The organism is Dyadobacter sp. CY347 (genome assembly GCF_021502655.1).
Taxonomy (GTDB): domain Bacteria; phylum Bacteroidota; class Bacteroidia; order Cytophagales; family Spirosomataceae; genus Dyadobacter.
This window is the reverse complement of record NZ_JAKFFT010000008.1, coordinates 115,344-230,686: the sequence shown is the minus strand read 5'-3', so window position 1 is coordinate 230,686 and position 115,343 is coordinate 115,344. Positions and strand designations below refer to the sequence as shown.

The following is a 115,343-nucleotide window of genomic DNA, read 5'->3' as shown; positions in this document are numbered from 1 at the left end:
AACCTTTGCAGATATTTCCCGGACGGGCTCACATAACTCTGAAAGGAATTGGCTATAATCGCGATTGCGCCCCGGTTCGGAGCCAGCAGCCAGTCAAGCGACAGGGTAATCCGATCGTTCGATTTAGGTGTTTTGGGGTTTTGATTTGACCTGCCGGTGAATATATTTCCTACCCCGCACCCGTTGAAATACATCATCGGATACTTATGCAGATTGTTATAGTTGCGGGGAGCATCGGTAATGTAGCCGAAATCTAAGTCCGTAATATACGACGACCCGTGACCGAAAAAAGTAATCAACCCGGCGCCTGCATTCACATCTGCCGTAATGTTCACAGGCTCAGGCTCAGACATTGCCTTTTGTTTGACATAATGTTTCACTTTGCCGCCCAGCTGGCCGTTCTGAATATCAGGTTCCAATATGCTCAGAAGTCCTTTTAATTGTGTGATCTCACCTACGGTTTTGCCGCCATTGAGATGCAGGACATTCTTTCGCCAGGCTAAATCCGTGCTGTTACTTTCATACTGCTTTACTTTTTCGAGATAGTCGGTAACGTGCTGTGGGATAAATGCTGACAACCGGCCGACAGGCATTGCCGGAACTTCCCTGGGCGCTCCCGCCAGCCCTTCTACCAGTAGCACATCGGAACCAGGATAGCCAATTGTCGGCACTTCACCGGGAAGTTCACGTTTCATTTTCTCATTGTGTGTGATCGATTGTCCAATCAGGAATAAATACTTTTCCTTACCGCCCTCAGTAAGCATATACGACATGAACTTTCTGATAGCGACAGGGCTGGGCTCGCCGGAATTGAATTGATTATACACCTCCTGAGTGGTCATTACCAAAGGTTTGAAACCACCTCCCGCCTGGGATGCGCGGTAATCTGCATACTGGCTTGCACTTGCCAGTAAAGTGTCGGTTGTAATGATGATATAATTCGCTTCTTTCGGGGATAATGGCTTGAAATGGACAGGCTTTATTTTCGCTGGCTCAACAGGAATAACCTCCTTTGAAGCAAGTAAGAGCTGGTTTTTGCCAACTTGTCGCGGCACCATGAAGTGCTCATTTTTCCCTTTTATAATGATGGGTTTGTCCGGGTCAGAAATATCCAGGAACATATAGTCGGCCGAAGCCCCTTTAACATTAACCCTGCTCCAAGGATCTGATGTAGGAATAAGCCTGAATTCCTTGCTCGCCTGCTTATCGATTTGCAGCAGTTGCGGGAAGTCTACGGAGAAATAAGTGAGAGAAAACCGGTCTAATAGATCTGCTTTGGGTGTTTTTAGCGAAATCATTCCTTTTTGATCGGCATCCGTATCTTCGGGTTTTAGTTCAAAAGAGCATGTTGCCGGATTAAAGCGCGAAATAGCCAGGACTTTTACCAAACGCAGCGATTTTGAATTTTTACCTACATAAATCTCAACCTGATGCTCCTTGTTGCTTCTTCCGTGAATGAGCAGCTCAACAGTTGGTTTTTGCGCGTTATTGGCCAGGTTTTTCAGTTCAAAATTCCCTATTATTGACCCGGCCCCATCCTTATCTTGAATTCGGCTGGTCCGGCTGGCGCCATTTACAAAAAAACTGTTCAGGAACGGCGGAGCACTCACATACTCCATCGTGCTCAAAGTATAATCATCCTGATAAACCTTCGTTATTTTTTCCCTATGAAAAGGCAATGCAGGAATATTTTCATCCGCCGGTTTGTCTACCGATTTTGCCCTGTCCCCCGGCATATCCCCGACCGTCAAAAAATATGCGCCCTCATCCGAGTACATACTGAAATAGGGGTTGATCCGTGAATTCATAGGCCTATACAACAGCGAATCGCTTGCACCATCATTCGGCAATGCGTAAACCAAAATTTCTTTATTGGTAATGCTTATAACGGACACTTGCTTTCCGCGCCTCGAGAGCTGCAATTTATCAGGAGAACCGGTTGGGAAATCTTTGGGCAGCGAGGCAAATGCTATCTTATGAATGCCTTTTTTCGATATTCCAATCTTTACATAAGGCTTTTGGTAACTGATCCAAGTATGCGCATACGGCGCACCCCATTGCGCACTGGCGGTGTGCTGCACCAGAAAAGCGACAATGAGTAACATTGTTTTGACCAAAGTCCGAGTATTGCAATGCATATATGGTTCGTAAATGCGCGGGACCGTTTACCCATGCATTACGCAAGAAAAAGCACGCAATCCACAAATCACCTTTACATTGAGCCACCGTCCGGCATCAGTTATCCTGAGGTAAATATGCTTGCTAAAATAACATTCACTCGGTTCTCAAAGCAAAACTGGGTTTAACCAGGCGGATTTAATGGCCTGGGAGCTCCCCTTAGCACCCCATGCCAATGCATACAAAACCGAAAAAGCCCGGTCCTAAGACCAGGCTTTATGTCGGGATGACAAGATTCGAACCGCGCCTCGCCGGCCGCGCCGCGTAGGCTTGCGATCCCTAGCACCCCAGGCTAGTGCGCTAAAACCGAAAAAGCCCGGTCAAATGACCAGGCTTTTGTCGGGATGACAAGATTCGAACTTGCGACCCCTAGCACCCCATGCTAGTGCGCTACCGGGCTGCGCTACATCCCGAAATTATTGCTGAATGATTCAGCTCCCGAACTCTTTGGGGTTGCAAATCTAGGAATTTTTGGAATACTGCCTATTCCAATTTGAAAAAAATTGAGACAGGCAGTATTTTCTAATGCTAGATCGTTTCGTTTTGCCAATTCGGGTTCACAACTTCCTGCTTGCCCTTTCTGAACCACTTATCCCGCACACGCTCGTTAACATAATACATGCACGGAACCATGATCAATGTAAGTATCGTCGAGAATGTTAATCCGAAAATGATGGTCCAGGCGAGAATGTTCCAGAAAATGGAGCTCGGTCCACCCACGATCAAATGTGGTTCCAGGTTTCTGAAAAGACCTACAAAGTCAACCGTTATACCCAACGCCAACGGCACAAGACCTAACACAGCGGCCGAGGCTGTCAGTAATACGGGTGTTAACCTGATCGCACCGCCTTCGATAATGGCTTCCCGCATGGGGTAACCGCGACCACGGAGCTCTTCGATAAATTCAATAAGCAGGATCCCGTTTTTCACCACAATCCCGGCCAGTGCAATAATCCCTACACCGGACATAATGATGGAGAAATCCTTATTGAAAATAATAAAGCCCAGCAATACACCGATCAGCGACAACAGGATTGTAAAGAAGATAATGAATGGCTTCACAACCGAGTTGAACTGCGTCGCCAGGATTAGATAAATCAGCAGGATCGCCGCGCCGAATGCGGTTCCAAGGAAGGCCATTGATTCGTTTTGCTCTTCCTGCTCGCCGCCCATTTTGATAATATAACCATTCGGAACTTCCATATCCTGGATCAATGCCTGTATCTGTGCCACGATTTCATTGGCATTATAGCCCGGTAAAACGTCCGAGCCTAATGTTACGATCCGGCTTTGATCCTGACGGTTGATCTGGCTGAATGTTGTTGAATAATGAATGTTAGCAACCGAAGTGATCGGAACCTGGCGTAAAGCCCCGCCCATATTCATATCGCGGTAAACCACATTCAGGCTCAAAAGCTTCTCAATTTGCTCACGGTCATCTTTTTCCAACCGAACCATGATCGGATACTCGTCCTTATCATCCCTGAATTTGGAAACTTCCAGACCAAAAAGAGCGGTGCGGACGGCAAGTGCGATTTGTTGAGAGCTAATCCCCTCACGCTGTGCTTTTTCACGGTCAATGTCGATGACGATCTCCGGTTTGTTTGTTACCAGATCCGAACGAAGCTGGTCAATTCCTTCAATGCCCGATTGCTGCACTTTTTGCAAAACACTCTTTTCAAGTTTTTGCAGCACTTCAAAATCATCCCCGGAAATTTCAATCGAAATGGGTTTACCAGTCGGCGGTCCGACAGCTTCGCGTTCTACCGAAATTTCTGCTCCCGGAATGCCTTTTACAGCTTCGCGGATTTTGCGCAAAATGGCTTCTGACGAGCGTCCGCCGCGTTCTGTTCCGTAAACAAATGCAACAGTAACCTTGGATTTGTGCGGCGTTGCAGCACGGTCTGGGTTAAAAGGGTCACCGGCGTTTTTACCAACGTTGGCAATCACGGAGTTCACCATATCCATCGCTTTTTCTTTTTCCAAAACATCAAAAACCTTTTTCTCGATGATCTTGGTCACAGAATCGGTCACGCGCGCATCCGTTCCGATCGGCATTTTGTTATACACATACACATAATCAGGATCACCGCTCGGGAAGAAAAGCACTTTGGGTTGCACAATGCCGGTTAAGACAAATGTGAAGATCAACAGCCCGAATACAATCGCGATGGCAACAACCGGTCTCCAACCGCGTAACAGCCAATCGATCAGCTTGCGGTAATTGTTTTTCAAAGCGGGTAACAAACGGTCCTGGAATGGAACAAGGATTCTTGGTGTCAGAATATAATGGTTAAAAATCCAGAGAATCAGGATGAATACGAAGAAGTTACCAACGCCCCTGTCAATGAAATAACCGATCAGAGCTGCTACAACCAGGATGATCAAAGGCCGGCGGATGGCTTTAAAACTCGTGTCGTGTGCTTCTTTCTCATCATCGTGACGGCCCATGAACGACACGGCAAAAACCGGGTTCATGACATAAGCCACAAAAAGCGATGCCCCCAGTGTGATAATGAGCGTCAGCGGCATAAACTTCATAAATTCCCCGACTATACCCGTCCAGAAAAGCAGCGGAAAGAATGGTGCAATGGTCGTTAATGTTCCGGAAAGCACGGGGATAAATACTTCACCCGCCGCAGCCTTTACCGCCTGTTGGATCGTCCAGTCTTTATGGTTGTTGAAAAGCCTGTGCGTGTTTTCAATTACCACAATCGCGTCATCCACCACAAGACCTATACCTAGAAGGAAGGCGAAAAGAACGATGGTGTTCAATGTGAATTCTGTTCCTACCAATGGCCCGATAATGGGCATCATTACAAATGCGACCAATGCAGAAAGCGGCACGGAAAGTCCTACGAAAATCGCGTCACGAACGCCCATGAAGAACATAAGCACCATTACCACGAAGATAAAACCAAGAACAACGGTGTTGATAAGGTCATGCAAATCGGCCCTTGTCTGGATAGACTGGTCGGCGGTGATCTTCACATCCAGACCCGGAGGAAAACGGTCTTCCTTAAACTCGGCTATTACATTCTCAATCTTATCGGCAGCGTCCACAAGGTTTTCACCTGAACGTTTGATAACATTCAGTGTGATTACCGTTTTGTTGGCCAAACGCGCAAAATCCTGTTGTTCTTCAAAGTTATCAGACACTTCGGCCACATCGCCCAGCCGCACCGTGGCGCCTGTTGCAGTACGGATCCGAATGTTTGCCATATCAGCAACATTGGTATACTCACCTTTTACACGAAGCGTCCTGCGCACACCCTGCACATTCAGTTCACCACCCGAAACGTTGATGTTTTCACTCTGGATAGCCGTTTGAACATCGAAGAATGTCAGACCGGATGATTTCATGCGGTCCAGGTTCACATTGATCTGGATTTCGCGGTTTAATGCACCCAAAATATCCACACGTGTAATTTCCGGCAATGCTTCAATTCCATCCTGCAAGTCTTCCGCGTATTGCTTCAACTGTTTCAGGGAGAAGTTACCCGCAATGTTCACGTTCATGATCGGGAACTCCGAGAAGTTCACATCCTGGGCAGTGGGCCCTGAATCCAGGTTTTGCGGCAAGTCCGTTTTAGCCTTGTCAATCGCATCCCGGACTCGCTGGAGTGCAACTTCCACAGCCACATCCGGCGTAAATTCTACCAGGATTACGGAAACGTCCTGTAATGCATTGGATTTGATCTTCTTAACACCATTTAGCGATTTGAGCTGCTTTTCAATGGGTTTATTAATCGTGTTTTCAATATCCGCAGGCGCTGTCCCGAAGTAAATCGTGTTTATATAGATCTGCGGGATCTTAATATCAGGAAACTGCTCTTTGGGCAGGTTATTATAGACCATAAACCCGGCAAGCGTAATGATGAACGTAAAGATGTAAATCGTCGTCCGATTCTCTACGCACCAGTTGGTGAAGCCTAAGGTTTTATATTCTTCGAATTTCATAAATAGCTAATGTTGAATGAGATGAATAGCCTTAATAGCTTATCGGCTGGCCGTCGGAAACTTCCTGGTAACCCAATGTGATCAGCTGGTCGCCTGCTGTAAGACCGGAAAGGATTTCAACTTTTCCGTTGTAGCTCAAACCGGTTTTCACTTCCTTGGCCTTAGCAATTTTCTTGTTGCCTTCCGTTACAGCCACATATACAACATTCCCTTTTTCTGTGCTCTGAACATAATTCTGATCGATCGCCAGTGCATTTTTGCTGATCGCGTCATTGATCTGCACCTGTGCCATCATATTAGGCTTAATGTCTTTGCTAGTAGGAAGGTTTGCTTCAATTGTAAATGTCCGCGACAAAGGGTCCACCGCAGTGCTTACGAATGTGATCTTCGCTTTATATTCTTTTTTGAGATCAGGAAATTTGATAATCACTTCATCGCCTCTCTTCACGCTGGCAGCATAAGTATCAGACACTTTTGCAGTCACTTTCAGATTGCTCAGGTTAACAATGCGAACGACGCCTACTCCCGGAGAAGCCATTTCTCCCACCTTCACATTCACCATATCCACCACTCCGGACATCGGCGAAACAATGTTTGTCTGGGATAATTGCGCATTCAGGGTGCTCAGCTTTCTTTCCAAAGCCTCTTTGTTGTTCTTCGCCTGCAGAAACTGCACTTCGGTCCCGATCTTCTGGTCCCAAAGGTTTTTTTGCTTTTCGTAAATGGTGTTGGCCAGCGACATTTGCGTTTTCAATTCCTCAATGGACTCGGTAAGAATGCTGTTATCGATCTTTCCGATCACAGATCCAGCCTTTACATTATCGCCTTCACGCACATTCATCGCCACGATCACGCCGGCTGATTTTGGCGTTACCATCACATTGTTTTTCGCATCCACTGTGCCTTGCAATTCTACATAATGACGGAATGTTTCGGCATTTAATGTATCAATGCTTACCGGCTTTACTTTTGCCTCGGCAGCTTTGTTAGGATCCATTTTCGTGATCTCGATTTCAAGAGCCTTGATCTTTTTCTCTGTCTCAGAACGCTCCGATTTCAGCTTGGCCAGTTCTTCTTTTTTACCTGCAAGGCCTTCTTTTTTTTCTCCCCCGCCGCATGCTGAAAGCAGGACGGTCATGGCTGTAATAATTAAAATATGTCTTTTCATGATATAGGTAAATAGCAGTTTCAAATTTTGTTTTTGTGTTAATGTGATGCTTATTTTTCGGTATAAAGTTCTCCTTTGGCCCTGCTCAGGTCCACTTTGGCGATCATCAGGTCGTAAAGCGCTGTAAAATAGTTTGTCTGCGCTTCTTTAAGAGAAGATTCCGCATTGATTACCTCGATGTTTGAGCCAACGCCTTCTTTGTATTTGATCTTCGAAACACGAACGATCTCTTCCGCGAGCGTCAGGTTACGCTTCTGCGTTTCCAGCGTGGCAAATGCATTCTTAATGTTAATGCTCGCCTGGTTATTTTCAAGATCGATCGACTGTTTCAGCAATGTCTGGTTATTTTTAACCTTCTCGATCGCGATCTTTTTCTGGTTAATCTGGTATCTTTTGGTAAAACCGTCGAAAATCGGAATGTTCAGGTTAACGGTTAAGACCATGTTGTTATACCAATTGTCGGTAAACAACTGTGAAAATTTATCATAACCAGCATTGTATCCATATCCCAACGAAGCCGACAAGCTGGGCAGATAGCCACTCCGCACATTGCGCAGATCCAGGCCAGCCAATTTTTCCTGGGTGTTCAACAAAGAATACTCAATTCGGTTTTCGTAGTTAAGGTCGTTACTAACCAAAGATGCCCTGAGCGAATCGACATTCACTGCGTTGATGTCGTCCGTAAGCTTAATCGGCTCATTAGCAGGCATTGCCATCTGAAATTTCAGCAAAGCATAACTAAGTTCAATGAGATTCTGCACTTTTTGACGTTCCGTTTGCAGGTTATTGATCTGAACTTCGATCCTGTTTACATCCAGAAGTTCTACAAAGCCACTTTCATTCATGATTTTCGTTTCGCGCATGAGCGAATCCACACGGGAAATGTTGAGGTCAAGCAACTTTGCGCGTTCTTCGGCTACTTGTGCTGAGTAATAGGCTTTTGTAACAGCCTCAGCAACAGATATTTTTGATGATGTAGTCGATTTTTGCGACAATTCGCGATAGGTTGCCGCCGCCTTTAAACCGATAAAATAAGAACCGCTGAAAATGAGCTGGTTCAAATTCGCGGACGCCGAACCTTGCCAGGGAATCCCGAATTCCACCGCAGCAGGCGGCGCATCCGCAGGAGCTGTTTGGTCAAAAGCATTGGCGGGAAGGAAAAACCTTGGGATAATGATGTTATTGGTTACCGAAACGGCTGCGCTTAGCTGTGGTAAACCAGCCGCCCTGACTTCTCCAATGCGTGCCTCGGCTGAAAGTGCATCCAGTTGCGCATTTTTAATATTCAAATTGTGTTTGACCGCATAATCCACGGCCTGTTCTAGGGAAAAATTCCCATCCTGCGCGTGAAGCGGGCCGAAGCTGAGTAAAATTGCCAGCAGCATCAGGCTGCGGCGTATGATTTGTTCATTTTTCATGGGTATTGATTTCAATTGCTGATCTGTCTTTTATGGTGTTGTAATATTCAAATCCTTTCTCCGATAAGACGCCCCGCAAAAAGTGGAGCAGGAATTGCATTTGGGTATGCATCATGTTAAATTTTTTCTGCGGAAAAATAGTCGGGTCAAAAGCCATCACGATCTGTTCTATCCGCAGCAGCGAGAGCACATCTACATCTATATCAGGCCGGTAAAGTCCTTGCTCAATGCCTATGATCAGATTTTCACGGATGCTTTTGAGCAAAAATTCATGTTTATAAGTTTCAAATTGCTCCCAGGCGGTTGGATAGTATTTTTTCAGGTCGTATAGCAAAGCCGGGTTCATTTCAGAAAGCGTGTTCTGCATTTGCGTCGACGAGTACATCATTTGCTCAATCGGATTGGTTGCTTTCTCTTCCAGCTTCTCCATTTCACACTTCTGGTCCATAATCTCTTTCTGGATTACCAATGCTAAAATGGCTTCCTTATCCGAATAATGCTGGTAAATGGTCCGCTTCGAAATCCCCAGATCTTTGGCAATATCATCCATGGTAACGCTCTTGATCCCGTAGCGCCAGAACAGATTTAGGGCTGATTTTATAATTCGCTCTTTCACGGGAGCAAATTTGAAATATTCGGCTGAAATAAACTAAGAAAACTTTCAAAATGTTTAAAGTTTTCTGTTGCCAGGTAAGCGCTGATGCTCAGAGCGTAGCGACACAGATTTCAAATGGTGCCTGACAGCATAATTCAGAAATTACGCGCCTGTCTTTGCGGTTCGGGAAGTATAGATTTTTCGAAAATTGCATGGCTGATGGTTTGATTTGATGAAAGTCAAGAAAACTAACGCGCCAAAAGTAGGCTGGTAGGGGCAATGCGAACAATCGAAAATTTATTAAACGGATTATTTAAGGTATGAACTTGGCAAATCGGGAGATAAATTGCGTTGGTAAGGGAATGATTTAGATGTAATCGATGTTTGGAAATGACACATATTCTGACCAATTTTCGGGTCTTTTGTCTTAGTTATTAACTTCCAATTCACTAATTGCTATCGCGACAAACAAATCAATGAAAAGCTACATTGACCTGATTCAGCAGACGTTCGAGTTTCCTACTATGGAGTTCAACGTCGATAATAACGAATTGCTGTTCAACAATGTACCACTGATGGATATCATCAAAGAACATGGTACGCCGTTAAAAATCAACTATCTGCCGAAGATCGGGGAGCACATCGAAAACGCCAATATGTTTTTTCGCAATGCTTTCAAAAGACATAATTACAAAGGAAGCTACACTTATTGTTACTGCACGAAGTCTTCACATTTCAGCTTTGTGCTGGAAGAGGCTTTGAAGCATAATATACATCTTGAAACTTCTTCGTCTTTTGATATACCCATTATCCGCGAACTGTACCGCAGGGGCAAGGTAACCAAAAACACCTTTATTCTGGCAAACGGTTACAAGCTGCCGCGTTACACGCAGTATCTCAGCGAGTTGATCAATGAAGGATTTAATGTTATTCCTATCCTGGATAACCTTAAAGAGATCGAATCTTACGAACAGCAGGTGACAGCGGATACGGTCAATTTCGGGATGCGTATTGCAACGGATGAAGAGCCGAACTTTGCCTTTTATACGTCTCGTCTGGGAATCCGGTATAATGATGTGCAGCAGCTTTATAAGGAAAAGATTGAGTCTAATCCGAAGTTTAAGCTGAAAATGCTGCATTTCTTCATTAATACGGGGATTAAGGACAGTGCTTATTATTGGAGCGAGCTTACGAGGTTTATGTTCAAATACTGCGAAATGCAGAAAATTTGTCCTGAACTGGATTCCATCGATATCGGTGGCGGGTTACCAATCCAGACTTCTTTGCAGGCCGGATACGATTACCAGCAAATGATCGATGAGATCATTGAGAACATTCAGTGGATCTGTAACAAGAACAATGTTCCTGTTCCGCATATTTTCACGGAATTCGGAAGTTATACGGTTGGAGAGAGCGGCGCTGTTATTTACGAGATCATTGACAAAAAGCTTCAAAACGACAAAGAGCTTTGGTATATGATCAATGGCTCGTTCATTACGCAGCTGCCGGATTCATGGGGCATGAACCAGAAATACATCATGCTGCCGATCAATAACTGGGATAGTCCTTATCAAAAGGTCAATTTGGGAGGATTAACGTGCGATTCACAGGATTTTTATAACAGCGAAATGCACAGCGCCGATTTGTATATGCCGATTTTTGAAGAAGATTCGGAGAAACAATACATTGGATTCTTCCACACGGGCGCTTACCAGGAATCTTTGGGTGGTTACGGCGGCATTCAGCATTGCCTTATTCCTGCGCCGAAACACGTTTTGGTCGATAAAGATGAAGATGGCAAGATCGTAACGCGTGTTTTTGCAGAAGAGCAGAACAGCGATTCCATGCTTAAAATCTTAGGCTTCAAAGAAGAGTCGTTCGTTGTTCCTGAAAAGAATGTTGGAACAGAAATGGAACCGATCGAAGAAGAGGATGAATTGGTCGAAACATTAGCAGAAACAAAAATCTGACCATTGATATAAAGTTCTTTGAATGAGTTCGTTATTAGTCAAACTAAAACACTCATTCAAAGAATTATTTTTTATATTTTTGCGGTGACAAATTTTACACAAACAGGAAAATGAAAAAGACATTACTTCTCCTTGCGATTTGCGGCTCACTGGCATTTGCATCTTGCACCAAACATGCTTGCCCTGCTTACGGTTCTACGCAAAAAGCAACGCAACCAGCGCAGGCTGAAAGAGTCTAAATTTTACCTTCCAGGATTATTTTAGCTGCCTCGAACAAACTGACCGCAGCAAAATCACCTGTTGACGCTTCATTTTCTGGAACAATCTGAATTGTTTTCGCCCCCGCATTTCGTCCTGCCTCCATATCCCTGTCCCGGTCGCCGATCATCCAGGACTGCTCAACATCTATATTATATTTCGCAATCGCCTTTTCAAGCATGAGCGAACCAGGTTTCCTGGAAAGCGAAACGCCTGAAACATTCGGATGATAAGGTGAGAAATAAAGATCGTCCAATGCATTGCCGGATGCCTGCTGCATAGCTTCGTGAATGGCATAAACATTGTCAGCATTATAAAGTCCCTTCGCAATGCCAGCCTGATTTGTAATTACAACCAGCAGATAACCAGCCTTTTTCAAAGCTTGAAGTGCTTCCACAACGCCTTCGGGAATCACCAGTTTTTCCAACTCATACAAATAATCCGGGCAATCCTCATTCAGCACTCCGTCACGGTCGAGGAAGATGCATTTTGTTTTGGGTAGAGACATAAAAAGGAATTGCTAGGAAGAAAATTCTTTAACGGATTCGATGAAACAGCGCACTTTATCAGGATCAGTGTCCGGATAAACGCCGTGACCCAGATTGGCGATATAACGCTGTGTGCCAAATTGTTGCACCATATTCTTCACCTCTTTCCGGATCTGATCATAGGAAGCATACAGCACGCAGGGATCAAGATTCCCTTGAAGCGTTTTATTAGGGATCAGTTCTCGTGATTCCGCAATGTCCATATTCCAATCTAAGCCCACAACCGAGCAACTAAGCTCGCTAATGGCTTTCCGCGCGAAGAATGCGCCTTTGGCAAACACGGTCACCGGAACTTCATCAATAGCGTCGCAGATCTGCTTAATGTAAGGTAAAGAAAATGTGTTGTATTGTTCCGGCGACAAGATTCCGGCCCAGGAATCAAAGATTTGAACCAGATTAGCACCCGCCACAACTTGCGCTTTCAGGTAAGCAATCGTGCTATCCGTTATTTTTTGAAGCAATAAATGCGAGAATTCAGGATCGGCATAAAGATGTTTTTTGGCGACTGAAAATGTCTTAGAACCCTTGCCTTCCGTCATGTAACAGAAAATCGTAAAAGGCGCCCCGGCAAAACCGATTAGCGGAACACGTCCGTATAAGCCGTCTTTTGTCAGCTTAATAGCATCCAGCACATATTTCAAATCCGTTTCCGGCTCCGCAATGTGCAGTTTGTCAAGATCTTGAATTGTATGAACTGTTGCAGGAAAAATCGGCCCGCTTTTCTCCACCATTTCATAAGGCAATCCCATTGCTTCGGGAATCACCAGAATGTCAGAAAATATAATCGCCGCATCAACACCCAACAAATCAACTGGTTGCAATGTAACCTCGGCAGCCATTTCCGGCGTTGTAGCCAACTTGATAAAACTTCCGGCCTTCTCACGAACGGCCCTATATTCAGCCAAAATCCGGCCAGCCTGCCGCATCATCCAAACAGGCGTGCGTTCCGTTTTCTCCCCACGCGCCGCCCGAAGCAAAAGATCATTTTTCAATTCCATGCGGCAAAGTTAGGGAGAAAGAAGTAAGGTCACACCTTCGTTGGACAAGAAAAGTGCATTGGTTACAAACGCTCAAAAGCGCTACTTCTCGAAGTGCAGCGAAATGCAAACGGTCGCTGCTCCTTGCAGAGCTTTTTTATCTCCTGCCAGCGCCTGATGATTTGTTCAACCATTTCCCAATATTGATATCCGTTCTTTGATGGCGGACTTAGGAAACAAACGCCCACTTTATGTTCTTCAAAAAGGCGTCGTTGACTTTTAGTTCTATGGATGTTTAGATCTTGGGTAATTACCACGGCTCTTTCAGTACCAATTTTTGGCAACCAATCTTCATCCAGAGCGCCTTTTCCAAAAACGCTTATTATCGACACAACTTCAAAGTTATATCCTAGTGGTTTCTCTAAAATGTCTAATCCTGCGGCGATATGTGGGGAAATGTTTTCGTCAATGTAAATTCTCGTCATGCCGCGTGCTGGTGATAGAAAATGGCATCATTCACCTGTGCTTTCGTTAAGTCATAAAGTCTTTGAATTACTTCAACGGACTCGCCGCCGCGGAATAGATTAAATACACTCTCGGAAAGAATATTTGTATTGCCTATTACTGGCTGGCCAAACTGCCTTTTAGGATCAATGACAATACTGTGATCTTTTCCCAATGGGAAGAACCGTTCAGCAAGGTCGTTTTTGTTAAAATCTATTTTCCTGCAAAATGGCTCGAATATTTCTTTGATAGTTATTTGTAAAGTCTCGTCAGCCCGAATTATTTCTCCCACTTTGCCTGAAAACAAAACATGGCGGCCATCCGTGAGAATGTTGGATTTTGCAAATGGATATTTTGTTTCGAATGTTTCACCAAGCACTTTATGAGCCTTAATGATTTTTTGAGTAGTTACCCCTTCTTGCCTGAGCTGGTAAAAAGCGAAGAATTCAATTAATGTATAGAAGTTGGTTACAAGCTCGTTCCCGAAACCGTCTGAAAATCCCGGTTGATCGTCTGTTGAAAACTGGTTGTTCCAATAGTCTTTAAGCCATCTCCTGACTTTTGACTTGGGGAGGTGTAATATAGCTGCAATGTCAGGAACTGTATAAAGTCCTGTTCCTAGCCCAAAGGTTGTTTGCGTTTCGTCGTTCATTTTATTATATAGTGTGAAAATTGGTTTAAGCAAGTTCAAACTTAAACCAATTTTAAGAAAAACCATGACCTACAAACCCAGATTTTCTAAATGAGAATCAAAACCTAAAATTCACCCCAACCAGAAAATTCCTGCCTGCCTGCGGGAAGTAGAAATTCTCCTGTGTTAATGCACCGCCCGCGAAATATCCGTAGGTATAACCGTTGGATTCGTATTTTTCTTCGAGCACATTATTTACCAATAAATTAAAGGAAATCTCACGTGCCCAGATTGGTCTGATCGTCCAGGAGAGGCGGACGTCGTTGGTAAAATAGGCGTCCAGTTTGCGGGTTTCGGAAGAAGTGTTGTCCAGATATTGCTTACTTACATATTTGCTCAGCAATGCCAATTCGAGGTCCTTTCTGATTATGTAGGTCAGCTGGCTTCCGGCGATGGCATTGGGAGAGAAGGAAATGTCTGATTTCCCATGATTGATCGTGTTATAGTCGCCGGTGTCATAATTGATGACATATTCGGTGAAATCATTGATCTTGTTCTGGCTGAATGTGGCGTTTACATTCCATTTTAAAGATTTGCTCAGCGCAATTGCGCCTTCAAGCTCAATTCCTGTGCGGTAACTTTTTGGAACATTGACGCGAACTGAGTTGCCGACATCATTGATCTGGCCTGTTAAAACAAGTTGGTTTTTGTAAGCCATCAAGTAATAATTGGCCGAGAAACCAAATATGCCGCGTTGCGTTTTGAAGCCAGCTTCCACATTTTGTAATTGCTCGCTTTTTGGAAACAAACCAGCCGTTGAGGAAGTGAAATCATCGCGGTTTGGCTCGCGATTTCCTACGCTATAAGATGCATAAACCGAGCTTTGATCCGCCAGTTGATAGGTCAACCCTGCTTTTGGATTAAAGAATGAATAAGATTCGTCCGTTGCCAATGCAATCTGATCGTTGTCCGTTCCTTGAATGTTGTGACTTACATTTCGGAATTGCAAATCTGCGAATGCATTTAGCTTGGGCGTGAGTTGGTAATAAACTTTTCCGTAAATGTTAAAATCCTTCTTAATGCCTTTACTGTAATAATATTGATGGTCGTTTTCAATGTTCCCAGCGTTGCGTGCCCAGATGATGCGGCCATAATGATCGCCGTCATAGTAATTATAGCCGCCGCCGAAGCTCGCAGTCAGCTTTTTGAAACTGTTGTATTCCAATGAAAATGTGGAGCCGTAAAAATAATTATCCAGCCAGCGGCGACGGATCAGATCCGTGCTCGTAAGCGTATCCTGGCCCACTACGACATTGGGCAAATTGTAATTGCTATAATCATCACCCACCCGCGATTGCTCATAATATCCTAATCCTCGAACAAGAAATGCATTGAGGTTAAAAATCCATTTATCGCTTAAATTGTGCGACGAAACGATCTGGTAATGATCTTGGCGGTAATTATCAATTTCGTTTTTGTAAGTGTAAGAATTGTAAGTCCGGTCATCAGAGTCCAGCAAGTTCTGCGCATCTTTTTCTCCCAAACCATTGCGGTCAATGTAACTCAAAATCCCTTCGCGATCGCCACGCAATTTCGCTTCCGGCACGCCATTCCACGATTGGTAAGTCCGCTCATTTCCGGAAAACACATTTACCCGCACAAAACTCTTTTTACCAAAATAGCCTCCCGACAAATAATAAGAATGCAATTCCGAAGAAGCCCGATCCACATAACCATCCGACGAAACGCGCGACAGCCGTGCATCAAATGTAAACTTTTCCTTAATCAGCCCGGAACCGACTTTCAATGTGTTTTTGAATGTGTTGAACGACCCGTAAGAGTTGTTCAATTCCGCATAAGCTTCCTCGCGGAATGCATTGGTATTAATGTTAACCGACGCTCCGAAAGCCCCTGCGCCATTCGTCGAAGTCCCGACGCCGCGTTGAATCTGAATGCTGCTGACGGAGGAAGCAAAATCCGGCATATTCACCCAAAACACGCCCTGGCTTTCCGCATCGTTATAGGGAATCCCATTGACAGTCACATTAATCCGCGTTGCATCCGAGCCCCGTATGCGTATGCCCGAGTAACCTATGCCCGCACCAGCATCACTCGTACTCACGAGTGATGGTGTGAAGTTGAGGAGAACGGGCAAATCTTGTCCAAGGTTTTGTTTATCAATGGCTTCCGCTGTGACCGTGCTATATGCCATGGCGGATTTGTCATTGGCGCGTGTTGCGTTGATAATCACTTCATCGGCTTGGAATGTGCTTTTGCTAAGCTTAATTTCCAGCTGGTTATCATTGGTTAAGGGCAGCTTTTGGGTTTGATAACCAATGTATGAGACTTCTAATGCTCCAATGTTTTCGGAAATGTTGCGCAGACTGAAATTCCCTGCACCGTCGGTTTGTGTGCCGCGGATGTCGCTGGCTTTAATGGTTGCGCCGGGCAGTGGTTTTCCGTCTTCCGCATCGGTAACACGGCCGGAAATGGATCGTTGTGCGAATGCAGAACGGAAGGATAATGTGCTGATTATGAATATAAACAGATAGGTAGTAACGTTTCGCATTGCGATTTTTTGGTTACAACAGGCAGGGGCCACCTATCAAATGGTTGCTTTTCTCTCCCTACGCCGGCATTACCCGGATCAGGTCATATGGGTTTGATCTCAGCCCGTTCGGTAGGGCACCCCTTGAGATTATACTGCAAAGCTACGCCGGAACAGCGGATGATTCAAGCTTTGTTAATTTATTGTTGTCTTTCAAACCACTTTTCCGGGTTCAGACTTGTATGAAGCACAGCCGTTATCAAAATTGTCCTATCAACCTCATTTACCACAAAGTGAATCATGAATGGAAATACATCAACAATCGCCGTGTGAACGGAGTGATAACGAACCGGATAAAGCTGCGGATTCTCGGAAATTTGTTTAACCTTACTTCTGATAAATTTAATAAATCGCTTTCCTAAATCTGGCTGCTGCTCGTTATACCAAATTGCAGCTTCCTGAATGTCATGCTTAGCCAATGGTAGGATTGAAACTTTATACATTAAAGATCTTTTTCAATTTCATCTAGTGCTGTGTCAAAATCTTGTGCTTGCTCAGGATTTTTTTTGAAGCTTGCTAATCGATCCAAAACTACATCCTTGTGCCATTGTGGAATGTTGTCCGTTTCTTCCTGTTCAATTTCTGCATATTTGGATTTCAGTGCATTCCATTCTGTGATGGGAATGTAAACACCGGTTGTAATTCCCTGGCTGTCTGAAATATATTGGAGCTTCATAATCTTCGTATTTAAATTCAGAAACATTTGACTTGAAAGTCGATCCCGCCTTTTACAAAGATAAACATTCGTCTTCTTTTCCTTATTTTTACATAACATATAAAATCAACCTGACTTACACATAAATCAATAATGGCAAGCTATACAGACACGATTGAAATGAATGCTTCCCAGCAGGCTATGGAGCTGGAATATCGCTACGGAGCGCATAATTATAAGCCGATGCCGGTTGTTTTGGAACGCGGGCTGGGGGTGCATGTCTGGGATGTGGAGGGGAAACAGTATCTGGATTTTTTGTCTGCTTATAGTGCTGTTAGTCAGGGGCATTGTCATCCGAAGATTGTGGATGCTTTGGTTGCGCAGGCGCAGAAGTTAACATTGACTTCGCGGGCATTTTATAATGATAAGCTGGGGGAATGTGAGCAGTTTCTTTGCGAGTATTTTGGTTTTGATAAAGTGCTGATGATGAATTCCGGCGTGGAAGGCGGGGAAACTGCTTTGAAACTGACACGGAAGTGGGCATATAAAGTGAAGGGGATTGAGCCGAATAAAGCGAAAACGGTTTATGCTTCGGGTAACTTTTGGGGACGAACATTAGCAGCGATTTCCGCTTCGACTGATCCTTCGAGCACGAATGACTACGGACCGTTTTTACCCGGGTTTGAAATAATCCCTTTTGACGATCTGGAAGCATTGGAAAATGCATTTAAATCCGATCCGAACATTGCGGGCTTTATGGTCGAGCCGATCCAGGGAGAGGCTGGCGTCGTAGTTCCTAAGGAAGGTTATCTCAAAGGTGTTCGGGAGCTTTGTACGAAATACAATGTGCTGTTCATCGCCGACGAAGTCCAAACGGGCATCGGGCGCACAGGGAAGCGTCTTGCTTGCGACTGGGATAATGTCAAACCGGATATTCTTGTGCTTGGAAAAGCGCTTTCTGGTGGCGTAATGCCTGTTTCGGCTGCGTTGGCGGATGATGAAGTGATGCTGACGATTGCGCCCGGGGAGCACGGTTCTACGTATGGTGGAAATCCTTTGGCTTGCGCGGTTACGGTTGCTGCATTACAAGTAGTTATAGATGAAAATCTGGCCGAAAATGCTGAGAAAATGGGTCAGCTTTTTAGAAGCAGAATAGTTGATTTACAAAAACAATGTTCTCTGATTGAAGTCGTTAGAGGAAAGGGTTTGTTGAATGCAATCGTGATCAATGATACGGAAGACAGCCACACTGCCATGGACCTTTGTTATAAAATGATGGAAAAAGGGCTGCTCTGCAAGCCTACGCATGGTAATAAAATACGTTTTGCGCCTCCGCTTGTGATCAATGAAAAACAGATGAAACAGGCATGTGACATTATCGAGCAGGTTTTTTTAGCAAATGCGTAGCCATTTATGAAATTCAAACTATTACTGGCCATTCTTTCCATCAGCGCAGCAGTGCTTTCATGCAAAGAAAAAAATGTAGATCCCGCGACCGAAACGGAGACAAATCAGTGGATTTACGAAAACATGAAATACTGGTATTATTGGAACGATAACATGACCACCAAGCCAGATTATTCCAAAGATCCTGCCTCATTCTTCGAATCACTTTTATATCGCTATGATGCGGCGGCGCGGCCGGATGGCGATCGTTTTTCGTGGATCCAGGAAAGCGCTGAGGAACTGGAAGCGTCACTGGGCGGCCAGTCAAAGGCTTCCGGAATGGAATACAAGCTTACTTATTTCCCAACAGGCAGCCAGAATGTGATCGGCGTTGTGCTTTATGTGTTGCCGGATTCGCCGGCGGATAAGGCTGGTTTTAACAGAGGCGATATTTTCAGCAGCGTAAATGGTCAGAAATTGACGGGCGATAATTACAGCAAGCTCCTCAATTCCCAGGAAAAACTCACTTATACACTGGCGACAATCAATGCGGAAAATGCATTAGTGGAAGGAACAACCAAACGTGACGTCACGCCGGTGGTTTTGCAGGAAGATCCTGTTTTCTTTGATACAACTTACAACATTGGAGCAAACAAAATTGGCTATGTGGTTTACCATCAATTCATTCCGGAACCGTTTCAGGCTAATAACAAGCAATATGACAAAAAGCTTGATGATATTTTCAGCAAGTTTAAAAATGCAAATGTGAATGCGTTGATCGTCGATTTACGCTATAATCCGGGCGGTTACGTGAGTTCAGCGACGAACCTGGCGAGCTTAATTGCTAAGGCGGCTGCCAATGATATTTTTTACTACAAAGAATACAACACGGAAGTGACGGAAACGAACATGAAGAAATATGGCGAAACTTATTTTTATGACAAGTTCGCCAGTAAGAGCCAGAACATTGGTTCGCAGCTGAACGATGTTGTTTTCCTTGTTTCTTCGCGTTCGGCGTCGGCTAGTGAATTGCTCATTAATGGTTTGAAACCTTATATGAATGTGACGCTGGTAGGAGGAAAAACGGTGGGTAAAAATGTAGGCTCCGTAACATTAACGGATTCCAAAAAGAAAGTGAAATGGGGATTGCAGCCTATTGTTTCAAAATCTTTGAACAAGGACAAAAAATCGGATTACAATGTGGGTTTCACGCCGGATATCGCGGCCAGCGAGGGCAACATTCTTTATCCTTATGGTAACCCAAAAGATCCGTTGCTGAGCGAAGCACTTTTCAAAATCACAGGAACGCGCATTACGCGGCAGCTGAAAAATGCCCGCACATTGCAAGAGGAAGATAGTCAGGAAATTACATCTACGATCCAGCGGAAAGCGGGCGGCAGCAACATGTTCTATGACAAATAGGCTTCTCAGGGCATAGTTTTTTTAAATGTTGAGGTCAATCAAACATTAATCTAAACTAAGCATTATGGGAATCATCACATGGATCATCGTCGGCCTGATTGCAGGCGCAATCGCCAAAGCCCTTCATCCTGGAAAAGATCCGGGCGGCTTTATTGTAACAATTCTGATCGGTATCGCGGGTGCCGTCGTTGGTGGCTGGATTTCTTCAATGCTTGGTTACGGAACAGTTGATGGTTTTAACTTCGGCAGTCTTTTCATAGCCATTTTAGGAGCGGTGATCCTGCTCTTTATTTATAGAAAGTTTAGTACGAGGTCTTAACGGATCAAACTTAAAATGTCTGGTGAGGGAACGCGTGTAAACTGTTCTCTCACCATTTTTTATTGCTATTTTTACAAATTGCAATGCTAAGTTCCTAACTGATTTACTCATGAAGCTGGTTAATGATATGACTGTCTGGTTTTTGAAGCGGCGCTTCGAAAGGATCGAGCAGTTTATGAAATACCCCATTGAGACCCAGCAGCGCGTTTTTTCAGAATTAATTGAGACTGCGCGATATACGGAGTGGGGAAGCAGATACAATTACGGCCAGATCCGGACGATTAAAGAGTTCCAGGACCAAGTGCCCGTTTCCGCCTACGAAGAAATTTACCCTTACATCGAACGCGTGCTGCGCGGCGAGCCAAATGTCATGTGGCCGTCCCAGATCGATTGGTTTTCCAAATCATCGGGAACGACCAATGCGCGGAGCAAATTTCTGCCCGTATCACCCGAAGCACTGGAAGAATGCCATTACGAAGGTGGTAAGGATATGATGACGCTGCTCATCAACAACAGGCCCGATACGCGTGTTTTTGACGGCAAAGGTTTGTCGATAGGCGGCACATTGCACGCAAATCCGTTTGACGATTACACGCAGATAGGCGACGTTTCAGCGGTTATTATGCAGAATTTGCCTTCCTGGGCAGAGTTTATGCGCACGCCGCCTTTGGACGTGGCATTAATGGACCATTGGGAAAGCAAGCTTGAAAAAATGGCTTCAATATGTTCTCAGGAGGATGTGACGAGCATTTTGGGTGTGCCAACCTGGACCATTGTTTTGTTGGATCAAATCCTGGAACTGACAGGCAAGAAGCATATGCTCGAAGTCTGGCCCAATTTTGAAGTTTTCGTACATGGCGCGGTTTCGTTTGAGCCATACAGGGATTTATTTATGACCAAATATTTTCCGTCAGACCAGGTGTTGTATCTGGAAACTTACAGCGCTTCCGAAGGCTTTTTCGCCATTCAGGACGATGTAAACAGGATAGGGGAAATGCTGTTGATGCTGGATTATGGCATTTTTTATGAATTTGTGCCTGTTGAGGAAGTGGGTAAGCCGCATCCGAAAGCATTGCTTTTGGATGAAGTGGAAATCGGAAAAAATTATGCGCTGGTCATTTCTACCAATGCCGGATTATGGCGTTATCTGATCGGGGACACGGTTAAGTTTACTTCTACATATCCGTTCAGGCTTAAAGTAAGCGGCCGGACGAAACATTTTATCAATGCATTTGGCGAGGAAGTGATTGTGGAGAATGCGGATTATGCAGTGAAAATAGCAACCCAAAAAACCGATTCCCTGGTTGCGAATTATACAGCCGGGCCCGTTTACATGGGCGACGGTTCGCGCGGGCGGCACGAGTGGATCATTGAATTTACGAAAGAACCCGACGACCGCGAACATTTCATAGCATTGCTGGATGAAGCATTGCGGGAAGTCAACTCAGATTACGACGCCAAACGTTACAAGGACATGGCGCTTTTGATGCCCATAGTCCATTTTGTTCCCTCGGGCACATTTTACGCCTGGATGGGAAAACTTCACAAGCTGGGCGGACAAAACAAGGTTCCAAGGCTGAGCAACAGCCGGGAATATCTGGATGATCTGCTGGCAAGTTTATAGCATATGATCCCTATTTATCTCAAAATCAAAGGCCTGTATTCTTACCAGACCGAGCAGGAAATCCATTTTAATGCATTAACGGATGCGTCCCTGTTTGGTATTTTTGGTGCGGTAGGAAGTGGGAAATCTTCTATTCTTGAAGCCATTACATTCGCATTGTACGGTGACACAGAGCGGCTCAACAGCAAGGGTGACGACCGCACGTACAACATGATGAACCTGCGTTCGGATGAGTTACTCGTTGATTTTGAATGCATTGCAGGGAAAAATGGAGACCGTTACCGTTTCACTGTCCGGGGAAAGCGCAACAGCAAAAATTTTAAGGATGTAAAAACCTTTGACCGCCGCGGATATATCTGGCAGGACGAAAATTGGGTTCCGCTTGCTGAATTCGAAAATGCTGAAAGCATTATTGGGCTGAGTTACGACAATTTCCGACGGACGATTATCATTCCGCAAGGGCGTTTCCAGGAATTCATTGAGCTGCGTGATGCCGAACGAACGCGGATGATGAAAGAGCTTTTCCAGCTCGAAAAGTACGATCTGAGCCGGAATGTAGGGTCATTAACCAAGAAAAATGACCTCGCCATGTCCAATGTGGCCGGCCAGCTGACCGGCTTGGGGGAAGTAACCGCCGAAATGGTGGAGGCGGAAGAAAAGCGGCGCGAGGAAGTAAAGCTGGAAATCAAGAGAGTAAGTGAAGAATTGCGCGTTCAGACTGAGCTGGAAGCGTCGTTTCAGAAACTTAAATTAACGGCGGAGAAAGTCAGTGTGCTGCAAAATCAATTGCAAACATTGGAAACCCAGCGCCCGCAAATGCAGGAACGGGAAGCGACGTTAAAGATTTTCGAAACGTGTTCGCTGCATTTTAAATCAATCCTGGATCAAAAAAATACATTGATTGCCGGCATTGCGCGCGATCAGAAGATTTTTGAAAACAATAAAACGAGACTGGATGAGCTGACTAAGCTGTCTGAAAAGCAGCTCGAGTTGCTGGCCCGGCTAAGACCGCAATACGAAAAGCGGGAAGCGTTGCTGGATACGGCAGATGAATTGGAAAAGATCATTCAAATCATTGATAATCGGGTTTCTGCGGCAAAAAGGAAGGAAGCATTAACACGGGGAAATGAGCAGCTTAAAGAAAAAGAAGCATCCATCTTGCGCTTAACCAAGCAAAAGCAAGACATAGAAGCAGAAAATGAACTTAGAAAAAACGCTCTTGCTGACATTCAGGAGATAAGCCAGATCAAGGCCTGGTTTACGACTTATGATGCATTGGTTGAGAAACGGCAGTCTGTAAAAATGGAAGCGGAAACATTGCAAGCAGACATTGCTGCGCAGCAACAAATGCTCGCCGCCAAAATTAATGATGTGAATGGCGCTTTCACACTTAACCTTGGCGAGAATGCTTCATTAGAGATTTTTCAACACGCTATTCAATCTTTTTTAACCAAATCAGAAGCCGAATCAAAAGAGAAAAACAGTGAATTGCTGTCGCTGCATACGAAGCTGGCATTGCATCAATATGCGGGCGCGATTGTGGATGGGGAACCTTGTCCATTGTGTGGGTCAGCGCATCATCCTGCGGTTTTGCATGCGGACAATGTTGTTAATGAGCACATTAAAGTTGTGGAAAGTGCCCTTTCAATATTAGCCGGAAAAGAAAAAGCCATCCGTGCTTCACAAGCGCCGGTTGAAAGAATTTTTAATCAAATCGATAACCTAGAAAAGCTGAAAGCGACCATTAAGCAGCGCTGGGCAGATGCAAAAGTGCAGATTGACGCGCATGAGAAGCTTTTTGTTTGGAATAAATTTGATAAAAATGACCGCACTGGTTTCGAAAAACATTTTGCGGAAATCACTAAAAATCAGGCGGAAATAAAAGAAGCAGAAGCCGCTATTAAAGGGCTTTCGGCAAAAATTGAAACCGAAAATCTGGAAAAAACAGAGAAGATCGAAAGGCCTCTGCAGAGCTTGAAAGATGAGATTTTGCGTTTCGAAAATACGGTTCTGACATTAGCAGGTCAACTTCAGAAAGTCAATTTGCGCGAATTTGAAGACCAGCCTAAAACAGCGATTTTAGAAAAAATCACCGCATTCAAAAATAGTTACAAAGAAATAACAAGCCTTTTCGAGCAATCAGAAAAGGATCTGGACGGTGTTCAGAAGGAAAAAGATATGCTTTCCGGTTCGCAGGGAACATTAAAGGCCACTTTGGATTCCAGCCAGAGCGACCTTACCAGCTTGCAAATCAACGTCGAAATGCAACTGAGAGCATTTGATTTTGAATCGGAAGATCAGGTGAAGGCAATCCTACAAAAACCCATTCAGATTGATGCGGAACGAAAGGCCATTGAAACATTCAAATACTCTTTGGATACGGCGTCGAGAGATCTGGAAAACCTTTTGAAAGAAAACGCGGAGCATCAATACGATCCTGACCAGCATCAAACGATCATCAAGGCCAAAGAAACTTTAACAGAAAGCTTAAATGCATTTCGGAAAGAGGAGGGCGGATTGGACAGGTTATTAAAGAAAATGGCCGAAGATCTGGCAAAAAAAGCTGCATTACTAACGGAAAAAGCGCGTTTACAATTGCGGAAAGAGCATTTGGACGATCTCACCAAGTTGTTCCGTTCCAGTGGTTTTGTGGATTATGCGTCGAGCATTTATCTGCAAAATCTGATTCAGGCTGCTAATCATCGTTTCCACCAGATGACACACCAGCAACTGCATTTGGAACTGGGTGAAGGCAACAGTTTTTGGGTCAGGGATTTATTGAATGGCGGGCATTTGCGCTTGCTGAAAACCTTGTCGGGCGGACAGAAATTCCAGGCTGCATTGTCGTTAGCATTGGCTTTGGCGGACCACATTCACGTCAGAAGTGGCTCAAAGCACAATTTCTTCTTCCTGGATGAAGGGTTTGGCTCGCTGGATAAAAATGCGTTGCAGACGGTGTTTGAAACATTAAAATCGTTGCGAAAAGAAAACCGCATCGTCGGAATTATCAGCCACGTCGAGGATTTGCAGCAGGAAATCCAGACGTATCTGAGTATTGAAGAAACCGAGGAAGGCAGCCGGATCATTCCAAGTTGGAAGTGATCCGATGTCTGTCACGCTGAGCGGAGCCGAAGCGCAGGTAGGACGTTATCCTTCGTCCGTAGCGACATTTCGACCGGGGCGGCCCCGTCCGCCCAACGTGACAAGCTCGAATTAAAACCAGCGACTTACACTAAATGAAATCAAATAATCCGCAAACGCTGCGTCACCGTGTGCTTTGCCAGTAACATCCTGCTTGTCAGCATAGCTTTTCGTACGATTGCGATATAACGCGACGGGAACGGAAAGGGATGCTGAGAATTTGTTCTTGATATACGCCACACCAGGCTCGCCCGAAATGACGTAACCCGGACGGCGATAACCTTTGCTGCTGCCGATCAGATCACTTGAAGGAACTCCTTCTGCACGACCGCCCAGCAATACAGAAAATCCGCCACCCAGCGCCTGGCTTACACCAAGTCGGGCCGCAAACTGGTCAACAGCAGCGAAATAGCCAACGATCGGATCAATTGTCGCCGATTGTGGGTTGCGGTTTACACCATTGTGTTCTTTGGGGTTAGACAAATAGAAACCGTTGAAATAAAGTGCCGTTTTCGGCGTGAAAGAAACATATCCTTGCGTTTCCAGGAAGAAACCCACTGCGCCATCGCCCAATTGAATGGACTGGTCCACTGGCTTTACGATCGTATAATCGTTGCCTTCTTTGTCCAGTTTATGAAATTCCCCTTCAACCGCCTTGTCGCCGGTAGGAAGCTTAACCCCGCCGCCAATTGCAACATTAAATTTTGGCATCTTCATCGGATCTCTCAACCAGTAACTGGTCGAAACTCTCAAATCGCCGATTCCTTTTGAGCTCGTATGAAAGCGTTTTTGCTCAGGATTGGAAGCAACCGGGTTGCCATAATGCTCGTATAGGGACGAGCGGTCATTGTGCTGAACAGGCAACGTAACCGTGACTGACCAGCGCATATTTGGCTGATAAGTAAGCCCCAGATCCAGTGCATGCGCCACATTGATCACTTCTGTTCCTTGTTCAACGCGTTCTTTTTCTTCATGATCCCCACGGAAATGTTTATATGACCTGAAAAAGCGATAACCTGCATTGACCTGGAATTTACCGTTTTGCTGTTTGAAAAAGTCAGCAGAAGTTGCGCCCGCGTGGCTCATGCCGCGAATAGCCACACAGCCCTGAGCGAAAGCATTGTTTGTAAGTTGTGTAATGCAAAGGCACGCCACAAGCAGGAGCGTAAATGTATTTTTCATTGATCTTAGATTTTTCAGATTGTAAAATGGAACATAGCAGCAGCATTTCCAGGGCAGGAAGCTGAGCCAGAGTGATTAATAAAGTCTGTAAAAGCTAAGAAAATTCGGGCGGAGGCGATTCGAAGGAAGGAGCAGATGATCCTGGTGAGGCAGAATAATCCCTGAAAGAGACTGAATTGGTAAGCATTACGCATTCGAAAGCCAGTCGGGAACGGGTTTCAATGGGCAAATAACTTTTGACCAGGTCGTTAAGGAGCTTCAGTGCGCGCTTGGAAGGTGATTTTTTATCTTTATCGCTATCCGAAAAATCATTCATACTGCCCGCTAGCTCAAAGAACCGTTCACGCGCAGAGGCATTGGACTGGAGGGTGACGAACAGCGTGTCATTCTCGATTTTTTGATGAACAACATTGTAAAATTCGCCATCTTTCTTGATCAGTCCGGCTGTTCCATCTTCATTTTCCCAGGAGGTTGTGTAAGGAAGTGAAGGCGCGGGAATGGCTAAAATTTCTTGTTTTGAGGGATTTTCAGACTTTTTAGCTATTTCAAATTCTTTATCAAAACATAACACAGCGACAGCTAGTCCAAACGTGTTGTACAAGAGTAAGCCTAGAAGTGTTATGGATAAAAGTCTTTTCAAAAAGTCTAATTTTTTCCAAAAATAGTATAGTATTTCTGATTTATCGGTATGCGCTGACATTAAAAATATCATTGCAGGTGTAAACGTAGCCTGTTATTGAATGTAACATTAAAATGTATATTTGGGTACAATTTGCCCTACACAAGTTTTATGCTTTTAGAGAATTTCTACGAGTCTCTTACTTCCTGGTTCGAAGCGAAATTATCAGACAAAAACTGGTTATTGAAACTGACTCTTTTTGCAGTCTTCATTTCCCTCTTTCTTGCATTTCCACCGTATTCATTGTTGGTATCGCATTTGAAAACCAATGGAGTAAAACTTGACGCATGGGTTTTTATTCAAAACCAGGCACAGGATCTTCTTCACCCGAAGGACATGGATTTCGATGTCAGGCGCGAAAATATGATCCTGAGGTGGACGCTGCCGTTCCTGTCATTCATAACCAACCATAATGTGGTGCTGATCCTGATCGCTCAGGCCATGTGCGGCGTATTTTTTCTTCATAATATCGGCAGATACGTTTTCAGGATGTCCGGCGACAAAGCCATCACCGGCTTCTTTGTTTTAGCCATTGCTCACATCTTCGTCAGCGTATGGACATTTGCCGATATTCATGGCTACGGCGATGGTTTTGCGTACTTTTTCCTACTGACAGCATTGCTCAGCCGTAATGTCTTCGTCATATTTATATCATTACAAATCGCCTTCTTCACAGATGAGCGAGCGGTTGTAGCAGGCGGTTATCTGTTGCTTTGGTGGATTGTCGTGAAGGCTTACGAAAGGAACGATTTCAGCCTTTTAGGGATGGTTAAGGCGGGCTTGTTTGGGGAGAGCGCGGTTGTTTGGGCCGCCTGGGTTTGTTATTTTGGGGTCCGGAACTATGTTTTGGCAACGTATTTCCCAAATCACAGTTATTCGACCATCGGCACGCCTGTCTTGTTTGCTAATGCACACCGCAACGGGCTGGGAAGCAGCATTTGGTCGGCTTTTGAAGGGACATGGTTATTGATGGGCAGTGCATTATTGGCGTTGTTCCTCACCAGGCGTTACTGGCTGATTGCGGCATTGTCTATCGGCTTTGCAATTCTCGTTGCAACGGGCATTTATGTGCATGACATCGACAGGGCGCTTTCTTACGGGTTTCCTTTTATTTTAGCTGCAGTTTTTATTTTGCATAAAACGGCATCCCTAACGTCATTCAGGCTAATCCTTTTTTTTACAATGCTCATCTGCGTAGGACATCCGCAGGTTTTTTATATGGGTTATAATAAGATTTTGTGGCTCGAACCACTTCCGATGAAGGCATTCATGCTGCTGGATAAAGTAATGTCCTGGAACCTATTTTAACACTCTTACACATATACTCTTTATGCCGTTATTAGTTGACTTGAACACTTTCAACACCGGTGCAGGCAATCTGACAGTCTTTGAAAAGATTATCCCAGGCACAATCAAGCGTGTTTTCTACATTTATGGGGCGGGCGAAGCCCAGCGCGGCGGACACAGGCATCACAAGGCATGGAATGCGTTGATCTGCATTCACGGAACCTGTCGGGTGTATTCCAATGACGGCGAAAAAGAGGAATATTTTATCCTGGATAATCCCGTTTCCTGCCTTATCCTGGAACCCAAAGACTGGCACATTATGGACTCATTTTCAGAGGACGCCATTTTGCTGGTGCTTTCGAATGAGTACTACGACATTGCGGATTACATTGACGAACCTTATTTGCTGAAACAGACCGTATCGCAATGATCCCTTTCCTGGATTTGAACGAGGTTAATGCGCCTTATCTGCATGCCATTGAGGAAGCCTCGCTGCGGGTGATCCGTTCGGGATGGTATATTTTGGGAAATGAGCTGAAAGCATTTGAGGAATCTTTTGCAACTTATTGTCATGTGGCGCATTGCGTGGGCGTTGCCAATGGTCTCGATGCCATCACATTGATTCTCATGGCTTACGGATTTCCTGAGGAAAGCGAGATCATTGTCCCTGCAAACACCTATATCGCGTCGGTTTTGCCGGTTGCTTATTTGGGGTTTAAGCCCATATTTGTAGAGCCGGATCCAGCAACAATGCTTTTAGACCCGGATAAAATTGCTGAAAAAATCACTTCAAAAACCAGGGCGATCATTACTGTGGATCTTTACGGGCGCAGTTGTGAAATGGAACCGGTTATGGCGCTGGCCAGAACGTATGGTTTGAAAGTCATTACCGATGCCGCGCAGGCGCATGGGGCGATTTATAAAAATAAAAAAGCAGGCAGCATTGCGGATGCAACAGCATTCAGTTTTTATCCAACCAAAAATCTGGGCGCGCTTGGTGACGCAGGCGCCGTTACAACCGCAGATGAAGCGCTGGCCGAAAAGATCAGATTTCTGCGCAACTACGGATCGAAGGTTCGGTATAAAAATGATTATCAGGGTGTTAATAGTAGGATGGATGAGATTCAGGCAGCTATTTTGAATGTTAAACTTCCCTTTCTCGATCCCGAAAATGACCGGAGAAGAAGAATCGCAGCGCGATATCTGAGCGAAATCAATGTAAAAGATCTGGTTTTCCCGCCCGCCGACCGGATTGAGGATGATGCCTGGCATTTATTTGTAGTCCGGCATCCGGATCGCTCCAAACTAATCGCGCATTTAGATGCTCACGGCATCCAGACCAATGTGCATTATCCATTGCCTATCCACAAGCAACAGGCTTTTTTGGAATATCGTGATTTAAAGTTGCCTGTCACGGAAAAAATTCACGACGAAGCAATTAGCTTGCCGTTAAACGCGGTGCTGACGGACGAGGAGGTCACTTATATCATTCAAACCGTTAATCATTTCGATTGTCAGCAATGAAATTATCCGTTGTCATTCCGGTATATAACAGCGAAAAAACGATCAGGCCGCTGGTGGAAACCTTGCAGACTGCATTATCGGAAGTCAGTTTTGAAATTGTGATGGTGAATGACGGGAGCAGGGATGGTTCAGAAAGAGTCTGTAAACAACTGGCTGAGCAATATGCCAATGTTCGCTTTATCTCCCTGCGCCGGAATTATGGCGAGTTCAATGCCGTCATGTGCGGCCTGAACTGGGCATACGGCGATTATTGCGTGATGATCGACGATGATTTTCAAAATCCGCCGGAAGAGATTTTAAAACTGGTAAGAGTCGCGGAAAATGGTGATAATGATGTGGTTTACACTTATTATTCCAAAAAAGAACATTCAGTAGGACGCAATCTGGGAAGCAAGATCGTCAACTGGCTTACGAGTTATTTGCTAAACAAACCCAAAGACCTTTATCTGTCTAGTTTCAAGTTGATCCGGCAGGAGGTTGTGCAGGAAATTACAAAATATAAAGGGCCATATCCATACATTGACGGACTCATTTTCAGGATCACGCGGAACATTGGGACTGTTCAGGTCACCCACTTGAAGCGGGAAGAGGGAATTTCAAATTATACGTGGCAGAAGCTTATTTCTCTCTTTCTGAATATCTTATTTTGTTATTCTTCGCTTCCTATCCGCATTTTTCTTCCTATTGGCCTGGGTTTGTCCCTATTTGGATTTTTGCTGCTTTTCTATCTGACCATACAATGGGTTATGGGCCCCGATCCAAAAGGCTGGCAGGTCGTAACCGCAACATTGATCTCCATAGGCGGCATCCAATGCACGTTACTAAGTGTTTTGGGTGAATATATCGGCAAAAGCTTTATGGCGCAAAGCGGTCAGCCACAATATGTTATCAAGTATAATAGTGCGGAAGTAGTATGATTGACAACAGATTGGAATATCAGCGCATGTACGAGGTGGAGCGGTCGCTCTGGTGGTATCAGGTGTTGCATGGAAAAGTTTTGGACAGGATCAAAAAGCATTTCGGCGCAGAGAACTATAACCTTAAAATATTGGATGCAGCCTGCGGAACGGGCGGTTTATTGTCATTTTTGCGGGACGCGGGATATGCCGATCTTACTGGATTTGACTACTCGCAGCATGCTATCGATTTTTCCCAGGAACGCAATCTGAATGTTGGTTTCGGAGATTTAAAAAAAGTCGAAGCTTTTCAGCCAAGCGAAAAGTTTGACATTATTTCCTGCAACGACGCGCTATATTTTCTTTCTGACGAAGAAATTATTCAGGCATTAACCGCTTTCAAAAACAAGCTGAATAAGAATGGTCTGATTATCATCAACATTCATGCATTTGAAGCTTTTTCGGGCACGCACGATTTGGCCGTCGGAAGTTTCAGGAGGTTTAAGTTGGACCAATTTATGCATTACGCAAAAGCCGCAGGATTAAACATTCAGCACAACACATACTGGCCTTTCGCATTATCACTGCCCATTTTGGCCGTCCGTCAATGGCAAAATTACCAGATCCGCAGGCATAAGATTGACACCGAACACCTGGATTCAGACGTGAAGTTTCCTGGTGAAATTGTGAATTCAATTTTGAAAGGCATCACAAAAACCGAGCAATTCCTGATTCCAAAAGCACCATTCGGCAGTTCATTATTTATGGTGTTGACTTCCAAAGATTAGGATACAAAGGCAACCTATTTTTTGGAAAAACCCACATTATTGATTTTTTCGAACAAATCCTTTACCTCACCAATCCGCCCGGAGCCGTTGATCTCAAAATAAAGGAACGTTTCCAGATCCCCGCGATGCATGGCCTGGTTCATATCGCCGCTCTGCGATTTGTGTGCTGCTTTAACCCAGTCTGCCACGATCATATAGCTGTGTTTTTTATCTTCCCCAAAACCATAAGTCCGGTCAAATTCAAAAATCGGGGCCGTTAAGCTGATTGCTGTTTCCGGATAACCATCGAGCCTTGTGAATGTTGAGATCGAGCCTTTATTTTGCGTTTGTCCACCCAAGACAATTGGTTTTTTATTCCCTTTGAAGCGCTGAACTGCCCTTATGGCGCTGATTGAGGCGGTTTTATGATGCGCATGCTGGCCTTCGTTCGGAACCAGACAGAAAACATAGTCGTAATTTCCTTTTGCCAGAATTTCATCCAGCCGGCTTTCCACATATTTAATGTTCCAGTTTTTTCCTTCCAGATACGGCTTTTCGTTGCGGTTATAATAATCGTCAAGTTGGTCCAGAAAGAAGAAATTACCAATGCCCAGCACTTCACCCGCAGCCAGGATCTCCTTTTTCCGGATCAAAGGCAAATGTTTCCTGCCCACAACAGAATCCACTAGGTTCATTCCATAATAGGACGACGCCACAAGCCCGTTATAACCACCCGAAGCATCCGTAAGCAAAGCAAGATCAGCCGATCCTTTCAGCTCGTGGGTAATTTTGAAAATGGTCACCGGAAAAGTTGTTTCATCGTCTGGATGTGCCGTAACGATCAATACGCGAGGACTTTGTGCCTGGGCGGCAATGGTAATGATGAAGAAAAAGAAAAGATAAATGTTTTTCATGCGGACGATTTCTTTAAGTGAAGTGTTATGAGGATAATTTACAAAATTTAGAATATATGGATTTACAACTTAAAGGGAAAACGGCATTTATCAGCGGTTCTACCCAGGGAATAGGGTTTGCGATTGCCCAAAATTTATTGAAAGAAGGTGCTAATGTGGTGATCAACGGCAGAACGCAGTCGAAAGTCGCGGAGGCTGTGCAAAGGCTTCAAAATGATCATCCGTCCGGCACTGTTTCCGGTTTGGCAGCCGATTTTTCAAAAGTGGAAGAAGTGAATGCGTTGCTGGAAAGCCTTCCTGAAATTGATATACTGATCAATAATGCAGGCATATTTGAGCCTCAGGCTTTTACAGACATTACGGATGCAGACTGGTTTAAGTTTTTTGAGGTGAATGTGCTGAGCGGCGTGCGGTTATCACGCCATTATTTCCCAAAAATGATTGCAAAGGATTGGGGCCGTATCATCTTCATTTCAAGCGAGTCCGCAGTGAACATCCCGGAGGAAATGATCCATTATGGGATGACAAAAACCGCTCAATTGGCTGTAAGCAGAGGATTAGCAGAATTGACAAAAGGGACGAATGTTACCGTTAATTCAGTTTTGCCTGGGCCAACAAAGTCGGAAGGGGTGGCGGAATTTGTAAAACAAATGGGCGCGGCAAATAACATTTCTACTGAACAGGCCGAGACCAATTTCTTTAAAGATGCGCGGCCCACTTCGTTGCTGCAACGTTTTACGTCCGTTGAAGAAATTGCGAATCTGGTGACTTATGTGGCAAGTCCGCTGTCTTCCGGCACAAATGGTTCGGCATTGAAAGTCGATGGCGGCGTTGCCAAGTTTATCATTTAGAATTTGCCTGACTTTAAACTGCATGCGTTGCGTTAAAAATACATTATTTTGGAACAATCGTTCTGTAATAGTTGTCTGTTAATTATGGCACGAAACAAAGCATTTGAACCCGGAGAAAGACTGGAAAAGGCAAGGGATATTTTTTGGCAAAAAGGATATCAGGCAACATCCATGCAGGACCTTGTAGACACAATGGGCCTGAACCGGGGCAGCATTTATGACACATATGGAGACAAGCATAGTTTGTTTTTAATGTGTTTAAAAAGCTATTCGGACGGAATGCTGAATGATTATTTGCAGGCAACCGACGCTGCAAAGTCACCAGTAAAGGCGATTGAAAAAATCATTAAAAGAGCTGCCGCCCGGACCATTGAAGAAGGAAGGACTTGTATGGGCGTGAAATCAGCTTTTGAGCTTGCCTCAGATGATGAAGAAGTGCATGCAATATTAAAAGAAAATACGGGCAGCGTTGTGAACGTGCTCAAAGACCTGATCAGAAAAGCTCAAAAGGCGGATGAGATCAATGCAAAAAGAGATCCTGCTATGTTGGCCAATTTTATCGTTTCCAACTTTACGGGATTTTGGCAACTGTTTCTCGTATATGGAGATCCGGAAATGTTGAAACAGCAGGCCGAATTTCTGATCAGGTCAATAAAAAAGTAGAGAGTTGCTGATTATAGAACGAGCGTTCTGTAATTATTTGAATAAATAGCCATGTTAGATATCATTAAAGAGACAACTTATAAATCGAGCTCTATAAGCATTAGCCAGCAGGGAAATCCTTCCGTGCTTACATACAACAAGGAAATTTTGGGCCAACCAGGGCCGGGCGAAGTGCTGCTCCGGCAGGCAGCCATTGGATTAAACTTTGTTGACACATATTTCAGAAGTGGTATGTTTCCGGTGAAATCGTTTCCATATGTGCCTGGAATTGAAGCTGCCGGCATTATTGAAGCCATCGGGCCGTGGGTTACTGATTTTAAAGTAGGTGATCGTGTGGCTTATCATTTTATCCCGGGGGCTTATGCGGAAATGCGCATTGTGGGAACGCACCAGCTCGTGCATGTTCCCGATGGTGTGAGCCTGGAAGAAGCAGCTGCTATCATGGTTAAAGCTTTCACTGCCAGAATGTTGGTTAAGGAATCATATAAGGTCAAACAGGGCGATGTGGTGCTTGTGCATGCGGGCGCAGGCGGCGTTGGTTCGCTTGTTTCGGGTTGGGCCAAAGCGATGGGCGCAACCGTGATTGCGACGGTCGGTTCGGAAGGAAAGAAGCAGATCGCACTTGAAAGTGGCGCTGATTATGTATTTCTGGCTGGTTGCGAGGGTTTTGCTAAATCGGTTTTGGCGATTACAGAGGGAAATGGTGTGGATGCTGTATATGATGGCGTTGGTAAGGACACATTTTCCGAATCGGTCGGGATTGTAAAAAAAGGCGGGAAAATCGTGTTGTACGGGTCATCGTCCGGCCAGCCTGAGCACATTGACCATGCAGCATTGCGGGCGAAGTCCATTGTGATGCTTACACCGGTGCTGAATGCACACATTTCGGATTATGACAGTTTGCATTTGTTTGCCAGCGACACATTTGCCGCCTTACAATCGGGCATATTTGGCAAAATAAATATTACAAAATATCCGCTTTCGAAAGCAGCTCAGGCACACAGCGACATGGAGTCGCGCAAAACCACGGGTTCGGTGATCATGGTCCCTTAGGCAGTGTCAAGCGACTTTGGCGCTGCGAATTTCGCCCAAACAATGCCCAAGATCATTCCAAAAATGCTTGCCAGAAGGCCATAGATCAGCGGCGGATATTCCGTTTCAATGTAAGCGGAAACAAGCCAGGCAACCAGGCCCACGATCATGGAAATAATGCATCCCAGCTGATTTGTAGCCTTCCAGTAAAGTCCGGCTGCGAGCGGAACAAACAGCGAAACAAGGCTGAATGCGGAAGATTCTGCAACCAGATCGAAAATGCTGTCGCTTCGGGCAGCCATAAAAATGCATATTCCGGTGATCACCACAATGCCCCCGCGAATGATGCGAAGCAACTGCTGGTCGGTTAATGCTGGGTTGAAAAATTTAAAAATATTCTCTCCCAAAACCGCTGCCGGCGCCATAATGGCGCTGCTCGTCGTGCTCAGGATCGCGGAAACCAGCGCCCCGAAAAACAGGATCTGCAACGGAAGGCTCATATGCTTTAAAATCATGTTCGGGATGATCAGTTGCCCGTCATTATCCGATTCCGGGTAAAGATGATGGCCGCATAAACCGATAAATAGCGGAAGCAACGCGACTGTGAGATACATGAGTGAAGATAATAATGTTGCTTTTACCGAAACACTGGCCGATTTGGCAGACATAACCCTTTGAAAAACATCCTGTTGCGGAATTGACCCAAGCCCGATTGTGATCCAGGCAGCGAAATATTCAATGGATGCTTTAAATGTAAAATCAGGATAAAACTTGAAAAATCCTGGCGGTGCGGCTTCAATTAGCGGCGTGAAACCACCCACTTTGTCGTAAAGAACAGCCGCAACAATGGCAAGGCCCACGATGATCATAATGGTTTGCACAAAATCTGTAATGGAGATAGACCACATTCCTCCCCAGATCGTATAAAGGATCACGATTACGGAACTGCCTAAAATACAAGTCATTAACGACCAGCCGAGCACGACTTTCAATACAATGCCCATGGCCAGCAACTGAGCAGCAATCCAGCTGAAATAGGAGGGGATGATCAAAATCGCAGAAAGCAGCTCGGCATTGTGACCATATCGGATCCTGAAAAAGTCACAGAACGTGATAATGTTCATTTTGTAAAATCGCCGCGCAAAAAATAATCCCACCAGCAAGAGGCACAGCGAAGCGCCAAATGGGTCCTCAATGACGCCTAATATGCCATGTTCGACGAACTCAGTTGGTGCGCCCATAATCGTTTCCGAGCCAAACCACGTAGCGAAAGTGGCGGAAGCGGCCAATATGAGCGGGAGGCGTCGGCCTGCCAAAACGAAGTCCTGAGTTGTCGAGATTCTGCGGGAAGCCCAGAGGCCAATGCCCAGATTAGCCAGCAGATAGGCAAGAATGGAAAAAGCAAGCATTGAAAATCAGTTAGAGATTGCCTGGTTTTGTGGTGAACTGCTCGTACAGATAGCGTGTATAAATGGCTGATCCTTTCGCATTAAGATGGTGTGAATCAAACAAATTCCCGGGCTTGAAGATAGCGTCCAAACTCGAATCTTTTGGTAAGGAAATGAAATTTGCCCGGGGCATGAAAGGAGTAACTTGTGACAGCAACGCAAATTCGCCTTTCGTTATGTTATTGGGCATGTAAAAAATGACCCGTTTGCCATTGGTTTCGGCCAATGTTATTACTTCCCTTATTTTACTGAAAAAATACGTATTCGGAGCAGGTTGATTGGCTAGTAGAGTCAGCTTTTTTGTATAAAACCGGTTATTAATGACCATTGTATTTAAATCCGAAAGCATTAAATCTACAAGCTGAAAGCCGTTTTTTTGCAAATTTGGCGGGCCTTCAATCGGGTCATTTACTGGGTTAACCCACTTTTTAATGGTTGCAATTTGCGGGGCAATGGAGAATGTCTGGAAAATGGTTGTGTTGAAGTCGCTTAGGAAATCGCTCCATTTTCCGTGATCATTGGGATGCACGGTGGCTTCTTTCACTCGCGTCCGGAAATAGACATCTTTGAAAATCTGATCCGGTGTCATATGCATTGTGCTGTAATCCAGGGCGCTTAATTCAATGAAAATATGCTTCGTTTCTGGGTCACTTTCAATGATATGGCGTGCAATGTTAAGCGAATTGGCAATGGAAAGCGTGAATATTCCCATGTTATAAGTGCGCGTTTTTCCTGCATTCAGCGAATCGAAAATGGTGGGATTGATTCCGTAAAGCGTGCGGCTGGTTCCGATAAAGACTGCGTCCGGAGCAAACGCCTGGCGATGCTTTTCCCGGATGGCTATGTCCCGGCGCGGATCCACCGGAAGCTGACCAACAATTAAGACGAGCGTGATTTTAAAGGCAAGAAAAAGAGCGGTCCAAAGCAGTATTTTTTTAACCATTGTGTGTTCGGATGTACATAAATGGCTGGTTTTTTAAAATTGAATATAATAGAAATTGGCAACGGTGATCTGTCCGAAAATGAGGACTAGCTGGACTAAAACCAGGAAGGAAAGATTTCGCTGCACGGCATTTCTTTTCAGCAAAAAAGAAGCAATGTCCTCGTTTTCACCCATTTGATAATTTATAAAATCCAAAATCAAAAACAGCACAAGCGTTAAACCGAAGCCGGAAGTGAAAATGGAAAGTGCGCCCGATTGAAACCCAAACATTGCACTGTACAGCCGCAAACCACTTTCCAACTCCGCCGCGCGGAACCAGCCCATTATGAGCGTTCCGGTGAGCAAACGAACAATAATGCGTAGAACGGTGTGCGCATTTGATCCAATCCTAAGGCCGAAACCGCTGTAAAACCGCTCCCAAAACCGTTTTGTCCTGATCTCAAAATTAATGTATGCCCATTGTAAAAAACCCCAGATCACAAATGACCAGCTCGGTCCGTGCCAGAGCCCGGTAACGACAAATGTCAGCAGACGGTTAAATTCAAGCCTGGTTTTGTTGGTGACGCCTTTACTAATGTTGAAAAACACATAATCGCGGAACCAGGACGTAACTGTAATGTTCCAAGAATTCCAGGATTCGGTTCGGGAAGGCGTGAAATAATAGCGGTTTGCGAAGTTTTTGCTTAGTCGGATGCCGAGTAACCGGGCTGATCCGGTTGCAATGTCGCAGTAACCTGAGAAGTCGCAATAAAGCTGGATTGAAAAAAGCAGGACGGCTAATGTTACCGAAACCGCCGTGTATTTTTCTGGTTGATCGAATACCGGATTGACATGATCTGCGAACCTGGCGGCCAGAACCATTTTTTTGAATAAACCCCAGACAATGAAAAAAATGCCAGCTTTAATGTTCTCAGGATCGTAATTGACGGGGTTTTTCAGTTGCGGGATCAACTGCCTGGCACGTTCCAGCGGGCCGGCGAGCATAGTCGGGAAGAATCCCAGATATAAGGCGAGATAACCGAAATGCGGTTCCGGTTTAATGTATTTTCGCTGTACATCCGTAAGATAGCCGATAATCAGAAATGTGTAATAAGATATCCCAATGGGTGCTAGCCAGTTCAAAACCACCGGGGAAAAGGAATTATTAATGGGGATCAGATATTTGAAAAACAACAGAGGCAAGAGGCAAATGACGATCAGAAAAGTCAGCAGCGTTTTGCGCTTCTTTTTTGAGTGCGCCGGGTTTCCCAAATATTTGCCACCAAAAAAACAGATAGCTGTCAGTCCAAACCAAACCAGCACATAATAGCCGCTCCAACTCATATTGAAAAGGACGCTCAGGATCAGCAAAAAGATCCACTTTCTTGGGTGGGAAGTGTTGTAGTAAGCCGCAACAATGAGAAAAAGGAGCAGGAGATACGTAAAATCAGTGAATTTGACCATTATGCTCTTATTTTAAAAGCACAGGCAAACGCTTATGACCTCTGAAAAACACTTTCGAATCCCATTCGCCCGGCTTATCGGGATGCAGGCGAATGTTCGGAAAGGCGGCCATGAAACGGGGTAGGAATTTCTGCATTTCGAACCGGGAGAGCCGGGCGCCCATGCAATGATGTATTCCAAATCCAAATCCAATGTGCGGATTGGGTTTACGTGTGGGTATAAACGTTTCCGGATTTTGAAAAATGTCAGGATCACGGTTGGCGGAAGCGATGCCTAGCAGCACGGTTTTGCCTTTTTTGAGCTGCAAACCTGCAAATTCCATATCTTCTTTAACCTGCCTCGGAATCCAGTTTACGGGGCTAACGTATCGGATCAGCTCTTCAACCGCTATTGCACAACCGTCGTGTGCATTCCAGTTAATGGCTTTGTTCCTATGCTCAATCAATGTTGCTATGCTTCTCGTAAGCAGCAATGTGGTGGTTTCCGTAGCAGCATTGACCAGAAATTCCCAGGTTCCTATCAGGTCATTCACCCTGTGACTGCCCATAACTTCCTGCATTTCAAGTAACAGGCTGTTTGTCAGTGCTTTTTCCTGCCTGGAAAGCGTTTCGCCAAGGTAACTGCGAAACTGTCTTGACATATGGGCACACTCGAGTAAGTCCTTTACATTCAGGGTTTTTTCAAAAATCAATGTGATGACGTAAGAGAATTTTTGGATAAAATCGTAATCCTCACTTTTCAGGCCAATGATCTTGCTGATGATCAGGAAGCTGAATTTTCTTGTGATTTCAACCAGATCAGCCTCTTCGCGATCTTGATATTCGCTAATCACTTCCTGAATTGCATCCATCGTAATGGCTTCATAATTAGCCTCATAGAACTTCCTGTTAACCATTTTCCGATGTTCCGCATGCGCTTCTCCGTTCATGAACAAGAGCCAGTGCCGAAGACTTTCACCAAATTCAAGGAGCGCCGGATCATTGTTTGCAATGGCAGACACAACCTTGAAGCGCTCTTTGAAATCGAAATTTTGAAAGTTTTCGGAGTCTGCGAAGATCTTCTTAACGTTCTTGTAGTCCATCACAACGAGGTCCCCAAACACATTCAAATGCACAGGATTGGTTTTTCGGACATCATCAATCAGGTCAGTATAATTTTGACTGATTTTGTTTTGGGATGACCAGATAGCCGCTACGGACATAAGCCAGGTGTTAAGTGAAGGTTGAGTAGGAGTAATAGGATGATAAATCAGGCTTCCTGATTTTCCAGGATCCATTCGGTTGTGGCGGCAATGGTGCCCATTTCCCAGAATATAGAAGGGCTAAGTTCCATTCCAAGCCATTCTTCGAGCTCCGAAGTGATATTGACCATTAAAAGCGAATCGAGACGGAAGTTGACTATGTCGGTGTCCAGGGTAACTTTTTCAGGTTCCAGCTCTGCATGATGTGCTATGCGTTCAATGATCCAGCCGGAAATTTCGGTATAAGTCTTATCCATTTGAGGTTTAAGGGAGCGTTAGTAAGGTTTTATTGCGGTGAAAATAGGGATTTTATCTGCTTTTTTGCCGAAAACAGAGGCTTAAATGATTAAGTGGTAATAAAATAAAGCCTAATTTATATTAAAAACTTCCCGCGCTTTCAGTCTCTGAATTTTCCCGCTCGATGTCTTGGGTAGTTTTCCAACCGTTGCCAGCACAATTTTATATGGCACCAAGCCAAAGGCCAATCCTACACTATTGGCAATTTGTGTCTTAATCGCATTTGTATCATCCTCATGCTGAGCATTATTTCTGACTTCGCTCACGATCATCAGTTCCTCTCCCTGTTCCGTTTCGATCGAAAATGCAGCGGTTCCATGCGGTTGAATGTGTTCATGGCATAAACTGACCACTTCTTCAATGTCTTGCGGATAATAATTCGTCCCGCGAATAATGATCAGTTCTTTCTTCCTGCCCGTGATAAAAAGCTGTCCGTCAGCTAAAAATCCTAAGTCACCAGTCCTGAGAAACGGGCCTTTTTCGCACGCGGTGAATGCTTTGAAAGTAGCATTTGTAGCTGTTGTATTTTCCCAATAACCGAGCGCAACGCCTTCATTACTAACCCAAATCTCACCAATTTCTCCTTCCTTTTCAATTGAATGAAGCTCCGGCTCAACAATGGCAACATGGGTAAATTCAACAGGCGGGCCGCAAGCGACCACTTGTTTGGAGTTCGTTCCGGGGATTGGCTTGAAAATCAACGGCGTTCCATGCAAATGCAGACTTACAGCCAGCGTCGCCTCTGCTAATCCGTAGGCCGGAACCAAACTTTCGCGTTTAAAACCAGTTACCTGCATCGTTTCCGCAAACTTTTCCAGGCTTGCAATCCGCACAGGTTCTGCACCCACGTATAACACGCGTAAAGAACTTAGATCTAATGTTTCCAGCTGCTCTGATTTTATGCGGGCAACACAATGATCCAACCCAAATCCAGGGCCGCCGCAAACTGCAGCCTGATAACGCGAAATCGTTTCGAGTAGCAATAAAGGTTTGGTAATGAATAAAATAGGTGAAATGATCAGCCCCGTTCCGCCAGTGAAAATAGGGGAAAGCAGCCCGTCCACCAGTCCCATGTCGTGATAATGCGGCAGCCAGGTTACGGAAGTGTCCGCAGCCGTCCGTCCGAAACAATTATTGATTGCATTTAAATTGGCAGTAAGATTGGAGTGACTAACCATTACGCCTTTGGGATGTCCCGTTGAACCCGACGTATATTGCAGATAGGCAGGTTCATCCGGTGGGGCAATTTGCGCAGCGATTGGTTCAAGGGCATCATTACTAAGCTGATCTGTGAAAAACCACTGAATGTCTAACGCTCGTAAAGTCTTGGAGGCTTCCGTTTGCCTTTGCGAAAGCATTTTAAAGGATTTCTGATTGGTAATGATGAGCGAAGCGTCGCAGTTTTTTATAATGTTTAATATTCGTTGAATTGCAGGCTCAGAATAACCGATAGGGCAAGGCACGGCAATAAGACCAGCATGCAGGGAACCGAGAAAAACTTTGATAAAAGCAGCTTCGGTAGGCAGCAGAATGATAACCCTGGAATGCGCGCTGCAAATGTCGGCTAGTTGGCTGGAAGCCGCCTGGACCGCTTCTAGCAATGTTTTATAGCTAAGTTCTTCCGATAGGTTTCCCTCTTTCTCCACAAACCCATAAGCAAGCTTGTCCGGGAACTGCCTGGCATAGACTTCTAATCTGTTAAATAGATCCATGAAACCAAAGGTATAAAAAAAGCAGTACGACTAAGAAATGATCTCAATCGTACTGCTTGTCAATCCTTTAATTCAAAATTATCTCGGCCCGCGCGTTCTGTTTCGCTGACCGTAGTGATTGCCATTATTATACTGGCGTCTGTAAGCTTTGTTGCTGTAACGGCTGGAATTATGACGGTCGGCCCGAATTACCCTCCGATGCTGAGGATGCGGTTTCACAACCACAACTCTTGGTGGCGGAGGCGGAACCCGATGATAACGATAACCATAACCTGGTCCGTATCCGTAGTCATAGCCATAGCCGGGGCCGTGTGACCTGTATGTACAGGAAGATATGCTTATTGCTGCAATGATCGTCACGATAACTGACAGCACCATTCTATTTGATCTCATGGCTTTAAGTCGTTTTGTACTATTTATAAAACGATTTACACCATTTAATAGTGCCTTTAAGTGTGTTAGGGGCGAAGGCGGTGTTTGAATAGAAACAGTTATCCACATCATATGGATAACGTAAAGAGTGCATAACAGGCTCTATATGCAGAAATTACAAGTTTGTTAACAAGTTATCCACAGCCTGTGTGTGGATAACTTGTTAACAAACATTAGCAATTATGCTTCAACATCATAGATCAAAACACGCTCCCAAAGGTGGGCGCATTCGTCTACAAATTTTTTGTGTAAAGGGTGGACCTGGTACACATCATGTGCTGCTTCATCCGCAAAAACAAGGATTTCTGCGAAGTCGTAAGTAGCATCGATCACCGGGCGGCGTGTGGCGGCGGGAGGGCCGATAAATACAGATTCGATGGATTCTATGGCTTCCAGGGACTTAATGCCGGCAAGAAGTGCCTGCCTTGCTTCCTCATTATCTTTTTCTTTCAGCCAAAAAAATACGTTGTGAACAAACATGGATAATCGTTTATGAGTTAAAAATATATTAAGGATTCGCTTGTGTAACAGCCACTTCCGGGGTATGTTCAGAGACAGGGCTAATGTATGCCTTTTCGAGCTTAAATGAAAAAGTGGTGCCCTTTTCAGGTTTTGACATGACTGCAATTTTGGTGTCATGCGCATTCAGAATGTGCTTTACGATCGCCAGGCCAAGCCCCGTTCCACCGATTTCTTTGCTCCGACTCTTATCGATCCGGTAAAAGCGCTCAAAAATACGGTTCAAATGCTCGTGCGGAATTCCCGGCCCATTATCCCGGACTGCAATCTCCACAAACTTTTTCCCTTCACTAAAATGCACAATTACTTTTCCGCCTTCATTGCCATATTTGACCGCATTTTCAATCAAGTTCAGCATAACCTGCTCCATTCGATCCGCATCAGCCAGCACCCAAACTTCGGCCAGCTCATCCGGTTTCACTTTGAATGTCACGTCTTTATCCTTCGCAATGTTTTCAAGCCTACTGAAAATATTCATCGCCAGTAACCGAATATCAATGGGCGCAATGTTCATCTTAATGTCGCCCGTTTCCATTTGAGAAAGTACCAAAAGGTCTTTCACAAGCACATCCAGACTATCCAGGTTTTTCGCGGCCTTGATCAAAAAACGCTCCCTTACATTTTCATCTTCCATCGCGCCGTCCAGCAGGGTGTGGATAAAGCCTTGTGCAGCAAAAATCGGTGTTTTGAACTCATGGGAAACATCTGCAAGGAATTCCCGGCGAAACAATTCCAGCTTTTTGAGCTCATCAATTTCCTTTTGTTTTTTGGTTACATAAACAAAAATCTCATCATTGATGGTTTTGAGAGGGTTCGATTCTGTAATCAACTTCTTCCTTGGAGCCAGGTTGAAATCCTTCATTTTAAGCTTGTGGATCGTCCTGTACATTTTGTTCACTTCGCGGAAAACCAGAATGTCAACTGTATACAAAACCAGGAAAAACGATGAAATAAAGGCGGAAATGGCTGATACAAACATCATCCCCCTTGAAACTCCTTCCACAAAAGCCAGAAAAGAAGTGGTTATGAGGGAAATCAGGACTGCCAGTATAAAAGCAATAAAGCGAGGACTCAGGGACATGATCTTGGTGTAAAAGGCTTTGGCTTTGGGGCGTTAGCCGTCTTAGTTTCAGCCTTAAAGTTAACATTCTGTTCGCAACAAAACTCTATTGCACGGGTGGGCTTGTGGTTTAATAATATTTCCTTAATGTTAACAAGAGAAATTTTATACAAAAAAGGCAGCTCCCTGTGAAGAAAGCTGCCTTTTGTCTAAATAACTAAAATTAAAATCCGCCGCGGAATTTGTACGTGCTACTCACCTTGTCTATTGCGACAATGTAGGCGGCGATCCGCAATGATACTTTGTATTTCAATGAAGTTTCGTACACCTTATCGAACGAATCCTGCATAATGCGGTCTGTTCTCCGGTTAATGCGTTCCAGCGTCCATTTATAACCAATCCGGTTTTGTACCCATTCAAAATAGGACACGGTAACGCCGCCTGCATTGGCCAGAATATCCGGCACGACCATGATTCCCTTTTCATTGATAATGTCGTCTGCCTTAAATGAAGTCGGGCCATTTGCACCCTCCACGATCATTTTAGCCTGGATTCCCGCTACATTTTTTCTGGTAATCACATCTTCCTTCGCCGCAGGAACGAGCACGTCCACGGGCAATGTCAGCAAGTCATCGCCAGGAATGGATTCTGCACCTGTAAAACCTTCCAGCGAGCCTTTATTTGCATCCCGATACGCAACTGCTGCCGCGATGTCAATTCCTTTATCATTATAATAAGCACCTGAAATATCGCTAATCGCATGGATTGCTACGCCTCTTTCTCTTAAAAGCAAAGCAGCGTGTGAACCCACATTACCAAAACCTTGCACCACAGCCGTTGCGCGATAAGGGTTAATGCGTAATTTTTCCATTCCGGCCAATGCCGAAACCATTACGCCACGGCCTGTTGCCTCGGTCCGGCCCAGCGAGCCGCCCAGCACCAACGGTTTACCCGTAACCACAGCCGGGATCGTCATGCCTTTTGATTTGGAATATTCATCCATAAGCCACGCCATTTCCCGCGGGCCCGTTCCCATATCCGGCGCAGGAATATCCTGATCCGGCCCGAAAACGTCTAAAAGTGCAGTGGTATACGCACGCATCAGGCGTTCGATTTCCCCGGCAGACATTTCCCGGGGATTGCAAGCAACGCCTCCCTTGGCGCCGCCATAAGGAATATCCACGACGGCACATTTCCAGGTCATCCATGCAGCCAGCGCACGTACTTCATCCAGGTTTACGTCCGGATCAAAACGGATGCCGCCTTTGCTGGGACCCAAGATTGTAGAATGTATAACCCGGTAACCTTCAAACGTTTTGATCTGCCCGGAATCCATCATAACAGGCAGTCCCACAATGACTTGCTTACGCGGGACTTTCAAAATATGATACATTTCCTCCGAAATCCCTAAAAGGTCAACAGCCTTATCAAACCTCTGCATCATTGATTCCAATGGATTTTCTTTATCCTTAATTGGAGCCGGTTCTATATATGACATTATTAATTATTTAAAGTATTGATATTAAGTATGTTAATGAAAAATTTGTCTTGCTTAATACAAACATAATTGATTATAATTTATAAAAATAAAAAACCAATTAATCTTGAAATAGTATAAAAAATGCAAATAAGTAGAATGTTTTATGCGCAACGTGATCTTTGAAATTATGGCCTTTGTTTCCGTGGTTATTCCAAATTTCCTGCATGGGTTTTGTGAAAATCTGAATTCGTAAAAAATAAAAAAGGAGGCATAAATTTTATGCCTCCTTTCAATATAATGCTAAATGGTTGTTAAGCCATTTCCATCTTTCCGGAATTACGTTTACGATCGTTTTCTTCCAGATATATTTTACGCATACGCATGCTCTGAGGCGTAACTTCCAGATATTCGTCTTTCTGGATATATTCCATCGATTCTTCAAGAGAGAAGTTGATTTTCGGAGCGATCCTTAAACCATCATCTGTTCCTGATGCGCGCATGTTTGTCAATTTTTTAGCTTCCTGCAAGTTAACAACAATGTCGTTTGGACGATTGTGCTCACCAATTACCTGGCCACCGTAGATTTCGTCACCCGGCTCCACGAAGAAACGTCCGCGATCCTGCAATTTATCAATGGTGTATCCTGTTGCAGGACCTGTGTTTTTCGAAATAATCGAACCGCTGATACGTCCTGGAATCGGTCCACGGAATGTTCCGAATTCTTTGAAACGGTGTGTCATAACTGCTTCACCCTGTGTTGCAGTCAAAACGTTAGAACGCAATCCGATCAAACCTCTTGAAGGAATCTCAAATTCAAGGTGTTGCAAATCTCCTTTCGGTTCCATGATCAACAGCTCACCTTTACGCTGTGTTGCCAATTCGATCACTTTTCCAGCTGTTGCTTCCGGCACGTCCACAACCAATGTTTCGATTGGTTCAAGGCGCTCGCCTTTTTCATCTTCTTTGAAAAGCACCTGAGGCTGACCAAGTTGCAACTCGTAACCTTCACGACGCATTGTTTCGATCAATACAGACAAGTGAAGGATACCACGTCCGAAAACAAGGAATTTATCTTCCGTATCTGTTGCTTCAACGCGCAATGCAAGGTTTTTCTCAGTTTCTTTCATCAGACGGTCACGAAGGTGGCGTGATGTTACAAACTTGCCTTCTTTACCGAAGAACGGAGAGTTGTTGATTGTGAAGAGCATGTTCATCGTAGGCTCATCCACAGCAATACGTGGAAGCGGCTCAGGATTTTCAGCATCAGCAAGTGTATCGCCAATCTCGAAATCTTCGATTCCAGTCACTGCGCAGATATCACCAGCCGTAACTTCTGAAACCTTCACACGACCAAGTCCTTCAAATATTTGCAATTCTTTGATTTTCACTTTCTTGAAAACGCCGTCTGCTTTGCAAAGCATCATGTTGGCACCTTCTTTCAGCACACCACGTTTCACACGACCGATCGCGATACGGCCTACGAATGCGTTATAATCCAGAGAAGTGATCTGCATTTGTGCATTTCCTTCATCAATAACTGGTGCAGGAATTGAACTGATAATGGTATCCAGCAGGAATGTAATGTTATCCGTTGGTGTTTTCCAATCCGGCCCCATCCATCCTTGTTTCGACGAACCGTAAACAGTTACGAAATCAAGCTGGTCTTCAGTAGCGCCAAGGTTGAACATCAGGTCAAATACATTTTCCTGAACTTCTTCCGGGCGGCAGTTTTCTTTATCTACTTTATTTACAACCACGATTGGTTTCAAGCCAAGGCCAATTGCCTTGCCCAGTACAAAACGTGTTTGTGGCATAGGGCCTTCGAATGCATCAACAAGCAACAAAACGCCATCCGACATTTTAAGTACGCGTTCCACTTCACCACCAAAGTCTGCGTGACCTGGTGTATCAATTACATTGATTTTTACGTCTTTGTAACGCACCGATACGTTCTTAGAAGTGATGGTGATACCACGCTCCCTTTCAAGATCATTATTATCAAGGATTAGGTCATCAAACTCCTGGTTATCGCGAAATAACTTTGAAGCGTGAATGATTTTGTCAACCAATGTAGTTTTACCGTGGTCAACGTGCGCAATGATTGCGATGTTACGAATGGCTTGCATTGTTTTATAGATCAATTGTTTACGGTTTTTCTGTCGGCGGCTTAAAACCGGAAGTAGACCGTTTTGCTTTTAGTTTGACTGATTTTTTGTCAAATAGGGTGCAAATGTACGGACTTTTTTCGCTGAATAACAGTATTTTACAATTAATTTATTGTTACCTGTCGAAAAATGCGGTTTGCAATAAGAGAAGTGCAAAAAGTTATTTTAATTATTGGATGGTTACAATTGACGTTTGAATTTGTTCTTGCCTGTAAACAAGAAAAGAGACGCTAACAAGAGCGCCTCTTTTTACTTCAACACACCTAATGAAAAACCTGCATTAGTCTTTTTTTCTTTTCAGAAAAATTTTGTCAATCCCTTGAAGATCCAGCACAATGGAGTCACAGGTGTTCGTTAATGATGAAAAAACATAGACGGCGGAAGTGTTATTGTTAAATTTTCCAGAGATTTTAAGTGAGTCTTTTTCAGCTTTCCAAACCATTACAGGTTCGTTTCGCTTGCCAAACAAGATTCCTTCTGTTTCGCTGAATGTTCCGTTTTCCACAAACGAAATTTCGTCCTTTTGTGTAGGCATTGATTCAAGGTAACCCGTCCAGGTACCAATAATGTTCTTTTTCAATGTAGCAGGTATGCAAGGTTTCTCTTTGCCTTTCTCATTGCAAGAAATGATAGTTAAGAGTATCCAGCTGCAAAGTATGAGTTGTTTCAGCATAGTTTGTTGCTTAATTGTTGATAATTGCAGGCCAGATTCTGGATTCTGAGGAACAATCTGACCTGCTTTTTATCTTATTCCATTATTTACTTACAACAACCTTATAAGTACTTTCTGACCCATTGAGCATCGTAAGTTGGATTAGGTAAATTCCGTTTAGCATGTTTTTAACGTTCACTTTTGGTGTAGGCTTATCGGCAGATTTGTAAACTTCTTTTCCATTAGTATTCAAGATTCGCACCTTCGAAACTTTGGTCCAGTCTGAGGCTTGAATAGTCAACTCATCTGAAACCGGATTTGGAAACATATACGTGGCAACACCCTCAAATTTAATAGTACGGATTCGGCTGTAAGCACTAGTCCCATCTTTATCAATCATATGCAGACGATAGAAATTGTTCCCTTCGAAAGGATTATTATCAGTCGCATTGTAGTCAGCTTGCATCTTACTTTCACCTTTTGCAGCAACGGTTTGGATTGTACTCCACTCTTTGCCATTTTCACTATGCTGCACATCAAAACGTTCGCTATTAGTTTCTTCTGTTGTCGTCCAAGTCAAACTAATTGCATTTGCTTCTTTGGCAGCATCGAAGGATAGCAGCTTTACTGGTAATGGAAACTGTGCTGCCATTGTGAATGGTCTTCTCAATCCAAGTGAGTTCAAAGGCGGGTCGTTTGCAAGATTAGTCCATGAACTACCTGATGCAATTGCATTTGGCCTTGGAGTTGCTGGATCGCCTTGATCCACTGGGCCAGAAAAATTAATGGTATACGTCGCTAACTTTACAAACGATGATGTGTTAAGGTCTGTCTGATTACTTCGCTCGAGTGTTAGTCCGAACCCCGTTTGCCCATCGGGCGGAGATCCAGGAACTATTGGTTGGACAGCGGCTGTTCCAGTTGTAAAAGCTGGATCTCCCATTCCTGTACCATCAATGACAGACACGCCCGGTGGAAGAAGGACATCAAGTCTAATATTAAACCCTACCCAACCATTATTATTTGGGCCAACATAGCCAGCGCCGCCCTTTGCTTCAAGGTCGAATGTCCAACTTAATCCATCCGCACTCACTTTCCTATTAGTAAAGTCAAGAATGATTGGAACATTCTGAGCTATCGCTGATTTGGAAAGGGTAAGCAATAGCAGAAGGGCAAAAAGATTTCTAAAAATTCGTTTCATATTTTAATAGTTAATAAGAGTTGAAAAATATCCTTTGTTAAAACTTGTCTTGAAAAATGAGATATCGACATTGTCGACTATTCCGTCTAGGTTTAAATCCTCTTGCTTGTAGGTATCGAAATCGCCCTTATTAAAAGAGAATCTTTCACTGGACAGGTCAGCGTTATCGACAGTCAAATCTTGTTGGATATCACCGCTAATCATGCACCACACGCCGTTCGTCTGAACCATTTGAGCAGGTGCTCCTATATTGTAAGCCTTAGACAAATCCGCAGAAAAATCATAGTTAACAGTTCCAGCATTGAAGAATACTATCCCAAGCCCGAGAACACCTAGGTGATTCCTATGCTTCACAGCAATTCGAACGCCTCCAAACTGCGGATTAAACTTCGGAGCAAAACCATCTTTATCCACTACACTTCCGTCCGATCTGAGCAGAAGACTTTTAGATTCAAGAATTGCTGCTGGATTTTGCATGCTACGAATCTCTACTTTCACCCAATCGACAATTTTGTTTTCAGAAAGAGTGCTATTAATATCTGCAAAAACTTCCCCTCCGCCATAAGGATCTTGGGTAGGTAGTAATCCGAAAGTAGAAGGGCCCGTTTGATAAACTTGCAAATCATTCCGCATTATAGCGACGCCATTTTCCTGCGTGGTTGCACCTTGGAGGAAGACTTTTAGGTTGAGATTGACTTTGGTCTCGCACGGATTGATCGTTACAGTTAATGCTGAGGTTGAAATGTGCGTGTTAAAATCACCTGTTGCATTATCTTTGAAAAAAGCGTAGTAAGTGCCTGCTCCGGCTTTCGATGGATCGGCAACTGCATTTTGGTGCGCTGGATCTGTAAACCACACCAGTGCTGTTTGTGGAGGTTGGTTAGTGACGGCAACGTTATTTAAATTAACAGTAGTGGCTGGGCAAGTGTTTATTGCAGTTGAACTTGACAAGGCAACCTGAGCGGTGCCTGCTGGGCAGCTTTTAAGAGAGACCGTAACTTTTGCATTCGAAATATCAACAGAGTAGCACTTCTCTATAAAGTTGTAATAGAATGCATAATAATCTCCAGGAGCTGTTGCCCGGGAAAGATCAACCGGCAAACCTTGATGGCTGTTATTTTTAAACCATCTAATATGTTCTTTAAGACTGTTATAAGGAGAATTTTCCAAGTTAACAGCTTCTATCAGTTCAGCATATTCATCGGGACATTTATTTGTTATGGACGATTGCTTTATAGAAACCTGAGCATCAATTTTGGATACCAAAAGTGACGCGGTAGAATTCGCAGTGTTATAGCATTTCATATCTTCCGCATAGTAAAATGCGAAGTAAGGGTTGGCACTGGCTTTCCCAATAGTTAAGTTAGCGCCACCAGCACTGGGAGTTGCGGATTTCTGCCAAACTGACGCAGCCTTAGGCGGCGTTATGCTAGCAATAATTGTATTTAACGGAACGGATTCGCAGGCGTACCGAGTTGTTACAATATTTCTTTTTAGCACAACTTGATCGGTGGGCAGAATACAATTGAATGCATATTTATCAATATCGAAGCCGACATATCCGCTATTTCCATTTGCTGTTGCACTGCTGAATGTAAAAATAAGTGTCGTTGAGACCGCAGTAAATGAAACTGTTTGAAAAACCCACTCTTTATTATTTAAACCATCTAAGCTTGAAGTTTTAGATTTAACTATTGCTTCACCAATTAAACCATCGGTAGCTGAGACAGTTACGGTCGCAGATGATCCATATCCTGATGTTAGCGTTCGCAAAGGAAGTAATGCATAATTTAGCGTGTACTGTTGCCCCTGCACAAATCCATTTACGATTACTCGAACTTTGTCATTACTACCATTCCCATTCTTAAGGCTCATGAAACTTTTCTGCTGTGCGGGAGGCAATCCCATGTCGGTTTGAGAGGTAGGCGGATTAGTTACCACCCCATGCCATGGATTTTGAGCATTTCCTGCGATCCCGGTTGGATTAGAAATTGTTGGTGCTCCTGATACAATCTCATATGATGCAGGGACACAGTTTGTACACGGAGTGCCATAGGTGGGGAAAAAGGTTTGCGCATGCACACCCGCCATGCACGCAGTCAAAAATACTAGTGTGTAAAAAATTAATCGTTTCATAATCTTACTGTTTAGTGTGTCAGGTTTGTAGCCTGGAAAAATTTTTTGTTATCATGTTGTCAATTGATAGGGAAGTAAATGTTAGGCGTTGTCGTCTGTTTGACGCGGTGGCGTTCTTCTGAGCCGGGCGTTGCGATGAGTTGGTTTCTTCTCATACGTGTGTCTTCATAATGGCGTGATGATTAAGTGATAAAATTTAAAAGCTGATCTCGGGGATCGAATCGAGGCTTAAAATTGGGGGGTGGGATTGGAGATTTCAGAATGCGTTGATTAATGGGCGGGGATGGTTGAATAAACGGTATTCTTTACCCTTTTTGCTTCCAAATCGAATGTTATCGCTTGATTTTGTTTGACTTAACTTGTAGGATTATATCGAAGGCAATAGTAGCAATTACAAAGACTTGCAATTAGAATTAATCATTGCAGGAAATTTTGATTATGCCTTAAATTTCGCTGAAATAGGCATTTTTCAGTTGGATTAACTCCTTTTAAGAACTAATCCTAACCGTTTAATAAATGGAAAATTGTTTTCCCGAGAAAAAAATGAAATTAGGTTTTATTCTGACTCGGGGATCGAAATGCTGTATAAAATCTGTCTGTTTTTGTGTCTCTTGCCGGGACTGGTCAGTGGCCAGTTTATCTTTCAGAATTTGCGCACAAATGATGGCCTGAGTAGCAAAGTAATCAGAAGCCTCTATAAGGATAAAGACGGGTATCTTTGGATCGGAACAATAAAAGGATTGAATCGATTTGACGGCGCTATCGTCAGGCAATTTGGAATTGAGACAGGTTTAAGGGACTTGTATATCAACGCAATTCAGCCATTGGGCAAGGATGATTTAATTTTAGGGACCAGGCAGGGGGTGAAAGTTTTCAATCGAAAGGAAGGGGCATATGTAAATGACCAGCGTTTTGAGCAGTTAAACACAATAGATATATACAATATTTATCTGGATGGGTTTTCCCGTCTGTGGTTTTTGACACAATCAGGTATCTACATATTTTTAAATGGTAAACTTGTAAACCTGGAAACGATGGTACCGGATGCAGAGATTTTGCGAAATGCAAAATATGGTCTTTCAATACTGGTTTGGGATCAGGCCCGAGGCGGCTTCTGGATGGGAGGTCCTGAAATTTACTTTATCGATTGCAGGAACAAAACTATTTATCACAAATCAAATAACCCGAACAGAGTACCAATCTTTGATGTTTCCAATGTTTTTGCGATTGCAGTTGATGCAGAAGGTAACCTTTGGTATGAGAGCAGAAATACCAAGTCTTTGAATTTCTGGAACCAGAAAACAAACAAGATGATTTCGTATTCCGAGTTAGATGGAGAGCGGATCTACGAAGGATGTAATAAGATTTTTATAGATCAAAAGGGTCGGGTCTGGATATCAACCTGGGCGTTTGCGGCTTATTTGAAAGAGCCCGGCGAGCCGATAAGGAAGATTCCGTATAGCCAAAACCGTAAGTATTCAATTGGCTATGGATTCTTCTGGGCGGCAATTGAAGATGTCGAGGGTAATGTGTGGCTCGGCACATTAAATGGGATCAGTAAAGTACAGGCGAATGCTCCGGTCCAGGCGATTTATCAATTACCAAGTTTTAAATATTTTCTACATACCGGCTTTGCGCATGCAAACTCAATCGTGGTCGAGAACAGTACGATAATGGCGGCTAAGGAGGATGGGGTTGTCAGGTTTAACATGAAAACAAGAATGCATCAGCGTTATATCCCTGACAATGGTCCTGATTTGGTCAAAAACAAGTTTTTCATGTCAGTTAAATCCGAAGGCATTTGGTGGTTTGCAGGTTTGGATGGGATACATTTCCTGCGGCCTGGGGGTGAGAAACTGGAACCTTTGCTCACTGGCGCATTTCGGTTTAAAGCCAAGCCGGCAAATCTTATTTTTGTTGATTCGGTTGGGAACATTTGGTTTTAAATCCTGTACGATGGTTTGTATCGTTACAATCCGACAACGACAAAGATTACGCGTTTTGATGGGAAGGATGAGCGTTTTGGGAGATTTCCATTTGCCAATGCAAATAGTTATCTGGTAAAGCGCAACGGAGACATTTTGTTTGCAAATAAATATGGTATTCTAAAATTTGACATTATTAAGCAGCAGTTTTTTGAAGTTTATTTCGAACACTCCAAAGACTTCACAGTCAACCAAATTGCAGAAGACAAGAAGGGGAACATTTGGATGGTAGTGTGGGGAAAAGGGGTCATTAAATTGAGTGGAAATTACGACGTTACCGACAGCCTGAACACCGGCAATGGCCTACCCTATGACAATCTGAATAACATTGCTATTGACCATTTGAACAATATTTGGGTCTCGGGCATCGAAGGACTTCTGTTTTTTAATCCTGAATCAAAGGCACTGACAAAGGTTGACGTGGATCTGGGACAGAATCTTCAGGATTATTATAATGACCTGTTTGTCGCTAATAAACGCATTTATGCTGCAATGCTAGACCACGTTGTCGTGCTGGATCCATCCAGGTTTGCGGCTTTGAAAGTGAGGGCCCCGCCACATATTACGTCTGTAAAGATCTTTGGCAAAGAAAAAGAGGATTTCATGAAATACCCACAACTGACTCTGACACATGATGAAGATTACCTTACGTTTCAATTTGCATCGCTGGCGCACCGCGACGTACCCACATTGCGATATAGCTATATGCTCGAAGGTTTCGATCAGGACTGGATTAGTTCGGGTCGTTCTCTGATTGCCTCTTATAAAAACCTTCCCTGGGGAAAATATAGTTTCAAGGTAAGAAGCACTGATGAGCGTGGCAATTGGATGAATATTGCCAACACATTGGCCATTAACATTCAGCCTCCGTGGTGGCAGGAATCATGGTTTCTTGGTGCTATGGCTGTCTTATTTTGTGCTGCAGTCGTCTATCTATATTATGTGTATTTAAAAAGGCAGCGGAAACTCATCATGGATGCGAGCATTGATTACTTCGCCAATGCAGTTTATCCTGAGAATTCAGCGAAAGAAATTTGTTGGGACATTGCCTACAACTGCGTTTTACATCTGCGTCTTCAGGACTGCGTGGTGTATCTGATGGATCACAAAAGGAATGTGCTTGTGCAGAAGGCCGCTTACGGTTACAATAGTTCGAAAGCGCAGGAACAGGAAAATCCTATTGAGATTCCGGTTGGCAAAGGCATCGTTGGAACGGTTGCGGAAACAGGCAAGCACTTAGTCATTGCCAATACTTCCAAAGATCCAAGATATGTTGTTGTCGAAGAAAGACGGTTTTCAGAGCTGTCGGTCCCGATTTTACACGATGGGAAAGTGATAGGTGTGGTGGATTCGGAGCATTATAAAAAGAATTATTTCAAAAGTGAACATTTGAAAGCAATGTCAATTATCACTTCTATTTGTTCGGGTAAAATTGCCGAGGCAATCGCGCAGGCAGCTGCCAAAGAAAAGGAAATCGAATTACTTGAAATCAGTAAGGCGCTGGCCGAAAGTCAGCTAATGGCGTTGCGTGCGCAGATGAACCCGCATTTTGTGTTCAATTGCCTCAATAGTATACAGGAATGCATAGTATCAGAAAAGTTTAAAGAGGCTAGCAAATATCTGAATCTCTTTGCCAAACTGTTCCGGAATTTGTTAAATAACTCAGGCAAAACCCTGGTAACAATTGATGATGAACGTGATATCCTGGAATACTATCTTCAACTCGAAGAAATGCGATTTTCAAATAGCTTCACCTATGAAATCCGCTTCGACGAAGACCTTGAAGATGAGGGAATAATGATTCCTTCGCTGCTGGTTCAGCCGTATGTTGAAAATGCATTATGGCATGGGCTGATGCATTCCAAGTTGAAGCGGAAGCTGCTGGTGGAATTTAAAAAAATCAATGAGGACATTTTTGAATGCAGAATCGAGGACAACGGGATTGGCAGAAAGAAATCCTTTGAGTTAAAGGCACTGAATAACAGACCAAAGTTCTACGAGTCGAAGGGGCTTGGGATTTCCAGCGACCGTCTGGCTGTGCTCAACAGGCAAGGGCATCACGCTGAAGTTGAATTTATTGATAAAGTGCATGAAAATGGCGAAGCGGCGGGGACATTGGTGATCGTGAGGCTGTCGACTTATTTAAGATAGAGACGAGCTTCAGATTCATATTTTATTCATTTAATACACGCACAGTGATGGGGTTTGGGATATACTTTTTTACTTTTTCAGCACTTCTGTATGTTTATTCAAAGTTTTATGCACAACGTAGACGCAATAGAGGAAGACATATCAGGCGCTTTGGAATTGAGACGGAAGGAACGATTCTATTTATTGATATATCAGAAAAGCCTCAATCAAGACAATCAGCTAAAATTCAAATTCAGATAGAGCCCGTTCAGGGAAGGAATTTCGTCGCAGAACTGATTGGCATTCCCCGGACATTGATGAATTCTGTAAAAGTGGGGGATAAAGTCCGGGTTAAATACCTGGCCAAAAACCAAAGAGAAGTTGCTTTCATAACATTGATGAACCAAAGTTAAGTCAACTGCAATAACCGATAAATAAATGCGGCGACGCCGATAAATCACCGTTTGTTTTGGAAGTTAGGAGAAGAATAAAACCCTGACTTATCATTGCAGTTCTAAACACAAACTACATTAAACAACCTGCTAGTGAAACGTCGTTCTCAACGGCTCGGTGGTGTACGGTGATGTCCTGGATTACGATTAATATTTACCTAAATTATAACACTATGCAAGAACAAGAAATCCAAATTGGTGATGTCGTTTATCTTAAGTCGGGGAGCCCGGCGATGGTAGTGGATGGGTTTCACCAGACTTCGAAAAATTTTTACAGATGCTTTTGGTTTAATGAGGAGGCGAATGCTGTTTCCGAGTATTTTAATCAGCTGAGTTTGACAACGACCAAGACTGAGCTGCAATTAATCGTCAAGGATAAGACCAAAGAGGAATAATTAAGTTACTTCCGTGAGAAGAAGTCCCGGACTGCCTGACTTTGCTGAAAAGTAAGTCGGAGATAGTTCGGGGCTTTTTTGTATATCGTTTTTTGTGCTTTTACTTTATCTGCTTAGGAGTTGAAGGAATTCGTAATGATCGGCTTCGATGAAATTTTGCATTGGCGGGGGCGTTTAGTTTCTTTGTGAGAATTGATTTTTTAAGCTTATATGAACAAGAATTTACTGACGGGGATATTCCTGTCTATATCAACCCTAACTTTTGCGCAGGACGATGCTGCGAAATATGCAGAAAGCATCACTCCCGCTGATCTGAAAAAGCATTTGGTAATCATTGCTTCGGATAGCCTTGAAGGACGGGATACGGGCTCACCTGGCCAGAAAAAGGCCGCTGAATATGTTTCAAGTTTTTACAAACAGTATGGCCTGACGCCTGCTGCCACCACTGCGGATGGTTCTAAAAGTTATTTGCAGAAATATAATCTTCACAAAAGAAGCTGGGGTGAAGTTTACGTCAAGGTGGGCAATAAAAAATATGAGTTCAATAAAGAATTTTATCTCAATGGCATCCTGAATGTTCCTCAGGAAACGAGCTCTGATGTAATTTTGGTAGGTTACGGCATTGATGATCCGGCTTATACTGACTATAATAATCTGGATATCAGAGGTAAATCGGTTGTCATTTTTGAAGGCGAGCCGAAAAGCGCAGATGGGAAATATCTGATCAGTGGCACAGGTGAGAAAACAAAGTGGAGTGGGCCGGTTTCGTGGCAGGCCAAGGCGAGGGTTGCTTTGGATAGGGGAGCAACATATGTTTTCATCGTTACTGACAAAACGGGTGAGGATCTGGATAAGGAAATTCGTCAGCGGGCAGTTATGGCGAAGCGTTTTAGTGCTCCAACATTAAAACCTGTGGTTGAAACGCCAAAAAGCCTTGCTGCATTTGCAGTTCCAGCAAGCATTGCTGCCCAGATACTGAACACATCTGCGAATAAACTTTTGAAAGAAAAAGCTTCGATTGATAAATCGGGTAAGCCACTTTCGAAACAAATGTCTGGAAATGTGTCAGTTAAAGCCGAACGTGTGAGCGAGATAATCGAAACCGAGAATGTTGCTGCGTTCATGGAAGGATCGGACAAAAAGGACGAAGTTTTGGTGATCAGCGCGCATTTGGATCATATCGGGATCTCTGATAATGGTGAAATCAACAATGGTGCGGATGATGACGGGTCAGGAACGGTATCATTGCTGGAACTTGCGGAAGCATTCAGCAAGGCGAAAGCAGAAGGTAAAGGGCCACGCAGAAGTATTTTATTCCTGAATGTTACCGGGGAAGAAAAAGGGCTTTTTGGATCGGAATATTATTCTGAAAGTCCGTTGTTCCCACTGAAAAATACGATTGCAGATCTAAACATTGATATGATTGGCCGCGTGGATCAGGCGCATGCAAATGATCACAAATACGTCTATCTGATCGGTTCTGATAAACTTTCATCCAAGTTGCACGCGATTAGTGAGGAAGCAAATAAAAAGTACATTAACTACAATCTGGACTACACATTCAATGATCCGAAAGATCCTAATAGATTCTATTATCGTTCAGACCATTACAATTTCGCGAAAATGGGTGTTCCCGTCATTTTTTACTTTACCGGAGTTCATGAAGACTACCACAAACCCGGCGATGATGTGGAGAAGATCCTTTTTGACAAACAGGCGCCTATCGTGAAATTGGTATTTCATACGGCATGGGAGTTGGTTAACCGGGAAGATCGCATTGAGGTTGATAGCAATAAGGAATAATCAAGTCCAGGCATGAAACAAGCACTTTTGAGTATTTTTCTGATTACCAGCAGTTTAGTTGCTGCTGCCCAGGCGCCCACGGAAAATTCGCTGCTTTGGGAAATCACATCACCGGGTCAAGCCAAGCCTTCTTATTTATTTGGAACAATCCATTTGATTTGTCCGGCTGATTTCTCACTAAGTGACTCATTAAAAGCAACATTAGGCAGAACGCAGCAAGTTGCGCTGGAAATTGACATGGATGATCCCGGAATGATGGCGGGCATGATGAAATCAATGAATATGTCAGATGGTAATGAGTTAAAAAAGCTGATTACCGAGCAGGAATATGCGAAGCTGGCCCAGTTTTACAAAGATTCAGTTGGCGTGGGGATCGCCATGTTTGAGAAAGCAAAACCGTTTATATTAATGGGGCCGCTTTTTAATGCAGTTCTCTCGTGTCAGCCCCAGTCATACGAAATGTCCTTAGTTGAGCTGGCGGCAAAGCAGAAATCCGAGGTGATCGGGATTGAAACACTGGATGAACAAATGGCTATTTTTGATACAATTCCATACAAGGACCAGGTAAAAATGATCATTAGCATGATCGACAGTCTCCCGCAGGCGCGCAAAGAGTTTAGTAACTTGGTAGGGTTGTACAAATCTCAGAAAATCAACGATCTCTATAATCTGATGATGGCCAGTAATTATGGCATGGAAGGAAATGAAGAAGTAATGCTGTTTTCCAGAAATCTCAAATGGGTGCCTAGAATTCGCAAAATCGCTGCGGACAAGCCGACTTTCTTTGCTGTCGGGGCTGGCCATCTTGGTGGTGACCGCGGTATTATTTCGTTGCTACGGAAGGATGGATTTAAGGTTCGACCGATCAATTGACCTAAAAAGCCGATATCCATCTCGTAAGCAAGCCCGGATTGAAAAATAGCAGGAGAATGGCAATAACAAGCACTCCGGCAATAAACTTGCCGGTAACGCTTTGGTTTGAAGGTGCTTTCTTTTGCGCCAATGCTTTGAAAAATAACAAATAAGGAATTCTTAAATAGTAGGCAAGCGAAATAGCCGCATTGAGAATTCCTCCGATGAGCAGCCAAAGCATCCAGGGAAAATGTTGCTGATGATAACTTTCCCAAAGCGCTGAAAACACAAGCAATTTTGAAGTAAATCCGGCAGTAGGCGGTAAACCTGCTAATGCGATCATCACGATCGTCAGGATGCTGGAAATCCACATATTCCTGCGTCCTAACCCTTCAAAACACGTCAGGTTTGTGTTTGAAACCGGTTGAAGAAGATCGATCAGGAAGAAAACAGCAAGGTTAATAATCAGGTAAGCGGCAGTATAAAAAACTGCTGATTCAAAGCCGAACCGGCTATAAGCAGCAATTCCGACCAATAAATAACCAGCCTGGGCAATGGACGAATAGGCTAGTAATCGTCTCGCATTGGTTTGAAGTAATGCTGCTATATTCCCAATGGTCATGCTTATTAATGCAATTCCTCCTAAAACCGGGAAATATTGTGCCGGTAAAATTCCCGCAAGTCGCATAAGCACAAGTACAACAGCAGCCTTAGGTGCAACAGATAAAAATGAAACAAGTGGAGTAGGAGCAGCCTCATAAACGTCTGGTGTCCAGACATGAAAAGGCACGAGCGACAGCTTGAAAAGCAAACCGGCAAGCGTCAGTACAATGGTTACCGTTATCACCAAAGGAGAGTTATTCATCAGTCCCGCTGTCATGGCTTCGCTGGTAATGTCCATCGTTCCGGTGAGCCCGTAGATAAGTGAAATGCCATAAAGCATTACTGCTGAGCTGGCTGCGCCGAATAACAAGTATTTTATCCCTCCCTCGGCTGCTTTTTTGTAGGGCGACATTGCAACCAGCAAGTACGAACTCACGGAAATCAATTCCAAAGAAAGGTATATAGTCAGCAAATGTGTCGACATTGTCAGCAGATTCATTCCTGCGACGGCTGCAATGAGCAATGCATTAAACTCTGGCGGGAAATCGTATTTTAATACGCGAACATGGATTAAGGTAAAGATCCAGGCAAGCGTGATCATGATTTTAAAGAAAACGGCTTGTCTGTCAAGAAATAAAAGGGGTTGAAAACGAAAAGCAGGCTCCGTATTCCATTGACCTAAAATCAGCAAAAGTGAAATAATGCTGCCTGCGAGGGCGATATTTTGCAGGTAGGAAGCAATTTTCTCTTTTTTAAGCCAACGCAAAAATACAAGTTCCGCAAACAGGAAAAAGCAAAAGAGCAGTGCCAGAAAAATCTCAGGAGTGATCCCTGCCAGACTTCGGCGTATATGTATAAGCTGTTCGTTAATATCCAATTTGAGCGGGTACAATTTTTTTGGCAAAAGTACAGAAAGATGCCAGCAATCTAAATTCTCGCATTATCAGACTTCGAACTTATCAAATTAACCAACTCAATCATGAAATATGTACTAAGATTTTTTTTGCTCTCCTTCTTTCTTTGGACAAATGCTGCCATTGCGCAGGATTCCACGGGACTATCGGGAACACCATATCAGGAATCGGCCACAGATGGAGAGAATTCAGCATATTTATTTCAGGAATGGTATTCCGGAACGGTCCGTACGAGCGACGACCGTGTGCATGATGGGGTAAAAATCCGGTATGATATCAAAAAGGATGAAGTAGAATATAAGGCTGATTCGGGCTTATTCCGGGTGTCGTCCGGCGTTAAAGAATTTACAATCCCAACAGGCACTGATCTTTACATTTTCAAAAACGGTTATCCGGCCGTCGGGGAGCAGACAGACAAAAGCTTTTACAGGGTTCTTTATGATGGCAATACGAAGCTGTTAAAAAAATATGTGAAGCCGATTAAAGTGGAAAAAGCGAGCGCAACGCGGACATTGGAACCTAATGCGAAGCTGTATATCATGAAAAATGACAAACTGAATCCTGTGCAGCTCAGCAACAGAAACAGCTTTTTGAATTTGCTGACAGAAGAAAAAAACAAAATGAATTATATCATCAGAGAATCACAGCTGGACTTTGCAGCAGAGGATGATTTAATCACATTGCTTGAAGAGTATGACTCTTACAAAGCAGGCCGCGGAGGAAACTGACATTTTGTGAAGACATTAGAAAGCCGGAACCGATATTCTCAAATATCAATTCCGGCTTTTTTTATTGGTATAACACCTAATGCTTATGGATTCAACGGCACTTCGGGAGCAGTTTCTTCTTTTTTACGTTTACCAAAAACATAAACCAGACCGAAGTGACTTTTCAAAACTCCGCTGTCAAATTTATCTTTAACATACGGATTTAACTCTAATGCAAGCTGGAAACGCCTGTTTTGCTTTAAAGGGGAGATTCTGACTCCGACATTTAAAGAATAACCGTCAATTGTAATCAAATCGGCATCTGCGTCGGCAATGCGGTAAAGGGGATTCAATCGCAAGCCGCCTCCCAGATACCATTGCAACACTTCCCCTCTCTTCAAATTGATCATAGGCAACAAATCCACGCTGAGGCTGCTGAACAGGGAATTTGTCTGGAATCTTGTATCCAGCCAGATCGCCTTTTTTGCATTGGTGCTGATTGTCAGCAGGCTGCTCCAAGGATAATAGCCCACAGATGCCTGTGCACGAAGGTTTTGCTGATTAAAAAAAAGAATCAACGATAGTACAAAAATGATGCGTTTCATGAACGGGGAATGAGTGAGTGACACGGCAATAGTTACTAGCGGCGTAATGCTTTGCCCAACTTGCCAGCAGCTTGCATCGTGTTCATTTTCTTCATCATCTTCCGCATTTCATCGAATTGCTTGATCAGGTTATTGACTTGCAAAATCGATGTGCCGCTTCCGGCTGCAATGCGTTTTTTGCGGCTTCCGTCGATCATATCCGGATTTTCGCGTTCCTTTTTGGTCATCGACTGAATGATCGCTTCAATGGGTTTAAACGACTCGTTATCAATGTCCATATCTTTCATTGCATTGCCCATTCCAGGGATCATACCGATCAAGTCTTTCACATTACCCATCTTTTTGATCTGCTGCAACTGGCCCAAAAAGTCGTCAAAATCAAATTTATTCTGACGCATTTTGGCATTAATGCGCTTCGCTTCGTCTTCGTCAAATGCTTGCTGCGCACGTTCTACAAGGGAAATAACGTCACCCATCCCCAGGATCCTGCTCGCCATACGATCAGGATAGAAGGAATCAAGTGCTTCCATTTTTTCACCCGTACTGATGTATTTAATGGGCTTGTCGACGATCTGACGAATGGAAAGTGCCGCTCCACCACGTGCATCACCGTCTAATTTTGTTAGGACAACGCCGTCAAAGTTAAGACGCTCGTTAAATGTTTTAGCCGTATTCACCGCATCCTGACCCGTCATGGAATCCACAACAAACAAGATTTCGGAAGGCTTAACCGCAGATTTAATGTCCTCAACCTCCTGCATCATAACCTCATCCACAGCCAAACGTCCGGCCGTATCGACGATCACAATTTTCTTACCCGTTTTCCTGGCGTGTGCCACTGCATTTCTGGCAATGTCAACCGCGTTTTTATTATCAGGTTCTGAATAAACTTCTACGCCCACTTGCTCTCCAAGCACTTTCAGCTGTTCAATCGCAGCCGGACGATACACGTCACAAGCCGTAAGCAAAACCTGGCGGCCTTGTTTTTTCAGCAACGTGGCCAGTTTACCGGAGAATGTCGTTTTACCTGAACCTTGCAAACCAGCGATCAGGATCACCGCGGGATCACCTTTAATATTAATGCCTTCTGCCTGGCCGCCCATGAGCTCAGTAAGCTCTTCCTGAACGATTTTGACGAACATTTGACCCGGTTCAACAGAAATCAAAATCTTTCTGTCAAGCGCTTTTTCGCGGATCCGGTCTGTGATTTCCTTGGCAACTTTGAAGTTAACGTCGGCATCGACCAATGCTTTGCGGACTTCCTTTGTGGTTGCGGCAACATTTATATCTGATATCCTATCCTTTCCTTTTAGTGTGCGAAAGGCGTTATTTAGCTTGTCCTGTAAGTTTTCAAACATGGAATGATATGTATGATTCTAAACCTTAATTGAAATAAAACACAAAGGTATAAATAAAATAAGGAGTACAGGAAGGTTAATTCCGGCACTCCTACAATATTTGATGTGAAGCCTAAGCTCCTGAAATGACTGTTATTTGCTGAATTTTGCTTTGATCCAGCGGAACATTTTCTTTTCTTTTTCCCAAAAAAACGAAAACTGGCCCAGCAGGAAGCCGTACATCAGTAAAAGCGTTTGATAAGTTGGGAAGATAAAGAGAATGTAAGTGATGGTTTTCAGCCACATGGGTGTCAGCTCATCGTAACCCAGCAAGAAGAAAAGCCCTTTTCTAAGCCAAACCACAGACGAACCCGCCAAGCTAAAAACTGCTAAAACCAAAAGAACCTGTCTGGTTGTCTCCAATCCCCACTTTTCTTGCATTTTTCCCAACCAGGGCTGTGCACTTTTTTCTCCGCTTTGCATATTTTATCTAATTGAGAGCATTAATATTTTCACAAAGTAACAACCCATCGGGCAATTTTCCTCTATTTTAATGAATGTTTAATCATGGTTAAAGACGTGATCAGGGTCATTTTTACTGTAAGAAAAACGAGCATTATTGCTTATAATGAGGTTCCTATTCCCGGGTCAGAAAAGCGTTTGTCGTTGATAAATTGTTCGTCATTTAATGTTTTCAAAAAGGCAATGATGGCTTGCTTATCTGTTGCTGAAAGCTTGATTCCGCGTTTCTGGCCTGCAACTTGTAATAACGGGTCAAGTGTGGGGGAGACGAAAATGCTGTCTTTACTTCCGCTCTGGTCATTTGCATAATGGTTTAAAACCTGTTCCAGAGTTGTGAACCGTCCGTCGTGCATGTAAGGCGCGGTGAGGCCTACATTGCGCAGGCTAGGCACCTTGAATTTGAGCCGGTCAGCTTCGTTTAATGTAATTGCATATCTGCCCTGATCTTTGATTTTATTAGGAATCAAACCATTGTTTCTGAAACTAAAATCTGTAAAAAGCTCGCTGCTGTGACAGGAAGCACAATTCTGTTTGAAAAGTGTCATTCCCTGTTTTTCCAATGCAGTCAATGCAGAGGCATCGCCTTGGAGAAAATAATCATAACGGGATGTTGCAGACACCATTGTCATCATAAACTGCGATAATGCTTTCATCATCCGGTCTGCATTAATTTCATTGGTCCCGAATGCCGCTTCGAACATTTTGGGATAATTAACCTGCTTTGAGGCTCCTGCAACAGGCGTTTTGCGTAACTTTTCAATGACATTTCCTACACGTTCGCCCATTTCCACGTCATTCTGGATCGGCACCGGCGGAACAAGGTCCATATCATGCACGCCCCCATCCCAGAAAAAAACCGGGCTGAATGCCATGTTTTGAACCGAAGGTGAGTTCCGGGTGCCTAATAAGTCGTCAACGCCGTGGCTCAGATCATGTCCATGATGGGTGAATGCCGCTTGTTGCTGGTGACAGGTTCCGCAGCCTATCTTGTCTGTGCGGGAAAGGATGCCGTCATAAAAAAGAAAGCGTCCGAGTTCAACGCCTTCGGGAGTCAATGGATTTTTGGATAAATCATAAACCGGGTCAGGAAAATAAGCCGGTTTCTTCCATTCCAAAGGCGGGGGATTGGTAACAACAGGTGGCGTTGGTTCAGGCGTTTCTGAGCTCTTGTTACAGGAAATAGTTCCTTGAAACAAGAGTAAAAGTGCACCAAAAAGCAAAACCGCTTTCTTCATAAAACCTGACTTCCTTATTGATTAATGATCTGATCCAGACTAAACATAGTCATGTAGTTGTCAGCAATATTTTTCGAAAAAGGCATAAACATAACGCTCGTATTTTCCTTAATGCGCACGCTGGTCGAACCGTTGAAAACTTTTAGAATGTCCGCTTTCAGATTAATCTGCGTTGCCCCGTTTTCCGAAACAGCCGCTCGCTGATCTCCAAAATTGATTTTTGCCACACGAATGTTGTTCAATGTCTTTTCAGTAAGCCCGCCAAAACCGCCAATATGATAGTAAAATTTGTTGTTCGACGATGTAGCAGAATCCGACGTGCCTTCGAATTTCAGGAAAATATAGCCCGGGTTCCAGTCCCAATACATCGCTTCCTGATTGGTAGGCCCCGAATCTTTGTCCAAAATCCCTTTGCGTTTCGAAATATCTGACACGCTTCGAAGGCTGTCAATTCCTATGACGAACTCGATGCCCGTATAGTTGCGCGCCGGCACATTGTTAATTGTAATTTGTTGAGAATCAACATTGCCTTCACGAATCAGAAAATAACTTGAATCCTGTGGAACTGTATAACTGTTACCAGCCGCCGCGATAAACTTAATGTTTGATATATAATAATTAAGCATGCTGACCTTAAATTCTTCCCCAGCAGCATTCATATATGTGTCTGAATCGAGCTTCAAATCTTTGGATCCAACCACATTGTCGAATTTTACTTTAACACTGCCCATTGGAAGCGGAACAGGGTCGTCTGTACAAGAAGCAATAAGAGAAGCGCTGAAAATAACTGCCGTGACAGACAGCAACAGATATGAAAATGTCCTTTTCATGCCGTTCAGGTTGGGGGAAAGTGAGAGTCTATAACATGTATTAAACAGAAAAATGGTCTGATTTATGCGAAATAAGCTTCGCGGAGCCTGAAAAATATTCTTTATTAACAGAATCCTGCCGGGATTGGTTTTCCCGTGGAATCGCGAAGAGTAATTTTCCTATATTTGCCCTTTAAACAATAAGGGGGCACTAAGGCCGTTTATGTTCAAAGCTGTTTTTTGACCGGATTGACCTCTTTTTCATTAGCTTAACATTCACTTTTATAACCAATATGATGCTTCTACAAGCACTTGCTGATTCTACTTTGGCCGCACCCGTTGCCACAGAGGGGCTTTCTATTATTGATCTTCTTGCAAAAGGAGGCTGGGTCATGTTGCCACTCGGACTACTTTTCCTGGCGACGCTTTTCCTTATTATAGAGCGTTTTCTTGGCATTGGAGCCAATGGAAAGATTGATCCGGGCGTGATAGACAATGTGAAGGATTTCATTCAGCAAGGAAACCTGAAATCTGCCGAATCGCTTTGCCGCAATCAGCGCAATGCTTCGGGACGGATTCTGGAAAGAGCCATCGGACGCATTGGTTACCCGATTAAGGACATTGAAACGACGATTGAAAATGCAAGTCAAATCGAGATTCAGCGTATGGAGGGAAATCTTCCTTACCTGGGGGTTATCGCGGGTATCGCGCCCATGCTTGGTTTCGTCGGAACGATTTCAGGGATTATCCGGATTTTCTACGACATTTCTATTTCCAATGACTTCAATATCAGCACCATTGCGGGTGGTATGTATGAAAAAATGATCACTTCCGGATCAGGTTTGATCATCGGTTTGATCGCTTATGCAGGCTATCACTTGCTGAACATGAAGATCGACCGTTTTGCTTTGAGACTGCAAATGGCCGCTTCCGATTTCCTTGACGTATTGCAGAAGCCTGTTGCTGCAAAGAACTAATATCATTTCCAAAATATGAAAATACGTCGTAAGGCTCGTTTTGCCCCTGAGGTGTTCACGCACTCGCTGAACGATATTATGTTTTTCCTTTTGCTGTTCTTTTTGATCATTTCAACGATGTCCAATCCGAACGTGATCAAGCTGATGCTGCCGAAAGCATCGGCAACACAGCAAATGTATAAGAAGCAGATTACCCTCTCAATTGATGATAAAAAGGGTTATTTTATTGATAAAGAGCCTATTCCATTCGATCGCCTGGAAGCAGAACTGCAAAACATTTTTGCTAATGTAGAAGACAAGACGATCGTATTAAGAGTCGATAAAAACCTTGCTGTTCAGGATCTTGTGGATGTACTTGAACTGGGTGCTAAGAATGAAATTAAAATGGTGATGGCGACTGCAAAATGATTTCATTTTGCAGCGCTTTTATAAATCTCTTCCACAATTTTTTGCAAGATGGCACCCTGCGCTGCATTGCAAATGTTGCTCGACTTCCCTTCGCAAGCATCTAAAAAAGCAATTGTATTTTTAAGCTGAATGTCGGTTTCTTCGAGATGCGGAAATTCCATATTTACGAGCTCGCCTTCCATTTCGCTGTATAACGAAAATGGGTAAAGCACAGCGCCTGCCTTTGTTCCAAACACTTCCAGATTAACGTCTTTCTCTTTGTTTGTATTCAATGCAAATGACGTGGATAACGTTATGCTTGCATGATTAGGGAAAGATAAATGCGCGAAACAAGCATCTTCGACTTCAAATTTTTCTGCATCCCAGCTTCCCATTAATCCTTTTCCGCCAGCTTTGCCAATGTAATCATACGTGTTGGCAATGATCCGGTCCGGCTCGCTGTAATCGAGCAGACCGAGCGCGAGATCCAGCACGTGGACGCCCAGATCCATTAACGCGCCACCTCCCTGAACGGATTTATTTGTGAAGTTACCCCAGCCCGGAATGCCTCTTCGGCGCAGAAAATTGGCTTTAATGTGATAAACTTCTCCCAATTGCCCATTTTCTAACGAGCGTTTTAATAAACTATATTCCGGTGTTTGCCGGAGCTGAAAATTATAACCGAGCGTTTTGCCCTTTTTCTCCGCCAGATCCGCCATTTCATTGGCCTGAGCTGCGTGAATGGCCGGAGGTTTTTCACACAATACATGGCAATTGTTTTCCAAAGCCTGGATTGTGAAAGGATGGTGCAGATTATTTGCCGTGCAATTAATGATCACGTCTGGCTTATTATCGCTTTCAAACATTTCAGCTGCGTTGTCACAAGCCATTGGAATTGCGTGCTTGTCGGCTAGCGCTCGTGCTTTTTGAATATCCCGGCTGCACACCGCGATGAGTTCAACACGCTCCGGAAGCGCTTTTAATGCAGGAATGTGGTTTTGATCAGCAATATGACCGCCGCCAATAATGGCCGCTTTGAGGATTTGCATAAGTAGGCTTCGGAATGTAGGCTAAGGAAGCAAATGTATCAAATCATAACGAAATGTCTCATAAAAAATGCCCGGCTGAGCGGCCGGGCATCGTCATTTAATGTTACGCTAATATTGATTTAGCTCGGCGTTACTTTTTTGTGTTTATAATAATCACTCCCTCTTTTCCTTCATCACCGTAAACATCAATTGCGCTCTGATTTTTAAGCACACTGATTGACTCGATCTGATCCGGCTTAATGTGGTTGTAACCAATTGACCCGCGTTGCTCTTGTTTAACGCCATCCACAATGATCAAGGCGTTGCTTCCCGGACCATTGTAGCCTCTGATGGTTATCGTGCCACCGACTTTTGGGAACGAGTCCATTTTAGCAATAGGCCCGATGTTGGCTGCATAGCGATAATTTGAGAATGTCGCTTTTTTCTCTGCTGTCGGGAGTGTGTCTGGCGCTAAGGAAGTTAAAGATTTACTGCTGGCAAAATTTGCATCAGGCTTTTTTGAAACCTTACTCTTTTTCGATATTAATGCTGCTTTCTCAACTTCGGGTTGTTCAACTGGTGTGTTAACCGATTTAAAATCATTGCGTTTAGCATGCTCGATAATCATTGTGCCAATCGCAGTCGGTGTTATTTTTTCAATCGACGCTACAATCCTTTCTCTTGCTGCCGTGGTTACTAACACAATGCAAATCAGCGGTAAAACGATGAAATATTTGCTTCGCAGCCACTCGGCATTACGATTTTTATAAATCATTTTGATACGGCTCTTTAACAATGGACCATTGAAAAAATGATTGGTTAAAGCCGCAGCCGGTGCATTGAATGCATAGGCAACCAGAAATCTGGCATATCCGTCCCGATCCGGTGCATGCTCATCGGCCAGATATTCATGGACTTCCTGCAAAGAGCGCTTGTAAAACCAGAGCACAGGGTTAAACCAAAAGGCAATTTTTAACAGCTCAATAAATAAAATGTCCAGACTATGCATTTGATGAATATGGACAGATTCATGCCTTAGGATCGGTTCAAAATTTTGCTCATAATCGCGGCGGTTCATGACCAGCCATTTGAAGAATGAAAAAGAACCAACTTCATTGTGTGGAAGCAGGACGAGTTTAACGTTATCCAGGTCCATCACATCATCTTGCCTGATCATCAAAAACACATCCCTAAGCGACCTGATAAATCTTGACAGCAAATACATGGAACCTGCCGCTAAGAGAGTTATTAAAACAGGAATCCATAAAGAAAGCCAGGAAACAGTTTCGGGCGTTTCCATGTATGGAAGCCTCGAAGCGGCGTATATCGCCGGTTGAGAAGTAACAACTGCCTCGGGAAAGGTTATCAACGGCAATACAAATGCAATCAATAACGACCCAACCAGATAAATCCGGTTCCAGTGAAAGAATGTATGATTGCCTAGTAAAACCCGGTAAATGAGGTAGAAAAGCACCCAATACAAATTGACCTTCGCGAGATACAGCAGTGTTTCCATTTTCTTCGATCAAATATTAAAACGCTTACTTGGTGGTGATTTTGATCACACCATTTTTGCCTTTGTCGCCATAGGCTTCCTCCGCTTTTGCACCCTTCAGGACGTCCATGCTTTCGATTTTTTCACTTGGGAAAGTCTTTAAAAAATCACCGTCTTTCATTTCTTTTCCATCCAGAACGTAGAGCGGGGCAATACCATAATGCACCACCGTCGCCATTGACTTAGCAGCTTCTTTGTGGCTGGACGAGGTTTTTTCATCGCTTTCTTCCAATTGAAAGTTAACCGGTAGGGTGAATTTGACATTAACGGGCTTGCCGTTTTGTTGACCCGGCTGCCATTTTGGAAAAAGTGCCAGCACACGTGCAGCCTCTTCATCACAGCCAGAGCCAATGCCTTTCAGGACTTCTATATCCCTGACATCACCTTCTTCCGTTACGATGAATTGTAAAAACACTTTGCCTTGCACATTGGCATTCACAGCCTTTGTTGGATACCTAATATTTTTACCTAAAAACTTAAACATTTCCTCATTGCCTCCGGGGAATTCCGGCTGTTCTTCAACAACAGTGAAAACCTTTCCATTTATAGGCGAACTCTCTTTTGCTTTTTGCTTGTTTATTGCAGCGATTTCCGACTCATATTCTTCCGTTCGTTCGCATCCCGCGACAAACAATGCCGAGCTTCCAATAACCGTCAAGGCGATCACGTACGTGCTGAGCATCCATTTCGAAGTTCTGTTTTTGTAGATCATACGAATTCGATTTTTGATTTGAGATGGTTTGAAAAAATGATTTGTCAATGATGTTATAGGCGCTTTTAATGCGTAGGCGACTAAAAATTGGGCGTAATTGTCCCGGTTAGGAGCTTGTGCGTCGGCCAGGAATTCATGGATTTCCTGCATGGAACGCTTGTAAAGAATCAGAATGGGATTGAACCAGAACAATGCTTTCAAAAATTCGATCAGCAGAATATCCAGGCTGTGCATTTGCTGTGTATGCACCATTTCATGCCTCAAAATAGCGTCGAAATGATGCTCGTAATCATTCCTGTTGATGACGATCCATTTCAGAAAGGAGAATGAGCCGGTGTTGTTGGAATCGATCAGGACTACCGTGCAGTCATCTAATTCAATAATTTCACCTGCTTTTAAAAACTTTCTTAACTGGATAACATGCTTGAAAAACCGAAATGCAGCAATGATCAGTCCAAGTGCATAAACAGACCAGATTACCTGCGTCGTGGTCATAATCGGCGCCGCTGATTCGAGGTTTGCCCCAACGGTGAAAGCAGCAGCGTTGATCTGATAGACCGCCGGAAGTTCAGGCGCATTTTCCGGGTAGATAAGTAATGGAAGCAGAAACGCCAGAAACAACGACCCTAGCAGATAATAACGGTTCCATTTAAAGAACGTATGGTTCCGCAGCATAAGCTGATAACAAGCGAAGAGCAAGATCCAATAGAGATTAACTTTTCCGATGTACAATAGCGTTTCCATAGCTAACGGATTTATGGTTCGTTTTTATGATCGTTAATGAGCTTCATGATCTCGTCCAGGTCCTTGGTTTTGAGATCATTATCTTTGACGAAGAACGAAACCAGATTGGGCAGGGAGTTGTCAAAATAATTGACCATTAGCTGCTGCATTTCATGGCGTTTGTACTCTTCCTCACTGATCAGCGGAAAATACTCATGTGTTTTTCCGTAGGCAGTATAGCCAACGACTTCTTTCTTTTCCAGGATTCTGATAATCGTGGAAACCGTGTTATAGGCAGGCTTTGGTTCGGGCATTTCGGCCAAAATGTCCTTCACAAAAGCTTTTTTCAATTGCCACAAGATTCGCATGATCTCTTCCTCGGCGCGCGTTAATGTGCGTATTTCCATATTGTTAATTTTGTCTTACCAGTATTTCGAACTACTGATTCAAAGTTAATACTATTTATTTAGTTTCAAAACTATTCTATTAGTTATATAAAATAAATAAAAAAGCGAAGATGCTTATTTCTTCGCTTTTCCACGATTTCAATTTCATTCAAGCAAACTCAGAACCCTTATCTTTCAAATATTTACCCACATTACAACTAATCCCATCCAGCACTTCAACATCCTCGTCCCAGCTTAACGTCTGCCAGTCGTTATCTTTCGTCGCTATCAGCACCTGCTTGGGCTCGGTTAAAAACCAGATCACTTTCTCAGTTCCAAAATCCAGGAGTTTCTTAGTTTTCAACGCTATATAATGTTGTTCAGAAAACCCATCCAGAGAAATTTCAATGTCAACTTCAATAGAAATGATGGGAGGCACGGTTGCATAGTTCTTGTTTATCTTATCAATAGTCAATTTGCTGCTATCAAAAATCAGCAAGTCGCCGGCCAGGTTATTTTTCTTATCAAGATGTAATCCCGCTTCATTCGTTAAGATGTGATATTTGATTTCGTCGAGCTGCTTGCCAATCCAAATGGTCAGATAGGTAATCAGGAAGGCCTGCAATGAACTCGAACCCATAATGTCTTCAACCGTTTTCGTTTTGTCCAACACCTCACGATAACCCTTCCGATAGTAGGGCTTACCATCAATTATTTCATGAATCAAAACGTTGGGTATTTTCGCCACATCGATTTTTGGTGAAACGCGGTGTGGAGTTGAAGAAGCTATCATATGTCCTATCGATTTGCTCATAAGTAAGTATAGAAAATTGAGTATGCAAGCAAACTTTAAAGGAAGACTAAAATGGCTTTTCGTATATAAGATTACTAATCAGGCAAACTCCGAACCTTTATCCTTCAAGTATTTACCCACATTACAGCAAATCCCATTCAGCACTTCAATGTCCTCGTCCCAGCTTAACGTCTGCCAGTTGTTATCCTTGCTTGCTATCATAACGCTTCTTGGTTTTGTCAGGAACCAGATCACTTTATCAGCGCCGAAGTCGAGTAGTTTTTGTGTTTTGATTGTTATGTAGCCATTTTCTGTAAATCTTTCCAATTCGACATCCAAGTCGATTTCAATGGAGATCATCGGATGCACTTGGGAATAATGCGTGTCTATTTTATCAATGGTGAGGACATCTTTATCAAAGATCATAATGTCTCCCGAAAGGTTGTTTCTTCTATCTAAATGAAGGCCCGCTTCGTTTGTAGCAATAATATACTTTTGCCTGTTGATGACTGGATAGAGAATTCCCAGAATGTAATCAATAATAAAAAACTGCAATGAACTGCAACCCATAATCTCTTCTACCGTTTTCGTTTTGGCCAATACGTCACGGTAACCTTTGCGATACAAGGGTATGCCGTCAATTATTTCATGGATCAGAACGTCAGGTATATTTTCCGCAGAAATGTTTTTAGGCAAAACCTTTTGCGGGGTTGAAGAAGCTATCATATGTCCTATTGATTTGCTCATAAGTAAATATAGCGAAATTTGTAGTCGGGTAATAAAGGGGCTTCCCCAGCGGTCGCTTTCATTTTTCTAACGGTAATCAATGACCGTAAAAAGCAAAAGCAGCAAGAGTTGCCTCCTGCTGCTTTTATAAAAACTCTTTTCTTTTTATTCTACAACGCTCAATTTGACAGTGTTCGTCTTACGTTGTCTCGAAACCGGGATGCTAAGCGTGTTAATGAACACATCGCCTTTTTGCAATTCACCTTTTTCAACCAAAATTTGCTTGATATCTTCAATCAGGTCATCCGTAGAAGCATCCTGATCGCGGTCGTAATAGTAGACTTTTGTTCCCCAGTACAATGCCAATTGATTCATTAACACCTTGTTGGAAGTGAAAATCAGCAAACCAGCTTTTGGGCGGTGATGGGAAAGACGGAAAGATGTATATCCCGAACGTGTAATCCCGATAATGGCCTTAGCTTGTGTGTCACGCGCCAAACGGCAAGCGCTCATCACAACGTAATCATTTATTTTGTTCACGCTAGTGCTTTCACTAACAGCAGCATGATGTCTGAAATAAATGCTGTTTGTAGAAGTTTCAACCCTTTCAATGGTTCTTGTCATGCTTTCAACGGCCAGCAACGGATATTTACCCGAAGCTGTTTCAGCGCTAAGCATTACAGCGTCAGCGCCGTCAAGCACTGAGTTGGCAACGTCGTTCAGCTCCGCGCGTGTTGCACGTGGGCTATCGATCATGCTTTCAAGCATTTGAGTAGCAACAATAACCGGTTTCCCAGCCTTATTACATTTGTCAACGATCATTTTCTGGATCATCGGAACTTCCTCAGCCGGAAGCTCCACACCCAAGTCACCGCGGGCAACCATGATCGCGTCCGTAGCTTCAATGATCTCATCAATGTTGAGAATGGCTTCCGGTTTCTCGATTTTAGCAACCAAACGCGCCGTTTTGCCTTTGCTGGCAATATATTCCTTTACTTTAATCAGTTCTGAGGCTGTGCGAACGAATGACAATGCCACCCATTCCACATTATTTTCAAGACCAAAATCCAGATCTTCGTAATCTTTCGCAGTTACGGAAGGCATTGAAACTTTGGTATTTGGCAGGTTTACACCTTTTTTGGATTTCAGATAACCACCATAAATTACTTCCGTTACCACGTCGGTTCCATCCATTCCCGTTACCAGCACTTCCAGTTTTCCGTCGTCCATAAGGATACGGTCGCCGATTTTTACATCGTTGTACATGCCGTCGTATGGCGTGCTCACTTTTTCCGCGGTTCCCAGCACTTCTGTGTTGGAAAGAATTAATTTATTTCCTGCTTCGATCAAAACACCGTCTTTTTCGGCAACCATGCCGATACGGATTTTTGGACCTTGCAAATCTTGTAGAATAGCGAGATTTAAACCGTGCTCTTCGTTGATTTCCCGAATGGTCGTTAATCTTTGGAGGTGATCAGCGTGGGAGCCGTGAGAGAAGTTAAGGCGAAAAACGTTTACCCCGGCTTTTGCCAATGCATACAATGTTTCTTTTGTTTCGGAGGCTGGACCTACGGTAGCAACAATTCTGGTTTTTTTGGAAGACATAGATTAATATGCAGTAAAAATGATTTTTATAAACAATCCACGTCAATCACGACCTGGATGCTTTTGAGCGTCTTATCGGTTAAAATATCAATAACCTTTTCTTGTATAAATGACTTTGCCGCCTTAAAATTAATCTTTTCTCGTTCAAGTTTAATGAGAATGTCGAACAAAAACTGATTTCTTACTCTTTCCACCAGCGGCGGCTGTGGTCCGAGAACACGACTGGCTCCTAAGTTGGCCGTAAGTTTCTCCGCCAGAATCTTTGCAGCCTTGCTGGAAGTGGCCTCGTCGACATGCCTCACCGTCACTTTTATAAGCCTGGTAAATGGCGGATAATGAAATTTCTCACGCTCCTCAATCTCAGAAGCATACATGCCTTCGTAATCATTATTAATTATCCTTTCGAGCAGTTTCTGACCTGGATTACTGGTTTGAATAAGCACTTTTCCCGGCTTTTCTGCGCGCCTTCCCGCCCTGCCGCTAACCTGCGTAAGCATTTGGAACGCCCGTTCCGAAGCCCGGAATTCCGGGAAATGGATCATCCGGTCGGCATCAAAAATCCCGACAATGCTAACATTGTCAAAATCAAGGCCTTTGCTCACCATTTGCGTTCCGACCAGAATGTCGATTCCGCCTTCTTCAAACTCTGAGATGATCTGCTGGTAAGCGTTTTTCGCCCTTGTCGTATCCAGGTCCATGCGTTGTACCCGCGCTTCCGGAAACATCGAATGTATCTCATCTTCAATCTTTTCCGTTCCGTAACCCATCGTTTTTACCTGTGTTGAACCACATTGCGGGCAAGTTCGCGGAACTTCTTCTTTATGACCGCAATAATGGCAGCGCACTTCGCCGGCTTTCATATGATAAGTCAGGCTCACGTCACAATTCGCACATTCAGGAATCCAGTTGCAGATTTCACATTGCAAATAGGGCGAATAGCCGCGGCGGTTCTGGAAAAGGATGGTCTGTTCTTTATTTTGAAGATTTAATTTTAAATGGTCAATCAGCACAGATGAAAACTCATTTTTCATCTTCTTCGATTTCTTTTCCTTTTTTGTATCAATTAGTTCAAAAGTCGGCAATGCTGCATTTCCGAATCGCTGCTTCATTTCCACAAACCCATATCTGCCCGTTTGCGCGTGATAATAACTTTCTAATGAGGGCGTTGCGGAGCCAAGCAGCGTTTTCCCTTTGTGCATATAGGACATGATCACAGCCACATCCCGCGCATTATAGCGCGGCGCGGGATCGTGCTGCTTGTACGAAGTTTCGTGTTCCTCGTCAACAATGATTAAACCCAGATTATCAAAAGGAAGAAAAACCGCAGAACGCACACCGACTACAAACTGAAATTTCCCATCCAGAATGCCTTTCCAAACTTCAACGCGCTCATTATCAGAAAATTTGGAATGGTAAATGCCCATGGTATCACCAAAAACTTTCCGCAGCCGGACTACAATCTGAGTCGTCAAGGCAATTTCAGGTAATAAAAACAAAACCTGCAAGCCGCTTTCCAGGACTTGTTTGATCAGCTCAATGTACACTTCCGTTTTTCCGCTGCCGGTTATTCCGTGGAGAAGCACCACTTCTTTTTCTGCAAAAAACTCATGAATTTGTTGGGAAGCCTTTTTTTGCGTTTCAGTTAATGTAATGACAGCATTGCTAGCCGGAATGTCGTCGAATCTGGAAATGAAAATCTCGAACTGTTCGAAGATCCCCTTCTTAATCAATGTGTTCAGCGAAGCATCCGAAACATTGTCGTCCTGACTAAAAATGGATTTGTCCAATCCTTTCTGGTTCAGATCCGGATTGTTGTAAACCGGAATGTAACTCAGATATTTCAAAAGAATTTCCTGCTGCTTCGGCGTTTTATCCAGAGAGCCAGCCAATTTGGAAAGGGCATCATTGGACGTGTAAGAAGCATTAAGCCTGATTTTTCTGACAACTTTCGGTTTATATCGCTCCTTAACCTCCTCAAAAAGAATAACGGCACGCTTGCCAACCAGGGATTTGATGATCGCAGTGATGTTGGAACGCTGCAAAAGCCGCTCAACTTCTTCATAGGAAAGTGTCTGATGCTTTTTGATCTCGTCAACCACAATCCGCTCCTGATCCGTCAGCAGATCATCATATTCAAATTCAGGATTTATCTGAATCCGTGACTGACTCGTAATTTTCAGTCCTGCCGGAAGCGCAATGTTGAGCACATCGCCAATGTTGCAGAGGTAATATTCCGAAACCCAGTTGAACAATTCCAGCTGACGCTTGGTGACAATGGGCTCGTCATCAAGCAGTTCGAGAATGTACTTTGCCTGATATTTGGAAGGCGGATTGGAATGGATATTGGCGACAACAGCCGTAATCACCCTTTTTTGCCCAAACTGCACAATCACTCGCGCACCAACCTTAATCATCCCGCTCATCTCCCTGGGAACCCTGTAAGTAAACAAAGAAGGAATCGGAACCGGTAAAATCAGATCGGCAAAAAGCGTTATTTCTTCCTCAAAAATCGAGGTCATTTGGCGGCGGGGGAAATGTTTAGTTCTTATTGAAGAAAGGCAGAAACTCCTCCTTATCAATTCTTTTTACATCACAAAAAACTTCATGTAGATGATCAAAATCTGAATCAGCAGTAACAAGTTCAAGCCCTAAAAAAGCAGCAAGCGAAGCAATCCAAAGATCATTCTTGCCCATATTTCTTGGCGTTGCGAATGGATACTTGTTAAAATTTGGATTGCGTAATTGGGAATAAGAATCAATTTCCGAATAAGTGTTTAATGCAACATTCGTTACATCAACAACAGTAATTTGATTCAGCAGACGCTCCAAAGCACTGATCCTATTACTTCCCCATTTATTTTGCACTGCAAGTGATTTGATCTCTCCTTCTGAAACTATGGAAATATAGACCCTACTATTTACGGGATTAAGGTATTTAAGTATCCCAGACTGATCTCCTGCCCTGACAATTGCTATTAAAATATTGGTATCGAAAATAACACCCATTATTTGGTCGCCTCAAGCTGACGCAACAAATCTTCCCACTCCTCATCCGTAAATGGCTCAATAGCAGGGCCATCTTGAAGCGCTTGAATGATTCTTTCGTTATTATCCCCAGTCTTTTCGCCAAATGCATCTGCACCGCCAGCTGCTAATATCTCTTCGGCGGAATAGGATTTATGCGTGCGAAACATACTAGAACTCGCGTTTGGCGATGTGATATCAACTTTCATAGTGTATAGATTTGTTAAATCAAATATACGATTTTATTTGCAGAAGGAAAACCGACAAGGCTGGTTTAAGCAATGCTATCGATGCCCAGCTCCACCGACTTTTCCCACCCAACCATCGCATTAAACAACCTAACCTTACTAAAATTCCCCAAATCACTTTCGACAATTCGTTCCTCTCTTATAACCCCCAAATCCAACAAAAAAGCGCGCTGCGTACCTGGTAATAACGGTGAATCCGGTGTTAACCAGGTACTTCCATCATAAAAAGCAACATTGCCGTAAAAGGAATCGGTAAGCAGGCCGTTTCTGATGATCAGGATTTCGTCGGCGTCTTTACTTTGGGCGAAGAGTGTGTTAAGCTTATTGCGGTCTTCGTATTTGTAACGGTAATCAATGCTGTTGTCATGTACGCGCTGGATTTTGCGGATAATTCTGGGTGAGTAAGGCTCCCATTTTATTTCTTCGATTTCCTGGCCGTACGAAAGCCTGCATTTGTAAAGCGCATTGTTGACGCTGTCGGGCATGATGATGCGTTCAGACAAGTTCCAGTAATCAGAAAAACCCCATAATTCGCGACGCGTTTTGTTGAGCCTGGCTTCGTGATAGGACAGATTTTTCAATTGGCGGTTTTCACAGCAGATCGTTTCAAAACATAATGTGTGGGACATGGGCGAAGGGGAGGTAAACTTTGTCGATTAATTCCTGATATTCTTTTTGCGCATTGCTTTGCGCCGTGATCCCGCCGCCGCTTTTGAAAACCAGGTTTCCATTCTGATTTTCAATGAAACGGATCATTACAGCACTTTCAAAATTTTCTCCATCAAAATAACCCATCACGCCTGTGTAATAACCACGCTCATAATTTTCGGCTTCTTCGATGATCTTCAAAGTGCTCGGCTTGGGTGCACCGGTGATGGATCCGGCAGGAAGCATTTTCAACAGTAAATCACCAAATCTCCCATCAAAATCATCCGGCAAAATCCCGGCTATTTCGGAGCTTACCTGTAATAACATTTTATCATTTGTCTGAATGCGATCAATGTAGCGGTATTTTTCAACCCAAACTTTTTCTGCAACCATGCTCAGGTCATTGCGGATAAGGTCGACGATCGTGGCGTGCTCAGCTGCTTCTTTGGAATCAGATAAAATCACATTTTCTGCGTCCGGGACCGAGGCATCAATGGTGCCTTTCATTGGAAATGATGCAATGCGATTGCCGTTGATCCTGATAAAAATTTCGGGAGAAAAACAAACGAATTCATTTTTATATAAAAACCGGTAAGGCGCCTCGCTATGCGCAAAGATTTCTTCCAGACTAAGATTTGTAGCAATAGGCGTAGGAACCGAAAGATTGACCAAAAACGAGTTCCCAGCCTTTAAATTCGCAACTACCCGGTCAAACCGGACCTTATAATCACCATAAGAAACAGGTGATTTATGAAAATGAAAGTCGGAAATGAGCTTTTGGTGTTCATCTCTCGGCACATTAGCAAAACCGTTCAGATCAAAACGAATGTTGGCCAGGCATTCATCATCCAACGTCCAGCCAAGCGGCTTTTCGATGCGGTAGTCTACAAGAAAAACAAATGGAGTTTTAGATTTTCCCCATTCATTCAACCTTTCCGCAAAGTCGCTTGCCCGATCTTCCAAATCTTGATTTCAACTAAATAATGAACATTTTCAACAGCCAGCTAATTTACAAAGTTCAGAAACCAATATCTAAATTAGGGGGTTTATTGAAGTAGGAAAGCACAAATCGAACTAAGATTATCGCAATGCATATATATGATGTAATCGTTATTGGCGGCGGGCCATGCGGGCTGGCAATGGGTGTGGAATTGGCAAAAAGTGGCCTTGATTATCTGATTCTGGAAAAGGGAAACCTTACCGAGTCCATTCGTCGGTATCCAAGGCGGATGAAGTTCTTTTCAACGGCTGAGAACATTGAAATCGGCGGGATTCCTTTCGCGATTTCGGAAGTGAAAGCCAATCGTAACGAAGCCTTGCAGTATTATAGAAAAGTTGCAGGTTATTATCATCTGAATTTCAAGCTTTTTATCGATGTCGACCGCACAGAAAAGCAACCTGACGGCACATTCCTCACTTATTCCAATGACGGGCAGATTTTCCAATCCAAAAATGTCGTTCTGGCGACGGGATATTTTGATGTGCCCAGATTATTGAATGTGCCCGGCGAGAATTTGCCGCACGTTTCGCATTACTACGATGAACCTTTCAACTATTCTTTCACCAATGTGGTGTTGGTAGGTGGTTCAAATTCTTCGGTTGAGGCTGCTTTGGAGCTTTACAGGCATGATGCGCACGTGACGATCGTGCATAAGGAAGCCGATTTCCGTACAAAAGTGAAATACTGGCTTGTTCCTGATGTGAAAAACAGGGTTAAGGAAGGCAAGATCCACACACGTTTCAATTGCATTACTAAAAGGATTGAAAAGGGAAGAATTGAAATTGAAAACATTGAAACAGGCGAAACGGAATGGCTTCCGGCCGATTTTGTGTTCCTGCTGGTAGGATATCTTCCGGACGAACATTTGCTCTCACGATGTGGCGTAACGCTTGATGAGGTTACCAAAGTCCCGTCATTTGATAAAGAAACTTTCGAAACCAATGTGCCCGGGCTCTATCTCTGCGGAACGGTTATGGCGGGTGTTTTTACAGAAAAGGTCTTTATAGAGAATGGCCGTGATCATGCGGCAGCGATCGCTGATCATTTGTCGGGCAGAGAAGTTCGTGTGGTCAAAGAGTTGATAGACAGGATCTAGTTACTCATTGATCCACAAAAACGAGTTTTCGCTTCTTCTTTTTGGTCGAGAATTTTTCGATTTTGCCAATCAGGCCGTTGGCTCCGACGCCATAGCCTACATTGCCGGCAAAACTCATGGCATGAAACCCTTCTTTGCCTAACTCCTGCCAGGTTTTGCCCCAGTCCGCTGAAAAGCTGTTTCCGGAAGGGCCGCTAGCAATTAATGCATAATCATCCGACCGAAGCTCCGATTCACCCGTCCAGACAGCATCTGTTTTATGATATAATGCGATGCTTTCTTTCAAACCGGTGGGCTTGGTCATGCCCATCAATTTCCAGGTTATGCCTCCATCGCGGGTAACAAGCACATTCTGAGTTGAATCAGTTGTTTTTTTATAATCTCCGCCCACTGCAATGCCACTGTTTTTTGACCAAAACCGCAAACCGAAAATGCCGCTCGTTGGCCCGGCTGGCAGCGGTGTTGCCGACACTTCCCATGAATGTCCATAATCGGCCGAACGGAAAACCCGCGCCATTTTGCTTCCCCCGGTTCCAATGTAAACTTTATCTTTTCCGGTAACCAGGATGGAGGTGCCGCTGGCAGCAAAGCAAGCTTCACCTAGTTCGGCCACCGGTCGTTTTTCAACCGGCAGCTCCTGCCAGCTTTTACCGCCATCTTCGGTGGTTAATATGAACAGCTTTCCATCAATCGGATCGCCGAGGCAAATGCCTTTATTTTTATCCCAAAAGTCGATTCCATCCAGAAAAACCCCATTTTGTGTAGTTTGGTACACAAGCGACCAGGTTAATCCGCCGTCTTCCGTCCGGTAAATTTTGGCCTTATCTTTCTGCGCTTCACCAGCACTCATGGCCACGGCAACGTCCTTATTAAATGCATGAATGTCCCTGAAATCAAGAGAATCTGCGCCCGCAACTTTGGAGGTTAACCATTTCTTGCCACCGTTAACTGTTTTCAAAATAGTTCCTCCTGAACCGCCAATCCAGCAGGTGGTGGGCGAAACAGCATGAACGGCACGCATATGAACTTTGGCATTTATATCAATGACCTTCCATTGGGCCAATGCAAGTTGCGGCGCCAGGAACGCAATAATCAATGCAAGCCGTTTGAAAATGTGAGAGCTAAGTGGCACAGTATTTTTATTATTTTATAGTTCAAACTTATTATTCTCACAAAATAAGAAATTCATATGAACAAGAATCAAAAATTTCTGATAGGCTCGATAGGCGCACTTTTGACAGGTATTGCAATTGGTCTTTTAGTTGCCCCTAAGGATGGAAAAGACACTCGTAAATTGATTAAAAACAAAGCGAATGATCTTGGAGGCAATGCAAAAGATAAATACGAAAAAAGCCTTGAAGAGTTGTCTGTTTTGGCCGATAGATTGAAAGACGGCTTCTTGAAAAATGTCAGCAATGCAAAAGATAAAGCTGGCTCTGTTGCAGACAATGTGAACGAACGAGTACGTGGAGTAGTAAGTAACAACGGTTAAGCACCTGACATCAACCATATTGAAAGGGCTGTTTCTTAAATGAAGCAGCCCTTTTATTTTGGAATCTTATCGACTATTTCTTTGATAGCCAAGTTGATGTCTTCATTGAAATTTTTGCTTTTTTCCGGGATGACGCCCTCGGCGCCTCCCTGCCACACCATTTTATTAGTCGAAGAATCGACCAGGTCGATCATAATCGTACCCTCGCGATATTTACCGACGACAACTTCCTGACTTTTCCAGGAATAACGTCTTTGTCCCATATAACGCGGAAGCCCGTCTGTGCGAAAATCTGTTTGCCGGGTTTGCGCTTTTTGTTCAACATTCAATGCAATGTTGATCTTCAAATTGGCATCCCGCGCTTCGTCGAGGCCTCTGGCTTGCAGATTTTGCGCAATGGCCGTTTTGATAATCCCAACATTTTTTTCAAAGTTTTGAGAAACGGTATCACCCCGGGCTTCAATGTCATAGAATCCAAAAGTGGCATAATCCGACAATCTGAAATTGTCTTCCTGCCTGGAATTGAGGATTTTATAGGAAGATTTGCATCCCGAAATGACGACAGCAACAAAAAATATCAGGACTGAAATACCAAAAGTCTTCATGACATTAGAACTTTAAGGTGACCAATTATCCAATTACGCTACCCAACTCCTTCGCAGCAGCCATGCTGATGCCCTTATAATACATGAATTCACTCATAACGGCAGTTTGTTCCTCCTCCGTTTTGGCATGAACAGCTTGCTGCAAGCACACTTTCATTTTTTCCTCAATAAATGCTTTTTTAAGCCTCAGGATGTTTATAAAAGCCGTTTTATCTAAAACATCCGTTTCAAAAGGAACAAAAATCTCGTACTTTTCCGACCACAGTTCGCTCAGTTCGTACTTGTTGGCAAGCCAATCAATAGTTAGGTTTCTGATTTCGGATTCGTGATGGTTTAAGAAATAGTCCGTAGGCAGAACGTGATTTCTGTTAAAGTTTTCCCGGAAAAGCACGAGCAAATGATGAAAAACCGTATCCTTGAAATCAATGCCTTCAATCTCACTCAACACATATTGGCAAACCGTAATGGTGGGTTCAAGCTCGCGCGTTCCGTAGACGACTAATAATCTGATAAATGCTTCTTCCTGATAATACAATTTACTGCGTTGAGGGACTTCTTGCTGAGCGGTTTGAGGCGCAAAAAAGTCAGTAGGAGGCTCATTTTGTCCAATTGGTGAGTCGCCGGAGAACAATGCATCAAGATCAGCCGGGCTTTCGGGTGCCTGGAAATTTTGACGGGACGCGCCCCGTTCCTGCGGCTTTTGCGTTTGGAGTTTTCTCAGGATTTTATTGCCTTCCGTGATCAGCATTTGCTCATCCACCTTCATCATTTCGGACGTCCGATGGAAAAAAACCTGCCGCTTAATGGCGTCCGGGATCTTCACAATGCTGTTGACAACCTCGCCAATCACCGCTGCCAGCCGAAAAGGATCATTCCCGGCGTCCTGCAACAACATTTCTGTTTTGAAGGTGATAAAATCCTTCGAATTATTCTTCAAGTAAGCTTTGAAAGCTTCTGCGCCAACCTTCCGAACGTAGCTATCCGGATCATCGCCGTCCGGGAAAAGCACAATGCTAACATTAAGGCCTTCTTCCAAAACCAGGTCCAAACCACGTAATGCGGCTTTTATTCCAGCAATATCACCATCATAAAGGATTGTGACATTCGGTGTAAATCTGCCGATTAGCCTAATTTGCTCCACGGTCAATGACGTTCCGGAAGAAGCCACCACATTCTCAATTCCACCCTGATTGAGCGAAATCACATCCGTATAGCCCTCGACCAGATAACAATGATCGAGCTGTCGGATTGCATTCTTCGCCTGGAAAATGCCGTATAAGACATCACTTTTATGATAAACTTCGGTTTCCGGTGAGTTAAGATATTTTGGCTGATTGGCGGCTTTGCTTTTGTCAGATTTGAGGATCCGTGCACCAAACGCAATGACTTTCCCGGCAACATTATGGATTGGAAATATAACCCTGCCTCTAAAACGGTCATAACCAGCAGTCTGGCTGCCTTCTTTGTGAATCAATAAGCCTGCTTTTTCCAGTATCTGCGTAGAATAACCTTTTGCCAGCGCGACTTTTGAAAAAGCATCCCAGGTGTCCAAACTATAGCCTAGTTCAAATTTCTTCCGGATTTCGCCAGTGAAACCCCTTTCTTTAAAATAGCTCAGCCCCACAGCCTGGCCTTCGTCACTTTCGTGAAGCTGCTGGACATAAAAGTTTTTTGCAAAATTCAGAATGATATAAAGGCTTTCCCGCTCATTCTGACGAAGCGCTTCTTCATCCGTAACTTCCTCTTGCTCAATCTCAATGTTGTATTTGTCGGCCAGATAGCGCAATGCTTCACCATAACCCACGCCATCAACGTCCATGACAAACTTAATGGCGTCACCCGCTGCTCCACAGCCAAAGCATTTATAAATCTGCCTTACCGGGTTAACATTGAACGAGGGCGTTTTCTCATTGTGAAATGGGCAGCACGCGGAGTAATTCGCACCTTTCTTTTTTAATGACACAAAATCCCCCACCACTTCCACAATGTCGACGGTTTGTTTGATCCTTTCAACGGTTTCGGGGTTTATGCGCATATGGGTAATTTGAGAAGCGTTCGCAATGGTCAATTTGTATTTGCTGCTTCGGCTAGAAGCAGCGCATAATCATCAACAAAAAAGATAATGCTTAAATTTATAAGACGGGCGATTATTTACAAATTGATAAGGTAAAGACACATTGAGCAATAATTAGGCAATATTTGCGTAAATTTGAAGACAGGTGTTCAATCAAGCAAAATAGGTTTTGGAAAATTGTCCATGTTTTTCTCATTTTAGCTAAGAAAATCACAATAGAAAGCTTTTTTCTAATTACTTTAATTTGTTATTTTGCGGTGTTGAAAGTTATCGGAGAAATTATCAAATGATATATAGATAATAAAAATATAGTGTGTGTATAGTGTGAAACAGGGCATGGAAATTTTTCTATGCCTTTGTTTTTTTGTAACCACCTTGCTTTCAACTAAATATATTTCTGATATAACGCCATTAATTCGCTTACAGCGCTTATTTCCTCGATTTCGTCATCATTCTTTAAGCGAATTCTCCCTTTTTCAAGCTTGTCGATAAGATTAAGGGTTGAAATGTCTTCATAAACATTGCAAAAATGAGCCCGGGAAACGCTGTTGGAAGCCAGCACCACCACATTGCATTGCCTCGCCTCGTATATCGAAAGGGAAACGCCATCGGTCGTCGTGTTCCTGATAAATGCGTCCGAAACCTGCAAAACATTGCTGAAATCATGCGGTCCGTCAATGAACAGTACATTTTCAGGGATGCTTTCGAACGACTTTTTTAGGAAAGGTTGATAGTTACCGGAAGGATCCGAGATGACCAGGCCAGCAGAATTTACATACCTTATGTTGCTAATGATCTGGGAAATTCCATAAGTTTCCTTTCCATTTTTGTCAAAAGCGAGGTTCCATGCATTTGTACAGAATAAATATTCGAAGCGTTTTCGAAAATCGCTAAGCAATTGTGCGTGTTTCGGTCCCAATGGGCTGACACTGGCTGCGGGGATAAATGTTGAAATGAGCCGGGCCTTAGGATTAAAATATTTTGCTTCCGCCAGACTTTCCTCGTTTTGAACAATCGGCACAGCACAAAGTAAGGCTGACATACAGACGGCACAATTTCCGAACAAACCATATCGGCCCCAATTTCCATGATAAGTAAGGATCAACTTCTTCCGGACCAGGATGCAAAACATGGCAAACAGCATCTGAAAATATGGATTGGATGCATGGAGGTGAATGATCCGATGTCTTGCAATTTCCCGCATTATGTTCAACCATTTGCCTTTTTTTAGGTTACAAAAAGTAAAACGGTCAAATCCTTTCGCTGGCAGACGCTCGATTAAGCGGCTTACATGCACGGTTACCCCGCCAATCGGCGGCGGGACTGGCCCTATGATCAGGACTTTATCCATCTGAAATCCTAGGCTGAACATTTCGGGAATAGAAATAAAGGCACATCAACAGGATAGGAGCCAGGCAATTGATCGTCACGCTTTTCGCGGGTAAAATCACGAAAACACTACCGACAGTATGATTAAACGCGAGATAAAAGATGAAGCTGACCAACAATAGCGCAAATGGCATATTCTTTTTGCATACTGACAAGAGCTGTAAACACAAACCCAGAAACAAGCCATAAAAATAAATCAGGCCGAGCAGCCCATTCTCTGCGAGTAATGTATAAAAAAGCGAATGCGCTTCCCGGTAACCTGGTCCCAGTGTTTCAAAACTGCCCGTTCCGTGCCCTGTTAGCGGTTTCGAGAGGAACAAATTATAGGCAAGTTCATGAATCTCAGCCCTGCCGCTGATCTGCTGCAATTTGTCCATGAAAGAATCTGTCGCCAGCATATCGCCAAACCGCAATGTCCAGAAGTAGGCCATATCCCAATTTTGGTAATTAGAAAAAAGATCCGGGACAAAATAGATTATTCCGAAAATCAGTGGGATAAGCCACCAAAACGGAAAATTATTTCCTGTCAAAGCCAATGTCAGGAGCATGTAGGGAATGATAAGCAACACTGCGCCGCGGGAAAATGAAAATATGACTACACTAAGAAGAATTGCAGAAAGCGCCAGTCTGAACAAGCTGTTCAACGCATGCCGGGAAGCATAAAGCAATACAAATGGCCAAAGAAGGATGAAATAGGCCATTGTAACATTTGTGTCGGTAATGTTCCTGGTGGCCAGCAAATTATCCGAGCCTTTATAACTCGCGCCCGCAACAACTAACCCGAATGTCCCGACGCCAAGAATGATATATAATGCGCAAAAATACATTTCGAGGTTTTCAGCAAAGTCAGTTGCCATGCTTAGCTGTTTCAGATAAATGAAAAAAGAGGGCAGAAGAAGCAGATAGAACAGAAATCCGCCAAAAGCGATGTTTCCGAAATTGGGAGAAATCATGAGGAAGAACGCCTGGATAATGATCCAGGAACTCAAAAACAGTTTTTCACCCTGGCTTAGGAAAATAGTTTTTCGCAGGAAAAAGTGAATAAAATAGCAGCACAGAATGACAAATGGTGCTAAGCGCCAAATGGAATTGGCACCGGCTGGGAATGTATATTTTTGAAATAAATGTAAAAACTGGCTGAAAACCGGGACAGCGAGCACATGAAAAAGTTTGTGTTTGGACGCACAAAACACGCTCATAGCGCAGTAAATATAAAATGCCAGAACCACCGAAGTCTGCATTTCACTTTCACCAAATGTCAGCAGTTGCTCGAAAAGCATTCCGAAGATCCACATGAGCATTAGTGCCAGGAGCCATTGCACTGCTGATTCAATCCCTATCCGAGCCATTCAGCAATAGTTTTAGCTGTAAAATCCACTGACGCTGCTTTTGTAAAATGTGTGAAAGGCGAAATGTCAGAAAATCCTTCCCCTTGATCTGTTTTTTGTAGGCTGGTTTTCAATGCGTTGAATAATTGCTCTCTATTGGTCACAACTTTGTCTATTTGTAAAGCATTCAGCGGAATCTGGTGCGCGTAATCATAAAGCCTTTTTACAGATTGATGGTAAGGAAGTGAGATTTTGCCATCATACGCAATGCTGATAATTGGCTTTCTGCAAGCCCCAGCATCCAGTTTCATTGTCGAAGCAAATTGCACGCATACATTGCAAATGCGCAGCATTTCGGAAAGTGAACGCAGAAAGTCCAGCTCTGGAAACCATTTATAAAAGCACTCACTTTTTGTCTCAGGCAAGTTTCCAGCATGCCATAATGTAACAAATTGCTCTTTCACGAGATGTTTATAGGCATGTTCATCATCTGCCGGATGACATCGAATGATCACATGCACATGGCCGTCTGCTCGGGCGAATTGCAACACATCTGCTATGATTTCTTTCTGATTAGGAAAGTGCCGGCTGGCGCTTGTCGCGATCAAGATTATCAATTTCCCGTTTGGAACATTAAATCGTCTTCTCGCATGCTCGTAATATTCCTCGGACTGCTTGTGAAAATAACAATCAAACCGAGGAATTCCGGTGACAGCAATCTTTGGCAGCTCCAATGTAAAAATGGAATAGAAGCGCAGAAACTCCGTTTTCATAAAGTCATTCCAGACTAATACATAATCATGATCAGCATTAATCAGCCCTTTGGAAGTCAAATTATCCCAACTGATGACCATAGCCAGTGACTTGACACAATGTCTGCCAAGAAAGTTAACAACCCGATTTTCCCTTGAATCGAGCGGCGACGTGGATAGAACGCCATCAAAATGGAAGGGAAGCAGCGCTTTTAATCGAATAGAGTAGGATGTAAGAATGATGATGGTCTGTCTTAACAGACATAAAACGGTCCTTATAATGTTTAAAAAACTGAGAGCCCGAAGCAGTTTTTGAATCAGCAATGCTTTCCAATTTTCTTCATTTTGATATTTTATTTTCTGGGTAACAATATCAAAATGGTGTGAAAACAGGGCTTTTTCTAACTTTCTTAAACAAGAAAGCCAGACTGTTTCCCGCGAAAATTCTAAATCAACTAGCTTCAAGCGAAGATCAAAATGCTCGTTAATGTCACGAAGCTCATTAGCACGAATCATTGTGGACATGATATAGACATCATATTCAACACCTAGTCTTTTGATCAAACCACTGTGGATGACGTTGATAGCGGCGAAGCTATTGGTTATCAAAATCAGAATACGGAGCTTTGGCGCTTCTTGCATATCTCAAAGAAAATTTCAGCGAGTTCCCAGTCCTCAGGTACATTAATATTGGTATCGGGTGATTTTTCATCATGGTAGCCAACCATTTTTCCACCCATTAATAAATCCTGGTCAAGCAATGTGCTTTTTACCAGGTAAATTTTCCCATCCCTTGAAAATGAGTCTGGCAGGTCCTGCCTTCGGGTGGGCAGATCCTTGTCTTGAACAACCCGTTGTAAAAAGTTATCGGTGATACTAAATGCCCATAATGGATGATGCTTTTCCGGAATTTCTCGAATTGAAATCAAACTATCAGCGTCCGTTTCTATTAAATGTTGAATGGCATTATCAATCAAATCTTCACTCCGAAAGGGTGAAGTAGGTTGCAACAGACATATATAGTCGAACCTGGTTTTCCGTTCTTCGTAAAATTGTACTGCATGTTTCACCACTTCCAAGGATGGCGTGTGATCAGCCGCAAGTTCCGCAGGCCTTACAAACGGCGCTTCCACTTGCCATTCCTTTGAAAACGCAATAGTTTCGTCGCAATCGCTCGACACAACGATTGTCGTCAAAAGTTTCGATGCCAATGCAGATTCAATCGTATATTGAATAAGTGGCTTGCCGCCAAGCAGTTTCATATTTTTTCCAGGAACTCCCTTAGAGCCCTTGCGAGCCGGAATGATGGCTAGTATTGTTTTCGCATCCATTAATACGTGATTTGCTTGTTGGTTTTCAGCTCGGTTGTAGCCAGTATTTCAGCAATTTGAAGTCCGGCGTTTCCTTTTCCATATAAAAAAGAACTTTGATAAGGGCCGTTTGCAAGCTGTTCGCGCACAGCATCTGCTATCGCGTCGGATTCAAAATCCACATCAACTACATTGCCTGACCGTTCCCGACCATTTTGCCGGCTGCCAATGTTCACAACCGGAACGCCTAGCAATGATCCTTCCCTGATGCCTGTGCTGGAATTGCCGATAAGACATGCGCAGTGTTTGATCAGCTTCAAAAATGCTTCCGGATTGAGGTTTCGCAAGAAATGAATCTTGTGATTTTTCGTCGTCTCGCTATATATCCGGATCTCCTTCATAATGCGGTCAGCGCCGTAATCGGCGTTGGGCGTAAACCAGAATGTGGGGATTTGCAGCGCTTCAATTGCCGTTAACAAAGTGTTGAATTGCTCCTTTATAAACCCGCCTTCATTGGTCACCGGGTGCTGCATAACCACCAGATATTTGCTTACGGGGAATTTTGTCTGGCAATTCTCATAGTCGAATTGGACCGATGCATCATTTTTCGCCTGGATCGCCAGATCATTTGAAGGACAGCCCGTATGCCAAACCTTATGCGGATCTTCGCCCATAGCGATCACCCGTTGACGGGCAGATTCCGTTGCTACGAAATGCATATCTGCCAGCTTCGAAACGGCGTGCCGCACTCTCTCGTCAATGTTTCCGGTAACCTCTCCACCCTGCACGTGCGCCAGAGGAATATTCATAAAGGAAGCAGCTATGGCCGCAGACATGGTCTCGTATCTGTCTGCAATAGTCACTACGATATCTGGCCGGGTATTTTCAAATGCCGAAGCTAATTCAATGATTCCCAGACCAGTGGTTTTGGCTGCGGCGGTATGATTTTCATTTTCAAGCAGGTTTGAAACCTTTAATATGTTGTTAAAACCCTCCCGTTCGAGCAGATTCAGCATTCCTCCATATTTGTCCAACATGCCACTTCCGGTAAGCACGAGTTGCAGCCGAAGGGACGGATGCGCTTTTATAGCAATTAGGAGGGTTTTTATCCTGCTGTAACTGGCCCGAGCTGTGATCACGACGCAAATTTTTCGTTTCATAACACGTCACTGCAATTAAGAAATGACCATTTGGAAAGATCGCGTTTCAATTGTCTGCCAACGACCGTATCATAATGTGCCGCCGAAACGCCATATCCCGCAGGCTTTTTAGCTTCGAGATCACCAAGTGTCAGAATGTGGCCCTTGTCCAGATTATTGTTCACTGCCAGGGATTTTCCAAAAATGGATTTCAACGTCGCATAATCTGAGCTATCAGCTTTATCAACAGGATATTTCATCGCAACTTCAATCTGCCTGACTCCCTTCACAAGATGCCTGACCTGATCAATATTTATGGAAGAAGTGGAATCAGGCCCAAACATCCGTTGATCAAATGTGACGTGAAATTCAAGAATTTCTGCTCCGGTTGCGGCGGCGGCAAGACAAGCAAAAATGTCCCCCGAATGATCGGAAAATCCAATCGGGATCTGGAAACGATCTTTTAGAACAGGAATAACATTCAGGCCCCATTGGTGCGGGCCGGTAGGATAGGAGGATGTGCACTGCAGCAGCGAAAGTTTGCATTTGCCTCTCACGCTGGCAACAGCGTTGTCCAGCTCTATGAACGAGCTCATTCCCGATGAAAGAATGATTTCCGTGGCCATGTTTCCTGCGGAGGAAAGCAGCAGCAGATTACTCATCTCTCCCGATCCGATCTTGATCCGGCTAGCGCCAATCTTTTTCAGCAATCCGAGTGCGCTGATTGAAAATGGACTTGCCACGAAGTCAAGGTTTTTCAATTCGCAATGTGACTTTAAGCCCGCCCATTCTTCTTCGGAGAACTCCATCCTTTTCCAATAGTCCATTCTGGAAAGATCTTCATACGAAAAAATGGTTCGGAACGGCTCATAAATGCTGCTTTCAGCTTCTGCAATATGAACCTGAAATTTGATGGCATTAACGCCGCTCGACGCCAGCGCGTCAATGTACGAATGGGCCAGCCCTAAACTTCCCTCATGTGCCTGGCCGATCTCCGCCATAATGTAAATGTCGTCTTGCATAGTGTGATCAATGATAAAATGGAAAAGGTTATGATTTTCGTTTCATGAAATCAAATAACTGACGTTTCTCAGGCTTGTAATAGCCATAGTTGTATCCGGGCATTTGCTTGGTGTCATTCAATACCAAATGCACCTGCGGCAGCTGGTTGGCATCAAGGATGCTCTTAATAATTTCCAACTGGCTCTTGTATGTAAATTGCTGCCTGACGACATATAATGTTATATCTGCCAAATGGCCTAGCAGCCGGGCATCCGTTACCAATCCTATCGGTGGCGTATCCAGGACAATAAAGTCGAATTGTGTTTTCAGTAATTCGATCAGTTGACTCACCTTGGGTAAACCAAGTAATTCTGCTGGGTTAGGAGGAATGTCGCCTGCGGTAATGAAGGCAAATGGATGTTTGGAAGTGGGTTTCTGGATAAAGTGATCTAAATCCGCATCAGAAGAAACATAATTTGTAAAACCTGCTTCCTGAAGCTGTAAATCTTTAGCCAATCGCGGCCTTCTCAAATCAAGTTCTAGCAGCACAACCCTTTTATTCGTAAGGGCCAATGAGCCGCAAAGGTTAACAGCAATGAACGATTTCCCTTCGCCGCCCATGCTGGATGTTAGGAGGATAACCTGTTTCTGTCTGGGTGCTGAAAGAAACTGAACATTGGTCCGCAAAACCCGAAACTGCTCTGCAATCGGACTTTGAGGATGGCAGTAAACACTCGTTGCTGAACTATCGTTGTGGCATATTTCAGCCAGTACATTCATATTCAGAAGTTGAGTAATGTCATGTTTGCTTGCAACCCTCGTATTTAGAATGTGCTTCAAATGAATTATTGCGAGCGGAAGGCCGATGCCTATAAAACCCGACATGAACATCACCAATTGCTTATTAGGCTTAACCGGCTCGGAACTGGCCTTTGGTTCGTCAATAATTCGCGCGTTGGCAAATGTAGACGATCTGGAAATAGACGTCTCAACGCGCTTTTTCAATAGTAAAATGTAAAGCTCCTGCTTAATCTGCTGCTGCCTTTTCGCTTCAAAAAGTCTTCGTTCAATCGCAGGTATGTCTCTTAGTTTCCGTTGTATCTCACCATTTTTACTGCCCATAGCCAGCATTCCAATCTGCAAATCATGATGTTGTGCATTTAGGTTCTCAATCAAATCATTTCTGAGACGTTTAAGTTGGGCCTGCAATCCCTGAACATTTGGATGCGATTCGTGCATGGTTACCAAAGCGCTCGTCAATGCCAATTGGGTCGCGTTGTACTTTTCAATAATGGAAATAAAGCCCGGATCCTGGATAAGTAGTTGGGTAGGAATGATATGTTTCGGACTTGCGTGAAGAAAATAGAGCAACGAGTCTACTGTTTCGGATTGGACATGATACTTACTTTCCTCACGCCCATACTCGGCTGAGCTGTTCAAAAGCTGCCTGACATTCTCACTCAAATCGGTTATATGGTGCAATGTCTGGAACCGTTCAATTGCTTTTTCACTTTCCAATAGTTCAGCAGAAACCTGATTGAGATTTTGGGTTATAAATGCTATTGTACTGTCTGCAATCCGGTTTTTATCGGTTATACTCACCTCAAAATAATTGCGTAGAAGTTGGTTTATGATGGCCTCGCCTTTTGCGGGCACGGCCTCATTCAGCGAAAGGTTTACGGTGCTGACAAATTTATTGGTAGCAGCTACGTTAAGCGCTTTCCGGTAAAGATCCACCGAAACCTGCTGATCCTGAATCACCATAGAGTGCTGATCCTCTGTACCCAGCAGGTGAGGAGTTCGGGATACTATGCATTTTCCATGCGGAAGCGTTATCGTGTCTCCAAAAGTGCCATTAAACACTTTTGAGCCGAGTTGCAGCTTATAGTGGCCCTTCTTTTCAATTGTTAAATAGTAGGTGGCTGACATGCCGGTGACATTCGGCGGCTGGCTTATAAATCTTAGTTTGAACGGCGACTTCTCAAACAGTTCCGTTGTTTTTACGCGCCCTGCCGAATAGTAGCGCACATTTAATTGAAGGTCTTCCACTACGCTCTCCATAAGCGTCCTGCTTTTCAGTATTTCAACTTCATTGTCGACGCTACTTTGTACCGACGACAAGCCCATACTTTCGAGAAATGCAGTTTCTCCGAATTCCGAGCCCTTCGCGTCATCGCGCACAAGAATTGAAGCTGTTATAAGAAATTGAGGAGTGGTGTAGCGAAGATATACGAGCCCAAAAGCAGTGCTTAACGCCAACGAAAGGGTGAGCCAATGCCAATTGTTCCTGGCCTCATTCAGCAAAGCGAATGCCTTCCTGATGCTCGCAGAATCCCCTTCTTGAATGCTCGTGATAAATTCCAGCTTATTTTCCTGCATGACGATTGTCTAAATTTTGAGTTTAGACGCAGGCACAGGACATTGGTCACTCGAAAACGAGAAAATTTTTTAAAAAAATGTAAAATAAAAATCCCTGACCCGCTATATATCAGCAGGTCAGAGATTTAGTAACAAAAAATATTTTTAGTCGAAATGCACATTTACCTTTTTTAAGGCAGATCCTACGACCTGGTGCATGTCATAATAACGATATTCAGCTAGGCGCCCTCCGAAAATTACATTTGACTCCTGTTCCGCCAGCGCTTTATATTGGCTGAAAATGGATGAGTTTTTATCATCATTTACAGGGTAATACGGCTCCGAACCCTTTTCCCATTCTTGTGGAAATTCGTGCGTGATTACTGTCTTAGGCTGAGTGCCAAACTCGAAATGCTTGTGTTCGATGATCCTTGTGAAAGGCGTTTCTCCGTCGGTATAATTTACAACCGCATTTCCCTGATAATTTTCCTGATCCAGCAATTGGTTCTCGAAACGTAGGCTCCTGTATTCAAGCTGCCCGAACTGGAATCCGAAATATTCATCAATTGGGCCCGTATACACGACCGTTTCTGCAAGGGCTGTCAGTTCTTCACGATCTTTAAAAAAGTCAACACCGGTCCTCACTTCGATGCCTTCCAGCAGGCCTTCCGTTAATTTATTGTAACCGCCGATAGGAATGCCCTGGTAGCGATCATTAAAGTAATTGTTATCAAATGTAAACCGAACAGGCAGGCGCTTAATGATAAATGCAGGCAACTCGGTCGCTTTTCTTCCCCATTGCTTTTCTGTATAGGCTTTAATCAGCTTATGGTAAATGTCCGTTCCTACCAGCGAAATAGCTTGCTCTTCCAGGTTTTGAGGATCCTTTATACCGGCTTCTTCAACCTGTTGCTTAATCTTCTCCTTCGCTTCCTCCGGCGTTTTTACTTTCCACAACTGGTAAAAAGTGTTCATATTGAATGGGAGGTTGTAAAGCTCTCCGTTAAAATTGGCAACCGGGGAATTCGTATAGCGGTTGAACTCTACAAACGAATTTACATAATCCCAAATGTCTCTGTCGTTTGTATGGAAAATATGCGCACCATACTTATGAACATTAATTCCTTCAACATTTTCACAAAAAATATTTCCCCCTGTATGATCTCTGCGGTCAATTACCAGACACTTCTTTCCTCTTTTAGTTGCTTCGTGTGCGAAAATGGAACCCCACAGCCCGGCGCCAACAATTAAATAATCGTATTGTTTCATTATTGTTTAAGCCTAATTAATAGTTGAGATGAATTTTACAGTCTTGTCAAAAGAGAAAGGCTCCCATCGGGAGCCTTTCTCTTTTCAATTTATTGCTAACTTCTTATGGAAGAAGTTTAAGTTCTACACGACGGTTTTTCAACAAACCTTCACGTTTCGAGCTGTCAGCTATTGGCTTGAATGAGCCGAAGTAGTCAACAATCACTTTGCTAGGATCAGTCAAACCAGCTTCGTTGATCAGGTAATTTTTAACTGCATCAACACGGCGTTTTGAAAGAGCAACGTTGTAACGATCTGTTGCACGACGATCTGTGTGACCTGCAAGTTGCAGACGGCATCCGTTCAGGTTCATCAGCTTAGCCACATTTTTAAGCATCTCTTGTGCTTCTGGCTTGATCGTGTTTTTATCTGTATCAAACATTACGTTTGCAAAGATCTCTGCGCAAGCTGCACCATTTTTAAGTGCATTTTTAACGTAAGCATCAAAGTCAAGTACGCGACCACCACCGTCAACAATGCTTCCTGCTGGTGAATTTGGCTCTTTGTCGAAGAAGTCAGAAACACCGTCACCATCTGTATCAAGTAACAATCTTGGGTCGATATCCTTAGGACGGTTTGCCTTAGCAACTGAGTCCATTTCTTCAAGCGTAAGAATTTTTGGAGGCTTGATCAAAGCCTTAGGATCTGTGTAGCGCAAGTGGTAGTAACCGCCTTCTTCTGGTTTGTAATCCCATTTGCCATCTACTTTCGCAACTTTCAATGGGTTTTTACCCAATTTATAAGTTACCTGAACTGATCCGTATCCGTAGCTGTCTAGCTCAGAATTTCCTTTGCGGGAAGTTTTTTGATCTGCAATATCAAAGCTGCCTGGGGTTCTGTCATAGTCACCGCCGTAAGTAGCATCCAGATAGTCAGAGTTTGTGTGGTTCAGACGGAAGTCAAGACCAATGTCAATACGCTTTGTAACTTCGTAGTTTACATTAAGACCTGTTGGAATGATCCAGTCGTTCATGCTTCCTGTATTACGAAGTTCAACACCGCCTGTCAGGTCATACGCAGTTGCATCGTAGAACACCTGTCCAACACCAACATACGCATCAACTTTCCATCTTTTCATCTTGTTAGGTCCCATTAAAAGACCTTTAAGATTTACTGTTCCGGCAAGAGAAACATCGAAATAGTTGCCTTCAAAGTAACGGTTGTAATTGCGGCGCTTCATACCTCTCAAATTACCGATAGATGCATCAAGTCTTGCACCGAATAAATATGAAAGTTGTTTGTTTAAAGTCAAGCCTCCTTGAAAAGTACCGGATTCTTTGTGGCTGTCAGACGTTGTTTTCGTTACTGGCCAGAAATCATATTCTCTCAAATCACCAAAGAACATAGACGGGCCAATGTGTGCCGAAATTGACCATGTGTTCAATTTGTAGGGGCCGTCATAAGTTGCTTTAGGATTGTAATCCGGAGAATTCGGCTGCTCTAGTGGTTGTGCCAATGAAGGCAGCGCCATCATTGCCGCCAGGGCAAACGAACAAATCAACTGGGATACTTTTTTCATACTATTCAAGTTAGCGTTATTAAGATTAACTAGGATTGATCTATAGTCAATTATGAGTAAAAGATGTATTTATTCATGGCCAAACTTCCTTCAACCAAATGCCTAGTGGGCACAAAAATAGGTTAACAATATCATTTAATCAACCGAACTAGATACAATTGAAAAACTTTCCTGCTTTTAAATCAAATTTTACCCGAAAGAAACTTCCTTTTATGAACTTTCAAAGCCGTTGATTTAATTTTTTTTCTATTTCTGCCTTCCATGGCAGGAAATCGCCAGCTATGATCCGCTCCCTTGCACTGTTGACCAGCCACAAATAAAAAGTAAGATTGTGTACACTGGCAATCTGCGCACCAAGCATTTCATCCGATTTAACAAGGTGGCGAAGGTATGCTTTACTGTAAAATGTGCTTACATAACCTCCAAGCCCTGCGTCTATCGGTGACAAATCATCTTTCCACTTTTCATTGCGAATATTGATTACACCCTCTGTCGTAAAAATCATGCCATTACGCGCGTTCCTGGTAGGCATTACACAATCAAACATGTCCACACCCAGGGCAATACATTCAAGTATATTCGCAGGCGTTCCGACACCCATAAGATATCTGGGTTTGTCCTTTGGCAAAATATCACAAACCACCTCGGTAAGTTCGTACATGATCTCGGCCGGCTCACCCACAGATAAGCCGCCAATTGCATTCCCTTCGCGACCATATGAAGCGATCGTTTCGGCAGATTGTATCCTAAGATCTTTATAAACACTTCCTTGTACAATAGGAAAAAGGGTCTGGCTGTGGCCGTAGAGGTCATTCGTGCTGTCAAACCGTGCGCAGCAGCGCCCTAGCCACCGGTGCGTCATCTCCATGGATTTGCGTGCATAGGTGTAATCGCAGGGATATGGCGTGCACTCATCAAAAGCCATAATAATGTCTGCTCCAATGATGCGTTGAATGTCCATCACATACTCTGGGGTGAATGTGTGTACGCCACCGTCAATGTGTGACTTAAATACCACACCTTCCTCATTGATCTTTCTCCCGGTGCCTGCAAGCGAATAAACCTGATAACCGCCACTGTCGGTAAGGATGGGTCTGTCCCAGCCGTTGAAGCCATGCAGTCCGCCTGCTTTCTGCAAAATGTCCAGGCCTGGACGCAGGTATAAATGGTAAGTATTCCCTAATATGATTTGTGCCTTTACGTCCTCTTTCAGTTCGCGCTGATGAACCGCTTTCACAGTTCCGGCAGTGCCAACAGGCATAAATATGGGTGTCTGGATAGTGCCGTGATCTGTTTCAATAAACCCCGCCCTGGCTTTCGATGCGGGATCTTCAACTTGTAATGTAAACTTCATTAAAAGGTTTTAAATTGTGGTGTGCAAAAATAGGGTTAAGGTCTCGAACATTGCTGACAATGACCTTATATTTGTATGAATATGATTAAATTTTACAACTCTCTTCCATTGTGGCCGATTCTTTACTCTTTGCGCTCGGAGCATTTGTGTTCGTTCAGTTATGCTATTACTTCTACTTTTTTACAAGACTTGCATTTTATAGTAAAGGGGCCAATTATGACAATGAATTACCCGGTGTTACAGTGCTGGTATGCGCCTGGAACGAGCGCGACAACCTCACCGAACTGATCCCGCTGCTCGACGCCCAGGAATATCCCGAATATGAAGTAATACTGCTGGACGACCGCTCCGATGACGGAAGCGAGGAATTTATCAGGCAAAATATATTTCAATGGAAACACATCCGCTATATCAGGATCAATGATCAGTTTGACCACGTCACGCCCAAAAAATACGCCCTTACCGTTGGCATGAAGCAGGCCAAATATCCTATTGCGCTCATGACCGACGCGGACTGCCGTCCTTCTTCCCATCACTGGATCACCGCAATGACATCCCGTATTAGTAATGACAAGGACATTGTGCTCGGTTTTTCACCTTATATGAAGCAGCCGGGATTGCTCAACTGGTTTATCCGCTGCGAAACGTTTTATACAGCCGTTCAATATCTTTCCTTCGCGCTCGCAGGCATTACCTATATGGGTGTGGGTCGCAACATTCTTTACAAGCGGTCTGTTTTTTTTGCAAACAAAGGCTTTTATAAACACAAGCATGTGTTTGGCGGCGATGACGATATTTTTCTGAATGAAGTTTCCACGAGCTCCAACACAACCATATCCATAGAACAGGATTCGTTTGTATACTCTGTTCCGAAAACGACCTGGAAAACCTGGTATAAGCAGAAGCAGCGGCATATGTCAGTCAGCATGTTTTACAAAATGCGTAACAAGATTTTACTGGGGCTGCTCTCCGGCGCGCACGTGGCGGTTTGGATGTCGGGCATTACTATATTGTTGGTAGGGTTGCTTACAAAAGACATTTATCTGTTGCAGGGGCTTGGGATTGTGTTTGCAGCAAGATGGTTTATCCAATGGTTTTTACTGATTGTGATTAACCTCAAACTGGACAAGACCGTAGAGTGGTTTAGCTTTTTATTCATGGACTTTGCACTTTTTATCTATTATGTAGTCTTTGGATTTCTGACCTTTACTAAAAGAAAACTTCGTAAATCGTGGAATTAATCAATAAATACTTCCCGGATCTGACTGATGATCAGCGTGATAAATTTGGGCAGATGGAGGAATTGTACCAGTTTTGGAATGCTAAGGTGAATGTGATTTCCAGGCAGGACATTGATACATTATATGAACGGCATGTTCTGCATTCATTAGGGATTGCCAAAGTGCTTGAATTTAAGTCGGGAACCAGCATTCTGGATGTAGGGACCGGTGGTGGTTTTCCGGGAATCCCGCTCGCCATTCTGTTCCCGAAAGCACAATTTCATCTTGTCGACAGCATTGGCAAGAAAATCCGTGTAGTCCAAGAAATCGCCGACGCTTTGAAACTCGACAATGTTAAAGCAGAGCAGATCAGGGCTGAGAGGCTGGATGATTCTTACGAGTTTGTGGTAAGCCGGGCCGTAACCAGGATCACACCATTTGTTGGTTGGGTCAAAAAGAACATCAGCAAAAACTCGTTTCACACGCTGAGGAACGGAATTTTATATCTGAAAGGAGGCGACCTCGATGAAGAACTTTCTGAGCTCAACCAGAAATCGCGGGTATACGAGCTTTCAAACTTCTTTGAGGAAGCATTTTTTGAGACCAAAAAAGTCGTTTATGTACCATTATAAACCGAATCAATTTTCTTTAACCTAGTCATATGAACGAACGATTTAGTGCCAGCGGGCTCATGAACCCATTTTTTCCTGATTCCGTAACATTTGGTGAGAAAGGCGTGACATTTACTGTCAGCAAGCTTTTCAAGAGCAATGACAACTTTGTTTTTTATTCAGATATTTCCGGTGTCGAAATCGAGAGCGGGATGTTCTTTTCTACAATTCGCGTGATTCCGAGAATGCGCCCGGAGATTATTATCAACAATTTTACGAAAGGAGATGCTAAGAGAGTCAAGGAGTTAATCCTCCAACAGGTTCAGAGCTGACATTTTTTTTAAAATTATCCTTGCGCTGTATAATTCAAATTCTTAGATTTGCACCAGAATTCAGATAGATAATCGGATTTGAAATTCCTGAATAGCTCAGCCGGTTAGAGCATCTGACTGTTAATCAGAGGGTCGTTGGTTCGAGCCCAACTTCGGGAGCCTGAAAATGAAGCACTTAGCATTAATTTGCTAGGTGCTTTTTTCTTTAGTTGCAATAAAAGTTGCAATAGTTGAGAGATATGGATTTGGAGACAAAGTATCACAATTTAAGTTACCTCTCTTGTTCAAGTTGCAATACCTCATTTTATGGATCTTTCCAGGCTTCTTGCGGACACTACATTTGAATCAATCAGAATCTTCATAGTCGCAATGTGATTAGACAACCAGCTAAATTCTGTTCCGCGCTACACCCCACAGGTCACAAGCATGCACGACCATCCATGATGCTTGTATATTTGGAGTATACCATAAGAGAAGTTAATGTTGTAGGACAAAGCCGTCAGATGGTGTGGTTAGTCTTACCACCAGCGAGAATCATCTGCGATTGCTACTCGAAATAAAAGAAGTAGTGTCTAGTTATTTATTCGTCGTTCGCTGTTCGCAAACAGGATGGTACGTTTTCGTCACGAAAGCTCATAATGGACTTGGCTCATTCTGTTCGGTCTTCGAAACTCTAAGCATCCATTCACCATTGAATATACAGTTTAACCTGCCAGTTCACAATATCAATAATTTGTTTTACTGTACCACTCTAATCTGTAATTCAAAAATGCAAGAAATGGCTATTTGAAGAACCAGAGGGGATAAAAAATGGAGCCGCATGAGGGTACGGAAAAAGCACCGATTTTTCTATTATTCAATAACTCTAGACTACATCAATACTCACATTGAGAATTGGTGCACCCTCATAATGTTCCTTATCAATTACCACATAATAAATTTATCAGGGCCTTCATGCCAGAATAATTTATATTTAAAATCAGGCAAACTACAACCTGAAGTTAAAGCTCGATGGATAACTCGCCTCAAAATAATGTTGGAAGGTCATCGAATGAAAAAGCGGTATACGCTAACATCGGCACCAACGAGAACCTGGCGAAAAGTAAATTAAACAGAATAGAAACCCCGTCCATTTCGCTTCCCAAAGGTGGTGGGGCAATTAAAAGTATTGATGAAAAGTTTGAAGTCAACTCCTCCAACGGCACAGGATCTCTTAGTTTTTCGTTCCCCGCATCACCTGCCCGGGGCTTTGAGCCCCAATTAGGTTTAAGCTACAACTCAGGAGCTGGCAACAGCCCATTCGGCCTTGGATGGGGAATGGGCGCACTGATGATCCAGCGCAGGACCGAAAAAAAGCTACCACTGTACAATGACGAAGATATCTTTGTTTTTTCTGGTGCAGAGGATCTTGTTCCATGTCTGGAAAAAATAGAAGGTAAATGGGAGGAGAAAAAGAAAGTTGTCGGTGATAGAACTCTAACCTGGTTCCGACCACGCATCGAAGGCGGCTTCGCCAGAATAATTTTCATTCAAAAAACAGATGGAACCAACTATTGGGAAGTTACCGACCGCAATAATGTAGTTTCGGTTTTCGGAAAATCAGATCAATGCCAACTTTCAGACCCAAAGGATACAAAGAAGGTTTTCAGGTGGCATCTCGAGTATTCCTACGACGACAAAGGAAATTTTATACAATATCGTTATAAAAAGGAAGACGATCAGCAGGTTGGCAAACGCATTTGGGAGAACAATCGTGTTTACACTAATATTTATCTAAAAAGGGTAAGCTACGGAAATGTCACCCCTTTTTGTCGGGAGGCACCAGACCAAATCCCGAATGAATTCATGTTTGACATCGTGCTGGATTATGGTGAACATGAACAGGAAAGGCCAACAATTGATGAAGTAAGTGGTTGGAAATCGCGGCTTGACTCATTCTCGGATTTTCGAGCCGGCTTCGAAATTCGTACGCATCGGCTTTGCCGACGCGTTTTGATGTTTCATCACTTTCAAGAATTGGGTTTGGAAGATTATCTGGTGCGTTCGTGGAATCTGGACTACAATGAAAAGCCGCACCTCGCCTATCTGGCTCAAATACGGCAGGATAGCTTCATTTGGAATGATGATGGGACGGTTCGAACTCTTCATGAAGCTTCGCCGATCAGTTTCACTTACTGGGAGTTGGATAGTAATACATATGGCCGTACCGTTAAGGAGATTTCACCAGATAGTTTGGCGAATTTGCCAGCAGGGTTGGACAACCAATTATATCAGTTCACCGATCTCTATTCCGAAGGAGTATCCGGAATTTTGACAGAACAGGCGACGGGATGGTTTTATAAAGAAAATTTAGGCGATGGCCAGTTTGGCCCAGTAAGATCCATTGCGCCGAAGCCGGCTATGGCGGTTGCAAACGGATGGCAGTTACAGGATCTGGAAGCAGACGGAAAGAAATACCTGGTATCGATCGACAATGCCCTTCCAGGATACTTTGAACTTAGCCCGGTTAGTGAAGAATGGCAGCCATTTCGGCCTTTTGAAGCCTATCCAAATATAGACTTTTCTGATCCAAACCTTATAATGCTGGACCTTGACGGCGACGGTCAGGCCGATATTATGATTACCGAGGATGCTGTTGTGCGTTGGTATCCCTCTAAAGGTAAGGCAGGCTTCGGACAACGCGTCTCAGTTCCCTGGGACTATGAGGAAGACAGCCCACGCATACTCTTTTCCAATCCCGACGAAAAACTAATGATCGGCATTGCCGATATGTCGGGGGGCGGATTGGGGGATATTGTCCGGATTACTAATTCTGAGGTTTGTTATTTTCCAAATCTGGGTTACGGGCGCTTTGGAAAGAAAATTATACTTGGTGGCCTGAGCGCATTCGACCACCCTGACCTCTTCAATCCTGCATTTCTTCATTTTGCCGATATAGACGGTAGCGGTACCACCGACCTGATCTACATCGGAAACCAGAAAATCCAGGTTTACTTCAATCAAAGCGGTAACAGTTTGTCGGAGGTATTCGAATTTTTCAATCCGTTTCCACAGATCGATAATTTCAGCCGTATTTCGGTGCTGGACTTGCTGGGCACTGGTACGGCCAGCCTCGTGTGGTCGTCGGCATTGCCTGGGCATAGCCAAAGCCCACTCCGCTACATCGATTTTATGCGATCGGAGAAGCCGCATTTGATGACCGGATACCAGAACAATCAGGGAAAAAAGGTTTCTTTTACCTACAAGCCTTCTACTTTCTTTTATTTGCAGGATAAAAAGGAGGGCAAACCCTGGGCTACCAAATTACCCTTTCCGGTACATGTACTTTCAAAAGTGGTGGTTGAAGATTCCGTTTCTCAAACCCGGTTTACCAACGCTTACCGCTACCGACACGGTTTCTACGATGCACAGGAACGCGAATTCAGGGGATTTGCCTATACAGAACAAACAGATACCGAATCATTCGAAGATTACAGTGTTTTCGCGGAGCAAAGCCCGGTGCATGCAGGAGAGAAGGAGTTTTACCAAGCCGCGGTCATTACCAAATCCTGGTTCCATACGGGCGCCTGGTTCAACAAAGGGTATGGCATAGCGGTTGCCAAAATACTGGATAATCATCCGCTTGCTACTGAATATTATCAGACCGGCTCCCTTCTGTCCGAGGCCCCTTTGCCATCGACGATGAGCCTTGATGAAAAGGAAGAATGCTACCGCGCTTTAAAGGGTTTGCCGCTGAGACAGGAAGTATACAGCGACGAGGGAACAGATTTAGAAAAGGCGATCCCCTATACTATTGCACAGATGAACTATGATGTGCAAATGCTGCAACCGCAATCTGAAAATCAGTATGCGGTCTTTTTTCCAATCAATAGAGAAACGGTTACTTATCAATTGGAGAGAAATCCTGCCGATCCGCGGGTGACACAATCCATTAACCTGGAAATTGATGAGCTCGGTAATGTGTTGAAAGCTGCCAGTATCGTTTACGGAAGGAAGATCGCTGATGCGGACCTGGAAAATCGGGACCAGGAAAAACAAGCAGAAAAGCACATCATCGTTACCGAAAACAGTTTTACCAATGATGATATAGACAAACCGAATTACAGATTGCGGTTGCCTTGGGAAGTGAAGGCCTGGGAATTGAAATTAGCTGCACCAGATTCCGTTTTTTTTAACCCCACCGCATTACTAGACTCATTTCAGAACGCAGCCGTTGCCGGTTACGAAAATACAGCACAGACTAATGAAAAGCGTTTGATTGAACACACACGCAGCTTATTTCTGGCCAATGACCTTTCAGGACTGCTTCCATTAGGTGAACTGCAAAGCAGAGCCTTGCCAGGAGAAAGTTATGCCTTGGCATTTACAGATAGTTTGCTCGACATGCTGTATGGCAATAAGGTGGATAGCGCAATATTGGAGACCGGGCGACATACAAAGTTGGATGATCAATATTGGATAAGTTCAGGAAGGGCTTGGTACCAGGCCGATCTGTGTGAAAATAACGATCCTGACGTATCTCCAGCCATGGATCTGGCATTTGCCAGACAGAACTTCTTCCAGCCAAACCTCTTTGTAGATAGCTTCGGTTCGGCAACCTGTCTGTGTTATGACAAGAGGAACTTATTTGTAAAGACTATTACCGACGGTGTCGGGAATCAAACGGTCATTGAACAATTTAATTACCGCCTTTTAGCTCCAACCTTTGTAAGAGACCCCAACTACAATCGTTCGGGTGTTCGTGCAGATGCGGCCGGACGGGTGACAGCCTCTTTTGTGATGGGGAAAAGCAATGAAGCAGCCGGGGATTTCATGGTGATCGATAGCCTGGAAGCAGATCCCAGCGACCGACCTTCGGTTGCGATTCAGTATTACGACAAGCAGTACGAAATCAATGAAAGCCCCAATTATGTATATACTCGGGCGTTCGAAACCTATTTTTACGATGATGTTGCAAATGCCGAAAGTCGTAAATTCCTGGAAAGCTTTGCTTATTCCGACGGCTCGGGCAATGAGGTATTGACAAAAGCAAAGGCCGAAGGCGGGCTGGCACCAATAAGAAATGCGGAAGGTAAACTCGTACTGGACGTCAATGGAAAGCCAACCCAACAGAACGCACCCATCCGATGGATAGGTAACGGACGCACCATATTGAATAATAAAGGCAATCCCGTGAAGCAGTATGAGCCCTTTTTCGATTCCGAACCCATTTACACCCGGGAGGATGAACTTGTGGCCATTGGAGTAACCCCTTTGCTTTTTTATGATGCATTGGGGCGCAATATTCGCACACACATGCCTGACGGCACCCTGACCCGAAGGGAATTTGACGCATGGAAACAAGCGGTTTATGATCAAAATGATACTGTTGGGGAAGCAGAATGTCAATGGTATTTAAACCGGAAGGATGGTCAAATGGGACCTGTGGAACAGTTGGCCGCGCAAAAAGCCTTCAAACATGCCAACACCCCTTCCACTGTTTACCTGGATAGCCTTGGGCGTCCATTCCTGTCTGTGGCACACAATGCTACCCCAAACCCGAATGACAACAGTTGGGTTACTGAACTCTATAAAACCCAGTCTGAATACGACATTGAGGGAAATATCCTAAGTATCACTGATCCTCGAGGAAATAAGGTAATGGCCTGGAAATACGACATGCTAGGTTATGTGTGTTATCAGACCAGCATGGATGCCGGCGAACGCTGGCAACTGAACGATGCAATGGGTAAACCCTTGCGGGCTTGGGATTCCAGAGATCATGAATTTCAATACAAATACGAAATCAAAAGACTTCACCGCCCCTTAGAGACGAAATTATTAAAGGACAATGCAACCTACTCCATCGCCCGGATTGCTTACGGGGAGGGATTGCCCAATGCTTTGGAAAATAACCTGCGGGGACAAGTGGTAGAGGTTTATGACGAATCCGGGAAAACGGAAACCCCACAGTATGATTTTAAGGGCAATTCTCTCATAACCCGTCGCCAGCTTGCCGCTAATGCCACGTTGGAAGTACAGAACTGGGCAGTTCCGGGGACTACATTGATGGTTGATGTTTTTGTGCAAACCACCAAAGTAGATGCCCTGAACCGGATGGTCGAAATAGAGAATTTCCATCGTGAAGGTTATACCCAACCTCCTGGCATTTACAAGCCGGTTTATAATGCGCGAGGGGTATTGCAAAGTGAATCACTCACCGTGAGCGGGGAACTGATTGACGCGATTACGGGCATTGCATACGATTCCAAAGGCCAGCGCACGCAGATCGACTATGGCAACGGAACTACCACGCGGCATACCTATGACCCGCTAACATTCCGGCTGACTAGACTTTACACACCCGGATTGCAAGATCTTACCTACACGTATGACCCAGTGGGAAACATCACGCAGATGGAAGACTGGGCACAAGAAAAAGTGTTTTTTAATAACGCCCAAATAGACCCCCTAAACGAATACACTTATGATGCTTTATACCGACTGGTGGAGGCAAGAGGCAGGGAAAATATAGGAAATCAGGCCCCGATAGCTTTTGACCCACCTCCGATGCAAGTGAATTTCCCTATTTCCGACCAGGCGTTACGGAACTACATCCAAACCTACACCTACGATGCTGCGGGCAATATCCTGCGCATGAGGCACCGCGCAGGAACCGAAAACATGTCAGAAAGATGGACGCGGCACTACCAATATTCCATGAGGAGCAACCGCTTGCTGGCTACCCAAGTAGGGGGGGATTCTGTTTATGACCATTATGTGGATGAACAGGTTAGCGGGAGCGTTACGCTCAGTGACCGCTACCCATACGATAGCCACGGCAATATGCTGAACGCGGCGGGAAACGGCTATGCTACTCGATGGGATCATCGCGACATGATCTCTCATATTGATCTGGGTGGAGGAGGAGATGCCTTTTATCACTATGACAGCAGCAAACAACGAACACGAAAATACATCAAACGGCAAAACATCGGTGGTTATAGTGAACGGATATACCTGGGAGGATACGAGTTGTACCGCAGATACGGCCTGGCAAATGAGATAATCGAAGAAACAGAAACCCACCACCTTTTTGCCGATGACCAACGGGTATTGATTGTTGAAGATGTATTACGCTCCTCTTCGGAAGGGGGTGGCTGGGAGGGGGTGCTGCAACGTTATCAATATGCTAACCATCTCGGCTCGGCTACACTGGAATGCAATGAAAACGCTGCCGTGATTTCTTATGAAGAATACCATCCGTATGGCACCACATCCTACTATGCAAGAAACCAGACAATAAAAGCTACCGCCAAACGATACCGGTACACAGGCATGGAGCGGGATGAGGAAAGTGGACTGGCTTACCATACAGCCAGGTATTATTTGCCATGGCTTGGGAGGTGGGCTAGTGCGGATCCAATTAGCGTTGAGGGAGGGGTGAATTTGTATGCGTATTGTGAGGGGAGGCCTAGCAACTGGGTAGACTACTTGGGTAAGCAACCTAGTAGTGCCGAGTTGTCTGAATTATTTTGGAGATATAATTCGGAGCAAGTCGATTATAATACCAAATCACTTTGGGAATTTATGGTTGGTGGACGAGCATATCCTCATTTTTCAACTAACACCTTTGATATAAAAATGCCAGAGGGTGGGCCCGGAGGTCTAATTGGTGGTGCACTTCGAGCGGCTTCTTTAAGATTAACCCCTAAAGAAAGAAATCCATCAAAAAAGAGTGAATCTGGTTCAAAATTCGGTGCAGGACTAATCCCCGTTCTTGATCCAGCTGCCAGATTAGTAACTGGTAAAGACGTTGTAGGAGATGAGACAAGTAGAGGCCACGCTTTTGTTGATTTGCTAATTGATGTTGTACCCGCAGCTTGGGAATTGAGAGGGGCAAAATTCACTAGAGGAGCTTCCGGTGTCGAAGTAAGTGCCAAAGAGTCTCGTAATCATATTGTTAATGTAAGGGAACAATCCGCTCCAATTCTAGGCAATGCACAAAAAACTAGAACGCCAGGCCATGCGGAGGTAAGCGAAAAAATTGCGACGGAAATGTCGAAGCAACCTGATGTAAAGAGAGTTGCATTGAATTTAGGATATCGAAAGGCAACAGACGGCGTAATTAATTCAAGAAGAATACCAGATGTTACAGTAACATCATTGGACGGGTTGGTTGAAGTATTCGAAGTAGCTTCCAAAACGGACATCGTGAGCAAATTAATTTCTCGAACCTTGAAGGTAACGAAAACTACGACCGTTGTTACTCTAACAAAAAAGCAAAACGATCAGGCGATAGCCATATTCAAGAAGTTTTTGTCAAAATAACCACTAAACAACTCAACAACCTCCAAATGGTTTAGAGGTCTATTAAAGATTCAACGCAGCGAGGTTTATAAGATGTTGAATAAAGTCCCTTTGATCGTAGTTGCCAAAATTAGGATTTTGGATAATTTATCGGTTATGACGGTATGAAAAGTAACCTTATAAAACATTCCTTTTATACCCAATGATAACCAAGAACCAAATGGAACTCACGCTAAGCGTCTTTCGGCTTCCAGAGAACCTCAATCGTCCTGCGTGGACGTACTATTGGTTTTTTTGAGATAAAAAGACAGATCCTGCAATTGAATTTGATTGCATAGTTCCGGTTACCACATCGGCATTTACGACGGGTAAAGCTTAGTTGAAAATACACATATTAGGTCCGGTCATTAATTCTCCTGAAATAGATAGAATACGAACATATAAAAATAAAACCAATGAACCCTAGTCTACAAGAAATCAAAGCTGCATACACAGTTAATCGTAGTTTTCAAAACTACGATTTCAGATAATTTACCGTCTGTAACGGTATGAGAAGTAACCTTAAAAACACATCCTTTTGTGCCAATGACAACCGAAGACCAAATAGAACTCCTGCTAAGCATCCTTCAATTCGCAGCAATCATAATTGGTGCTGCCTGGACTTACTATCGATTTTTAAGGGAAAAACCGACAAGTCCCAGAATTGAATTTGATTTTGATGCCATGGTTTACGGTCCTCAAAATTTAAATTTCATGACTGTATTTTCAATCCGGATAAATAACAAGGGGCTTATAGAACATCGTTTTAGAGAGATAAGGGTCAGGATTCTTGGCTTGGAAAAGGATGCGGATTTGAATATATCCAGCCCCCATGCCGGCCGTGTGAAATTTCCAATAAAAATTCTTCCGTCAGTAAATATAGTACCTGAAAAATTTGGATACTATTTCGTTCGCCCCGGCATATCTCAAACTTTCAATTATTTCACAGCTGTTCCGGAAAATATGGAGTTCATTGTAGTCCGGATTACATTCAAATATGAGAAAATAGATGAGATTCACACCACAGAAAAAGTGGTGAAGATTTCATTTTCACCACAGAAAAAGTGGTGAAAATGAAATCTTCACCGTTAATATGATAAAAAATGCCCGAAAATAAATATACCCTCTCAGACAAAGACTACGTCGAACTCTGGAAGCATTTCAATGAAGACACTGAAAAAATCAAAGATAAGTTATGGACGATTGCATCGTGGTTGTACGGTTTAATGAGCGGGTTGCTGGCATTTATTGTCAGCTATTACACAGATAAGGGAGAGGGCCGAGAAAACACCCTGGTGTTTGTCATGCTACTGGTGGGCTTCCTATTGAGCATTTATACCTGCCTCATGGTTAGTGAGTATGGCAAACATGTTCGTAGTGGTTGGAAAAAAACAAACCGTTTGAGCGACAAAATTGCCGGATTAGGTGAGGTAATTGGTAGGCAGAGCGATTCAAATACTCACCGCAAGGGAATTTGGGCTCTGTTGTACGGAAAAGATGAAGAGGAAGGGTTACCTCCTTTTGCCCAGCGCTTAGTTTGGTTGGCGTGTGGTTACGCATTGGTGTTTTTGACTCTGTCGCTACACGTCATACTGAAAAGTTATAATTAAACTAAAAACCTTACCATCTCATGCCAACAAACTACACCATTAGCGGGACTATCTACGATGTGGACTCTACACCACTTTCAGATGCCCTTGTGGAAGTCTTTGAACTGGGACTTCGGAAAAGTGTCCGAGTGGGATCGGCAGTAACCGACAGCATCGGGGCATATAAAATTTCCTTTGAAGAGGCTGATGCCAAAGAATACAAATCCCCCGATGTCAGGCTAAGTATTTCCAAACGCGGGCAAGCGACAGAGGAAAGTCCTATTTATTTTAATATAATCGAGGAAACAGTTATTGATTATCGCCTCGGTGGCAAGGCTATTTTGGCCATCAACGAATTTGATCGTCTGGTTGCTCTGCTTGCACCCATTGTAAAAGATAGCGGCCTCACTTTCGCTGATTTGTCAGAAACTAAAAATGACTTTTCCTTTCTGGCCGGTGAAACCGGGGAAAGTGAAAACAGCATACTTTGCCTGGCCGCAGCCTATCGTTTTGAACTGAAATCTCCTGTGGATGTTCGGGCCTATTTTGCCTTGATGATGGGTGGCTTCCCCAAAGACCTCACCGCTTTGTTCGCCATTAAGACAGAGCTGGTCAAAACTACGCTCGAAGCGGCCATCGTAAGGAACATTGTATCACTGGCACTAAGAAAGCAAATTCCTTCGATAGTTAAAAAAATCAACAGTAATTCTAATGAAGAGGTCGTCAATGGCATGGGTGCCCGCGCCGTGAAGTTCAGGCAGATAGCGGGATTAACTCTCGACTCCAGACAGCAGGCCAAGCTGGTCAAAACACTTTTTGAGAATGAACAAAAAATTGAAGACGATCCTGAAAACTTCTGGCGAATTCTTTCCCGAAAACCAAGTTTCAGAACCGGTAGATTAGCAGAGAAGACCCGGAAACTGTTTGAGTTGAATCAACTTTTGGGTGGGCAGACCGAAATGACAAACCTGATCTTCAAACGTCTGTCTGAGCAGGAAAATGGATCTGACTTAAGAACATTCGCTTATAAGTCCGCCCCTGATTGGGAGGAGGACATTAAAGAAAGCCGAGTAGTTGACTTTCCATTAGACGTAAATGGAGAAACTCCCGAAGAAAAAACGCGCAACTATGCTGCACTGCTTGAAACGCAGTTTAAAGAAGCTTTTCCAACGGCTTTTTTTCGTGGGAGATTGGAGGCGGATACCAGCTCGACATTGAATAGGGAAGTTCTTGTAAAATTTATTGATCGCAATCCCAACTTTAGCTTCACGTCAGCCAATTTTTTGAACGACCTGGAGCGGTCAGACTTTCGGGGTATCGCTGACCCAACCAAAATAAAGGATTCGTTAAAGACGATCAATCGGCTACAGAAGCTGGTCGGGAATGATTATTCCGCTATCAATGCGCTACACGCTAAAAATCTCCATAGTGCGGCAAAGGTGGTTAATACCCGAAGTAAAAATTCCTTCAAAACCGAATTTACCATTGCGTTGGGAGGTGAACAGAAAGCTGGGCAAGCTTACGAGAAAGCATTATCGGTATACAACCGGTCTATGGCGATGCTCGTCGCCGACCGAACTACAAACAATCTGAACCTGGCGGTTATCAATGCATCGGTTGATGCTAGTGCTTCAGGTAATGCTGCGAACCAACAGCCTGGGTATAGCAATCTGTTTGACGATGGTGATTTGTGCAGTTGCCAAGATTGCCAAAGCTTATATAGTCCTGCGGCCTATTTTGTTGATGTGCTGGCCTTTTTAAAAAGAGAAAATCTAGCGTATAATAGCCTTACCGACACTCGTAGGGCTGACTTAGGTGACATTAAACTTACCTGCGAAAATACCAATACGGCACTTCCCTATATTGATCTGGTAAATGAACTATTGGAAAAGCAGGTCATTAGTGGCTCGGATCCATCGAAATCCTGCCAAACTACATGGCAGGCAAATGAGCTGAAAGCCTGGCCGGAGCATTCCGATCCTGAGGCCTATAAAAAGATGAAGGCCCTGGAACCTGCCATGCATTTCACCATTCAGCTTCCCTACGACGATGAATTCGAACAGATCCGTCTTTACAGCGAAAAAGCTGGGTGGAAAGGTTACGATTTACTACTATCATTATCCAGGCTCAAAGGTTTTCCTTTTGGCAACGGTGCTAATTCCACGGACGATTTTTCGAGGTTGAAACTTGCAAAAGCATGGTTTGGTATTTCGAATGCCGTTTGGGATACGATCATAGCTTCTCCCGGTGTGCAACCTCCGGCAGATAACAAGGTTAGGTCGGTGCTAAGGCTCATGAACCTGGAGTACTTCGAGCTTCAAAACCTTTTGCAAAGTTACTATCTAAATCCTCCTAATGGAGGCAGCCGGACTATCACGATAACCTTACCCGCTACTGAAAAAGAAATCTGTAATCTGGACGCACTGGAAGTAAGTGGTATCTCAGCAGAATGGCTTAGCAAAGCGGTTACGTTTTTACGCCTTTCGAAGGCCACCGGCCGGAATATCTTTGATCTGGATCGGGCGCTAATGGCGTGGGCTAAGTCGGCAGTTGACAATGAAGTACTAGTACGTTTGTTTGAGTTGGATCAACTTGGAAACTTACTCAAATTCAACTTTGCAGAAGCACTTGCTTTTACGGCACCTTTGGACAATTTCAACTATATCACCTATGCCAAAGAAGGCGAAAAGCAAAACCAATCGCTGTATTACCAGTTATTTGAACAAAAGGGAATGCCAGGTTTGAAAGAGGGAAGTATGGAAGCCAAAAAACCTGTGATTGCCGGATCCATGGGTACAACAGTCGCTGAACTGGATATTCTTGGGTTTCTGCAAGGCACCAGTCAGCCGATGGAAATTTTGGGTTTTTACTTTCGGTATGTCATGCTGGCAAAAAAATTGGGACTCGATGTTTCTCAATTAAAAAAACTGTTGGAATTAACCGGACAGCAGATAGGGCCATTTCAACTTTTTTTAGATTTTGACGGGATTGTAAAGGTAATTGAAACCGCGGCAAAACTCGCAACCTTGCAGATAAAACCAACAGAATTGGCCGACCAATTAAAGAAAAAGGATAGTGAAATATTATCCTCTGAAATATCTGTGACGTTGGTAGCATATTTGGAAAGCACAGTCTCTAAATTGAGCAAACTTAAGATTCAATTGGAGTCTTTAACGGATGCTGAAATGCCAGTTCCAGAAGTAATAATTGAAAAGAAAAAGGAACAGATAAAAAAGGCCTTTAAAAAGTTTAGGAAGGATTTGCCAAAAAAAGGAATATGGTTTTCAAATGCTACTCTTCCCAAAGGAACACACGATAGGATTCTTGTAATGAAACTGGCCGAAAAGTTTTTGAACAGCATTATTGAAGACCAAAATTGGGATGTGGTTTTGCAGCGGATCAAACTCCTGACAAAAATTGTGAAAGAATTCCGAAGCTATCCCGTTGAAAACGAAGATTTCCTCCCGTCGATTTTGGGAAGACTAGGGTTTAATCCCGTTGTAGTCAATTGGCTTTTTACGAAACGGAGCGAATTGGGAATCGAATTTCTTTTTAGTAATTCAATTCAAGCGACAAATACTCTTCTCTACGAAATCTTTCATTTACTTTTCTATCTATCCAAACTTAATCAGTTCAAAACTCCTGAGGATAAGGACAATTGGACTACGATTTTCGATTTATTGTTTGATTCAAATATCTCAAAACCGAAGTTCTACGATTTGTTGGTTGGATTGTACGGAATATCAGAGAACAATCTTAAAATTCTATGTAGTGAATCTGACCAGATCGACGTTAAGGTGCTGATCAATCTGAAGTTTCCAGCCGCTTACCCTAAACAAGAAACTTTGGTTTTGCTGATCAATACCTGCGCTCAACTGGATAAACTGGCAGCCTCAGAAACGCAACTTAAAGCCCTGTTGGGTATAGGCCTGGATCCAGCCGAGGGTAGCCCGGGAACAGTTGTATTCAACTTTTTAAAGTCAAAATACCCTCCTGATGCCTGGCTAGAGGAAATAGCATTGGTAAGTGACACATTGCGCGAAAAGCGACGTGATGCCTTAACAGCTTGGTTGATTGCAAGTCCTAATAATGGTTGGCAATTAAAAAACGACATTTACAAGTATTTGCTGATCGACACCGAGATGGATGCCTGTATGGAAACATCACGCATCAAACAGGCCATCAGCAGTGTCCAGCTTTTTATCAACAGGTGCCTGATGGGTCTGGAACCAGGTGTGACAGTGGACGATGACTTCGCTAAGCAGTGGAACTCCTGGCGAAAAATGTATAGGATTTGGGAAGCCAACCGTAAAATTTTCCTGTACCCCGAAAACTGGGTCGAACCTGAACTCCGGGATGACAAAAGCCCGTTTTTCGATGACTTGGAATCGGAGCTTAAGCAAAACGAGGTAACCGATGAAACCGCCACAGAGGCACTGATAACTTACCTTCGAAAGCTGGACACGGTTTCCAAGCTGGAAATCATGGGGC

Annotated in this window: 92 protein-coding genes, 2 tRNA genes and 1 riboswitch (2 of these 95 cut by a window edge); of the genes, 33 read left to right on the top strand and 61 right to left on the bottom strand. The window is 43.8% G+C overall.

The features are described 5' to 3' along the window. The 6 genes from L0659_RS19310 to L0659_RS19285 all read right to left on the bottom strand — a co-directional run. Nucleotides 1-2,105, bottom strand: the 5' portion of a protein-coding gene (locus tag L0659_RS19310) for a C25 family cysteine peptidase (RefSeq protein ID WP_235128241.1). Its footprint begins 1,213 nt before the window's first position; the window shows 2,105 of its 3,318 coding nt (coding positions 1-2,105); the start codon lies at nucleotides 2,103-2,105; the stop codon falls past the left edge of the window. A gap of 412 nt (nucleotides 2,106-2,517) precedes the next feature. After that, nucleotides 2,518-2,591: transfer RNA gene (locus L0659_RS19305), tRNA-Pro, on the bottom strand. Between the two features lie 115 nt (nucleotides 2,592-2,706). Beyond that, on the bottom strand, nucleotides 2,707-6,138 hold the full coding sequence (locus L0659_RS19300; RefSeq protein ID WP_235128239.1) for an efflux RND transporter permease subunit: 3,432 nt from the start codon (nucleotides 6,136-6,138) through the stop codon (nucleotides 2,707-2,709). A gap of 31 nt (nucleotides 6,139-6,169) precedes the next feature. Beyond that, nucleotides 6,170-7,306: an efflux RND transporter periplasmic adaptor subunit gene (locus L0659_RS19295; RefSeq protein ID WP_235128237.1), complete on the bottom strand. Its 1,137-nt coding sequence runs from the start codon at nucleotides 7,304-7,306 to the stop codon at nucleotides 6,170-6,172. A 50-nt stretch (nucleotides 7,307-7,356) separates the two neighbouring features. Further along, nucleotides 7,357-8,724, bottom strand: a complete 1,368-nt coding sequence (locus L0659_RS19290) for a TolC family protein (protein WP_235128236.1) — start codon at nucleotides 8,722-8,724, stop codon at nucleotides 7,357-7,359. Continuing rightward, nucleotides 8,714-9,340, bottom strand: coding sequence for a TetR/AcrR family transcriptional regulator (locus L0659_RS19285; protein WP_235128235.1), 627 nt, complete (start codon nucleotides 9,338-9,340; stop codon nucleotides 8,714-8,716). Before L0659_RS19285 ends, L0659_RS19290 begins: the two co-directional genes overlap by 11 nt. Before the next feature lie 455 nt (nucleotides 9,341-9,795). Here L0659_RS19285 and L0659_RS19280 point away from each other — a divergent pair, with 455 nt between their 5' ends. Continuing rightward, entirely contained in the window at nucleotides 9,796-11,289 is a 1,494-nt protein-coding gene (locus L0659_RS19280) for an arginine decarboxylase (protein ID WP_235128234.1), read from the top strand. 110 nt (nucleotides 11,290-11,399) lie between these two features. After that, complete coding sequence (locus L0659_RS26330; protein ID WP_255727472.1) at nucleotides 11,400-11,528, top strand: hypothetical protein; 129 nt, start codon at nucleotides 11,400-11,402, stop codon at nucleotides 11,526-11,528. Here the strand turns inward: L0659_RS26330 and L0659_RS19275 are convergent. The 7 genes from L0659_RS19275 to L0659_RS19245 form a co-directional block, all read right to left on the bottom strand. After that, the gene (locus L0659_RS19275; protein ID WP_235128233.1) at nucleotides 11,525-12,055 is read right to left on the bottom strand and encodes an HAD-IIIA family hydrolase; all 531 of its coding nucleotides are present in this window, start codon (nucleotides 12,053-12,055) and stop codon (nucleotides 11,525-11,527) included. The two genes, L0659_RS26330 and L0659_RS19275, sit on opposite strands and share 4 nt — an antisense overlap. Before the next feature lie 12 nt (nucleotides 12,056-12,067). Next, on the bottom strand, nucleotides 12,068-13,093 hold the full coding sequence (gene hemE, locus L0659_RS19270; protein WP_235128232.1) for a uroporphyrinogen decarboxylase: 1,026 nt from the start codon (nucleotides 13,091-13,093) through the stop codon (nucleotides 12,068-12,070). 62 nt (nucleotides 13,094-13,155) lie between these two features. Continuing rightward, nucleotides 13,156-13,557, bottom strand: a complete 402-nt coding sequence (locus tag L0659_RS19265; protein WP_235128231.1) for a hypothetical protein — start codon at nucleotides 13,555-13,557, stop codon at nucleotides 13,156-13,158. Further along, on the bottom strand, nucleotides 13,554-14,228 hold the full coding sequence (locus L0659_RS19260) for a DUF433 domain-containing protein (protein WP_235128230.1): 675 nt from the start codon (nucleotides 14,226-14,228) through the stop codon (nucleotides 13,554-13,556). Before L0659_RS19260 ends, L0659_RS19265 begins: the two co-directional genes overlap by 4 nt. 97 nt (nucleotides 14,229-14,325) lie before the next feature. After that, on the bottom strand, nucleotides 14,326-16,776 hold the full coding sequence (locus tag L0659_RS19255; protein ID WP_235128229.1) for a TonB-dependent receptor: 2,451 nt from the start codon (nucleotides 16,774-16,776) through the stop codon (nucleotides 14,326-14,328). Between the two features lie 37 nt (nucleotides 16,777-16,813). Beyond that, nucleotides 16,814-16,910: riboswitch (TPP riboswitch) on the bottom strand. A 45-nt stretch (nucleotides 16,911-16,955) separates the two neighbouring features. Further along, nucleotides 16,956-17,258, bottom strand: coding sequence for a type II toxin-antitoxin system RelE/ParE family toxin (locus tag L0659_RS19250; protein WP_235128228.1), 303 nt, complete (start codon nucleotides 17,256-17,258; stop codon nucleotides 16,956-16,958). After that, nucleotides 17,258-17,491, bottom strand: coding sequence for an addiction module protein (locus L0659_RS19245; RefSeq protein WP_235128227.1), 234 nt, complete (start codon nucleotides 17,489-17,491; stop codon nucleotides 17,258-17,260). The genes L0659_RS19250 and L0659_RS19245 overlap by 1 nt, the downstream gene beginning before the upstream one ends. 132 nt (nucleotides 17,492-17,623) lie before the next feature. Here L0659_RS19245 and rocD point away from each other — a divergent pair, with 132 nt between their 5' ends. The 5 genes from rocD (at nucleotide 17,624) to L0659_RS19220 (ending at nucleotide 25,323) form a co-directional block, all read left to right on the top strand. After that, nucleotides 17,624-18,877, top strand: coding sequence for an ornithine--oxo-acid transaminase (gene rocD / locus L0659_RS19240; protein ID WP_304488763.1), 1,254 nt, complete (start codon nucleotides 17,624-17,626; stop codon nucleotides 18,875-18,877). A 6-nt stretch (nucleotides 18,878-18,883) separates the two neighbouring features. After that, nucleotides 18,884-20,278, top strand: coding sequence for a S41 family peptidase (locus tag L0659_RS19235; RefSeq protein WP_235128226.1), 1,395 nt, complete (start codon nucleotides 18,884-18,886; stop codon nucleotides 20,276-20,278). 64 nt (nucleotides 20,279-20,342) lie between these two features. Beyond that, the gene (locus L0659_RS19230) at nucleotides 20,343-20,597 is read left to right on the top strand and encodes a GlsB/YeaQ/YmgE family stress response membrane protein (RefSeq protein WP_235128225.1); all 255 of its coding nucleotides are present in this window, start codon (nucleotides 20,343-20,345) and stop codon (nucleotides 20,595-20,597) included. A 109-nt stretch (nucleotides 20,598-20,706) separates the two neighbouring features. Next, nucleotides 20,707-22,221: a GH3 auxin-responsive promoter family protein gene (locus L0659_RS19225; RefSeq protein ID WP_235128224.1), complete on the top strand. Its 1,515-nt coding sequence runs from the start codon at nucleotides 20,707-20,709 to the stop codon at nucleotides 22,219-22,221. A gap of 3 nt (nucleotides 22,222-22,224) precedes the next feature. Then, the gene (locus L0659_RS19220; RefSeq protein WP_235128223.1) at nucleotides 22,225-25,323 is read left to right on the top strand and encodes an AAA family ATPase; all 3,099 of its coding nucleotides are present in this window, start codon (nucleotides 22,225-22,227) and stop codon (nucleotides 25,321-25,323) included. A gap of 111 nt (nucleotides 25,324-25,434) precedes the next feature. On the opposite strand, the gene L0659_RS19215 is transcribed toward L0659_RS19220, so the two are convergent. Further along, nucleotides 25,435-26,544 (bottom strand): hypothetical protein, encoded by a 1,110-nt coding sequence (locus L0659_RS19215; protein ID WP_235128222.1) that lies wholly within the window; start codon nucleotides 26,542-26,544, stop codon nucleotides 25,435-25,437. Between the two features lie 94 nt (nucleotides 26,545-26,638). After that, a complete protein-coding gene (locus L0659_RS19210) occupies nucleotides 26,639-27,184 on the bottom strand; it encodes a hypothetical protein (RefSeq protein ID WP_235128221.1) in 546 nt (181 codons plus the stop codon). 150 nt (nucleotides 27,185-27,334) lie between these two features. Between L0659_RS19210 and L0659_RS19205 the strand changes: the two genes are divergently transcribed. The 5 genes from L0659_RS19205 to L0659_RS19185 are packed head-to-tail and all read left to right on the top strand — an operon-like array spanning nucleotide 27,335 to nucleotide 31,718. Then, entirely contained in the window at nucleotides 27,335-28,531 is a 1,197-nt protein-coding gene (locus L0659_RS19205; RefSeq protein ID WP_235128220.1) for a hypothetical protein, read from the top strand. Nucleotides 28,532-28,553: 22 nt separating this feature from the next. Further along, entirely contained in the window at nucleotides 28,554-28,940 is a 387-nt protein-coding gene (locus tag L0659_RS19200) for an FdtA/QdtA family cupin domain-containing protein (protein WP_235128219.1), read from the top strand. Beyond that, nucleotides 28,937-30,034, top strand: a complete 1,098-nt coding sequence (locus tag L0659_RS19195) for a DegT/DnrJ/EryC1/StrS aminotransferase family protein (RefSeq protein WP_235128218.1) — start codon at nucleotides 28,937-28,939, stop codon at nucleotides 30,032-30,034. The genes L0659_RS19200 and L0659_RS19195 overlap by 4 nt, the downstream gene beginning before the upstream one ends. After that, nucleotides 30,031-30,951 (top strand): glycosyltransferase family 2 protein, encoded by a 921-nt coding sequence (locus L0659_RS19190; protein WP_235128217.1) that lies wholly within the window; start codon nucleotides 30,031-30,033, stop codon nucleotides 30,949-30,951. The genes L0659_RS19195 and L0659_RS19190 overlap by 4 nt, the downstream gene beginning before the upstream one ends. Further along, entirely contained in the window at nucleotides 30,948-31,718 is a 771-nt protein-coding gene (locus tag L0659_RS19185; RefSeq protein ID WP_235128216.1) for a bifunctional 2-polyprenyl-6-hydroxyphenol methylase/3-demethylubiquinol 3-O-methyltransferase UbiG, read from the top strand. Before L0659_RS19190 ends, L0659_RS19185 begins: the two co-directional genes overlap by 4 nt. 14 nt (nucleotides 31,719-31,732) lie before the next feature. Here the strand turns inward: L0659_RS19185 and L0659_RS19180 are convergent, their stop codons facing one another. Beyond that, nucleotides 31,733-32,611, bottom strand: a complete 879-nt coding sequence (locus tag L0659_RS19180) for a PIG-L family deacetylase (RefSeq protein ID WP_235128215.1) — start codon at nucleotides 32,609-32,611, stop codon at nucleotides 31,733-31,735. A gap of 56 nt (nucleotides 32,612-32,667) precedes the next feature. Here L0659_RS19180 and L0659_RS19175 point away from each other — a divergent pair, with 56 nt between their 5' ends. From L0659_RS19175 to L0659_RS19165, 3 genes are all read left to right on the top strand, one after another. Next, nucleotides 32,668-33,462, top strand: coding sequence for an SDR family NAD(P)-dependent oxidoreductase (locus L0659_RS19175; RefSeq protein ID WP_235128214.1), 795 nt, complete (start codon nucleotides 32,668-32,670; stop codon nucleotides 33,460-33,462). A gap of 84 nt (nucleotides 33,463-33,546) precedes the next feature. Next, nucleotides 33,547-34,125: a TetR/AcrR family transcriptional regulator gene (locus tag L0659_RS19170; protein WP_235128213.1), complete on the top strand. Its 579-nt coding sequence runs from the start codon at nucleotides 33,547-33,549 to the stop codon at nucleotides 34,123-34,125. A 51-nt stretch (nucleotides 34,126-34,176) separates the two neighbouring features. Continuing rightward, nucleotides 34,177-35,178, top strand: coding sequence for a quinone oxidoreductase (locus tag L0659_RS19165; RefSeq protein ID WP_235128212.1), 1,002 nt, complete (start codon nucleotides 34,177-34,179; stop codon nucleotides 35,176-35,178). Here L0659_RS19165 and L0659_RS19160 read toward each other — a convergent pair. The 14 genes from L0659_RS19160 to L0659_RS19095 all read right to left on the bottom strand — a co-directional run bounded on the left by L0659_RS19160 (nucleotide 35,175) and on the right by L0659_RS19095 (nucleotide 51,885). Then, complete coding sequence (locus tag L0659_RS19160; protein WP_235128211.1) at nucleotides 35,175-36,566, bottom strand: sodium:solute symporter family protein; 1,392 nt, start codon at nucleotides 36,564-36,566, stop codon at nucleotides 35,175-35,177. The two genes, L0659_RS19165 and L0659_RS19160, sit on opposite strands and share 4 nt — an antisense overlap. A 10-nt stretch (nucleotides 36,567-36,576) precedes the next feature. Continuing rightward, nucleotides 36,577-37,548: a hypothetical protein gene (locus tag L0659_RS19155; protein ID WP_235128210.1), complete on the bottom strand. Its 972-nt coding sequence runs from the start codon at nucleotides 37,546-37,548 to the stop codon at nucleotides 36,577-36,579. A 33-nt stretch (nucleotides 37,549-37,581) separates the two neighbouring features. Further along, nucleotides 37,582-38,991: an MBOAT family protein gene (locus tag L0659_RS19150; protein WP_235128209.1), complete on the bottom strand. Its 1,410-nt coding sequence runs from the start codon at nucleotides 38,989-38,991 to the stop codon at nucleotides 37,582-37,584. Nucleotides 38,992-38,998: 7 nt separating this feature from the next. After that, entirely contained in the window at nucleotides 38,999-40,267 is a 1,269-nt protein-coding gene (locus L0659_RS19145) for a cytochrome P450 (protein ID WP_235128208.1), read from the bottom strand. Continuing rightward, a complete protein-coding gene (locus L0659_RS19140; RefSeq protein ID WP_235128207.1) occupies nucleotides 40,240-40,488 on the bottom strand; it encodes an acyl carrier protein in 249 nt (82 codons plus the stop codon). The genes L0659_RS19145 and L0659_RS19140 overlap by 28 nt, the downstream gene beginning before the upstream one ends. A 111-nt stretch (nucleotides 40,489-40,599) precedes the next feature. Continuing rightward, the gene (locus tag L0659_RS19135) at nucleotides 40,600-42,240 is read right to left on the bottom strand and encodes a fatty acyl-AMP ligase (RefSeq protein ID WP_235128206.1); all 1,641 of its coding nucleotides are present in this window, start codon (nucleotides 42,238-42,240) and stop codon (nucleotides 40,600-40,602) included. 78 nt (nucleotides 42,241-42,318) lie between these two features. After that, a complete protein-coding gene (locus L0659_RS19130; protein ID WP_235128205.1) occupies nucleotides 42,319-42,633 on the bottom strand; it encodes a hypothetical protein in 315 nt (104 codons plus the stop codon). A 219-nt stretch (nucleotides 42,634-42,852) separates the two neighbouring features. Beyond that, complete coding sequence (locus L0659_RS19125) at nucleotides 42,853-43,152, bottom strand: Dabb family protein (RefSeq protein WP_082216567.1); 300 nt, start codon at nucleotides 43,150-43,152, stop codon at nucleotides 42,853-42,855. Nucleotides 43,153-43,180: 28 nt separating this feature from the next. Continuing rightward, nucleotides 43,181-44,272 (bottom strand): cell wall metabolism sensor histidine kinase WalK, encoded by a 1,092-nt coding sequence (locus L0659_RS19120; protein WP_235128204.1) that lies wholly within the window; start codon nucleotides 44,270-44,272, stop codon nucleotides 43,181-43,183. A gap of 202 nt (nucleotides 44,273-44,474) precedes the next feature. Further along, nucleotides 44,475-45,749, bottom strand: a complete 1,275-nt coding sequence (locus L0659_RS19115; RefSeq protein ID WP_235128203.1) for a Glu/Leu/Phe/Val dehydrogenase — start codon at nucleotides 45,747-45,749, stop codon at nucleotides 44,475-44,477. A gap of 293 nt (nucleotides 45,750-46,042) precedes the next feature. Beyond that, nucleotides 46,043-47,857: a translational GTPase TypA gene (gene typA, locus L0659_RS19110; RefSeq protein WP_235128512.1), complete on the bottom strand. Its 1,815-nt coding sequence runs from the start codon at nucleotides 47,855-47,857 to the stop codon at nucleotides 46,043-46,045. Between the two features lie 319 nt (nucleotides 47,858-48,176). Beyond that, the gene (locus L0659_RS19105; RefSeq protein WP_235128202.1) at nucleotides 48,177-48,569 is read right to left on the bottom strand and encodes a hypothetical protein; all 393 of its coding nucleotides are present in this window, start codon (nucleotides 48,567-48,569) and stop codon (nucleotides 48,177-48,179) included. Between the two features lie 82 nt (nucleotides 48,570-48,651). Continuing rightward, nucleotides 48,652-49,749, bottom strand: a complete 1,098-nt coding sequence (locus tag L0659_RS19100) for a T9SS type A sorting domain-containing protein (protein WP_235128201.1) — start codon at nucleotides 49,747-49,749, stop codon at nucleotides 48,652-48,654. Nucleotides 49,750-49,752: 3 nt separating this feature from the next. Next, complete coding sequence (locus L0659_RS19095) at nucleotides 49,753-51,885, bottom strand: hypothetical protein (protein WP_235128200.1); 2,133 nt, start codon at nucleotides 51,883-51,885, stop codon at nucleotides 49,753-49,755. Nucleotides 51,886-52,463: 578 nt separating this feature from the next. Here L0659_RS19095 and L0659_RS19090 point away from each other — a divergent pair. From L0659_RS19090 to L0659_RS19070, 5 genes are all read left to right on the top strand, one after another. Further along, a complete protein-coding gene (locus L0659_RS19090) occupies nucleotides 52,464-53,831 on the top strand; it encodes a two-component regulator propeller domain-containing protein (protein ID WP_235128199.1) in 1,368 nt (455 codons plus the stop codon). Between the two features lie 15 nt (nucleotides 53,832-53,846). Beyond that, entirely contained in the window at nucleotides 53,847-56,021 is a 2,175-nt protein-coding gene (locus L0659_RS19085; protein WP_235128198.1) for a histidine kinase, read from the top strand. Nucleotides 56,022-56,625: 604 nt separating this feature from the next. Continuing rightward, nucleotides 56,626-56,847 (top strand): DUF2158 domain-containing protein, encoded by a 222-nt coding sequence (locus tag L0659_RS19080; RefSeq protein WP_235128197.1) that lies wholly within the window; start codon nucleotides 56,626-56,628, stop codon nucleotides 56,845-56,847. 210 nt (nucleotides 56,848-57,057) lie between these two features. After that, a complete protein-coding gene (locus L0659_RS19075) occupies nucleotides 57,058-58,650 on the top strand; it encodes a M28 family peptidase (RefSeq protein WP_235128196.1) in 1,593 nt (530 codons plus the stop codon). A gap of 12 nt (nucleotides 58,651-58,662) precedes the next feature. Beyond that, nucleotides 58,663-59,523 carry a TraB/GumN family protein gene (locus L0659_RS19070; RefSeq protein WP_235128195.1) on the top strand — a complete coding sequence of 287 codons (861 nt, stop codon included), beginning with the start codon at nucleotides 58,663-58,665 and terminating at the stop codon, nucleotides 59,521-59,523. A 1-nt stretch (nucleotide 59,524) separates the two neighbouring features. Here the strand turns inward: L0659_RS19070 and L0659_RS19065 are convergent, their stop codons facing one another. Further along, nucleotides 59,525-60,982 carry an NADH-quinone oxidoreductase subunit N gene (locus L0659_RS19065; RefSeq protein ID WP_235128194.1) on the bottom strand — a complete coding sequence of 486 codons (1,458 nt, stop codon included), beginning with the start codon at nucleotides 60,980-60,982 and terminating at the stop codon, nucleotides 59,525-59,527. 102 nt (nucleotides 60,983-61,084) lie between these two features. Between L0659_RS19065 and L0659_RS19060 the strand changes: the two genes are divergently transcribed. After that, entirely contained in the window at nucleotides 61,085-61,747 is a 663-nt protein-coding gene (locus L0659_RS19060) for a hypothetical protein (RefSeq protein WP_235128193.1), read from the top strand. Between the two features lie 83 nt (nucleotides 61,748-61,830). Here the strand turns inward: L0659_RS19060 and L0659_RS19055 are convergent, their stop codons facing one another. The 5 genes from L0659_RS19055 to L0659_RS19035 form a co-directional block, all read right to left on the bottom strand. Beyond that, nucleotides 61,831-62,331, bottom strand: coding sequence for a hypothetical protein (locus L0659_RS19055; protein WP_235128192.1), 501 nt, complete (start codon nucleotides 62,329-62,331; stop codon nucleotides 61,831-61,833). A gap of 35 nt (nucleotides 62,332-62,366) precedes the next feature. Then, nucleotides 62,367-63,689 carry a signal recognition particle protein gene (ffh, locus tag L0659_RS19050; protein WP_235128191.1) on the bottom strand — a complete coding sequence of 441 codons (1,323 nt, stop codon included), beginning with the start codon at nucleotides 63,687-63,689 and terminating at the stop codon, nucleotides 62,367-62,369. Nucleotides 63,690-63,821: 132 nt separating this feature from the next. Continuing rightward, nucleotides 63,822-64,151 (bottom strand): DUF6787 family protein, encoded by a 330-nt coding sequence (locus tag L0659_RS19045; RefSeq protein WP_234605430.1) that lies wholly within the window; start codon nucleotides 64,149-64,151, stop codon nucleotides 63,822-63,824. A 140-nt stretch (nucleotides 64,152-64,291) separates the two neighbouring features. Continuing rightward, entirely contained in the window at nucleotides 64,292-65,425 is a 1,134-nt protein-coding gene (locus tag L0659_RS19040) for a cytochrome-c peroxidase (RefSeq protein WP_235128190.1), read from the bottom strand. A gap of 14 nt (nucleotides 65,426-65,439) precedes the next feature. Then, the gene (locus L0659_RS19035) at nucleotides 65,440-66,255 is read right to left on the bottom strand and encodes an MbnP family protein (protein WP_235128189.1); all 816 of its coding nucleotides are present in this window, start codon (nucleotides 66,253-66,255) and stop codon (nucleotides 65,440-65,442) included. 272 nt (nucleotides 66,256-66,527) lie between these two features. Here L0659_RS19035 and L0659_RS19030 point away from each other — a divergent pair, with 272 nt between their 5' ends. Both L0659_RS19030 and L0659_RS19025 read left to right on the top strand, forming a co-directional pair. Next, entirely contained in the window at nucleotides 66,528-67,211 is a 684-nt protein-coding gene (locus L0659_RS19030; protein WP_026631865.1) for a MotA/TolQ/ExbB proton channel family protein, read from the top strand. Nucleotides 67,212-67,226: 15 nt separating this feature from the next. After that, nucleotides 67,227-67,619 carry a biopolymer transporter ExbD gene (locus L0659_RS19025; RefSeq protein WP_235128188.1) on the top strand — a complete coding sequence of 131 codons (393 nt, stop codon included), beginning with the start codon at nucleotides 67,227-67,229 and terminating at the stop codon, nucleotides 67,617-67,619. Nucleotides 67,620-67,621: 2 nt separating this feature from the next. On the opposite strand, the gene L0659_RS19020 is transcribed toward L0659_RS19025, so the two are convergent. From L0659_RS19020 to L0659_RS18965, 12 genes are all read right to left on the bottom strand, one after another. After that, nucleotides 67,622-68,647, bottom strand: a complete 1,026-nt coding sequence (locus L0659_RS19020; protein WP_235128187.1) for a Gfo/Idh/MocA family protein — start codon at nucleotides 68,645-68,647, stop codon at nucleotides 67,622-67,624. A 130-nt stretch (nucleotides 68,648-68,777) separates the two neighbouring features. Further along, on the bottom strand, nucleotides 68,778-70,142 hold the full coding sequence (locus L0659_RS19015) for a TonB-dependent receptor plug domain-containing protein (RefSeq protein ID WP_235128186.1): 1,365 nt from the start codon (nucleotides 70,140-70,142) through the stop codon (nucleotides 68,778-68,780). A 25-nt stretch (nucleotides 70,143-70,167) separates the two neighbouring features. Then, nucleotides 70,168-71,637 (bottom strand): M56 family metallopeptidase, encoded by a 1,470-nt coding sequence (locus tag L0659_RS19010; protein WP_235128185.1) that lies wholly within the window; start codon nucleotides 71,635-71,637, stop codon nucleotides 70,168-70,170. 11 nt (nucleotides 71,638-71,648) lie between these two features. Then, nucleotides 71,649-72,023: a BlaI/MecI/CopY family transcriptional regulator gene (locus L0659_RS19005; RefSeq protein ID WP_235128184.1), complete on the bottom strand. Its 375-nt coding sequence runs from the start codon at nucleotides 72,021-72,023 to the stop codon at nucleotides 71,649-71,651. 148 nt (nucleotides 72,024-72,171) lie between these two features. After that, entirely contained in the window at nucleotides 72,172-72,795 is a 624-nt protein-coding gene (locus L0659_RS19000; RefSeq protein ID WP_235128183.1) for a Uma2 family endonuclease, read from the bottom strand. A 99-nt stretch (nucleotides 72,796-72,894) separates the two neighbouring features. Beyond that, nucleotides 72,895-73,521: a Uma2 family endonuclease gene (locus tag L0659_RS18995; protein WP_235128182.1), complete on the bottom strand. Its 627-nt coding sequence runs from the start codon at nucleotides 73,519-73,521 to the stop codon at nucleotides 72,895-72,897. A 165-nt stretch (nucleotides 73,522-73,686) separates the two neighbouring features. Further along, on the bottom strand, nucleotides 73,687-75,126 hold the full coding sequence (pyk, locus tag L0659_RS18990) for a pyruvate kinase (RefSeq protein WP_235128181.1): 1,440 nt from the start codon (nucleotides 75,124-75,126) through the stop codon (nucleotides 73,687-73,689). Between the two features lie 26 nt (nucleotides 75,127-75,152). Further along, the gene (gene priA, locus L0659_RS18985) at nucleotides 75,153-77,645 is read right to left on the bottom strand and encodes a primosomal protein N' (RefSeq protein WP_235128180.1); all 2,493 of its coding nucleotides are present in this window, start codon (nucleotides 77,643-77,645) and stop codon (nucleotides 75,153-75,155) included. A 19-nt stretch (nucleotides 77,646-77,664) separates the two neighbouring features. Next, entirely contained in the window at nucleotides 77,665-78,132 is a 468-nt protein-coding gene (locus L0659_RS18980) for a type II toxin-antitoxin system VapC family toxin (RefSeq protein ID WP_235128179.1), read from the bottom strand. Continuing rightward, on the bottom strand, nucleotides 78,132-78,359 hold the full coding sequence (locus L0659_RS18975; RefSeq protein WP_235128178.1) for a hypothetical protein: 228 nt from the start codon (nucleotides 78,357-78,359) through the stop codon (nucleotides 78,132-78,134). The genes L0659_RS18980 and L0659_RS18975 overlap by 1 nt, the downstream gene beginning before the upstream one ends. A gap of 65 nt (nucleotides 78,360-78,424) precedes the next feature. Further along, the gene (locus tag L0659_RS18970) at nucleotides 78,425-79,027 is read right to left on the bottom strand and encodes an aminotransferase class IV family protein (protein ID WP_235128177.1); all 603 of its coding nucleotides are present in this window, start codon (nucleotides 79,025-79,027) and stop codon (nucleotides 78,425-78,427) included. After that, nucleotides 79,005-80,009 carry an aminodeoxychorismate synthase component I gene (locus L0659_RS18965; RefSeq protein WP_235128176.1) on the bottom strand — a complete coding sequence of 335 codons (1,005 nt, stop codon included), beginning with the start codon at nucleotides 80,007-80,009 and terminating at the stop codon, nucleotides 79,005-79,007. The genes L0659_RS18970 and L0659_RS18965 overlap by 23 nt, the downstream gene beginning before the upstream one ends. Before the next feature lie 125 nt (nucleotides 80,010-80,134). On the opposite strand from L0659_RS18965, the gene L0659_RS18960 reads away from it, so the two are divergent. Continuing rightward, nucleotides 80,135-81,142 carry a YpdA family putative bacillithiol disulfide reductase gene (locus L0659_RS18960; protein ID WP_235128175.1) on the top strand — a complete coding sequence of 336 codons (1,008 nt, stop codon included), beginning with the start codon at nucleotides 80,135-80,137 and terminating at the stop codon, nucleotides 81,140-81,142. A gap of 4 nt (nucleotides 81,143-81,146) precedes the next feature. Here L0659_RS18960 and L0659_RS18955 read toward each other — a convergent pair whose 3' ends face one another. Next, a complete protein-coding gene (locus tag L0659_RS18955) occupies nucleotides 81,147-82,274 on the bottom strand; it encodes an oxidoreductase (RefSeq protein WP_235128174.1) in 1,128 nt (375 codons plus the stop codon). Nucleotides 82,275-82,331: 57 nt separating this feature from the next. Between L0659_RS18955 and L0659_RS18950 the strand changes: the two genes are divergently transcribed. Continuing rightward, nucleotides 82,332-82,634: a YtxH domain-containing protein gene (locus tag L0659_RS18950; protein ID WP_235128173.1), complete on the top strand. Its 303-nt coding sequence runs from the start codon at nucleotides 82,332-82,334 to the stop codon at nucleotides 82,632-82,634. A gap of 53 nt (nucleotides 82,635-82,687) precedes the next feature. On the opposite strand, the gene L0659_RS18945 is transcribed toward L0659_RS18950, so the two are convergent. From L0659_RS18945 to tgt, 12 genes are all read right to left on the bottom strand, one after another. Next, entirely contained in the window at nucleotides 82,688-83,239 is a 552-nt protein-coding gene (locus L0659_RS18945; protein WP_235128172.1) for a DUF4136 domain-containing protein, read from the bottom strand. 25 nt (nucleotides 83,240-83,264) lie between these two features. Continuing rightward, complete coding sequence (gene dnaG, locus L0659_RS18940; RefSeq protein ID WP_235128171.1) at nucleotides 83,265-85,274, bottom strand: DNA primase; 2,010 nt, start codon at nucleotides 85,272-85,274, stop codon at nucleotides 83,265-83,267. 424 nt (nucleotides 85,275-85,698) lie between these two features. After that, a complete protein-coding gene (locus L0659_RS18935) occupies nucleotides 85,699-86,664 on the bottom strand; it encodes a hypothetical protein (protein ID WP_235128170.1) in 966 nt (321 codons plus the stop codon). Then, nucleotides 86,657-88,051 (bottom strand): O-antigen ligase, encoded by a 1,395-nt coding sequence (locus L0659_RS18930; RefSeq protein WP_235128169.1) that lies wholly within the window; start codon nucleotides 88,049-88,051, stop codon nucleotides 86,657-86,659. Before L0659_RS18930 ends, L0659_RS18935 begins: the two co-directional genes overlap by 8 nt. Continuing rightward, on the bottom strand, nucleotides 88,039-89,346 hold the full coding sequence (locus L0659_RS18925) for a CDP-glycerol glycerophosphotransferase family protein (protein WP_235128168.1): 1,308 nt from the start codon (nucleotides 89,344-89,346) through the stop codon (nucleotides 88,039-88,041). The genes L0659_RS18930 and L0659_RS18925 overlap by 13 nt, the downstream gene beginning before the upstream one ends. Before the next feature lie 47 nt (nucleotides 89,347-89,393). Further along, the gene (locus tag L0659_RS18920) at nucleotides 89,394-90,113 is read right to left on the bottom strand and encodes a cytidylyltransferase domain-containing protein (protein WP_235128167.1); all 720 of its coding nucleotides are present in this window, start codon (nucleotides 90,111-90,113) and stop codon (nucleotides 89,394-89,396) included. Further along, the gene (neuC, locus tag L0659_RS18915; protein ID WP_235128166.1) at nucleotides 90,113-91,252 is read right to left on the bottom strand and encodes a UDP-N-acetylglucosamine 2-epimerase; all 1,140 of its coding nucleotides are present in this window, start codon (nucleotides 91,250-91,252) and stop codon (nucleotides 90,113-90,115) included. The genes L0659_RS18920 and neuC overlap by 1 nt, the downstream gene beginning before the upstream one ends. Next, nucleotides 91,249-92,253, bottom strand: coding sequence for an N-acetylneuraminate synthase family protein (locus L0659_RS18910; RefSeq protein WP_235128165.1), 1,005 nt, complete (start codon nucleotides 92,251-92,253; stop codon nucleotides 91,249-91,251). Before L0659_RS18910 ends, neuC begins: the two co-directional genes overlap by 4 nt. Before the next feature lie 28 nt (nucleotides 92,254-92,281). Then, entirely contained in the window at nucleotides 92,282-94,612 is a 2,331-nt protein-coding gene (locus L0659_RS18905) for a tyrosine-protein kinase (protein ID WP_235128164.1), read from the bottom strand. A gap of 144 nt (nucleotides 94,613-94,756) precedes the next feature. Next, nucleotides 94,757-95,860 (bottom strand): UDP-galactopyranose mutase, encoded by a 1,104-nt coding sequence (gene glf, locus L0659_RS18900; RefSeq protein WP_235128163.1) that lies wholly within the window; start codon nucleotides 95,858-95,860, stop codon nucleotides 94,757-94,759. Nucleotides 95,861-95,963: 103 nt separating this feature from the next. Further along, a complete protein-coding gene (locus tag L0659_RS18895; protein ID WP_235128162.1) occupies nucleotides 95,964-97,418 on the bottom strand; it encodes an OmpA family protein in 1,455 nt (484 codons plus the stop codon). Nucleotides 97,419-97,638: 220 nt separating this feature from the next. Beyond that, a complete protein-coding gene (tgt, locus tag L0659_RS18890; protein ID WP_235128161.1) occupies nucleotides 97,639-98,772 on the bottom strand; it encodes a tRNA guanosine(34) transglycosylase Tgt in 1,134 nt (377 codons plus the stop codon). A 110-nt stretch (nucleotides 98,773-98,882) separates the two neighbouring features. On the opposite strand from tgt, the gene L0659_RS18885 reads away from it, so the two are divergent. The 8 genes from L0659_RS18885 to L0659_RS18850 form a co-directional block, all read left to right on the top strand. Further along, nucleotides 98,883-100,013 carry a glycosyltransferase gene (locus L0659_RS18885; RefSeq protein ID WP_235128160.1) on the top strand — a complete coding sequence of 377 codons (1,131 nt, stop codon included), beginning with the start codon at nucleotides 98,883-98,885 and terminating at the stop codon, nucleotides 100,011-100,013. Then, nucleotides 100,004-100,624 carry a 16S rRNA (guanine(527)-N(7))-methyltransferase RsmG gene (gene rsmG, locus L0659_RS18880; RefSeq protein ID WP_235128159.1) on the top strand — a complete coding sequence of 207 codons (621 nt, stop codon included), beginning with the start codon at nucleotides 100,004-100,006 and terminating at the stop codon, nucleotides 100,622-100,624. Before L0659_RS18885 ends, rsmG begins: the two co-directional genes overlap by 10 nt. Nucleotides 100,625-100,653: 29 nt before the next feature. Next, complete coding sequence (locus tag L0659_RS18875; protein WP_235128158.1) at nucleotides 100,654-100,935, top strand: hypothetical protein; 282 nt, start codon at nucleotides 100,654-100,656, stop codon at nucleotides 100,933-100,935. A gap of 85 nt (nucleotides 100,936-101,020) precedes the next feature. After that, nucleotides 101,021-101,094, top strand: a tRNA-Asn gene (locus L0659_RS18870). An 852-nt stretch (nucleotides 101,095-101,946) separates the two neighbouring features. Beyond that, entirely contained in the window at nucleotides 101,947-109,245 is a 7,299-nt protein-coding gene (locus tag L0659_RS18865; protein WP_235128157.1) for a SpvB/TcaC N-terminal domain-containing protein, read from the top strand. Between the two features lie 564 nt (nucleotides 109,246-109,809). Next, nucleotides 109,810-110,334 (top strand): hypothetical protein, encoded by a 525-nt coding sequence (locus L0659_RS18860; RefSeq protein ID WP_235128156.1) that lies wholly within the window; start codon nucleotides 109,810-109,812, stop codon nucleotides 110,332-110,334. A gap of 32 nt (nucleotides 110,335-110,366) precedes the next feature. Beyond that, complete coding sequence (locus L0659_RS18855) at nucleotides 110,367-110,873, top strand: hypothetical protein (protein WP_235128155.1); 507 nt, start codon at nucleotides 110,367-110,369, stop codon at nucleotides 110,871-110,873. A 20-nt stretch (nucleotides 110,874-110,893) separates the two neighbouring features. Then, on the top strand, nucleotides 110,894-115,343 hold the 5' portion of the coding sequence (locus tag L0659_RS18850; RefSeq protein ID WP_235128154.1) for a neuraminidase-like domain-containing protein. It continues 3,956 nt past the right edge of the window; the window shows 4,450 of its 8,406 coding nt (coding positions 1-4,450); its start codon is at nucleotides 110,894-110,896; its stop codon lies off the right edge, out of view.

Bases quoted from the DNA above. Each gene is read 5' to 3' on its own strand.
- L0659_RS19300 (WP_235128239.1), bottom strand. From the start codon at position 6,138: ATGAAATTCGAAGAATATAAAACCTTAGGCTTCACCAACTGGTGCGTA.
- L0659_RS19295 (WP_235128237.1), bottom strand. From the start codon at position 7,306: ATGAAAAGACATATTTTAATTATTACAGCCATGACCGTCCTGCTTTCA.
- L0659_RS19290 (WP_235128236.1), bottom strand. From the start codon at position 8,724: ATGAAAAATGAACAAATCATACGCCGCAGCCTGATGCTGCTGGCAATT.
- L0659_RS19280 (WP_235128234.1), top strand. From the start codon at position 9,796: ATGAAAAGCTACATTGACCTGATTCAGCAGACGTTCGAGTTTCCTACT.
- L0659_RS26330 (WP_255727472.1), top strand. From the start codon at position 11,400: ATGAAAAAGACATTACTTCTCCTTGCGATTTGCGGCTCACTGGCATTT.
- L0659_RS19275 (WP_235128233.1), bottom strand. From the start codon at position 12,055: ATGTCTCTACCCAAAACAAAATGCATCTTCCTCGACCGTGACGGAGTG.
- hemE (WP_235128232.1), bottom strand. From the start codon at position 13,093: ATGGAATTGAAAAATGATCTTTTGCTTCGGGCGGCGCGTGGGGAGAAA.
- L0659_RS19265 (WP_235128231.1), bottom strand. From the start codon at position 13,557: ATGACGAGAATTTACATTGACGAAAACATTTCCCCACATATCGCCGCA.
- L0659_RS19260 (WP_235128230.1), bottom strand. From the start codon at position 14,228: ATGAACGACGAAACGCAAACAACCTTTGGGCTAGGAACAGGACTTTAT.
- L0659_RS19255 (WP_235128229.1), bottom strand. From the start codon at position 16,776: ATGCGAAACGTTACTACCTATCTGTTTATATTCATAATCAGCACATTA.
- L0659_RS19250 (WP_235128228.1), bottom strand. From the start codon at position 17,258: ATGTATAAAGTTTCAATCCTACCATTGGCTAAGCATGACATTCAGGAA.
- L0659_RS19245 (WP_235128227.1), bottom strand. From the start codon at position 17,491: ATGAAGCTCCAATATATTTCAGACAGCCAGGGAATTACAACCGGTGTT.
- rocD (WP_304488763.1), top strand. From the start codon at position 17,624: ATGGCAAGCTATACAGACACGATTGAAATGAATGCTTCCCAGCAGGCT.
- L0659_RS19235 (WP_235128226.1), top strand. From the start codon at position 18,884: ATGAAATTCAAACTATTACTGGCCATTCTTTCCATCAGCGCAGCAGTG.
- L0659_RS19230 (WP_235128225.1), top strand. From the start codon at position 20,343: ATGGGAATCATCACATGGATCATCGTCGGCCTGATTGCAGGCGCAATC.
- L0659_RS19225 (WP_235128224.1), top strand. From the start codon at position 20,707: ATGAAGCTGGTTAATGATATGACTGTCTGGTTTTTGAAGCGGCGCTTC.
- L0659_RS19220 (WP_235128223.1), top strand. From the start codon at position 22,225: ATGATCCCTATTTATCTCAAAATCAAAGGCCTGTATTCTTACCAGACC.
- L0659_RS19215 (WP_235128222.1), bottom strand. From the start codon at position 26,544: ATGAAAAATACATTTACGCTCCTGCTTGTGGCGTGCCTTTGCATTACA.
- L0659_RS19205 (WP_235128220.1), top strand. From the start codon at position 27,335: ATGCTTTTAGAGAATTTCTACGAGTCTCTTACTTCCTGGTTCGAAGCG.
- L0659_RS19200 (WP_235128219.1), top strand. From the start codon at position 28,554: ATGCCGTTATTAGTTGACTTGAACACTTTCAACACCGGTGCAGGCAAT.
- L0659_RS19195 (WP_235128218.1), top strand. From the start codon at position 28,937: ATGATCCCTTTCCTGGATTTGAACGAGGTTAATGCGCCTTATCTGCAT.
- L0659_RS19190 (WP_235128217.1), top strand. From the start codon at position 30,031: ATGAAATTATCCGTTGTCATTCCGGTATATAACAGCGAAAAAACGATC.
- L0659_RS19185 (WP_235128216.1), top strand. From the start codon at position 30,948: ATGATTGACAACAGATTGGAATATCAGCGCATGTACGAGGTGGAGCGG.
- L0659_RS19180 (WP_235128215.1), bottom strand. From the start codon at position 32,611: ATGAAAAACATTTATCTTTTCTTTTTCTTCATCATTACCATTGCCGCC.
- L0659_RS19175 (WP_235128214.1), top strand. From the start codon at position 32,668: ATGGATTTACAACTTAAAGGGAAAACGGCATTTATCAGCGGTTCTACC.
- L0659_RS19170 (WP_235128213.1), top strand. From the start codon at position 33,547: ATGGCACGAAACAAAGCATTTGAACCCGGAGAAAGACTGGAAAAGGCA.
- L0659_RS19165 (WP_235128212.1), top strand. From the start codon at position 34,177: ATGTTAGATATCATTAAAGAGACAACTTATAAATCGAGCTCTATAAGC.
- L0659_RS19160 (WP_235128211.1), bottom strand. From the start codon at position 36,566: ATGCTTGCTTTTTCCATTCTTGCCTATCTGCTGGCTAATCTGGGCATT.
- L0659_RS19155 (WP_235128210.1), bottom strand. From the start codon at position 37,548: ATGGTTAAAAAAATACTGCTTTGGACCGCTCTTTTTCTTGCCTTTAAA.
- L0659_RS19150 (WP_235128209.1), bottom strand. From the start codon at position 38,991: ATGGTCAAATTCACTGATTTTACGTATCTCCTGCTCCTTTTTCTCATT.
- L0659_RS19145 (WP_235128208.1), bottom strand. From the start codon at position 40,267: ATGGATCCTGGAAAATCAGGAAGCCTGATTTATCATCCTATTACTCCT.
- L0659_RS19140 (WP_235128207.1), bottom strand. From the start codon at position 40,488: ATGGATAAGACTTATACCGAAATTTCCGGCTGGATCATTGAACGCATA.
- L0659_RS19135 (WP_235128206.1), bottom strand. From the start codon at position 42,240: ATGGATCTATTTAACAGATTAGAAGTCTATGCCAGGCAGTTCCCGGAC.
- L0659_RS19130 (WP_235128205.1), bottom strand. From the start codon at position 42,633: ATGAGATCAAATAGAATGGTGCTGTCAGTTATCGTGACGATCATTGCA.
- L0659_RS19125 (WP_082216567.1), bottom strand. From the start codon at position 43,152: ATGTTTGTTCACAACGTATTTTTTTGGCTGAAAGAAAAAGATAATGAG.
- L0659_RS19120 (WP_235128204.1), bottom strand. From the start codon at position 44,272: ATGTCCCTGAGTCCTCGCTTTATTGCTTTTATACTGGCAGTCCTGATT.
- L0659_RS19115 (WP_235128203.1), bottom strand. From the start codon at position 45,749: ATGTCATATATAGAACCGGCTCCAATTAAGGATAAAGAAAATCCATTG.
- typA (WP_235128512.1), bottom strand. From the start codon at position 47,857: ATGCAAGCCATTCGTAACATCGCAATCATTGCGCACGTTGACCACGGT.
- L0659_RS19105 (WP_235128202.1), bottom strand. From the start codon at position 48,569: ATGCTGAAACAACTCATACTTTGCAGCTGGATACTCTTAACTATCATT.
- L0659_RS19100 (WP_235128201.1), bottom strand. From the start codon at position 49,749: ATGAAACGAATTTTTAGAAATCTTTTTGCCCTTCTGCTATTGCTTACC.
- L0659_RS19095 (WP_235128200.1), bottom strand. From the start codon at position 51,885: ATGAAACGATTAATTTTTTACACACTAGTATTTTTGACTGCGTGCATG.
- L0659_RS19090 (WP_235128199.1), top strand. From the start codon at position 52,464: ATGCTGTATAAAATCTGTCTGTTTTTGTGTCTCTTGCCGGGACTGGTC.
- L0659_RS19080 (WP_235128197.1), top strand. From the start codon at position 56,626: ATGCAAGAACAAGAAATCCAAATTGGTGATGTCGTTTATCTTAAGTCG.
- L0659_RS19075 (WP_235128196.1), top strand. From the start codon at position 57,058: ATGAACAAGAATTTACTGACGGGGATATTCCTGTCTATATCAACCCTA.
- L0659_RS19070 (WP_235128195.1), top strand. From the start codon at position 58,663: ATGAAACAAGCACTTTTGAGTATTTTTCTGATTACCAGCAGTTTAGTT.
- L0659_RS19060 (WP_235128193.1), top strand. From the start codon at position 61,085: ATGAAATATGTACTAAGATTTTTTTTGCTCTCCTTCTTTCTTTGGACA.
- L0659_RS19055 (WP_235128192.1), bottom strand. From the start codon at position 62,331: ATGAAACGCATCATTTTTGTACTATCGTTGATTCTTTTTTTTAATCAG.
- ffh (WP_235128191.1), bottom strand. From the start codon at position 63,689: ATGTTTGAAAACTTACAGGACAAGCTAAATAACGCCTTTCGCACACTA.
- L0659_RS19045 (WP_234605430.1), bottom strand. From the start codon at position 64,151: ATGCAAAGCGGAGAAAAAAGTGCACAGCCCTGGTTGGGAAAAATGCAA.
- L0659_RS19040 (WP_235128190.1), bottom strand. From the start codon at position 65,425: ATGAAGAAAGCGGTTTTGCTTTTTGGTGCACTTTTACTCTTGTTTCAA.
- L0659_RS19035 (WP_235128189.1), bottom strand. From the start codon at position 66,255: ATGAAAAGGACATTTTCATATCTGTTGCTGTCTGTCACGGCAGTTATT.
- L0659_RS19030 (WP_026631865.1), top strand. From the start codon at position 66,528: ATGATGCTTCTACAAGCACTTGCTGATTCTACTTTGGCCGCACCCGTT.
- L0659_RS19025 (WP_235128188.1), top strand. From the start codon at position 67,227: ATGAAAATACGTCGTAAGGCTCGTTTTGCCCCTGAGGTGTTCACGCAC.
- L0659_RS19020 (WP_235128187.1), bottom strand. From the start codon at position 68,647: ATGCAAATCCTCAAAGCGGCCATTATTGGCGGCGGTCATATTGCTGAT.
- L0659_RS19015 (WP_235128186.1), bottom strand. From the start codon at position 70,142: ATGGAAACACTGCTGTATCTCGCGAAGGTCAATTTGTATTGGGTGCTT.
- L0659_RS19010 (WP_235128185.1), bottom strand. From the start codon at position 71,637: ATGGAAACGCTATTGTACATCGGAAAAGTTAATCTCTATTGGATCTTG.
- L0659_RS19005 (WP_235128184.1), bottom strand. From the start codon at position 72,023: ATGGAAATACGCACATTAACGCGCGCCGAGGAAGAGATCATGCGAATC.
- L0659_RS19000 (WP_235128183.1), bottom strand. From the start codon at position 72,795: ATGATAGCTTCTTCAACTCCACACCGCGTTTCACCAAAAATCGATGTG.
- L0659_RS18995 (WP_235128182.1), bottom strand. From the start codon at position 73,521: ATGATAGCTTCTTCAACCCCGCAAAAGGTTTTGCCTAAAAACATTTCT.
- pyk (WP_235128181.1), bottom strand. From the start codon at position 75,126: ATGTCTTCCAAAAAAACCAGAATTGTTGCTACCGTAGGTCCAGCCTCC.
- priA (WP_235128180.1), bottom strand. From the start codon at position 77,645: ATGACCTCGATTTTTGAGGAAGAAATAACGCTTTTTGCCGATCTGATT.
- L0659_RS18980 (WP_235128179.1), bottom strand. From the start codon at position 78,132: ATGGGTGTTATTTTCGATACCAATATTTTAATAGCAATTGTCAGGGCA.
- L0659_RS18975 (WP_235128178.1), bottom strand. From the start codon at position 78,359: ATGAAAGTTGATATCACATCGCCAAACGCGAGTTCTAGTATGTTTCGC.
- L0659_RS18970 (WP_235128177.1), bottom strand. From the start codon at position 79,027: ATGTCCCACACATTATGTTTTGAAACGATCTGCTGTGAAAACCGCCAA.
- L0659_RS18960 (WP_235128175.1), top strand. From the start codon at position 80,135: ATGCATATATATGATGTAATCGTTATTGGCGGCGGGCCATGCGGGCTG.
- L0659_RS18950 (WP_235128173.1), top strand. From the start codon at position 82,332: ATGAACAAGAATCAAAAATTTCTGATAGGCTCGATAGGCGCACTTTTG.
- L0659_RS18945 (WP_235128172.1), bottom strand. From the start codon at position 83,239: ATGAAGACTTTTGGTATTTCAGTCCTGATATTTTTTGTTGCTGTCGTC.
- dnaG (WP_235128171.1), bottom strand. From the start codon at position 85,274: ATGCGCATAAACCCCGAAACCGTTGAAAGGATCAAACAAACCGTCGAC.
- L0659_RS18935 (WP_235128170.1), bottom strand. From the start codon at position 86,664: ATGGATAAAGTCCTGATCATAGGGCCAGTCCCGCCGCCGATTGGCGGG.
- L0659_RS18930 (WP_235128169.1), bottom strand. From the start codon at position 88,051: ATGGCTCGGATAGGGATTGAATCAGCAGTGCAATGGCTCCTGGCACTA.
- L0659_RS18920 (WP_235128167.1), bottom strand. From the start codon at position 90,113: ATGGATGCGAAAACAATACTAGCCATCATTCCGGCTCGCAAGGGCTCT.
- neuC (WP_235128166.1), bottom strand. From the start codon at position 91,252: ATGAAACGAAAAATTTGCGTCGTGATCACAGCTCGGGCCAGTTACAGC.
- L0659_RS18910 (WP_235128165.1), bottom strand. From the start codon at position 92,253: ATGCAAGACGACATTTACATTATGGCGGAGATCGGCCAGGCACATGAG.
- L0659_RS18905 (WP_235128164.1), bottom strand. From the start codon at position 94,612: ATGCAGGAAAATAAGCTGGAATTTATCACGAGCATTCAAGAAGGGGAT.
- glf (WP_235128163.1), bottom strand. From the start codon at position 95,860: ATGAAACAATACGATTATTTAATTGTTGGCGCCGGGCTGTGGGGTTCC.
- L0659_RS18895 (WP_235128162.1), bottom strand. From the start codon at position 97,418: ATGAAAAAAGTATCCCAGTTGATTTGTTCGTTTGCCCTGGCGGCAATG.
- tgt (WP_235128161.1), bottom strand. From the start codon at position 98,772: ATGAAGTTTACATTACAAGTTGAAGATCCCGCATCGAAAGCCAGGGCG.
- L0659_RS18875 (WP_235128158.1), top strand. From the start codon at position 100,654: ATGAACGAACGATTTAGTGCCAGCGGGCTCATGAACCCATTTTTTCCT.
- L0659_RS18865 (WP_235128157.1), top strand. From the start codon at position 101,947: ATGGATAACTCGCCTCAAAATAATGTTGGAAGGTCATCGAATGAAAAA.
- L0659_RS18860 (WP_235128156.1), top strand. From the start codon at position 109,810: ATGACAACCGAAGACCAAATAGAACTCCTGCTAAGCATCCTTCAATTC.
- L0659_RS18855 (WP_235128155.1), top strand. From the start codon at position 110,367: ATGCCCGAAAATAAATATACCCTCTCAGACAAAGACTACGTCGAACTC.